This window comes from uncultured Sphingomonas sp. (assembly GCF_964235535.1).
Taxonomy (GTDB): domain Bacteria; phylum Pseudomonadota; class Alphaproteobacteria; order Sphingomonadales; family Sphingomonadaceae; genus Sphingomonas.
In genome coordinates, this window is the sequence record NZ_CAXSBH010000007.1 from 1 (window position 1) to 86364 (window position 86364).

The 86364-nt window shown below is 68.6% G+C and carries 84 protein-coding genes, 2 tRNA genes and 2 pseudogenes; 55 read left to right on the plus strand and 33 right to left on the minus strand.

The window, feature by feature from the left end:
* The 4 genes and pseudogenes from ACFE7F_RS03725 to ACFE7F_RS03740 form a co-directional block, all read right to left on the minus strand.
* Positions 1 to 535: pseudogene (locus ACFE7F_RS03725) on the minus strand (nitrite/sulfite reductase); the annotation flags it as partial.
* Between the two features lie 3 nt (positions 536 to 538).
* Entirely contained in the window at positions 539 to 835 is a 297-nt protein-coding gene (locus tag ACFE7F_RS03730) for a DUF2849 domain-containing protein (protein ID WP_375402500.1), read from the minus strand.
* Entirely contained in the window at positions 832 to 1716 is an 885-nt protein-coding gene (gene cobA, locus ACFE7F_RS03735) for a uroporphyrinogen-III C-methyltransferase (protein WP_375402501.1), read from the minus strand. The genes ACFE7F_RS03730 and cobA overlap by 4 nt, the downstream gene beginning before the upstream one ends.
* Positions 1717 to 1774: 58 nt before the next feature.
* Positions 1775 to 2725, minus strand: coding sequence for a DUF808 domain-containing protein (locus ACFE7F_RS03740; RefSeq protein WP_375402502.1), 951 nt, complete (start codon positions 2723 to 2725; stop codon positions 1775 to 1777).
* An 89-nt stretch (positions 2726 to 2814) separates the two neighbouring features.
* Here ACFE7F_RS03740 and ACFE7F_RS03745 point away from each other — a divergent pair, with 89 nt between their 5' ends.
* Positions 2815 to 4644, plus strand: coding sequence for a DUF885 family protein (locus tag ACFE7F_RS03745; protein WP_375402503.1), 1830 nt, complete (start codon positions 2815 to 2817; stop codon positions 4642 to 4644).
* Positions 4645 to 4786: 142 nt separating this feature from the next.
* Here the strand turns inward: ACFE7F_RS03745 and ACFE7F_RS03750 are convergent, their stop codons facing one another.
* The 3 genes from ACFE7F_RS03750 to ACFE7F_RS03760 all read right to left on the minus strand — a co-directional run bounded on the left by ACFE7F_RS03750 (position 4787) and on the right by ACFE7F_RS03760 (position 8003).
* Positions 4787 to 5113, minus strand: a complete 327-nt coding sequence (locus ACFE7F_RS03750) for a hypothetical protein (protein WP_375402504.1) — start codon at positions 5111 to 5113, stop codon at positions 4787 to 4789.
* A gap of 80 nt (positions 5114 to 5193) precedes the next feature.
* Complete coding sequence (gene astD / locus ACFE7F_RS03755; RefSeq protein WP_375402576.1) at positions 5194 to 6606, minus strand: succinylglutamate-semialdehyde dehydrogenase; 1413 nt, start codon at positions 6604 to 6606, stop codon at positions 5194 to 5196.
* A 35-nt stretch (positions 6607 to 6641) separates the two neighbouring features.
* On the minus strand, positions 6642 to 8003 hold the full coding sequence (locus ACFE7F_RS03760; RefSeq protein WP_375402505.1) for a protein adenylyltransferase SelO family protein: 1362 nt from the start codon (positions 8001 to 8003) through the stop codon (positions 6642 to 6644).
* A 38-nt stretch (positions 8004 to 8041) separates the two neighbouring features.
* On the opposite strand from ACFE7F_RS03760, the gene ACFE7F_RS03765 reads away from it, so the two are divergent.
* Genes ACFE7F_RS03765 through ACFE7F_RS03780 form a run of 4 tightly spaced genes read left to right on the plus strand, consistent with a single transcriptional unit; the run spans position 8042 to position 11180 of the window.
* Positions 8042 to 8917, plus strand: coding sequence for an alpha/beta fold hydrolase (locus tag ACFE7F_RS03765; RefSeq protein ID WP_375402506.1), 876 nt, complete (start codon positions 8042 to 8044; stop codon positions 8915 to 8917).
* On the plus strand, positions 8914 to 10032 hold the full coding sequence (locus tag ACFE7F_RS03770) for a glycosidase (protein WP_375402507.1): 1119 nt from the start codon (positions 8914 to 8916) through the stop codon (positions 10030 to 10032). The genes ACFE7F_RS03765 and ACFE7F_RS03770 overlap by 4 nt, the downstream gene beginning before the upstream one ends.
* Positions 10029 to 10214: a ComEA family DNA-binding protein gene (locus tag ACFE7F_RS03775; protein ID WP_375402508.1), complete on the plus strand. Its 186-nt coding sequence runs from the start codon at positions 10029 to 10031 to the stop codon at positions 10212 to 10214. The genes ACFE7F_RS03770 and ACFE7F_RS03775 overlap by 4 nt, the downstream gene beginning before the upstream one ends.
* Before the next feature lie 15 nt (positions 10215 to 10229).
* A complete protein-coding gene (locus ACFE7F_RS03780) occupies positions 10230 to 11180 on the plus strand; it encodes a hypothetical protein (RefSeq protein WP_375402509.1) in 951 nt (316 codons plus the stop codon).
* On the opposite strand, the gene ACFE7F_RS03785 is transcribed toward ACFE7F_RS03780, so the two are convergent.
* Complete coding sequence (locus tag ACFE7F_RS03785; protein WP_375402510.1) at positions 11164 to 11784, minus strand: class I SAM-dependent methyltransferase; 621 nt, start codon at positions 11782 to 11784, stop codon at positions 11164 to 11166. The two genes, ACFE7F_RS03780 and ACFE7F_RS03785, sit on opposite strands and share 17 nt — an antisense overlap.
* A gap of 120 nt (positions 11785 to 11904) precedes the next feature.
* Between ACFE7F_RS03785 and ACFE7F_RS03790 the strand changes: the two genes are divergently transcribed.
* Positions 11905 to 12081, plus strand: coding sequence for a hypothetical protein (locus ACFE7F_RS03790; RefSeq protein ID WP_375402511.1), 177 nt, complete (start codon positions 11905 to 11907; stop codon positions 12079 to 12081).
* Positions 12082 to 12240: 159 nt separating this feature from the next.
* On the opposite strand, the gene rpsI is transcribed toward ACFE7F_RS03790, so the two are convergent.
* The 3 genes from rpsI to ACFE7F_RS03805 form a co-directional block, all read right to left on the minus strand.
* A complete protein-coding gene (gene rpsI, locus ACFE7F_RS03795; RefSeq protein WP_375402512.1) occupies positions 12241 to 12816 on the minus strand; it encodes a 30S ribosomal protein S9 in 576 nt (191 codons plus the stop codon).
* A complete protein-coding gene (gene rplM / locus ACFE7F_RS03800; RefSeq protein ID WP_375402513.1) occupies positions 12813 to 13295 on the minus strand; it encodes a 50S ribosomal protein L13 in 483 nt (160 codons plus the stop codon). Before rplM ends, rpsI begins: the two co-directional genes overlap by 4 nt.
* Before the next feature lie 136 nt (positions 13296 to 13431).
* Positions 13432 to 14490: a COX15/CtaA family protein gene (locus ACFE7F_RS03805; protein ID WP_375402514.1), complete on the minus strand. Its 1059-nt coding sequence runs from the start codon at positions 14488 to 14490 to the stop codon at positions 13432 to 13434.
* A 135-nt stretch (positions 14491 to 14625) separates the two neighbouring features.
* Between ACFE7F_RS03805 and ACFE7F_RS03810 the strand changes: the two genes are divergently transcribed.
* Complete coding sequence (locus ACFE7F_RS03810) at positions 14626 to 15009, plus strand: MerC domain-containing protein (RefSeq protein WP_375402515.1); 384 nt, start codon at positions 14626 to 14628, stop codon at positions 15007 to 15009.
* A gap of 4 nt (positions 15010 to 15013) precedes the next feature.
* Here ACFE7F_RS03810 and ACFE7F_RS03815 read toward each other — a convergent pair whose 3' ends face one another.
* Both ACFE7F_RS03815 and ACFE7F_RS03820 read right to left on the minus strand, forming a co-directional pair.
* A complete protein-coding gene (locus tag ACFE7F_RS03815; protein WP_375402516.1) occupies positions 15014 to 15304 on the minus strand; it encodes a hypothetical protein in 291 nt (96 codons plus the stop codon).
* Between the two features lie 24 nt (positions 15305 to 15328).
* On the minus strand, positions 15329 to 15472 hold the full coding sequence (locus tag ACFE7F_RS03820; RefSeq protein WP_375402517.1) for a hypothetical protein: 144 nt from the start codon (positions 15470 to 15472) through the stop codon (positions 15329 to 15331).
* A 94-nt stretch (positions 15473 to 15566) separates the two neighbouring features.
* Between ACFE7F_RS03820 and ACFE7F_RS03825 the strand changes: the two genes are divergently transcribed.
* Genes ACFE7F_RS03825 through ACFE7F_RS03865 form a run of 9 tightly spaced genes read left to right on the plus strand, consistent with a single transcriptional unit; the run spans position 15567 to position 21717 of the window.
* Positions 15567 to 16025 carry a Fur family transcriptional regulator gene (locus tag ACFE7F_RS03825; protein WP_375402518.1) on the plus strand — a complete coding sequence of 153 codons (459 nt, stop codon included), beginning with the start codon at positions 15567 to 15569 and terminating at the stop codon, positions 16023 to 16025.
* Between the two features lie 45 nt (positions 16026 to 16070).
* Complete coding sequence (gene dxs / locus ACFE7F_RS03830) at positions 16071 to 17993, plus strand: 1-deoxy-D-xylulose-5-phosphate synthase (RefSeq protein ID WP_375402519.1); 1923 nt, start codon at positions 16071 to 16073, stop codon at positions 17991 to 17993.
* Between the two features lie 46 nt (positions 17994 to 18039).
* Positions 18040 to 18417 carry a hypothetical protein gene (locus ACFE7F_RS03835; protein ID WP_375402520.1) on the plus strand — a complete coding sequence of 126 codons (378 nt, stop codon included), beginning with the start codon at positions 18040 to 18042 and terminating at the stop codon, positions 18415 to 18417.
* Positions 18418 to 18434: 17 nt separating this feature from the next.
* Positions 18435 to 18614, plus strand: coding sequence for a hypothetical protein (locus tag ACFE7F_RS03840; protein WP_375402521.1), 180 nt, complete (start codon positions 18435 to 18437; stop codon positions 18612 to 18614).
* A 24-nt stretch (positions 18615 to 18638) separates the two neighbouring features.
* Positions 18639 to 19457: a TlyA family RNA methyltransferase gene (locus ACFE7F_RS03845; RefSeq protein WP_375402522.1), complete on the plus strand. Its 819-nt coding sequence runs from the start codon at positions 18639 to 18641 to the stop codon at positions 19455 to 19457.
* A 5-nt stretch (positions 19458 to 19462) separates the two neighbouring features.
* The gene (locus tag ACFE7F_RS03850; protein WP_375402523.1) at positions 19463 to 20017 is read left to right on the plus strand and encodes a TspO/MBR family protein; all 555 of its coding nucleotides are present in this window, start codon (positions 19463 to 19465) and stop codon (positions 20015 to 20017) included.
* Between the two features lie 19 nt (positions 20018 to 20036).
* A complete protein-coding gene (locus ACFE7F_RS03855) occupies positions 20037 to 20330 on the plus strand; it encodes an accessory factor UbiK family protein (RefSeq protein ID WP_375402524.1) in 294 nt (97 codons plus the stop codon).
* 54 nt (positions 20331 to 20384) lie between these two features.
* The gene (locus tag ACFE7F_RS03860) at positions 20385 to 20888 is read left to right on the plus strand and encodes a YbjN domain-containing protein (RefSeq protein WP_375402525.1); all 504 of its coding nucleotides are present in this window, start codon (positions 20385 to 20387) and stop codon (positions 20886 to 20888) included.
* A gap of 52 nt (positions 20889 to 20940) precedes the next feature.
* A complete protein-coding gene (locus ACFE7F_RS03865; RefSeq protein WP_375402577.1) occupies positions 20941 to 21717 on the plus strand; it encodes a pyrroline-5-carboxylate reductase family protein in 777 nt (258 codons plus the stop codon).
* Here the strand turns inward: ACFE7F_RS03865 and ACFE7F_RS03870 are convergent.
* Positions 21714 to 22205, minus strand: a complete 492-nt coding sequence (locus tag ACFE7F_RS03870; RefSeq protein WP_375402526.1) for a MarR family transcriptional regulator — start codon at positions 22203 to 22205, stop codon at positions 21714 to 21716. The two genes, ACFE7F_RS03865 and ACFE7F_RS03870, sit on opposite strands and share 4 nt — an antisense overlap.
* Positions 22206 to 22267: 62 nt before the next feature.
* Between ACFE7F_RS03870 and ACFE7F_RS03875 the strand changes: the two genes are divergently transcribed.
* The 3 genes from ACFE7F_RS03875 (at position 22268) to ACFE7F_RS03885 (ending at position 24693) form a co-directional block, all read left to right on the plus strand.
* Complete coding sequence (locus tag ACFE7F_RS03875) at positions 22268 to 23353, plus strand: branched-chain amino acid aminotransferase (protein WP_375402527.1); 1086 nt, start codon at positions 22268 to 22270, stop codon at positions 23351 to 23353.
* 51 nt (positions 23354 to 23404) lie between these two features.
* Positions 23405 to 23476: transfer RNA gene (locus tag ACFE7F_RS03880), tRNA-Gln, on the plus strand.
* Between the two features lie 122 nt (positions 23477 to 23598).
* A complete protein-coding gene (locus tag ACFE7F_RS03885; protein ID WP_375402528.1) occupies positions 23599 to 24693 on the plus strand; it encodes an alpha/beta hydrolase family esterase in 1095 nt (364 codons plus the stop codon).
* 6 nt (positions 24694 to 24699) lie between these two features.
* Here the strand turns inward: ACFE7F_RS03885 and ACFE7F_RS03890 are convergent, their stop codons facing one another.
* Positions 24700 to 25800, minus strand: a complete 1101-nt coding sequence (locus ACFE7F_RS03890; protein WP_375402529.1) for an aldo/keto reductase — start codon at positions 25798 to 25800, stop codon at positions 24700 to 24702.
* Positions 25801 to 25893: 93 nt separating this feature from the next.
* Between ACFE7F_RS03890 and ACFE7F_RS03895 the strand changes: the two genes are divergently transcribed.
* Both ACFE7F_RS03895 and ACFE7F_RS03900 read left to right on the plus strand, forming a co-directional pair.
* Positions 25894 to 26148 (plus strand): hypothetical protein, encoded by a 255-nt coding sequence (locus ACFE7F_RS03895; protein ID WP_375402530.1) that lies wholly within the window; start codon positions 25894 to 25896, stop codon positions 26146 to 26148.
* Between the two features lie 2 nt (positions 26149 to 26150).
* Positions 26151 to 26318 (plus strand): LysR substrate-binding domain-containing protein, encoded by a 168-nt coding sequence (locus ACFE7F_RS03900; RefSeq protein ID WP_375402578.1) that lies wholly within the window; start codon positions 26151 to 26153, stop codon positions 26316 to 26318.
* On the opposite strand, the gene ACFE7F_RS03905 is transcribed toward ACFE7F_RS03900, so the two are convergent.
* A complete protein-coding gene (locus tag ACFE7F_RS03905; protein WP_375402531.1) occupies positions 26315 to 27634 on the minus strand; it encodes an ABC1 kinase family protein in 1320 nt (439 codons plus the stop codon). The genes ACFE7F_RS03900 and ACFE7F_RS03905 overlap by 4 nt on opposite strands.
* Before the next feature lie 6 nt (positions 27635 to 27640).
* Positions 27641 to 28372, minus strand: coding sequence for a glycosyltransferase family 2 protein (locus ACFE7F_RS03910; protein WP_375402532.1), 732 nt, complete (start codon positions 28370 to 28372; stop codon positions 27641 to 27643).
* Positions 28373 to 28545: 173 nt separating this feature from the next.
* Between ACFE7F_RS03910 and ACFE7F_RS03915 the strand changes: the two are divergent.
* Positions 28546 to 28908 (plus strand): annotated as a pseudogene (locus ACFE7F_RS03915) (glycosyltransferase); the annotation flags it as partial.
* Between the two features lie 516 nt (positions 28909 to 29424).
* Here ACFE7F_RS03915 and ACFE7F_RS03920 read toward each other — a convergent pair.
* Both ACFE7F_RS03920 and ACFE7F_RS03925 read right to left on the minus strand, forming a co-directional pair.
* Complete coding sequence (locus ACFE7F_RS03920) at positions 29425 to 30012, minus strand: class I SAM-dependent DNA methyltransferase (RefSeq protein ID WP_375402533.1); 588 nt, start codon at positions 30010 to 30012, stop codon at positions 29425 to 29427.
* Positions 30009 to 31160 (minus strand): acyl-CoA dehydrogenase family protein, encoded by a 1152-nt coding sequence (locus ACFE7F_RS03925; protein ID WP_375402534.1) that lies wholly within the window; start codon positions 31158 to 31160, stop codon positions 30009 to 30011. Before ACFE7F_RS03925 ends, ACFE7F_RS03920 begins: the two co-directional genes overlap by 4 nt.
* A gap of 88 nt (positions 31161 to 31248) precedes the next feature.
* Between ACFE7F_RS03925 and ACFE7F_RS03930 the strand changes: the two genes are divergently transcribed.
* The 3 genes from ACFE7F_RS03930 (at position 31249) to ACFE7F_RS03940 (ending at position 34224) form a co-directional block, all read left to right on the plus strand.
* Positions 31249 to 31803 carry a DUF2231 domain-containing protein gene (locus ACFE7F_RS03930; RefSeq protein ID WP_375402535.1) on the plus strand — a complete coding sequence of 185 codons (555 nt, stop codon included), beginning with the start codon at positions 31249 to 31251 and terminating at the stop codon, positions 31801 to 31803.
* Between the two features lie 63 nt (positions 31804 to 31866).
* Positions 31867 to 33654, plus strand: a complete 1788-nt coding sequence (locus ACFE7F_RS03935; protein WP_375402536.1) for a diguanylate cyclase — start codon at positions 31867 to 31869, stop codon at positions 33652 to 33654.
* 147 nt (positions 33655 to 33801) lie between these two features.
* The gene (locus ACFE7F_RS03940) at positions 33802 to 34224 is read left to right on the plus strand and encodes a phasin family protein (protein WP_375402537.1); all 423 of its coding nucleotides are present in this window, start codon (positions 33802 to 33804) and stop codon (positions 34222 to 34224) included.
* 75 nt (positions 34225 to 34299) lie between these two features.
* Here ACFE7F_RS03940 and ACFE7F_RS03945 read toward each other — a convergent pair whose 3' ends face one another.
* The 9 genes from ACFE7F_RS03945 to ACFE7F_RS03985 all read right to left on the minus strand — a co-directional run bounded on the left by ACFE7F_RS03945 (position 34300) and on the right by ACFE7F_RS03985 (position 45879).
* Positions 34300 to 35016, minus strand: a complete 717-nt coding sequence (locus ACFE7F_RS03945; protein ID WP_375402538.1) for a TylF/MycF/NovP-related O-methyltransferase — start codon at positions 35014 to 35016, stop codon at positions 34300 to 34302.
* Positions 35017 to 35158: 142 nt separating this feature from the next.
* The gene (locus ACFE7F_RS03950) at positions 35159 to 35983 is read right to left on the minus strand and encodes an esterase/lipase family protein (RefSeq protein ID WP_375402539.1); all 825 of its coding nucleotides are present in this window, start codon (positions 35981 to 35983) and stop codon (positions 35159 to 35161) included.
* Between the two features lie 31 nt (positions 35984 to 36014).
* Positions 36015 to 36554 carry a GNAT family N-acetyltransferase gene (locus ACFE7F_RS03955; RefSeq protein ID WP_375402540.1) on the minus strand — a complete coding sequence of 180 codons (540 nt, stop codon included), beginning with the start codon at positions 36552 to 36554 and terminating at the stop codon, positions 36015 to 36017.
* Positions 36551 to 37624, minus strand: coding sequence for an alpha/beta fold hydrolase (locus ACFE7F_RS03960; protein WP_375402541.1), 1074 nt, complete (start codon positions 37622 to 37624; stop codon positions 36551 to 36553). The genes ACFE7F_RS03955 and ACFE7F_RS03960 overlap by 4 nt, the downstream gene beginning before the upstream one ends.
* 128 nt (positions 37625 to 37752) lie before the next feature.
* Positions 37753 to 38121, minus strand: a complete 369-nt coding sequence (locus ACFE7F_RS03965) for a poly(R)-hydroxyalkanoic acid synthase subunit PhaE (protein WP_375402542.1) — start codon at positions 38119 to 38121, stop codon at positions 37753 to 37755.
* A gap of 31 nt (positions 38122 to 38152) precedes the next feature.
* A complete protein-coding gene (locus tag ACFE7F_RS03970; protein WP_375402579.1) occupies positions 38153 to 39724 on the minus strand; it encodes an efflux transporter outer membrane subunit in 1572 nt (523 codons plus the stop codon).
* A 179-nt stretch (positions 39725 to 39903) separates the two neighbouring features.
* Positions 39904 to 43131, minus strand: coding sequence for a multidrug efflux RND transporter permease subunit (locus tag ACFE7F_RS03975; protein ID WP_375402543.1), 3228 nt, complete (start codon positions 43129 to 43131; stop codon positions 39904 to 39906).
* Between the two features lie 8 nt (positions 43132 to 43139).
* On the minus strand, positions 43140 to 44384 hold the full coding sequence (locus ACFE7F_RS03980; protein ID WP_375402580.1) for an efflux RND transporter periplasmic adaptor subunit: 1245 nt from the start codon (positions 44382 to 44384) through the stop codon (positions 43140 to 43142).
* A gap of 139 nt (positions 44385 to 44523) precedes the next feature.
* Complete coding sequence (locus ACFE7F_RS03985) at positions 44524 to 45879, minus strand: dihydrolipoyl dehydrogenase (protein ID WP_375402544.1); 1356 nt, start codon at positions 45877 to 45879, stop codon at positions 44524 to 44526.
* A 119-nt stretch (positions 45880 to 45998) separates the two neighbouring features.
* Between ACFE7F_RS03985 and ACFE7F_RS03990 the strand changes: the two genes are divergently transcribed.
* The 9 genes from ACFE7F_RS03990 (at position 45999) to ACFE7F_RS04030 (ending at position 57127) form a co-directional block, all read left to right on the plus strand.
* Entirely contained in the window at positions 45999 to 47117 is a 1119-nt protein-coding gene (locus ACFE7F_RS03990) for a radical SAM protein (protein WP_375402545.1), read from the plus strand.
* 4 nt (positions 47118 to 47121) lie between these two features.
* Positions 47122 to 47778 carry an HAD family hydrolase gene (locus ACFE7F_RS03995; RefSeq protein ID WP_375402546.1) on the plus strand — a complete coding sequence of 219 codons (657 nt, stop codon included), beginning with the start codon at positions 47122 to 47124 and terminating at the stop codon, positions 47776 to 47778.
* Positions 47779 to 47815: 37 nt separating this feature from the next.
* The gene (gene otsB, locus ACFE7F_RS04000) at positions 47816 to 48574 is read left to right on the plus strand and encodes a trehalose-phosphatase (protein ID WP_375402547.1); all 759 of its coding nucleotides are present in this window, start codon (positions 47816 to 47818) and stop codon (positions 48572 to 48574) included.
* Complete coding sequence (locus ACFE7F_RS04005; RefSeq protein WP_375402548.1) at positions 48571 to 49962, plus strand: trehalose-6-phosphate synthase; 1392 nt, start codon at positions 48571 to 48573, stop codon at positions 49960 to 49962. Before otsB ends, ACFE7F_RS04005 begins: the two co-directional genes overlap by 4 nt.
* 261 nt (positions 49963 to 50223) lie before the next feature.
* Positions 50224 to 50727 (plus strand): hypothetical protein, encoded by a 504-nt coding sequence (locus ACFE7F_RS04010; RefSeq protein ID WP_375402549.1) that lies wholly within the window; start codon positions 50224 to 50226, stop codon positions 50725 to 50727.
* Positions 50728 to 50745: 18 nt separating this feature from the next.
* Positions 50746 to 51240, plus strand: coding sequence for a glycosyltransferase (locus tag ACFE7F_RS04015; protein ID WP_375402581.1), 495 nt, complete (start codon positions 50746 to 50748; stop codon positions 51238 to 51240).
* A 68-nt stretch (positions 51241 to 51308) separates the two neighbouring features.
* Positions 51309 to 54440, plus strand: coding sequence for a TRCF domain-containing protein (locus ACFE7F_RS04020; protein ID WP_375402550.1), 3132 nt, complete (start codon positions 51309 to 51311; stop codon positions 54438 to 54440).
* A gap of 79 nt (positions 54441 to 54519) precedes the next feature.
* Complete coding sequence (locus ACFE7F_RS04025) at positions 54520 to 55713, plus strand: transferrin-binding protein-like solute binding protein (RefSeq protein ID WP_375402551.1); 1194 nt, start codon at positions 54520 to 54522, stop codon at positions 55711 to 55713.
* 46 nt (positions 55714 to 55759) lie between these two features.
* Positions 55760 to 57127, plus strand: a complete 1368-nt coding sequence (locus ACFE7F_RS04030) for a surface lipoprotein assembly modifier (RefSeq protein ID WP_375402552.1) — start codon at positions 55760 to 55762, stop codon at positions 57125 to 57127.
* A gap of 150 nt (positions 57128 to 57277) precedes the next feature.
* On the opposite strand, the gene uvsE is transcribed toward ACFE7F_RS04030, so the two are convergent.
* Both uvsE and ACFE7F_RS04040 read right to left on the minus strand, forming a co-directional pair.
* Entirely contained in the window at positions 57278 to 58441 is a 1164-nt protein-coding gene (gene uvsE / locus ACFE7F_RS04035) for a UV DNA damage repair endonuclease UvsE (RefSeq protein ID WP_375402553.1), read from the minus strand.
* Positions 58438 to 59499 carry a phosphoesterase gene (locus ACFE7F_RS04040; RefSeq protein ID WP_375402554.1) on the minus strand — a complete coding sequence of 354 codons (1062 nt, stop codon included), beginning with the start codon at positions 59497 to 59499 and terminating at the stop codon, positions 58438 to 58440. The genes uvsE and ACFE7F_RS04040 overlap by 4 nt, the downstream gene beginning before the upstream one ends.
* Positions 59500 to 59710: 211 nt before the next feature.
* On the opposite strand from ACFE7F_RS04040, the gene modA reads away from it, so the two are divergent.
* The 5 genes from modA (at position 59711) to ACFE7F_RS04065 (ending at position 64398) form a co-directional block, all read left to right on the plus strand.
* On the plus strand, positions 59711 to 60454 hold the full coding sequence (gene modA / locus ACFE7F_RS04045) for a molybdate ABC transporter substrate-binding protein (RefSeq protein ID WP_375402555.1): 744 nt from the start codon (positions 59711 to 59713) through the stop codon (positions 60452 to 60454).
* The gene (gene modB, locus ACFE7F_RS04050) at positions 60451 to 61140 is read left to right on the plus strand and encodes a molybdate ABC transporter permease subunit (protein ID WP_375402556.1); all 690 of its coding nucleotides are present in this window, start codon (positions 60451 to 60453) and stop codon (positions 61138 to 61140) included. Before modA ends, modB begins: the two co-directional genes overlap by 4 nt.
* 22 nt (positions 61141 to 61162) lie before the next feature.
* Entirely contained in the window at positions 61163 to 61768 is a 606-nt protein-coding gene (locus ACFE7F_RS04055) for an ATP-binding cassette domain-containing protein (RefSeq protein ID WP_375402582.1), read from the plus strand.
* 10 nt (positions 61769 to 61778) lie between these two features.
* Positions 61779 to 62912, plus strand: a complete 1134-nt coding sequence (locus ACFE7F_RS04060; protein ID WP_375402557.1) for a glycosyltransferase — start codon at positions 61779 to 61781, stop codon at positions 62910 to 62912.
* Between the two features lie 82 nt (positions 62913 to 62994).
* A complete protein-coding gene (locus ACFE7F_RS04065; RefSeq protein WP_375402558.1) occupies positions 62995 to 64398 on the plus strand; it encodes an NAD(P)H-dependent flavin oxidoreductase in 1404 nt (467 codons plus the stop codon).
* A 4-nt stretch (positions 64399 to 64402) separates the two neighbouring features.
* On the opposite strand, the gene ACFE7F_RS04070 is transcribed toward ACFE7F_RS04065, so the two are convergent.
* Positions 64403 to 65401 carry a 2-hydroxyacid dehydrogenase gene (locus ACFE7F_RS04070; RefSeq protein ID WP_375402559.1) on the minus strand — a complete coding sequence of 333 codons (999 nt, stop codon included), beginning with the start codon at positions 65399 to 65401 and terminating at the stop codon, positions 64403 to 64405.
* Between the two features lie 96 nt (positions 65402 to 65497).
* Here ACFE7F_RS04070 and ACFE7F_RS04075 point away from each other — a divergent pair, with 96 nt between their 5' ends.
* The gene (locus ACFE7F_RS04075; RefSeq protein ID WP_375402560.1) at positions 65498 to 65971 is read left to right on the plus strand and encodes an SH3 domain-containing protein; all 474 of its coding nucleotides are present in this window, start codon (positions 65498 to 65500) and stop codon (positions 65969 to 65971) included.
* Between the two features lie 31 nt (positions 65972 to 66002).
* Here the strand turns inward: ACFE7F_RS04075 and ACFE7F_RS04080 are convergent, their stop codons facing one another.
* Complete coding sequence (locus tag ACFE7F_RS04080; RefSeq protein ID WP_375402561.1) at positions 66003 to 67187, minus strand: acetyl-CoA C-acyltransferase; 1185 nt, start codon at positions 67185 to 67187, stop codon at positions 66003 to 66005.
* Between the two features lie 78 nt (positions 67188 to 67265).
* Between ACFE7F_RS04080 and ACFE7F_RS04085 the strand changes: the two genes are divergently transcribed.
* The 10 genes from ACFE7F_RS04085 (at position 67266) to ACFE7F_RS04130 (ending at position 82505) form a co-directional block, all read left to right on the plus strand.
* Entirely contained in the window at positions 67266 to 68027 is a 762-nt protein-coding gene (locus tag ACFE7F_RS04085) for a prepilin peptidase (protein WP_375402562.1), read from the plus strand.
* Positions 68024 to 68428, plus strand: a complete 405-nt coding sequence (locus ACFE7F_RS04090; RefSeq protein ID WP_375402563.1) for a hypothetical protein — start codon at positions 68024 to 68026, stop codon at positions 68426 to 68428. The genes ACFE7F_RS04085 and ACFE7F_RS04090 overlap by 4 nt, the downstream gene beginning before the upstream one ends.
* Before the next feature lie 10 nt (positions 68429 to 68438).
* A complete protein-coding gene (locus tag ACFE7F_RS04095) occupies positions 68439 to 68819 on the plus strand; it encodes a hypothetical protein (protein WP_375402564.1) in 381 nt (126 codons plus the stop codon).
* 116 nt (positions 68820 to 68935) lie between these two features.
* On the plus strand, positions 68936 to 71098 hold the full coding sequence (locus tag ACFE7F_RS04100) for a BamA/TamA family outer membrane protein (protein ID WP_375402565.1): 2163 nt from the start codon (positions 68936 to 68938) through the stop codon (positions 71096 to 71098).
* Entirely contained in the window at positions 71098 to 75321 is a 4224-nt protein-coding gene (locus tag ACFE7F_RS04105; protein WP_375402566.1) for a translocation/assembly module TamB domain-containing protein, read from the plus strand. Before ACFE7F_RS04100 ends, ACFE7F_RS04105 begins: the two co-directional genes overlap by 1 nt.
* Before the next feature lie 56 nt (positions 75322 to 75377).
* Positions 75378 to 76856, plus strand: coding sequence for a flavin-containing monooxygenase (locus tag ACFE7F_RS04110; RefSeq protein ID WP_375402567.1), 1479 nt, complete (start codon positions 75378 to 75380; stop codon positions 76854 to 76856).
* Complete coding sequence (gene argE / locus ACFE7F_RS04115; RefSeq protein WP_375402568.1) at positions 76856 to 78016, plus strand: acetylornithine deacetylase; 1161 nt, start codon at positions 76856 to 76858, stop codon at positions 78014 to 78016. Before ACFE7F_RS04110 ends, argE begins: the two co-directional genes overlap by 1 nt.
* 392 nt (positions 78017 to 78408) lie before the next feature.
* On the plus strand, positions 78409 to 79623 hold the full coding sequence (locus tag ACFE7F_RS04120; RefSeq protein ID WP_375402569.1) for an EAL domain-containing protein: 1215 nt from the start codon (positions 78409 to 78411) through the stop codon (positions 79621 to 79623).
* Positions 79624 to 79649: 26 nt separating this feature from the next.
* Entirely contained in the window at positions 79650 to 82049 is a 2400-nt protein-coding gene (locus ACFE7F_RS04125; protein WP_375402570.1) for an ATP-binding protein, read from the plus strand.
* A gap of 63 nt (positions 82050 to 82112) precedes the next feature.
* A complete protein-coding gene (locus tag ACFE7F_RS04130; RefSeq protein WP_375402571.1) occupies positions 82113 to 82505 on the plus strand; it encodes a response regulator in 393 nt (130 codons plus the stop codon).
* Here ACFE7F_RS04130 and ACFE7F_RS04135 read toward each other — a convergent pair.
* The gene (locus ACFE7F_RS04135; protein WP_375402572.1) at positions 82502 to 83347 is read right to left on the minus strand and encodes a class I SAM-dependent methyltransferase; all 846 of its coding nucleotides are present in this window, start codon (positions 83345 to 83347) and stop codon (positions 82502 to 82504) included. The two genes, ACFE7F_RS04130 and ACFE7F_RS04135, sit on opposite strands and share 4 nt — an antisense overlap.
* 44 nt (positions 83348 to 83391) lie before the next feature.
* Between ACFE7F_RS04135 and ACFE7F_RS04140 the strand changes: the two genes are divergently transcribed.
* The 5 genes from ACFE7F_RS04140 to ACFE7F_RS04160 all read left to right on the plus strand — a co-directional run bounded on the left by ACFE7F_RS04140 (position 83392) and on the right by ACFE7F_RS04160 (position 85773).
* Positions 83392 to 84114: a ComF family protein gene (locus ACFE7F_RS04140; protein WP_375402583.1), complete on the plus strand. Its 723-nt coding sequence runs from the start codon at positions 83392 to 83394 to the stop codon at positions 84112 to 84114.
* A 46-nt stretch (positions 84115 to 84160) separates the two neighbouring features.
* Positions 84161 to 84415 (plus strand): glutaredoxin 3, encoded by a 255-nt coding sequence (gene grxC, locus ACFE7F_RS04145; protein WP_375402573.1) that lies wholly within the window; start codon positions 84161 to 84163, stop codon positions 84413 to 84415.
* Positions 84415 to 85233 carry a carbon-nitrogen hydrolase family protein gene (locus tag ACFE7F_RS04150; RefSeq protein WP_375402574.1) on the plus strand — a complete coding sequence of 273 codons (819 nt, stop codon included), beginning with the start codon at positions 84415 to 84417 and terminating at the stop codon, positions 85231 to 85233. Before grxC ends, ACFE7F_RS04150 begins: the two co-directional genes overlap by 1 nt.
* Positions 85230 to 85658, plus strand: coding sequence for a DUF1178 family protein (locus ACFE7F_RS04155; protein ID WP_375402575.1), 429 nt, complete (start codon positions 85230 to 85232; stop codon positions 85656 to 85658). Before ACFE7F_RS04150 ends, ACFE7F_RS04155 begins: the two co-directional genes overlap by 4 nt.
* Positions 85659 to 85696: 38 nt before the next feature.
* A tRNA-Arg gene (locus ACFE7F_RS04160) sits at positions 85697 to 85773 on the plus strand.
* The last annotated feature ends 591 nt before the right edge of the window (positions 85774 to 86364 follow it).

Consider the following 86364-nt stretch of genomic DNA (forward strand, 5'->3'; position numbering starts at 1 on the left):
CGGCGCGGTCCTCGTCCGCGCCGATCACCGCGATCTTGAACTTGCGGGGCAGGTAGCTGAATTCGGGGTGGAAGGTGCTCCATTGCCGGATGAGCTCGGCCCAAGGGCGGGGATCGGCGACCTCGTCGGCGGCGGCACCGGCATATTGGTCGGCGGAGATGTTGCGGATGCAATTCCCGCTCGTCTGGATCGCGTGCATCTCGGTGGTGGCGAGGTCGGCGAGGATGTCGGGCGCTTCGGCGAGCTTGATCCAGTTGTACTGGACGTTCTGACGCGTGGTGAAATGCGCGTAGCCGCGGTCGTAAGTCCGCGCGATGTGGGCGAGCATGCGCATCTGGCGCGAGTCGAGCGTGCCGTAGGGGATGGCGACGCGGAGCATGTAGGCGTGAAGCTGGAGATAGAGGCCGTTCATGAGCCGGAGCGGCTTGAACTGATCCTCGGTCATGCGGCCTTCGAGACGGCGGGTGACCTGGTCGCGGAACTCGTCGACGCGGGAATCGACGATCGACTGGTCGTACTGGTCGTACTTGTACATGGTTCAGATCACCCAGGAGCCGGCGGTCGGGTCGGCGGGTTTGAGGGTCAGGTCGGGGCGTACGGTCGGGCCGAGCGCGCGAACGCGGTCTTTGATGTGGGCGGGGCGGGGCCCCTGGGGCGTCATCGAGGCGTCGATGACGTAGGGGCCGTTGACGCGGCGCGCGCCCTCCTCGGCGGAGGCGACGATCTCGCCGTCCGCGCCGATGTCGACCGCGTCCTCGACATGGCGGGACCAGAGCGAGCCGGTCCACCATACGACGTCGCCGGTGGGGAGGTCGTTGCCGGTCAGGAGCTTCAACGCACCCTCCCGTTCAGGCTGAGCTTGTCGAAGCCTTGTTCTTCTTGCGCTGGTGAAAAGAAGGATGACCCTTCGACAAGCTCAGGGCGAACGGAATGGGCCGAGTCCGCAATGTGCGCCCAGCGGGCAAGTTTATCCTGGGCGTCTGACAGCGTGACGACCTCGCCGACGACGATGACGGCGGGGCTCAGCACGTCCTCGCGCGCGACCATCGCGCCAAGATCGGCGAGGAGCGTGCGGATGGCGCGGCTGCCGGCGAGCGTTCCGCGCTCCAGGACGGCGACGGGCATGTCGGGGGCGACGCCGTCGGCCATCAGCTTGTCGGCGATGTCGGCCGCGGTCGCCACGCCCATATAGATGACGAGCGTGCGGCCTTGCCCGGCGAGGCCCGACCAGTCCTGCTCGGCCAGCCCCTTGCACTGGCCCGCGACGAACGACACCGCCGAGCTGTGATCGCGGTGGGTGAGCGGCAGCATCGCCTCCGCCGCGCAGCCCAGCGCGGCCGAAACGCCGGGGATGACTTCGACGGGGAGGCCGGCGGCGCGGACGGCCTCGACCTCCTCGCCGCCACGGCCGAAGATGAACGGGTCGCCACCCTTGAGGCGAACGACGATCGCGCCGGTGCGGACGTGCGCGACGATGAGTGCGTTGATCGCCTCCTGGGGCAGGGTGTGACGCGCGCGCTGCTTCGCGACGGAGATGCGCTGCGTGGCGGCGGGCGCGAGATTCAGGACGCGGGGGTCGATCAGGCCGTCATGGACGACGATGTCGGCCTTCGCGAGAGCCTCGACGGCGCGAACGGTGAGCAGGCCGGGATCGCCCGGGCCCGCGCCCACCAGGATCACGCGCCCACGCGCTTCGGGGTCGAGGAGTGTCGCCATGAACGCGTAAGTGGGCGGCGGGGCGGCGATGGACAATGCAGCGATGCTATCGGCGCGGTTAGGAGAGGTTTGGGCGCGGTGGATGCTTGGCCGAGTGGAAGCGGCTGACGACGAAGGCGATCGCCGCACCGATGGCGAGGCCCAGCACGCCGTTGAGCGCGGCCGACACCGCCCACTCCGCCGCCGCCGCGCCGACCGGGAGCGCATGGCCGACGCGTGCCGCCGTGTCGTGGATGAAGTGGGCGGGCGGGGTCCAGCCGAGGACCTCCGCGCCGTGGGTGAGGATCTGGCCGCCGACCCAGAGCATCGCGGCGGTGCCGATTACCGACAGCGCGACCATCAGCTTGGGCACGCCCAGCACCAGGCCGCGCCCGAGCGCGCGGACCGGGCCGGGGCCGTGCTCGGCGAGGTGGAGGCCGAAATCGTCGGTCTTCACGATCAGCGCGACGACGCCGTACACGCCGATCGTGATGCCGATCGCGACGACGATCAGCGCCACCGCCTGATTGACGAGCGTGGAGGTCGCGACCTCGTTCAGCGCGATCGCCATGATTTCGGCGGACAGGATGAAGTCGGTGCGGACCGCGCCCGCGACTTTCTGGTTCTCCAGCTCGGTCGGATCGGACGCGGTGTCGGCTGCCTCGTCGTGGTGAGCGCCGAACGCCTCAAGCACCTTCTCCGCGCCCTCGAAGCACAGATACGCGCCGCCGAGCATGAGTAGCGGCTGGACCGCCCAGGGCGCGAAGGCGGACAGGAGCAGCGCGACGGGGAGCAGGATCAGGAGCTTGTTGCGGAGCGACCCCTTGGCGATGCGCCAGATGATCGGCAGCTCGCGCTGCGGCGAGAGGCCAACCACGTAACGCGGGGTGACGGCGGTGTCGTCGACGACCACCCCGATCGCCTTGGTGCCCGCCTTGCCCGCGGCCGCGCCGATATCGTCCAGCGAAGCGGCGGCGAGCTTGGTCAGGCCGGCGATGTCGTCGAGCAGGGCTACGAGGCCGGAGGGCATGCGTTTCCTTCAGATCGTTCGGGCGTGGCCTAGCCGGGATCGGGTCCGATCCTCAAGGGCGGGGCTTATGCGAGCCCGGCTCGCGGGCTATGCCTGGGGACTATCCTCTCGTCGGAAAGCCTTCGATCTTGCGCCACCTGGCCGCCCTGTTCCTCGCCGCCGCTTTGCCCGCCATCGCGGTCGCGCAGACCCTGTCCGTTCCGCAGGCGCAGGACGAGGGCGGCAAGCTTCGGCGATTGTTCGCGGAAAGCGACGAGGCGCAGCTCAAGCGCAATCCGATCCAGGCGCTGCTGCGCGGCGATCTGCGCTATGTGGACCGGATCGGCGAGTATCTGACCGATGCGTTCGACGAGGAGGAGCGACGCGCGGTCGAACGGAACCTGGATGGGTTGCGCGGGATCGACCGGAGCAAGCTGTCGGTGGTGGACCGGATCGCGTACGACGTGTTCCGGACCGACAACGAGATCGAGCTGCGCGGTTACGCGCCCGCCGTGCGGCGGATCGCCGAAATGCTGCCGGTCAACCATTTCCGGGGGTTTCAGACCTTCTATCCCGAGATCGCGTCGGGCGAGGGCGCCGCGCCGTTCAAGACGGTGGCGGATTACGAGAACAACCTGCTGCGTAACGCGCAATATGCTCGTGTGCTGGATCGCATGATCGTCCGGGCGCGGACCGGCGCGGCGCGGGGGATCACGCCGCCCAAGCTGGTCGTGCGGAACGTGATCGGCCAGATCGACAATCTGATCGCGGGCGGCGTCGAGGGGTCGCTGTTCTATGCGCCCGTGAAGACATTTCCGGACGCGGTGCCGACAGCGGATCGGGCGCGGTTGATGACGGCCTATGCGCGTCAGGTGCAGGATGTGCTGAATCCAGCGCATCAGCGGCTGCGTGCGTTCCTTCAGACGGAATACCTACCACGCGCGCGGGACACGGTGGGGCTGTCCGCGCTGCCGGGCGGGGCGGCGCTGTACGACCATCTGATCGAGAGCAACACGACGCTGCCGATGAAGGCGGACGCGGTGCACCGGCTGGGCCTGTCGGAAGTAGCGCGCATTCTACGCGAGATGGAGGCGCAAAAGGGTAAGGTCGGGTTCACGGGTACGCTCCCCGAGTTCTTCCGGCACCTGCGGACCGACCCGAAGTTCCAGCCCAAGAGCGTGGACGAGCTGAAGTTGGCCTATGAGGCGGCGGGTAGGCGCGTGGACGCCCGGATCGCTACGCAATTCTCGCTGCTGCCCAAGACGACGCTGGAGATCAGGCCGGTGCCGGCGTTCCGCGAGAAGACGGCGGCGGCGGGGTCGTACCAGCGCGGCACCCCCGACGGATCGCGGCCGGGCGTGTTCTTCTACAATAGCTACGACCTCCCCAACCGGTATCTGTGGGGCGTGGAGACGCTGTATCTGCATGAGGCGGTGCCCGGGCATCATTTCCAGGTCAGCCTGGCGCAGGAGAATACGGCGCTACCCGCCTTCATGCGGTTCGGCGGGAACACGGCGTTCGTGGAAGGCTGGGCGCTGTACGCCGAGACGCTGTATCCGGAACTGGGCGTCGAGGCGGATCCGTATCAGCGGATAGGCGGGCTGAACGACGAGATGCTGCGCGCGATGCGGCTGGTGGTCGATACGGGGCTTCACGCAAAGGGGTGGAGCCGTCAACGGGCGATCAAATACATGCTCGACAACTCGCCTATGCCCGAGAGCGACGCGACGGCGGAGGTGGAGCGGTATATCGCGATCCCCGGCCAGGCGCTGGCCTACAAAGTGGGGCAGCTAACGATCCTGCGGCTGAAAGCGAAGGCGCAGGCGACAATGGGCGAGCGGTTCGATGCGCGGGCATTTCATGCGCAGGTGCTGGGTACGGGCGCGCTGCCGATGCCGGTGTTGGAGGGGAAGATCGAGGGGTGGATCGCGGGGGGCTGACTTAACCCTCTCCCGCTTTCGCGGGAGAGGGACAGGCGCGAAGCGCCAGGGTGAGGGCCGGACCTCTCCCAAGAAGTACCCTCACCCGACCTCGCTACGCTCAGCCACCCTCTCCCGCGAAAGCGGGAGAGGGCTTAGGAGTTCAGCGGCGGCGGTCCTGGCGATCGTTCTTTTCCATGCGGACGCGGCGGCTGAGCGCGTCGAAGCGGCGATTCAGGTCGCCCCGCTCGGTGCGCGAGAGGCCGTTCGAGTTGCGATAGCGCCGCTCAAGCACGGTCAGGTCGCGAAACTCGGCGCGCAGACGCCTCGCTTCCGGACGGGTGAGCGCGCCGGTGCGGACGCCCTGCTCGATACGCCGGAACTGGTTGTCCTGGCGCTGGTTGATCGACTGATAGGCCTGCGCGTTCGCGGCACCGGGAACGGCCAGGGCGGCGGCGGCGCTCAGGGCCAGGACGAGATACTTCTTCATGGGATATTCCTCGCTGTGTTGCGAGGACATTTAAAGCCTTTCGACCGTGAACGATCCATGTAACTCACGTTGCCGTCAGTTCAGGCGTCTCTCAAACCGATGCCGATGTTCGCTCTCGCCGCTTCGGCTTCGTTGCTGACCACGGGGTAGGCGCAATAATCCGCCGCGTAATAGGCGCTCGGGCGGTGGTTGCCCGATAGGCCCACGCCGCCGAACGGCGCGCCCGACGAGGCGCCGTTGGTCGGTCGGTTCCAGTTGACGATTCCGGCGCGCGCGTTCGCCCAGAAACGGTCGTAGAGCTTGGGCGTCTGGCAGACGAGCGAGGCGGACAGGCCGTAGCGGGTATCGTTGGCTTCCGCGATCGCCGCATCGAAATCGTCGGCGCGGATCACCTGGAGGACGGGGCCGAACAGCTCGGTGTCGGGGCGATCGCGCACGGCGGTCACGTCGATCAGACCGGGTAGGAGGAAGGGGCGACCCTCGACCGGGCGCTCCAGATGGCGGATCGCGCGGCCGCCCTTCAGCAGCAGGCCCAGGAACGCCTCGGTAAGCGTATCGGCGGCCTCCTCGTCGATGACGGGGCCCATGAAGGGTTGCGGGACGGCGTGCGGATCGCCGACGATGAGGCGGCCGATCAGCTTGCTCAGCGTATCGATCAACGGGTCGTAGAGCCGGTCCTCGACGATCAGGCGGCGCGCGGCGGTGCAGCGCTGCCCCGCGCTGGTGAAGGCGGACTGCGCGACGATCGTCGCGGCGGTGTGGAGGTCGGGCGTGTCCCAGACGACGATCGGGTTGTTGCCGCCCATTTCGAGCGCGAGGATCTTTTCCGGATGATCGGCGAAGGCGCGGTTGAGCGCGAGGCCGGTACGCGCGGAGCCGGTGAACAGCAGGCCGTCGATGCCGGGATGCGCCGACAGTGCGCGACCCTCGGCGGGGCCGCCGATCAGGAGCCGGACGCATTCGGGCGGGATGCCCGCGGCGTGGAGGCAGTCGACCAGGTACGCCCCGACGGCCGGGGTCTTCTCCGACGGCTTGAACACCACCGCGTTGCCCGCGAGGAGGGCGGGGACGATGTGGCCGTTGGGCAGGTGCGCGGGGAAGTTGTAGGGGCCGAGCACCGCGAGCACGCCGTGCGGCTTGTGCCGGAGCGCGACCCGGCTGCCCATCGGCGCGTCGAGGCGGCGCTGCGCGGTGCGCTCGCCGTAGGCCGCGATCGAGATGTCGACCTTGGCGATGACGCTGTCGACTTCGGTGCGCGCCTCCCAGAGCGGCTTGCCCGTCTCGCGCGCGATCAGGTCGGCGAAGGGTTCGTGGCGGGAGCGCACGACGTTGGTGAAGCGGCGGAGCGCCTCGGCGCGGACGGTGAAGGGCCGCGCGGCCCAGGCGGCCCAGCCGGAACGGGCGGCGGCGACCTCCTCGCCCGCGTCGCCGACCGTGCCCGTCCAAAGGTGCGCGCCGGTGGCGGGTTCATGGGAGTGAAGCTCGGTCGCCATGCGGGTGTGTTGGTTGGCGAGGATCGGGAAGGAGGTCAAGCGAGCGCGTCGCCGAGCCTTCGCACCTCCGCGATCTTGGCGTGGAGGCGGGACCAGTCGTCGCTCTCGGCGATCGGTGACCAGATCGCCTCGACCTCGTCGATGAGCATGCCGCAGGGCTTATCGTCCCAATATCGGCCACGTTCCTTTCGGGGAGCGTAGGAGGCGGCGAGGGTGCGGAAGTCGGACCAGTCCTCGCCGTAGCTCTTGGGAAGCGCTCGCGCGAAGGCGTCGTGGAAGAAGCGGTGGAGCTCGACCCCGGTAGCGCGGAGCGTGCGTTCGAGGGATTGGATCAGTGCGCGGTCGGTGTCCCCGCCCTGCGGCGTCAGGCCGAGCCGCCAGAGCATGGCGGCGGCGATGTAGTGCTGAAGGCGCGGGCCGAAGGTGTCGAGCAGGGCGACGAGCGGCTCGCTCTCGGCGATCAGGCGGAGCGAGCCGGCGAGCTGCATGACGTCCCAGTGGATCGCCTCGGGCTGGCGGCCGAAGGCGTACAAGCCCGCATGATCGAAATAGGCGGCGGTGAAGCCCGCGTCCCAGGTCGGGGCGAAGCGCCACGGGCCGTAATCGAAGCTCTCGCCGGTGACGTTGATGTTGTCCGAATTGAGCACGCCGTGAACGAACCCCGCCGCCATGTAGGAGGCGGCGAGCCGCGCGGCGCGCTCGAGGACAAGGTCGAACAGGCGCAGCGCGGGCTCCTGTCCGGGCTCCTCGCTGTAGAGTTCGTGGAGGACGTAGTCGACAAGTCGGCGCATGTTCGCCTCGTCGCGAAGGTAGGCTAGGCGCTGGAAGGAGCCTATGCGGATGTGGCTATGGCTGAGGCGGACCATCACCGCGCCGCGCGTGGGGGAGGGCTCGTCGCCCCGCTCGAGCGCCTCGCCGGTCTCGATGAGCGACAGGGTGCGCGAGGTAGGGACGCCGAGCGCCTCAAGCATCTCGGTCGCGAGAATCTCGCGCATGCCGCCCTTGAGCGTCAGGCGGCCGTCGCCGGATCGGCTCCATGGGGTCCGGCCGGAGCCCTTGGTACCGAGGTCGAGGAGGCGATCGCGGTCGTCGCGTAGTTGGGCAAAGGTGAAGCCGCGGCCATCGCCGATCTCGGGATTGTAGCTGCGGAACTGGTGGCCGTGATAGCGGAGCGCGAGCGGCCCGGGCAGCGTGCCGGGGAGCGGATCGAAGCGGCCGAAATGGCGGAGCCACTCGTCGTCCGTCAGGGCGTCCAGCCCGACCTGCGCGGCGGCGCGGTCATTGCGGTAGCGTAGGCGCGTTTCGGGGAAGTCGGCGGCCGCGACCGGGTCCCAGAAATCGGAGCCTAGCCTTTGGAGCGCGGCGGCGGGGCGGTATGCTTGCGGGCGGATCGGCATGCGGCGATATGGGGCCCGCGCGGAACGGGGTGCAAGCATTGGGCGGATACGAGGATCGTTACTGGTGGTCGCCCGACGGGCTGCGGCTCCATTACCGCGACTATCCGGGCGGTGACGCGGGGCGGCCACCGATCCTGTGCCTGCCCGGTCTGACCCGCAATGCGCGCGACTTCGCGGAGATCGCGGCGCGGCTGTCGCCGACATGGCGCGTGTTGGCGCTCGATTTTCGGGGGCGGGGCGAGAGCGGATATGCGAAGGACCCGATGAGCTACGCACCGCTTACCTACGTGCAGGATGTCGATGCGCTGCTTGAGGAGCAGCGGATCGGCCGATTCGCGGCGATCGGTACGTCGCTGGGCGGGATCGTGACGATGCTGCTGGCGGGGGCGGAGCGGGGGCGGCTGGTCGGCGCGCTGCTGAACGATGTCGGGCCGGATATCGACCCGCGCGGGCTGGAGCGGATCAGGGGTTATGTGGGCCGCGCGTCGAGCTGGCCGACCTGGATGCATGCGGCGCGCGGGGTGCAGGAGGCGAACGGAACGATCCATCCGGACTGGGGAATCGAGGACTGGCTGGCGATGGCCAAGCGCACACACCGGTTGAACAGCGCGGGGCGGATCGTGCTGGATTACGACCTGCGCATCGCCGATCCGTTCCGGATGCCGGGCAACGAGGCCGGGCCGGATATGTGGCGTGCGCTCGATGCGCTGGCCGGCACGCCGACTTTGGTGGTGCGGGGCGAGCGGTCGGACGTGCTGGCGGCTGCGACGGCCGAGCGGATGACGGCGACGCTCCCGCACGGCGAGCTGGCGACGGTCGCGGGCGTGGGCCACGCGCCGACGCTGACCGAGCCCGAGCTGGAGCAGCCGATCGCGCGGTGGCTCGGCCGGGTGCTGGAACCGGCGACGGCATGAGCGTCTTTCCCTTCGATCGGATCGTTTTCGCACCGGGGGACGTCGACCTGTCGCGCTCGCCGCTGGCGGGGGAGTTGGATGCCGAAACCTACGTGCTGGGCGCGTTCAATCCGGGGATGACGCGGCTGGCAAACGGGAACCTGCTGCTGATGGTACGGGTAGCGGAGGCGCTGCGCGAGCCGGAGCGGGACGGGCAAGTTCATGCTGTGCGGTGGGAGGCGGGTGCGTACGTGCTCGACGCCTGGCCGACCGGGGCGGTGGACATGTCCGACCCGCGCAAGTTCACCGTGGCCGGCGGCGAGTGGCGGGTGATGGCGCTCACCTCGCTATCGTGGCTGCTGCCGGTCGAGCTCGACGCGGAGGGGCGGCGGGTCGAGGCGGTGCATTACGACCGCGCGATCGCGCCGACCGAGAGCTACCAATGTTATGGCATCGAGGACGCGCGGATCAGCCGGGTGGGCGGGCGGTATCTGATGACGACCTGTTCGGTCAGTCCGGAGCGGCATTGCACGACGCTGTACTCCAGCGGCGATGCGCTCGACTGGACGCTCGAGGGGATCGTGCTCGACCACCAGAACAAGGACATGCTGGTGTTCGAGGGGCTGATCGGCGGCGAATATTGGGCGCAGACACGGCCGCTGGGCGATCTGTATTTCGCTTATCCGCCGGGGTCGGAGTGGTTGGCGGGGCCGTCGATCAACCTGGCGCGCTCGCCCGACGGGCTGCATTGGCGGCCGCACGACCAGCCGGGCATCCGCCCGCGGATCGACACCGACGCGACCGCGCGGATGGGGGGAGGCGCGCCGCCGATCCCGACCGATGCGGGCTGGCTGAGCCTGTGGCACGGGGTCGAGCCGTCGGGGATCGTCGGCAAGTACCGCACCTACTGGTCGCTGCTCGACCGCGACGACCCGTCGGTGACGTTGCGGAGCGGCGAACGGCCGTTGCTGGAAGCAAACCCGGCGCTGACCGAGCCGCTGCGTGACCTGATGTACGTCGACGATGTGGTGTTCACGACGGGGATCGCCGATGGGGGCGATCATTGGATCGTGGCGAGCGGGGAGGCGGACCTGGCCTGTCGCGTGACGCATATCGGTAAAGAGATGTTCGTATGATCGATCTGAACGCGGCGACCGCCGCCGAGCTGGACGCAATCCCCGAGCTGAAGGGGCACGGGTTCGAGATCGTGCGCTACCGCGAGGAGCGCGGGCGGTTCACCGACCTGCGCCAGCTCGATGAGGTACCCGGGCTGACGGGCAAGAGCGACAGGGCGAAGGACCGGCTGACGGTCGGTTGAGCGAAGGGGGATACGGTGCCGTTTACGCTGATCAAGGGTCGCTTTCACGTCCGGGGTTACTCGCCCGACGGCGACTCGATCCGGTTCGAACCGCTCGATCCCGCGCTGTTGCGGAGGCTCGGGGGTCCGCGACCGCGGATCAATGCGCGCGGGCACCTGCAGCTGCGGATCGAGGCGATCGACACGCTCGAGACGCATTATTCTCCGCCGAGCGGGGGTGGGGTGTATGAACAGCCGCGTCGCTGGGCGGACGCCGCATCGGACCGGCTCCTCGCATTCGCGGGCGTCACCGACGTGCGCTGGGACGGCGGCCGCCGGACGGTGCTCGCCGCGGCGGACGCGACGCCCGGTTACATCCTGTCGCGCTCCGTCGAGAAAAATGGCCGGCCGGTCGCGTTCGTCTTTGCGGGCGACCCGCCGGAGGAGGACGGGGCGAGCGTGACGCTGCAGCCCGACCGGCTTCACGACAGCTTTAATCACTTGGCGCTCCGCGAAGGGCTCGCCTACCCGACCTTCTATACCGGGCTGTTCGGGGCGCTGCGCGACGCGTTGACCGAGGCCGTGATCGAGGCGCGGCAGGCTGGCCGGGGACTGTGGCCCGACGACCGGGGCACCGCGGGCTTCGACCCAACCGACCTTGCGGTCATTACGGAGGAGGCGGTGATCCTGCCCAAGCTGTTCCGCCGTCTGTGCGATTACATGGTCGCCACGGGAAGCGCACGGGACTTCAAGCGCAAGCTGGACCAGGGACGCGAGCCGGTGCTCGACCTGCGGCTTCGCAACTTCACGCATTTCGACAGCTTCGTCGAGCAGGCTGAGGGTAGGACCGCTATCCGGCTCACGCGGGAGGCGGAGGAACTCGTTTTCGATGAGATGCCGCAGCGATCGCCGGCTTATTTTTCCGTTATGTTGGCGAGCGACGACCCGACCTTCCGGGCGTCGCCGCCGATCAGGCCCGCCCCGTGACGGCGACAAGCGGGTCGCTGCGGCGGCCGTCGGCGAGGATGGTCGCCTCCACGCCGATGAATCCCGCGCGGTCCAGGTAAAGCTGAACTAGCCGCGCCTGGCCGGCGGTGTCGAGCGACCGCCAGATCGCGACCGCTTTGGTCGGGAAGCAGCGGTTGGAGAAGCTGACGATCAAGGGCGAGCCCGGCCGGAGCGCGCGGCGGACTTCGGCGAAGACGGCGACGGGTTGCTGGAGATACTGGACGCCGACGCAGCATAGCGCGGCGTCGAGGGTATCGTCCGGCAGCGGCAGCACGGGATCGGCGTTGAGGTTCTGTATGAACCATCGATCCAGGCGCGGGTTGGCGGCGAGCTCGTCGGCGTTCATGCCGTGGCCGACCACCTCGCCGTAGCGGACGTCGCCCGGCAGGTGGCTGACCCAGCTGGACATCAGGTCGAGCACGTGGCCGTCCGGCGGGAGCAGGCGGCGGTAACAGTCGGTCAGCGCCGCCACCGCACCCTCGTCGATATGCGTGACGAGGCGCGGCGGCTCGTAAAAGGCGAGGTCATCGCCCGCATCCTGTTTGGCAAAGGCGGCGGCGGGGAGTTCGGGGAGATTGGTCATGCGCGCGATTTGGGGTCGGTATGCGCGCGCCGCCACTTTTCATGGCACCTACGGCGCGGTCGCTCGTTCCGCATCCCACGTCCGCTCCCTCGAGCGCGCCGTCATCATGGAGTAAAGCTTATGACCACGACCACCGCCGACCACACGACCAAGACCACCGGCAGCACCGGCGCGAAGACGCAGTTCACTCAGGCAACCGACAAGGCGCGCGCGTTCGCCAAGGCGCGGCCGGGCGCGACGGCGGCGCTCGCGGGCGTCGTCGGGCTCGCGCTGCTGAATACGCTTCGCGGCCGCTGATACCGGAAGGTTAAACGGAAAAGGGGCGGTCCGCTATTCGCGGGCCGCCCCTCTTCTATGTCCGGGGAACGCCACGCCGTCAGACGTGGACGGCTTCGCCGCCCCCGCTGCCCGCCGTGGCGAGTCTTGGGATTGCTTGCGCAATCCCAAGCCGCCCGATTAGCGCTTCGAGAACTGGAAGCTGCGACGTGCCTTGGCGCGGCCGTACTTCTTGCGCTCAACGATGCGGCTGTCGCGGGTGAGGAAGCCCGCCGCCTTGACCGGGGCGCGGAGGACCGGCTCGTAGCGGGTGAGCGCCTGGCTGATGCCGTGCTTGACCGCGCCGGCCTGGCCCGACAGGCCGCCACCCTTGACGGTGCAGATCACGTCGTACGCGCCGTCGCGCTCGGCCACGCCGAAGGGCTGGTTGATGACGAGGCGGAGCGACGGACGCGCGAAATACGTTACCTGATCGCGGCCGTTGATCGTGATCTTGCCCGAACCCGGCTTGATCCAGACACGGGCGACGGCGTCCTTGCGACGGCCGGTGGCATAGGCACGGCCCAGCGCGTCGATCTCCTGCTCGCGGAGCGGCATGGTGGAGACGGCGGGAAGCTCGAACGCGTCGTTCGGCATCGCGGCGTTGGCGTCCGAGTCGATCGGGCGGCCGCCGACGGGGCCGGCACCGGGTGCCCCCGTGAGCGAGCCGAGATCGGCCAGGGACTGTCTGCCGTCGGATTGGCGGTTATCGGTCATCGTGCGCCGACCTTGTTCTTGGGGTTCATGCCCGCGATGTCGAGGACCTGCGGGTCCTGGGCGGTGTGGGGGTGCTCGGCCCCCTTGAAGATGCGCAGGTTGCGCATCTGTTCGCGGCCGAGCGGCCCGCGCGGGATCATGCGCTCGACGGCCTTTTCAAGGACGCGCTCAGGGAAGCGGCCCTCGAGCACCTTGGCGGCGGTGATCGCCTTGATGCCGCCGGCATAGCCGGTATGCTTGTAATACACCTTCTTCTGCGCCTTGTTGGACGTGAAGCGGATCTTGTCGGCGTTGATGACCACGACGTTGTCGCCGCAATCGACGTGCGGAGTGAACGACGTCTTGTGCTTGCCGCGCAGGACGTTGGCGATGACCACCGCGGCGCGACCGACGACGAGGTTCTCCGCGTCGACGATGTGCCACTTCTTCTCCACCTCGTACGGCTTGGCCGACTTGGTGGTCTTCATGAGCGCCTTCATGGAGCCTGGACCTTCTTCGTGAAACAACGAACGCCGCCCGGGAGGGGCGGCGTGTCGGGTGGTGCAATGATGGAACCGCGCCGAAAGGTCAAGCTTTTGCGGGCGTTTGGTGGCGGGTACGGGAATACCCGCAAATTCAGCGTACGGGTTTGAGCACCGCTCCGCGCTCGCCGACGACGTGCGCGGCCCAGACCGTCGCGATCAGCAACAGCGCGGCGTTCGCCTGGTGTGCGATCGCGATCGGTAGCGCTACGCCGGTCATCAGCGTAGCGACGCCAAGCGAGATCTGGAGTCCGACGAGCAGGATTACCGCGACGCCGGCGCGCGGCGAGCCAGCCTTGACCGCGCGGGCAGCGAGCCAGACGAGGCCGGCGGCGGTGACGAAGGCGAGCCAGCGATGGACGAATTGAACCATGATCGGGTTGTCGACCGCGTTCTGCACGACGGTCGGGAGCATGGGTGCCGCGGCGGGATACCATTCGTCGCCCATCATCGGCCAGCTCGAGAAAGCGTAGCCCGCATCGAGCCCGGCAGTGAATGCGCCGTAAAGCAGCTGGAGGTAGAGCCCGACTAACGCGACGATCGCGACCGGTCCGAGCCGCGCGGGCACGGCGAGCGGGTTGCGGTGGAGCGCGCGCAAGTCGAGCGCGGTCCAGACTAGGCCGGCCAGGATGGTGAGCGCGGTCAGGAGGTGGACCGCCAGGCGCACATGGCTGACGTCCGTGCGCTCCGATAGTCCCGAGGACACCATCCACCAGCCGATCACGCCCTGGGTCGCGCCAAGCGCGAACAGCGCGGTCAGGCGCCAGCCATAGCCGCGCGGGATCCAACGACGCGCGGCATAGTAGAGGAGCGGCAGCGCAAAGGCCAAGCCGATGATCCGGCCGAGCAGGCGATGGGCGTACTCCCAAAAGAAAATCGCCTTGAACCCGGCCATCGTCATGCCAGCGTTCAGCTGCGTGTATTCGGGTATCTGCTTGTAGGCGTCAAACTCGGCCCGCCACTGGGCGTCGTTGAGCGGCGGGATCGTGCCGCTGATCGGCTTCCAGGAGGTGATCGACAGCCCCGACTCGGTCAGCCGCGTGATCCCGCCGACGATGACCATCAGCACGATCAGCCCGGCTACGGCGAACAGCCACCGTGACACCGTCAGCGGCCGGGCGAGGGTCATGAACGCGGTGGTCGGCTTTAGCATGATCAGAGAGGTAGGAAGTGCGGGTTCGAGCGCCAAGCGATTGTAGGGGGTCCTAATAACTAGATCAGCGCGGAAGCGCGAACGTTCGCCAATGTGATGTTGTAACGAGCGATCGGACGGGCTAAACGATTCGCGATGACGGCCGCTGTTACCCGACCAATATGGCTCGACGCCACCGATCGACTCGCGATCGGGCTGTCGGGGTTGTGCCTGGTCCATTGCCTCACGACCGCCGTGCTCGTCGCGTTGGCGTCGACCGTAGGGGGCCTGCTCCTGCATCCGGCGTTCCACGAGATCGGGCTGGTCGTGGCGATCCTGTTCGGCGCGCTCGCGCTCGGGCGCGGTGCATGGGAACACGGGATGCTGATGCCCCCGGCGATGGGTTCGCTCGGCCTGGGCGTCATGATGGGCGCGATGACGCTTGGGCACGGGCCCAACCACGATGAGGCGTTGTGGACGATCGTCGGCGTCGCCTTGCTGGCGTTCGGGCACCGGCTGAACCGGGTCGCGTTCGACTGATCGGTCAATAAGCGAATCCGCTCGACACCAGAGCGCGCCAGCGACGCTGGCGGTGGGTGTAGAACAATCGCGCGAACGACCAGACGAATGGGGTGAGGAGGCCGGCCTCGATCTCGACGATGTCAGTGTAGCGGCAGCGGGCGGGCTCGAGCGTCTCGATCGTGATCAGGTGATCCCACCGCGAGGCCAAACCGCCTCTGCCGTTATCGCGGAATAGGTATCGGCCGGGTCCGGCCGGCGGTTCCGAGGTCACGATCCACTGCTCGCCGATCGGCACCAGGCCGAAAAGTCGCATACGGATACGGTAGCTGCCCTCGCGCTATTCGGCGGGCAGCGTCGGCGGGTCAAGCGGCTCGACCGTCAAGACGGGTTTCGCGACATGCTCGAACAGGCGCGAGGTCCGCGCCTCGTCCCGGGCGCGTTCCGCCGATGTGTCGAGCGTCGTCGAGATCGCCATCCGCATGCCGCCTTCCCCCTTGGCCCGAACGTGGCAGAGTGAAAGGCGACCGGGAAGTGGTCCGCTTGCTCCGCTCATCCGCAACTCCTACCTGCATGTTATGGCCGCGCATCACCATCATGCCTCGAACGGCGACGATCTGACCCGGGCGGCGCAGGCGGCGCTCGTGGCGGCGGGGGAGCAGTGGACGGCCATGCGCGCGAGCGTGTTCGATGCGCTTGCCGGGTTCGCCAAGCCCGCGTCGGCGTACGACATCGCCGAGGCCGTCTCAATCACGCAAGGCCGGCGCGTTGCAGCAAACAGCGTGTACCGGATCCTCGATCTGTTCGTCGGCGCGAATCTGGCGATGCGGGTGGAGAGCGCGAACGCTTACCTGGCCAACAGCCATCCGGGGTGCCTGCACGACTGCATCTTCCTGGTGTGCGACGGGTGCGGCGGGACTACGCATATCGACGACGACAAGTTGACGGGCGCGATCCGGGGGGCAGCGTCCGACACCGGCTTCTCGCCCGTGCGGCCGGTGGTCGAGGTGCGGGGCAAGTGCGCGGCCTGCGCCTGACCGGTCGCAATCGACACTAAGGTCGCGAAGCGTTAAGCGGTCGCGATGGCTGATCTACCCGCAACGCCGCTGCTCGACACCGTCCATGTGCCAGCCGACCTCCGACAGCTGAAACCCGATCAGCTCCGCCAGCTCGCCGACGAACTGCGCCAAGAGGTCATTTCGGCCGTCGGGACTACGGGCGGGCATCTGGGATCGGGACTGGGCGTCGTCGAGCTGACGACCGCGATCCATTATGTGTTCGACACGCCGGGCGACCGCCTGATCTGGGATGTCGGGCATCAATGCTACCCGCACAAGATCCTGACGGGGCGGCGCGACCGCATCCGCACCCTGCGCCAGGGCGGTGGGCTGTCGGGCTTCACCAAGCGGTCCGAGTCGGAATACGACCCGTTCGGCGCGGCGCATTCGTCCACCTCGATCTCGGCGGCGCTCGGCTTCGCGATCGCCAACAAGCTGAACGGGCGACCCGGCAAGGCGATCGCGGTGATCGGCGACGGGGCGATGTCGGCGGGCATGGCGTACGAGGCGATGAACAACGCCGAAGCAGCGGGCAACCGGCTGGTCGTGATCCTGAACGACAACGATATGTCGATCGCGCCGCCGGTAGGCGGGCTGTCGGCGTACCTGTCGCGCATAGTGACGAGCCGCGAGTTCCTGGGGTTGCGCGAGCTCCTGAAGAAGTTCGCGCGCAAGCTGCCCCGGCCGTTCCACGAAGCGGCGCGCAAGACCGACGAGTTCGCGCGCGGCATGACGATGGGGGGCACGCTCTTCGAGGAGCTGGGCTTCTATTATGTCGGCCCGATCGACGGGCATAATCTCGACCATCTGATCCCGGTGCTCGAGAACGTACGCGACGCGGAGGAGGGACCGATTCTCGTCCACGTCGTGACCAAGAAGGGCTTCGGCTACGCCCCCGCCGAGGCGTCGGCGGACAAGTATCACGGTGTCCAGAAGTTCGACGTGATCACCGGCGCGCAGTCCAAGGCGCCGCCGGGACCGCCGCAATACCAGAACGTGTTCGGCGAGGCGCTGGCGCGCGAGGCCGAGAGCGACGAGCGCATCTGCGCGATCACCGCCGCGATGCCTTCGGGAACGGGCCTCGACAAGTTCGCGGCCGCGCATCCCGAGCGCTTTTTCGATGTCGGCATCGCCGAGCAGCACGGTGTGACGTTCGCGGCCGGGCTCGCGGCGCAGGGTATGCGGCCCTTCTGCGCTATCTATTCGACCTTCCTCCAGCGCGCCTACGACCAGGTCGTCCATGACGTGGCGATCCAGAACCTGCCCGTGCGCTTCGCGATTGACCGGGCGGGGCTGGTCGGCGCGGACGGGGCGACCCACGCCGGGTCGTTCGACGTGACCTATCTGGCGACGCTCCCCAACTTCGTCGTGATGGCGGCGGCGGACGAGGCGGAGCTGGTGCATATGGTCCATACCTGCGTGCTTCACGACACCGGCCCAATCGCGGTACGATACCCGCGCGGGAACGGCGTCGGCGTGGCGCTCCCGGCGGTGGCCGAGCGGCTGGAGATCGGGCGCGGGCGAATGGTACGCGACGGTAAGACGGTCGCGATCCTGTCGCTCGGCACCCGCCTGGCCGAGGCACTGCGCGCGGCGGACGCGCTCGAGGCCAGGGGCTTGTCGACGAGCGTCGCGGACCTGCGCTTCGCCAAGCCGCTCGACGAGGCGCTGATCCGGCGGTTGCTTACGACGCACGAGGTCGCGGTGACGATCGAGGAAGGATCGGTCGGCGGCCTCGGCGCGCACGTCCTGACGCTGGCCAGCGACGAGGGGTTGATCGACGGCGGGCTCAAGCTGCGTACGCTCCGGTTGCCGGACGTGTTCCAGGACCAGGACAAGCCCGAGACGCAGTATGCCGACGCCGGGCTGGATGCGGACGCGATTGTCGAGACGGTGCTGAAGGCGCTCCGGCATAACTCGAGCGGGGTGGCCGAGGCGCGGGCTTGAAGCAAGTCAAAGCACAGGTTATGTACATGTGCGTCAGGAGATGATGATGGCCACTCAGGCAGTCGAGACGCGCAGCAGCAGGATGGTGGTGCTCGTATCCCCCACGGAGCGGCGGCGGATTACCGACAACGCCCGCGAGGCGGATATGTCGATCAGCGACTTCATGCGCACTGCGGCTCAACATTACGCCGAGCCGACCGACGCCGAAGCCCTTCTGTTGAAAGACCTTGTCGAAGAACTGGAACGCGCGAACGAGCGTACGCGAGAGGCGTTCGAAGGCGTGCAGGAAGCGCTTGAGAGATCGCGGACCTATGACGAAGCGGCGTACAAGGCTCAGATGCGCGCCGAGCTGGAAGCTCGCACGGATATCGATTGGGATAAAATGAGAGAATTCCTTGGATTCAGTACGGAGAAGGCTGCTTGAGCGTTTGGGGAAACGCGATGCGTGCGTTCCAGCAGGCGGCCTTGCTCCAGTATAAAGTGGAACAGGCGCTGACCTTAGCCAAGGATGCCTCGCGCCACTCGCAAGAGACCCGCGATAGGCTGATCCAGTTGGAAACCGCGTTTGAGATCATCGTCGGCCGGTCGGGTGCGCGCCAGCCACGCTTGCCCGGGAACTAAGTGGCCGTCAGTTCATGAATATCCTTGCCTAAGCAGCGCGTCGATCAGTTGCTAGTCGAGCGCGGGCTGGTCGAGAGCCGGACACGTGCGCACGCTTTAATCATGGCGGGGCTGGTGTTCGTCGGTGACCGCAAAGTCGATAAGCCCGGGCAGGCGGTGGCGGACGATGCGGCGCTGACGGTCAAGGGACGCGACCACCCCTATGTGTCGCGGGGCGGGATCAAGCTGGCGCATGGGCTGGACCGGTTCGGGTGGGATGTGGCCGGCGTGGTCGCGATCGATGTCGGGTCGTCGACGGGCGGGTTCACCGACGTATTGCTCCAGCGCGGCGCGGCGCGGGTGTATGCCGTCGACAGCGGGACCAACCAGCTGGCCTGGTCACTGCGTCAGGACCCGCGCGTGGTCGTCCACGAACGGACGAGCGCGCGGGTGCTGACGGCGGAGCATGTGCCCGAGCCGGTCGACCTGATCGTGTGCGACGCGAGCTTCATCGGTTTGGCCAAGGTACTGGAGGTCCCGCTCGGCTTCGCCGCGCCGCGTGCGCGGCTCCTAGCGTTGATCAAGCCGCAATTCGAGGCGGGGCGAGGCGAGGTGGGCAAGGGCGGGGTCGTGCGCGATCCGGCGGTCCATATGCGCGTCTGCAACGAGGCGGCGGCGTGGGTGACGGGGCGCGGCTGGGCGGTGGCGGGCGTGGTGGAGAGCCCGATCACCGGGCCGGAAGGCAACCGGGAGTTCCTGCTGGCCGCCGTCCGGGATGCTGCACCTGCATTGTCCATGATCGCGGCCGCTCTGGACGACGCGGCATCCGCTCGTCAGACGAGACGCGGGATGGTCGAGGAGTGAATGGATTGGGCGGGCTTGCCTCCAAGGGACAGCTGCGCATGTCGTTCCTGCGCTGGGCGGTGGTGACCGTGCCGGCGGTGCTGTTGCTGGGCTTCGCGTCGGGATCGATCGCGCCCGCCGGTTCGGCGAACGCGTGGTACGCCGCGCTGGTCAAGCCCGCCGCGACCCCGCCCGGTTGGGCGTTCCCCGTCGCCTGGACGACGCTCTATGCGCTCATGGGATTGGCGCTCGCGATCGTTCTGCATGCGCGCGGCGCGCGGGGACGGGGGACGGCGATCGCGCTGTTCGCGGTGGCGCTGGGCCTCAACCTGGTCTGGCCGCCGCTGTTCTTCGGGGCGCACCGGGTCACGCTGGCATGGATGCTGATCGCGGCGATGCTCGTCAGCGGGATCCTGGCGACGGTCGCGTTCGGGCGCATTCGCACGACCGCGGCGTGGGCGCTGGTGCCGTACCTGGTATGGATCGGTTATGCCGGCGTGCTCAACTGGCGGATCGACCGGCTGAACCCCGGCGCCGAGAACCTTGCGCCGGGTGGGCATACGACCCAGATCATCGGCTAGGTGACCTCAAGGAACACACATGCAATCCGAAAACCGGATGTTCGACGATTTGATGAAGGTGGTGAGCGGGGCTGCGGGTACGCTGGCGGGCGTCGGCCGCGAGGCGCAAGGGTCCGCCCGGGAGCGCGCGCGCGAGTGGATCGGCGGATTGGACTTCGTGTCGCGCGACGAGTTCGAGGCGGTCAAGGCGATGGCCGCGGCGGCGCGCGACGAGGCGGACACCTTGCGCGCGCGCATCGACGCCATCGAGGCGGCGACGCGCTCGGGCTTGTCCACAACTTCGCCGCTCGGGGTGGACGACACGCTTGCATAAGGCGGAAAGCCCCGCCACCGATGCGCGCATGATCCGGGCGCGAGAGGGGCGTTGATGCTCGAACAGGCCGATTTCGAGGTGGAGGACTCCGCTCCCATCGACATGCTCGAGGCGTACTACACCGCGCATGGCTGGAGCCATCAGCGCCATGACGACGAGATCGTCGTGTCGGTCAAGGGCAGCTGGACCGAGTACGAGCTGCGCGCGATGTGGCGCGATGACGATCAAGTGCTTCAGTTCCTGGCCTTTCCCGACATAAAGGTGACCGACGACCGGCGCGCGGCGATTTACGAGACGATCGGACTGGTAAACGAGCAGCTGTGGATCGGCCATTTCGAGCTGTGGTCGGCGACGGGCGTGCTGCTCTACCGTCACGCGGCAATCGTCGACGGGACGGAGGAAGGGACCATGTCGCTCGCCGCCGCCGAGCTGCTCGTCGAGAGCGCGATCGACGAGTGCGAGCGGTTTTATCCGGTGTTCCAGTTCGTGCTGTGGGGCGGCAAGAGCTCCAAGGACGCGCTCGCGGCCGCGCTGATCGACACGCAGGGCGAAGCTTGAGGCTTCCATCCGGAAGCGGGGCGTGACCGCCACGCTCGCGGATGCTGGCCGGATGCTGATGGTCGGTTGCGGGAACATGGGCGGAGCGATGCTGCGGCGGTGGCTCGCGGCGGGGCTCGATCCCGCGCGGATAACGGTGGTCTCGCCGAGCGGACGGGCGATGCCGGACGGCGTCGCGGTCGTTCGCGTCGTTCCGGAGCCCGGCTTCGACACCATCATTCTCGCGATCAAGCCGCAAAAGCTCGGCGAATTGAGGGAGACGTCGCTCAGGACGCATGCGCCGCGGCTGCTCGTGTCGATCCTGGCGGGGGTCGATGAGGCGGCGATCGCCGCGACCTGTCGGGCCGGGACGGTCGTGCGCGCGATGCCCAACCTGCCGGTCGCGATCGGCCGCGGCGTCACGGCGCTGTTCGGATCGACGACTGACGGGCGTGCGCGGCGGGTAGCCGAGGCGTTGTGCGCTCCCCTGGGACACCACGAGTGGATCGCGGAGGAGCGGCTGTTCGACGCCGTGACCGCCCTGGCCGGGTCGGGACCCGCCTTCCTGTTCCGCTTCGTCGACGCGCTCGCCAAGGCGGGGACTGCGCTCGGGTTGCCCTTGGATCAGGCGCGGCGGTTGGCGATGGCGACGGTGGAGGGATCGGCGATGATGGCCGCCGCTGCCGACGAGGGTCCGGCCATGCTCGCGGACCGCGTCGCGAGCCCGGGCGGATCGACGCGCGAGGGGTTGAACGTCCTGGACGCCGGCGACGCGCTCGTCCGGTTGCTGACGGATACGCTCGCCGCGTCCGAGCGGCGCAACGGCGAACTGGCCGGGTTCGCCCGCTAGTCGCGCGCGCGCAAAGCGTCGAGGCGGCCGCGCTCGCCTTCGGGGATCAACCCCTCCAGCACCGCCCAGAAACCGCCGACCGCCTGCTGGCCCGCGCGCGCGTAAGCGACGGAGAGCTTCTCGCGCAGAATGTCGAACAGTTCGAACTCGAGCGCCGCGCCTTGGGCCGTCAAGCGCAGCAGGCGTTGGCGACGGTCGCGCTCGCCCGAACGCGTCTCGACCAACGCGCGCTCGGACAGGTCGCCCAGCACGCGGCCGAGCGATTGTTTGGTGATGGCGAGCAGCGCCAGGAGCTCGCTGACCGTCATGTCGGGCTTGCGCGCGATGAAATAGAGCGCCCGGTGATGCGCGCGGCCGAGCCCGTGGCGCGCAAGGCCGTGGTCGATTGCCCGATTGATGTGGCTGTTGCCGAAATACAGGAGCTCGAGGCCGCGGCGAAGCTCCGGCTCGCGCAGGAACAGGGCGGAAGCGGAGGGGGCGGACGCCATGTTGACCCGCTTAGACGCGCACCTTACGCCTCGGCAACCTCCTCCTCCGTGAGTGCTCCGCCTTGCCGCCCTTCTTCGATGTCCGTCCGTCCGCCCAGCCGATCGCCGTCGCCGAGCGGTTGGCGCGCATGGCCGATCCGGGGTTCGGACGGGTGTTCACCGACCATATGGCGGTGATTCGCTGGTCGGAGGCGGACGGCTGGCATGACGCGCACATCGCCGCGCGCGCGCCGCTGGTGATGGATCCCGCCTCGTCGGTGTTTCATTACGCGCAGGAGATCTTCGAAGGGATGAAGGCGTACCGGCTGGCGGACGGCGGCACGGCGCTATTTCGGCCGACTGCGAACGCGCGCCGTTTCCGCGACTCCGCCAGTCGCATGGCGATGCCCGAGCTGCCCGAGGCGCTTTTCGTTGAGGCGATCGAGCGGTTGGTGGCGATCGACCGCGACTGGGTGCCCGCTTCGGGCGTGGAGGGGTCGCTATATCTGCGGCCGTTCCAGATCGCGAGCGAAGTGTTTTTGGGGGTGAAGCCCTCGACCGAATATCTGTTCATGGTCATCGCCTCGACGGTGGGCGCGTACTGGAAGGGCGGGGAGCGCGCGATATCGTGCTGGGTCAGCCCCGACCACACCCGCGCCGCGCCGGGCGGCACGGGCGCGGCCAAATGCGGCGGCAACTACGCGGCCAGCCTGCTCGCGCAGAAGGAGGCAATCGCGCAGGGCTGCGATCAGGTGGTGTTCCTCGACGCGGTTGAGCGCCGCTGGGTTGAGGAATTAGGCGGCATGAATCTGTTCTTCGTGTTCGACGACGGATCGGTCGCGACGCCGCCGCTGACGGGCACCATCCTGCCGGGCATCACGCGCGACTCGCTGCTGACGATTGCGCGCGATCTGGGAGTCGCAGTGCGCGAGGAGCGGTACGCCGTCGATCAATGGCGCGCCGACGCGACGAGCGGCCGGCTGGCCGAGGCGTTCGCCTGCGGAACCGCGGCCGTAGTGACGACGATCGGCGAGGTGCAGGACGCCCAGGGCCGCTTTACGATCGGCGGCGGCCGGGCGGGGCCGGTCACGACCGCGCTCCGCGATGCGTTGCTTGCGATCCAGCGCGGCGTCGCGGCCGACCCGCATGGGTGGCTTCACCGGCTTTAGGTGAGGGGCTTCCCCCCGGCCGACGGGCGGCTATAAGCGCGGCCCGGCCGATGGGGCGTCGCCAAGCGGTAAGGCACCGGTTTTTGGTACCGGCATCCGCAGGTTCGAATCCTGCCGCCCCAGCCGGTCGAAATAGCTCGACTTACATCGTCCCGGCTTTTATTGTGCAGCGCAGCAACGATGCGCTCGTTACTTCGTTGATCCTACTACCGTGCAATCATCCACGTCGCGGTTGGAGACACGGCATGGTCGATCTACCCGGGTTCAAAACGTTTGGTGCGGCGAGCATGAGTGACTCGCATTTGGCCGAGGTAACGGGCGTGTCTTCCAACCCCGGACAGCTGCGCGGTCGGCTATACCTCCCGCCCTCGCTTCAGCGGGGCGCGCCGCTGGTGGTGGCGCTGCATGGTTGCACGCAGACGGCGGCGGGCTATGATCGTGGGACCGGCTGGTCGACGCTGGCGGAGCGCGAGGGTTTCGCGCTCCTGTTGCCCGAGCAGGCGCGCGGGAATAATCCGAACGGTTGCTTTAACTGGTTCACGCCCGGCGACATTGCGCGATGCGGGGGAGAGGCGGAGTCGATCGCCGCCATGGTGGAGGCGGTGGTCGCCGAGCATTCGCTCGATCGGGCGCGCGTGTTCGTGACCGGCTTGTCCGCCGGCGGCGCGATGACGGCGGTGATGCTGGCGACCTATCCCGAGCTGTTCGCGGGCGGGGCGATCATCGGCGGGCTGCCCTATGGTCGCGCATCCGGGGTTCCGGAGGCGCTCGCGGCGATGCGCGCGCCGAGCGGGAATGCGACGGAATTGGCGCAGGCCGTGCGATCCGCGTCGGCCGGCTACCGCGGTTCGTGGCCGAGCGTGTCGGTGTGGCACGGTGCGGCGGACCACACGGTGGCCGTCGCCAATATGGACGCGACGACCGCGCAATGGCTCGGCGTTCACGGGCTCGATCCGGCTGCCTGCTCGACCGAGCACGGCGCAGGATGGACGCACCGGACCTGGCGCGGGGCGGACGGCCGCATCGCGGTCGAGGAGCGGCGCATCGCCGGCATGGGACACGGCGTACCAATCGATCCGAGCGGTTCAGACCGATTGGGCGTCGCCGGGCCGTTCATGCTGGATGTCGCGCTGTCGAGCACAGCCGAGATCGCGCGGTCCTGGGGACTGGTCGCGGCCGCCGAAGTGCGGCGCGAGCCTGCGGAAGCTCCGGTCCGTAGGCGGCTTGTGCCCGAGGTCATGCCGGCGAACGACACGGCCGCACCGCCGGCGTCCGCCGCCACGAGCGGTGTCGGCCAAGTGATCGAGGACGCGTTGCGGGCCGCCGGGCTGATGCGGTAATTCTGCTCAACGCGTTGCGACGTCCGTTCCGCCGAACACGAGCTTGCGGATGAACGGGCTCGCCAAGCTGAACGGCGCGATCATCGGCGGGGCGCTCGCCGTGTCGAGCCGGTCGCGTTGGTCCGGGGACAGAGCGACGTCGAGCGCGGCGATGTTGCCCGCCACCTGATCGGGACGGCTAGCGCCGATCAGCGTCGAGTCGACGCCCGGCCGCCCCGCGACCCAGGCGAGCGCGACCTGCGCGGGCGGCGCGCCGATCTCGTCCGCGACCGCGTGCAGGACGTCCAGGATATCCCAGTTGCGGTCGGTGAACTTGGTGTCGCCGAACGGGTTCGCCCCGTTCAATCGACCGCCTTCCGTCGGCGGCGTGTCCCCGGTCGCTGCCGAGGGCAGGCCGGGCGCGTTCGCCTCGCCGTCGCGCGCATCCTCGCGCCGGTACTTGCCCGACAGGAAGCCGCCCGCCAGCGGGCTCCAGGGAACCAGGCCCATGCCGAACTCGCGCGCGACGGCGGCGTGCTCATACTCGATCCCACGCTCGGCAAGCGAATATTCGAACTGGAGCGCGATCGGCCCCGGCCGGCCGTGGGCGGCGGCGAGCGTCGCCATCTTGGTCGCGTACCAGGCGGGAACGTTCGACAGCCCGAAATAACGGATGTGGCCAGCACGGACGAGATTTACCATCGTATCCAGCAGTTCCTCCGCCGGAGTGACCTGATCCCAGACATGGACCCAGTAGAGATCGATATGGTCGGTGCCGAGCCGCCGAAGCGAGCCCTCGACCGCGGCGCGGACGTGCTTGGCCCCGTTGCCGCCGACATGCGGATGGCCGCGCTCGAAGGGGAAGCCCGACTTGGTCGCGAGCACGATACGGTCGCGCGCCTTGGCGTCGGCGATGAAGCCGCCGACCATCTCCTCGCCGCCGCCGCTGGCATATACGTCGGCGGTGTCTATGAAGTTGCCGCCCGCACCGACGTATGCGTCGTAGATGGCGCGCGAGGCGGCCTCGTCCGAGCCCCAGCCGCCCGTACCGAACGTCATGGTGCCGAGCGCCAGCGGGCTGACGATGAGGCCCGAGCGGCCAAGCGGGCGGTAACGGTCAAGCGTCATGGGCATCTTCCTGTTCATGTCGGACGGAAGATGGCGTGTTTGCGCCATTGGCACTAGCACGCGGCGGCATGAGCCTATGAGCCTCAGTCAGCAATGGACCGTGATACTTGGACCGACCCGGTCGTTCTCGCGGTGATCGCGTCAGTGCGCTTGGGCGGGCCGGTCCGCACGGTCGTGGTCGTCTGGCCGGCGTATATCGCGGGGACGGACGGCCCGGAATTGCCGGAGGATCTGCTCGACCACCGGTCCCTCGTCTACCGCTACATGTCGTCCGGGCAGATCCACTGCTGGCCGTTTGAGCGGGACGGGCGAGAGGTCGCGCTCGCGACGCCGCGCTCGGCAGCATAGGGCTGGCGTGCCTATCGGAGCCGCAGGCGGCGGCGTGGTTGGCGGACGGAACGTTGGTCGAAGTGCTCGTCGACTGGTCGGTCCGAGTCGCGCCCAATTACCTGTATTATCCGAGCCGGCGGCAGATGAGCGCGGCGCTCCGCGCGTTCATCGACGCGATGCGGGACTAGAGATGCCGCTCCAGCATGGCGCGTACCGGCACGCGCGCCTTGAGGCGGCTGGCGAGCAGGAACATGCCGCCCGCCTTGCGCTGCAGGAACAGCGTGTCGATCGGGGGCAGGCCGTACAGCTTGCGCTCGGCCGCGAGCGCCAGGCCGCGGTCGCGGAGCGCCAACGTGAGCCCGTTGTCGCCGAAGTCGAATACGGCGTCCTTCCGAAGCGCGGCGGCGATCAGCTCGAACATGTCGAGCACCGCTTCCCGGTAGGGGGGCGGGGCGGCCGGATCGAACAGCCGGGCCGTCAGCAGCGCCCGGCGGGCCTCGTCGCGGTCGCCGGACAGCGCCGCGCGCGCCACCGCCCGGTGCGCGTCGGCGACGTCCGCCGCCATCGCCCGGGTCGCGCCAAAATCGAGGAGCACAATTTTTCGGGCCCGCAGATCGTAGCGGAAGTTCGCGAAGTTCGGGTCGGTCTGGATCAGGTTCCATTCGAACAGTTCGCGCAAGGTGAGCTCGACGAGCGAGGTCACGACGCGGTCGCGCTCGGTTTGGGACGCGGCGGTCAGGGTCTCGATCGGCGAGCCGTCGATGAACGACATGGCCAGCACGGCGGGGGTGGTCAGGTCGGGCTGGACCACCGGCACGACGAAGGCGGGGTCGCCCGCCAGCAGCGCGCCGAAGCGGGTAAGGTGCTCCGCCTCGAGCAGATAGTCGGCCTCGTCGCGCAGCTGGCGCTTGGCCTCGGCCAGCAGCGGCGCGACGTCGAACGTGTCGGGAACGACGCGCGACAGGCGAAGCAGGGAGGCGAGGTTGTCGATGTCGCCGTCGATGCTGTCGCGGACGCCGGGATACTGGACCTTGACCGCCAGATCGCGGCCGTCGCGGGTGCGCGCGCGGTGGACCTGGCCGATCGAGGCGGCGGCGATCGGACGATCGGACCAGGTCGCGAACCGGTCGCGCCAGCCCACGCCCCACTCCGCGTCCAGCACGCCGTGGAGCTGGCGCGCGGGCATGGGATCGGCGTCGGCGCGCAGGCGGGCCATGATGTCGGCGAGCTCGGGCGGAAACAGCTCGCCCGCGTCCATCGACAGGAGCTGCCCCATCTTCATCGCCGCGCCGCGCATGCTCGCAAGTCGGTCCGCCACCCGCCTGGCGTTGGCGGGGGTGAGCAGCAGGTCGCCGATCGCGGGCCGCTCGCCGCGCACGACCCGCTTCGCCCCGTCGACCAGCATCGACCCGGCGACGCCGCCCGCCATGCCGCCCAGGCGGGCAAGGCGCGACAGGCGGCCGGTGGGCACGGGCGCGCCGGCGCGCGGAGGTGTGGTCGTCATGTGCGCCTATATGGTGAGCGCGGGCTCGTCGGCCATGAGGTAGGGATGCGCGAGCATGCGCAGCCGCCCGGCGGCGAGGTCCGCGTCGTCGGCGATCAGTCGCTCGCCCGCCGCCGTGCGGTAGTGGGCGACGAGCGCGTCCATCCGGCCGAAGCGTGCGCCCGTCGCGGCGACGTCGACGAAGAAGCGCCAGTCCTCGCAGGTGCGAAAGCTCGGATCCCAACCGCCGGCCGCGTGGACCGTCCGGCGGCGCACGATCGACCAGCTCGTGCCCAGCACGTTCCGCTCCCGAAGCGCGGCGCGGATGTCGCCGCCGTCCCAGCCGCGCTCGCGCGGGCCGACCGCGCCGTTCCGTTCGACACGCGCGAAGTCGCCGACCACGACGTCGAGATCATCGCGCTCGCCCGCGCCGAGCAGGGCGGCAGCTGCGTCCGGCAGCCAGAGATCGTCGCTATCGAGGAACGCGGTCCACTCCGCCCCGCACGCCGCGATCCCGGCATTGCGCGCGGCGGACGCGCCGCCGTTGCGGGGCAGGGCGAGCGGGACGACCGACGGATGCGCGCGCGCGAGAGATCGGATCACGTCCACGCCGTCGTCGTCCGAGGCGTCGTCGACCACCACGATCCGGGACGCCGGACGGCTCTGGGCAAGGACGCTCGCGACCGCGTCACCGACCACGTGGGCACGATTGTGCGATGGGATCACGACGTCGTAGGTCGGGAAAGACGCCCGTAGCATGAACATCGGCCCTCAACGATCGAAGGACCGCGCCGGGCCCTGCACCCGCATACTATGCCTCGGCGGTCGAGCGACCTACGTCGGAGCGAGAAAGGCCGACCGCACATGACGACCGTCACCGACCAAGCCTTTCGAGCGCTTCCTTGAGCGCCGAGCCCGCCGTCGCCGTCGCCGTGCCGGTCAAGAACGAGGAAGACGAGATCGGCGGGTGCCTGGCGGCCCTTGACCGCGCGGCGGCGTTCCATCCCGGTCGGGTAACGATCGTGGCGCTCGCCAATGATTGCACGGACGGCACGGCCGCCTTGCTCGCGCGCACCCGGCTGCGTCATGCGCGCCTGCGCTGGTCGGCGGTGGCGCTGCCCGCCGGCAGGCGACATGCGGGATGGGCGCGGCGGCTGGCGTTCGACGCGGCCGCGGCCGAGTTGCGGGACGAGGGCGACCTGCTGTTGTCGACCGACGCCGACACCGCCGTCGCGCCCGACTGGATCGCGCGCAACGCCCGGCACCTGGCGGCGGGCATCGACGCGGTGGCGGGGCGCGCTTTCACGGCGCGTGCGGGACGCGCGGCGCTGGGCGCGGCGGCGATCGCGCGGCTGAACGCGCTCGGGCGTTACTACACCGCGCTCGACTGGCTGCGCGCGCGGGCCGAACCCGAACGCCACGATCCATGGCCGCGCCACTATTACGAGGGCGGGGCAAGTATCGCGTTGACGATGGGCGTCTATCGCCGGATCGGCGGTGCACCGTTCCCGCCCGTGGCCGAAGACCGCGCGCTGTTCGACCGCGTGCGCGCGCATGGCGGGTTTGTCAGGCACCCGATCGACGTGCGCGTATTCACCTCCTGCCGTCCCGCCGGCCGCGCGCCGGGCGGCATGGCGGATACCGTCGCCGGGTGGATCCTTCAGAGCGAGGACGCGCCGCTGCACGAGACGTACCGGGTGGACGCCGCACTCGCCCCCTCGCGTGCGGACGCGGGGGACCGGCTCACTTTCCGCACGCTGCCCGCCGCCATCGCCGAGGCGCGCGACCGCATTCGCGCGCTCCGGTCGGCGTCAGCGGCGGCTCCACAGATCGAGCCGGTATTCCGGTCGTCGGTCGCTTTGGACCACAAGGACCGCGTCGCCGAGGTGCCCCAGCAGCTCGCGCACCGCATCGTCGCCGGAGCGGGGATAGTCGGTCTCGCCGGTCCAGTGGACGAGGAGGAGGTGGCCGCCCGGCCGCGCCGAGCCGGTTAGCCACGCCGCCAGCCGCGCGATGTCGTCGCCGTCGAGGTAATAAACGACCTCCGACAGCAGGATCAGGTCGAACGTACCCGCGGGCGCCTCGCCGGGCATCGGTCGCAGCTCGAAGGCGACATGCGGCAGATCGGCGCAGCGCGTTCGCGCGGCGGCGAGCGCGGTGGGGGATACGTCGACCGCCAGCAGCCGGTCGCAGCGCGGGGCCAGCCGCGCGGTCAGCACGCCGTTGGCGCATCCCACCTCCAGCGCGTCGGCGTAGCTGGAGCGGGGCAGGGCGGCGAGCGTGCGGTCGTATTTGGCGGCCTCGTAGGGGCTGGTCTCGAAACCCCAGGGATCGCCCTTCTCGCGGTAGAGCCGTTCGAAATAGTCGGGCGCGATCGACCGCTCGCGCCGTCCGCTCACCACCAGGGCTCCTCGCCCGGCTCGTCGCCCCAGCGGTCCGCGTCGAGCCAGGCGGCGGCGGCCCGGTCGCGCGCCTGGTCGGGAGCGGGTTGGCGCAGATAGAGGCCGAGATCGCGGGTGATGCGGTCGATCCGGCTGTCTTCGAAGAAGGATGCGGTACCCACGCCGCGCGCGGCCGCGTCCATGACGAGCAGCCCCGCCTCCTCGACGACGCCGCGCGTCATGAGCACGAAGGGAACGGCGCGCGGATCCGCCGCCTCCGCCATACGCGCGGCGCGGCGGACCCACATACCCGCGCTCCGCGCCGCGACCACGCAGTCGGCGAAGCGGCGGCGCTGGACCGGATCGTCGCCTTTGCCGGTCCGGACGAGATGGTCGCGCAAGTGACGAACCAGCGCCTCGACCGCGCCGAGTTGGACCGCGGTGAAGCGCCACGCGCCCGCGCTGAAACGGGGTTCGCGTTCGTAATCCCCGGGCGCGCCGATCAGCGCGTCCGGGCCGACGATCAACCCGTCGAAATCGTACAGGCCGCTGCCGGTCGCGCGCATCCCGCGCACGCGCCACGCGCCGTTGTCGGACCGGTCGGCGTGGTCGGCGATGTCGACCAACACCAACTGCTTGCCGCCATCCGGGAGCCCGGCGGTGATCAACGCCGCGTCGATGTGGCCGCCGCCGGTGGCGAAGCTCTTGGCTCCGCCCAGCCGCCACCGGCCGTCGCCGGCCGGCGCGATCGTCATGCCCGGCGCGGGTTCGGTGTTCCAGACTCCCGCCACGCGGCCCCCGGCCAGGAAGGCGCGCTGCCCGTCATCGCCGTAGGCGTCCACGAGCTGCGCGGCGTTGACGTGCCCTTCATAAATGCGGCCGAGGCTTAGATCGGCCCCGCCGACCAGCCGCAGCACCCGGTCCAGCGTATCGACGGCCTCGACCGACGGCACCGTCGTAAAGCCGGTCAACGCGCCCGCCGCGTTCAGCGCGTCCAGCCGGTCGGCGGGGAAAGTCTCCGGGCCGTTGGCCTGGTTCCATCCGCGCGCGAGGGCGCGAACCGCTTCGACGATCCCGGGGTAAGGCGGCCGAGCCGGAGCTGAGATGATCGGATAGGGGTCGGTCCGCCGCGCCGCCGTCGTCTGAATCATGATCAACCAACGCATCCGATCGTGGGGTGTTGCACGGAAAAGGGGAACGCGAGCCGCGCACCGTCGTTGGACGGGCTACGACATTCTTTTCAAAGGCATCTCCATGGCGTCGGCGGCGGTCACGAAATTCAATGACGTAGTGAATCCAGTCGACGGCGACCGCGATCATCCGATCCGCGGCGTGCCGAGCACGGCGGCGATCGGCGGACATCCGATCCACCCGATAATCGTGCCCTACCCGATCGCGTTTCTGACAGGCGCGGTGGCGAGCGACGTGGTCGCGCGGCGGACGGCCGATCCGTTCTGGTCGCGCGCATCCCGGTGGCTGCTCGGCGCGGGCGTCGTCACCGGTTTGACGGCTGGAGCGGTCGGCGCGGTCGATTATTTCACGATCAAGCGCGCGCGCGAGAAGAAGACAGGCAGGCTCCACGCCTATGGCAACCCGTTGGCGATCGGCCTTGCGAGCGCGAGCCTGCTGGCGCGACGGAACGACGGCGACCAATCGCCGGGCAATGCCGCGTTCGCGCTCAGCCTGCTGACGGCGGGGCTGGTCGGCGTCACGGCCTGGGCGGGAACGGAGCTGTCCTATCGCCACATGGTCGGCGTAATCGGCGCCAACGATCAACACGACCATGCGGAAAAGCAAACGGTGGCCTGAACGGCCCGGCGCCGTTCGACAAGGCTAACCCGATCTTCACCGACTTCGGTCTAGATCGGGGTAATGGTCGCCGTGCAGCTGAGGATCGGGCGAACCGCGATCGTGACGGGCGCGGCGTATTTGGCCGTCGCGACCGCCACGATCGGATTGACGCGTTTCGGCGGCGGCGTCGCGGTGTTGTGGTTGGCGAGTTCGGTACTGATCGCCGGGCTGATCGTCTCCCCGCGTCGCCACTGGTTCGGCATACTCCTGCTGTGCGCCTGCGCCAGCATGACCGCCACTGCCACCGTCGGCGCCGGCCCGGCGGCGGCACCGATGCTGGCGGCGCTGAACATGCTCGAAGGCCTGATCGCGGCCCTGCTGATCGAGCGGTTCCGGCTTCCGCGCGACCCGCTGAACTCGCTCGGCAGCCTGGCCCGGCTCGTACTGGCGGTCGGGGTCGTGGCTCCGGGCGCGAGCGCGCCGTTGGCGGCGGCGGTCGTCGCGAGCGCGACCGGAACGCCGTTCGGATCGAACATGCTGCTCTGGTTCACGGGGCATGGCCTGGGCAACGTGACCGCGGCACCGATCTTCGCTCTGTTCGCATCGGGCGCCGTCGGGCGTTGGACGCGGGCGGCGTCGCGTGAGCGGCGACTGGAGGCGGCGGGACTGCTCGGGCTCGTGGCGGGCGTCGCAGTGGCCGTATTCGCGCAGGATACGCTGCCGCTGCTATTCCTGCCGGTGCTGCCGGCGATCGTGGCCACTTTCCGCATCGGCCGGATCGGCGCTGCATCGGCCGTGCTCATTATTGCCGCGGTCGGCGGAACGCTGACCGCTTACGGCTCGGGTCCGGTGATGCTGATCCACGAGGACTCGGCGTTCCGCGCCCAGTTCCTCCTGTTCTACCTCGCCGTGACGTTGCTGACCGTCCTGCCGGTCGCGGCCGAGTTGCGGCATCGCCGCGCGGTGTTCGACCGATTGCGCGAGAGCGAGGCGCGGTACCGTCTACTGGCCGACCACAGTTCGGACATCGTCCTCAACGTCGATCTCGACGGCGTCGTCGGTTACGCCTCGCCGTCCATCGCGCAACTGAGCGGGTATACGCCGGCGGCGGTGGTCGGGCGGCGGGCGGTGGAGCTGGTGACGCCCGAACACCAGAACATCGTCACGCGCGCGCACCGGGCCGCGCTGGCGGACCCGGACGGCACGGAAATCGCCGAATGCCGCGCGATCACCGCATCGGGCGAGGTGCGCTGGTTCGAGATCCACACCCGCGGCATTCGCGACGAGACGGGCAGGGTGGTGGGCGCGGTCAGCGCCATCCGCGACATCGAAGGGCGAAAGAACGTGGAAGGCGAGTTGGCGCGCGCCGCGGCGACCGATCCGTTGACGGGGCTCGCCAACCGACGCGCGTTCGACACCGCGCTCGACCGCATGCTGGGCGAAAGCGCGGGCGGAAGCGGCGATGGCGGTGAGGCCGGCTGCGTGGCGATCATCGATCTCGATCATTTCAAGCTGGTCAACGACCGGCACGGGCACGACGCCGGCGACCGCGTACTGGTCGCGGTCGGCCAGTGCGCGCGCGGGTCCCTGCGCGACGGCGACCTCATCGCGCGGCTCGGGGGCGAGGAGTTCGGCGTGCTGCTGCCCGGTGCCGACCTCCAAAACGCCGCAGCGGTCTGCGAGCGGTTGCGCCGGACGGTCGAAACCCTGTCGGTGCCGGTGCCGGGTGGGATGCTGGGCGTGACCACCAGCGTCGGGCTCGCCCCCGTCGCCGCGGGCGTCACGCGCGCGACGGTCCTGCGCATGGCCGACGAGGCGCTGTACCGCGCCAAGGCCGAGGGACGGAACCGGCTCCGCGTGACCACCTGAAGCGGAGAAGGCCGGTGCGCTCGGCGAGACGTTCGCGGCGACGCGTCCGGCCGTCGTGAAACCAACCGCCGCGCCGCCGGTTGAAGCGAACGAAACCAAGCCGGCACATAGATCAAGAAGGCCGGCTAACCGCTGAGGAGAACGACGATGGCCGAGACGAACGAGAAGCAGGGCGGGGAGATTGGCGCGAACGCCGGAGCCGCCGCGGGCGCCGCCGCCGATCGCATGCGCGACGGCGCGCAAAAGGCGCAAGGAGCCTTCAGCGAACAGGTGGTCGAGCCGGCCAAGCGCGCGGGCGAGGCGATGCGCGCCGGCGGTCAGAAGGTCGCGGAGAACACCTCGCAGATCGGCGTCAAGATGATCGACCAGGCCCAGAACAACACGCAGGAGGCGTTCGACGCCATGCGCCGCGCCGCGCAGGCCAAGGACCTGTCGGACGTCATGCGCATCCAGGGCGACTACCTGCGCGAGCAGAGCACCAGGTCGATGACGCAGGCGCGCGAGATCGGCGAGCTGATCATGCAGTTCGGCCGCGACGCCGTCAGCGGCATGCGCGGCGGCCAGTCCTAACGATCCCGGCGCCCCCTCTCGCTTACGCTTGGGAGGGGGCGTTGCGTCCTTCCCAGCGGCTCGCAGGCCGCCGCCTTACGCCTTGATGGCAACCCGCCCGGTATAGTCGATGCGGTTCAGCAAGATCGGGCTGTCCGCGAAATACTCGTCGACGGCTTTGCGCGCGCCGTCCCAGTGGCCGTAATCGTCGATGATCAGAACGCCGCCGGGCTGCAGGCGGGGATAAAGCTGAGCGAGTTCGTGCTTGGTGGATTCGTACCAGTCGGTGTCGAGGCGGAGCACGGCGATCAGGGGTGGTGCCACGCCCGGGATCGTGTCCTCGACCTTCCCCGCGACGTAATGGATCAGATCGGCGGGATACCCGGTCGACGCAACGTTGCGCCGTACCTCGTCCAACCCCGCCCTGGCCCAGACGAGATCGTCGCCATCCGCCGTGGAAAGCATATCGGCGGCCGAGGCGCCGGAACCTCTTTCGCGGTCCGCGCCGGTCGGCTCGGACATGCCGTCGAACGTGTCGTACAGGTAGAACTCGCGGCCGGGCGCGCCGCTGGCGAGCATCGCCGCCATGCTGCTCCCGCCGCGCCACACACCGCATTCCACGACGGCGCCCGGGATGCCCCGCGCGTCGACGTACCGCACCGCTTCGATCAGCGCCTCCAGCCGTTCGACCGACGTCATGGTGAACGGTCGGCACGCGTCGATGATCTTCCGGGTATCGTCGCTCAGCTGGCTGACGAAGTCGGGAGCGGCACCTTCGATCCGCCGCGCGACCGCACGCATGACCTGTGCCACTCGAGCGCGAACCATTCCGTTTCCCCTTGACCATCACGGTCTTGGGCCGGGCTGATCCTGCACGAGAGCAACCGTGTCAATCTTTGCTTCGGCCGATCGACCCGGGTGTGTCGTCCGGACGTCGAACGCACCGCCTCGCCGATCAGGCGTGCCCGACCTGCGGATATACGATCCGGCCGAACCCGCGCCGCTCGAAGGGTGTCCAGGCGTCCTCGGGCTGGGCGAGCCGGTCGGCGACCGCGAACAGCACCGACGGGTTGACGCCGAGCCCGCAATGGCTGCCATGCACCTCGATATTCTCGGTCGTGGGCGTAACGGGCTCGCGGCAGTTCTGCCATGCGACCACGCCGTCCTCGCGGCTGTAGATCGCGGTCGACGGCACGGGCGGCGGCGCCGCGCTTTCGGCGAGTTGGCCGCGCGTATGCGGATCATCGATCTTCTGGCCGGTCATCGCCTCGTACAATCGCCAGACGTTGGTGGCGCGAGGCGACCCTGCGAAGGGTGATCCGAGCGTGATCACCTGGCGCACCGTGTCGGGCGCGCGTCGCGCAACGAGCCGCGCCATGACGCCGCCGAGGCTCCAACCGACGAGGCTGACCGTCCGGCCGGTCTCTTGGTGAACTTCGCGCAACTTGGCGACAAGGTGCTCGCCCTCGCGCCCGATCGCGCGGGGGCCGAGGTTGCGGCCCAGGTCCCACGCCCGTGCGTCGTAGCCCAGCCGGGTCAGGAAGCGGCGGAGCACCCCCGTCGATGCGTCGCCGGTCATGAAGCCGGGAAGTACGAGCACCGGGTGTCCGTCACCAAGCGGCGCGGCGGCCATGAGCGGACCGACGGCGGCGGCCAGCGATCCCAGCTCCGCGAGCGCGCGCGGCAGCTCGGTCAGCGCGAGGAAGGCGGACGGGGGACGAACTTGATCGGCCGCGCGGGGCTCGTGAATGGCGGTCGCCATGGTAGGGCTTGCTGTCATATGATTGTAATGCATTGCAGCATGAAATAGTTCAATCCACACCGAAGGCTTCGTTGCGTGCCGCGACCCGCCCCGCATCGTAGGACAGGATGGCAAGGTCGAACAACTCGCCGGCCGGGCTGCATACGTGATCGCGGAGCAGGGCTTCGCCCCGAAACCCTAAACTTTCGAACAACGTGACGGCGCCCGTCTGGTCCGGGGTCATCCGCGCGGTCAGCTTGGTCAGCCCGCGCTCGCCGGCGATGGCGAACACGCCCTCCAGAAGATCGCGGCCTAGCCCCGCGCCGCGCCGGTCGGCGGCGACGAGCAGCCGTACCTCGCCCACATGCGGGCTCCAGCCCAGCGGATCGCGGACGAGCGCGGCCGTGCCGATCAGCGCGCCCGTTTCATCATCCTGGGCGACGAGGCTGTCGATCCAGCCCTCTGCGATCGCGGCGAGCCATGCTTCGACGACGCGCGGGTGGCGCAGGTCGCGGCCGAGAAAAAGCAGGTCGTGTTCGGGCAGCGCGGCGGCGAAGGCGGCCATACCCATGCGGTCGGCGGGCTCGAAGCGGCGGACGCGGTGGCTCATGTCGATCGAACCCCCAGCCACTGGTCGAGCTTCGGCCATAGCCGCTTCACCGCGTTGCCGCCCGCGACCAGGCTGACATGCCCGCCCTTGAGCACGACTTCTTCCTTGTCGGTCGCGCCGACCATGCCGAGGAGGGGCGCGGACGCCTCGGTGGGGACGATATGATCGTGCTGCGCGGCGACATGGAGAAAAGGCGCGGTGATGGCGCGGAGGTCGATCCGACGCCCGCCCAACTCGAGCGTACCGTGAATCAGCCGGTTCTCCCGCAACAGCAGCTTGACCGTTTGACGGAAATACTCGCCCGCGAGCGGGAGGATGTCGGTGGCCCAGCGGTCGAACATGCGGAAGGAGCGGACATATTCGTCGTCATGCAGCCCTTCGTACACGCGCGCGATCGTGGTCGCGCGGGTGCCGGGGCGGAGCATGTCGAAGGCGGTATAGAGGTAATCGCCCGGACAATTGCCGAACGTGTCGACCAGACGGTCGACATCGAAAAACCGCCGGTCGGCCCAGGCCTGGAACATGGCCAAGCGCGAGAAATCGACGGGGGTGGTGAAGGTGACGAGATTGGCGAGCTTGCCTCCTCCCTCCAGGGCCGCCCATAAAAGCGAGAGTACGCCGCCAAAACAATATCCTATGACGCTTACGTCGGGCTGGCCGGTCTCGGCGGCGATGCGGGCGACCGCCTGCGGCAGGAAGTCGAGGACGTAGCTTTCGAGCGTCAGCGCTTTCTCGTCGGCGCGGGGCGGGGCCCAGTCGAGCATGAACACGTCGAAGCCGGCGTCGAGCAGGTACTCGATCAGGCTTTGGCCGGGCACCATGTCGAAGATGTAGCCGCGATTGGTGGTCGCCGTGACGAGGAGGATCGGCACGCGATAGACGTCGTCGACGCGCGGGCGGTAGCGGTAGAGCCGCATGGTGCCGCGCTCGATCAGCACCTCCTTGGCGCTGACGCCGAGCACCGGGGCGGGCGAGGTGAAATAGCCGAGCCCCTTGATGTTGCGCGCCATGGCCCGTTCGAACTCGCGCCTGGCGATATCGAGGAGGTCGGGTCCGGGAGCGGTGGCCATCCCTTACTCCGTCATGCCGGACTTGTTCCGGCATCCATCGTTGTACCGACCCGCAGCCGTCCGAGTACGCCCAGCGATGGACCCCGGAACAAGTCCGGGGTGACGGTGGTGGGCAAACGACATTACCTTCACCCCTCGGCCGGCACCGGCGGCTTGCGGCCGCGGGTCGGACCGGTCGAGACCGGCTTGTCCGGTGCACTCCGGCCAAGCGCGTCGATCTTGGCTTCCATGCGGAACAGCGCGCCTTCGATGCGGGCGAGGCGGGCGGACAGGTCCTCCACTTCGCCGCGGCTGGGCATGTTGGCGGCGGCGAGCGCTCGCTCCATCAGGCCATGGAACGCGGCCTGCGCCTGCGCCGACGCGTTGCTCGCACCGCCGATCAGGTGCGCCATCTCGTCGGTCCGGAAACTCTGCCCGCCGACCGAGTTGGTCAGCTTCTCCCATTCGCCGATCATGGTGCGGAACAGCGCGGCGGGATCGGGCGGGGTGGTCGACATGGCCGCATCCTCGACCCGCGACCCACGTCCGTCAAGGGCGGCGGCGTGGTGCTTCAGGCGTGGGCGAAGGCACGGGAAGCGGCTCGTCGGTGCGGCGCGCGCCCGATGCGCTGACGGGCACCGGTCCGGTCGCGGTCGTCTCCAGGGTCGCGTCGCCGCCGAGCGCACGGTAGAGCGCGACGCGGTTGGTGGCCGCCGCGAGCTGCGTCGCCACGAAGGTGCGTTGCGCGGTGTAGGCGGAACGCTGCGCGTCGAGCAGCGTCAGGAACGTGTCGATCCCGCCCCGGTAGCGCGCATCGTTGAGGCGGAGCGTTTCGTCCGTCGCGTTCACCAGCAGCTGGCTGGCGCGAAGCTGTTCGGCGATCGTGCCCTGCCGCGCGAGCGCGTCGGCGACCTCGCGAAAGGCGATCTGGATCGCGCGCTCGTAGCCCGCCAGCGCGGCGTCGCGCTGAGCGCGGGAGAACTCGACATTGGCGCGCGCCGCGCCCGCGCGGAAGATCGAATAGCTCGCGGTCGGCGATACCGAATAACTGAACGCGTCGCCGGTAAACAGGCGGCCGAGCGCATTGCTCGCGAAGCCCAGGATGCCCGTCAGCGAGATGCGCGGGAACAGCGCCGCACGCGCCGCGCCGATCTCGGCGTTGGTGGCGCGGAGATCATACTCGGCCTGGACCACGTCGGGACGGCGCAGCAGCACGCGGCTGTCGAGCCCGGCGGGGAGGACCGCCAGCGTCGGCGCGGCTTCCTCGATCGAGGCGGGAAGGAGGGTGGGATCGACGCTCGCTCCGACGAGGAGGGTCACCGCATTGACGTCCTGCGCGACGAAGGTGCGCTGTTCGGCCAGGTCGGCTTGCGCCGTAGCGAGGACCTGCTGCGCCTGCGTCAGGTCGGACCGGGGCACGATCCCGCCTTCCAGCCGCGCGCGCGTCAGGCGAACGCTCGACTCCGCGCTCTGAGCCGTACGCTCGGCCACGCGGAGCAGCGACAGGTCGGCGGCGTAGGTCAGCCAGCCTTGGGCGATGTCGCCGACCAGGATCAGCCGCGTGGCGCGCGCGGCGGCCTCCTGCGCGAAATAGCGCTGCTGGGCGGCGCGGGTCAGCGAAGCGACGCGGCCGAACAGGTCGATTTCGAACGCGGTCACGCCGATGTTGGCCTGGAACAGGCTGCCCCCGCCGCCGCCGGTGACCGTGCCGGTGTTCCCGCCAGCGCCGCCGGGGTTGGTGCTGCCCCCCGTGCCGGTTCCGGTACCGCCTGTCCCTGTCCCAGTCCCGCCGGTGCTGGTCCCGCCGTTGTTGCCGGTGACGGTGCCACCACCACCGCCGCCGTCCGAATATTGGTAGCGGCCCGTAACATCGACGCGTGGGAAGCGGTCGGCGCGCTGGATACGGTAAAGCGCGCGCGCCGAGCGGATGTTGGCGACCGCGATGCGCAGGTCGCGGTTGTTGACGATCGCCTGTTCGATGATCGCCTGCAGCCGCCGGTCGCGGAACATTTCGCGGTAGGTGATCGCGGGCAGCGTCGCCTCCGATTGCCGGAGATAGGCGTCGCCCACGGGCCAGGAGGGCGGCACCGGCGGCTCGGGCCTGGCGAGCCGGGGATCCATCGAGCAGCCGGCCAGGGCGAGACCGAGGAGCAGCGTAAGGTACCTCGATCCCTTCTTCGTCACCCCGGACTTGTTCCGGGGTCCATCGGTGTGCGTACGCCGCTCTTGCCAGGATCGTGCAACGATGGATGCCGGAACAAGTCCGGCATGACGGATCGAGGGGTCGAGCGAAACGACACTCATACCGGCTTCGCCTCCGGCTCGGCGCGCTTGCCCTGGAAGCCGGTCGGCTTGCCCCTCATCTTGGCGAGGCCGTCGCGCACGCCGCGGCGGACGAGGATGAAGAAGAACGGGATGTAGAAGATCGCCAGGATCGTCGCGGTCAGCATCCCCCCGATCACCGCCGTGCCGATCGCGATGCGGCTGTTCGCGCCCGCGCCCGTCGAGATGGCGAGCGGCAGCACGCCGAAGATGAAGGCGAGCGAGGTCATCAGGATCGGCCGCAGCCGCAGGCGCGCCGCTTCCAGCGCGGCGTCGATGACGCTGGCACCCTTCTTCTCGGCCTGTTCGGCGAACTCGATCACCAGGATCGCGTTCTTGGCCGCCAAGCCCATCGTCGTCAGCAACCCGATCTGGAGATACACGTCGTTGATCAGCCCACGCAACGTTACCGCGACGACCGCGCCGACGAGCCCGAGCGGGATGATGAGCAGCACGGCGACCGGGATCGACCAGCTTTCATAAAGCGCGGCGAGGCACAGGAACACGACGAGCAGCGACAACCCGTACAGGATCGGGGCCTGGCCCGAAGACAGCGCCTCCTGAAAACTCAGGCCCGACAGCGCGATCGAGGTGCCGGGGATAGCGGCCTGCAGCTCGCGTATCCGCGCAAGCGCCTCGCCCGAACTCCGTCCCGGGGCCGACGAGCCCTGCAATTCGTAGGAGGGAATGCCGTTGAACCGCGCCAAGGTGGTCGGTGCCTGGCTCCAGCTCGACCGCGCGAAGGCGGAGAAGGGCGCCATCTGGTTCGATCCGCCCCGGACGAACCATTGGTCGATGTCGTCCGGGCTGTCCCGGTAGGGCGCGTCGCCCTGGACGTAGACGCGCTTGACGCGTCCGCGATCGACGAAATCGTTGACGTACTGACCGCCCCAGGCGATCGCCAGCGTGCTGTTGACGTCGGCCTGGTTCAGCCCGAGCGCGGCGATCTTCTGCGCGTCGCTGTTCACGTTCAGCGTGCCCACGTCGGGAAGCTCGGTCTGGCGCACCGCGGCCAGTGCCGGGTCGGCGCGGGCCGCGGCGAGCAGCTTGGCGGCGGCCGCCTTGAATTCGGCGGCGGACAGGCCGCCGGTATTCTGGAGCTGGACGGTGAAGCCGTTGGATTGGCCGAGCCCCCGGATCGCGGGCGGCGCGAGCGCGAACACCTGCGCGTCCCTGATCCCCCGCAGCGCCGCCGAGGCGCGCGCGACGATCGCCTCCGCGCCGTTCTCCTCGCCCTCGCGCAGCGACCAGTCGCGAAAATTGATGAACCCCTGGCCGGTATTCTGTCCCGCCGCCCCGCCGCCGCCGCCGCCCGACACGGTGAACATGACGGAGGTGTTGGCCTTTTCGTGCGTGAAGAAATAATCCTCGACCTGGCGTTGGACCGGATAGGTGCGGCCCTGGGTCGCGCCCGGGGGCAGCTGGAACTGGACGATCGCGTTGCCCTGGTCCTCCGTGGGCAGGAACCCCGTCGGCAGCCGCAGGAACAACACCGCGAGCAACGCCACGGTGCCGGCATAGATCAGCAGGAACAGCCACTTGCGGGCGACCAGCACCCTGACGCCGGCGACATACTTGTCGACGCCCCGGTCGAACGTCCGGTTGAACCAGTCGCGCGCGCGCGCGGTCGCCCCGGCGACCCGAGGCAACTTGCGCGCCGTCCAGCCTTCGCGAACCGGATCGCCCGCCTCGTCGCGTTCTTTTCGCTTGAGCAGGCTGGCGGTCAGCGCGGGGGTCAGGATCACGGCGACCGCGACCGACAACAGCATCGCCGACACGATCGTGACGGAGAACTGGCGGTAGATGACGCCCGTCGATCCGCCGAAGAACGCCATCGGCAGGAACACCGCCGACAGCACCAGCCCGATCGCGACCAGCGCGACGGTGATCTCCTCCATCGACTTGATCGTCGCGTCGCGTGGGCTCAGCTCGGGGTCCTCGTCCATCAAGCGCTCGACATTCTCGACCACCACGATCGCGTCGTCGACGAGCAGCCCGATCGCGAGCACCAGCCCGAATAGCGTCAACGTGTTGATCGAAAAGCCGAACAGATAGAAGACCGCGAGCGTACCCAGCAGCACGACGGGCACCGCGATCGTCGGGATCAACGTCGCCCGCCAGCTCTGGAGGAAGACGAACATGACGACCACGACGAGGATTACCGCCTCGACCAGCGTCTTGGCGACCTCCTCGATCGACAGTTTGATGAAGGCGGTCGAGTCGTTGGCGTAGCCGAAGGTCAGCCCGGCCGGAAAAGACTTGGCCGCGGCTTCGACCTGAGCCTTGACCAGGTCGGCGGTCTCGAGCGCGTCCGCGCCCGGTGCGAGGTTGATCGCGATCCCCGCGCCGGGATGGCGGTTGATGCGGGTCAGCGGCAGGAAGTTCTCCGCGCCCAGCTCGACCCACCCCACGTCCGACACCCTGACGGTCGCCCCGGACGGCGATGTCTTCAGGATGATGTCGCGGAATTGCTGCGGGGTCTGGAACCGCGACTGGGCGGTGACCTGGACGTTCAGGAGATTGGTCAGCGGCTGCGGCTGACCGCCGAGCTCGCCCGCCGCGACCTCGGTGTTCTGCGACCGGATCGCGGCGACCACGTCGCTCGGCATCAGCTGGACGCCCGCGAGCTTGGCCGGATCCAGCCAGACGCGCATCGCGTATTGCGACCCGAACACGGTGGTGTCGCCCACGCCCGGCGTCCGCCCGAGCGGCTCCTGGAGCGTCGAGACGAGGAAGTCGGACACATCGCGGCCCGTCAGCCGGTCGGTCTCGTCATAGACGCCGACGATCATCAGGAAGTCCGGGTTCGACTTGCGGACGACCAAACCTTGCTGCTGCACCTGTTGCGGCAACCGCGCGATCGACGCCTGGACCTGGTTCTGCACCTGCACCTGCGCGATGTCGGGGTCGACGCCCTTGTCGAAGGTGGCGGTGATCGCGACCTGCCCGCGTGAGCTCGATTGCGACTGGAAATAGATCAGGCCGTCGATGCCGGTCAGCGACTGCTCGACGATCTGCGTGACCGAGTTCTGGATCGTATCGGCCGACGCGCCGGGATAGCTGGCGCGGATCGTGACCTGCGGCGGCGCGACGTCGGGATATTGCGCGATAGGCAGCGCGAGCATCGCGCCGATGCCCGCCAGCATGACGATGATCGCCAAGACCCAGGCGAAGATCGGCCGGTCGATGAAGATGCGCGAAAACATCGGTCAGGTCAGCCGTTCTTGCCGCCCTTGGCCTTCATCTGTTCGGGCGAAGGCGGGCGGACGCGTTGCGGCGTGTCGGCGGGGACGGGGCGCACGGACGAACCCGGCCGCATGGAGGGCAGCAGGCCTTGCGTGATCACCCGGTCGCCGGGGTTCAATCCCTTGGTGACGACCCACGACTGCCCCTGGGTGCGCTCGGCGACGACTTGTCGCTGAAGTGCGCGGTCGCCCGGTCCGACGATGAACAGGGTGGCCCCGCCCTTGGCGTCGCGCGTCACGGCGGGCTGGGGCACCAGGAAGGCGCGGGTGTTGATCGCCTGCGCGAACTGCGCCTGGACGAACATGCCCGGCAGCAGCAACCCTTGCGCGTTCGGGAAGCGCGCACGGAGCGTCACAGTGCCCGTCGTCTGCTCGACCAAGACTTCCGAGAACTCGACGGTGCCCGCATAACCGTAATCGCTTCCATCCTCGAGCTTGAGGCGGACCTGCGCGCGGGCGGGGATGATCCCGGTGCCGCCGCTCAGCGAGCGCCGAAGCGAGAGCAGCGCGGAGGCGGATTGCTGGATGTCGACGAAGATCGGATCGAGTTGTTGGATCGTCGCCAGCGGATCGATCTGGCTCGTCGTGACGAGTGCGCCGACGGTGAACAGCGACCGCCCGATCCGCCCGGTGATGGGCGCGGGAACGGTGGCGAAGCGTAAATTTACCCGCGCGGTCTCCAACGCCGCGCTGTTCTGCGCCACCGCCGCCCGGCTCTGGCGCGCGGTGGCGGCGGCGTCCGTATAATCCTGCTTCGATACCGCCTCGATCTCCGCGAGTGGGCGGAATCGCGAGGCGCGTACGCCTGCCGCCTCGGCGGTCGCCTGCGCGGCGGCGACGTTGGCCTGGGCCTGGTTCACTGCGGCGCGGTATAGCGAGGGGTCGATCTGGTAGAGTGGCTGCCCGCGCCGGACGATCTGGCCTTCGTCGAAGAAGCGGCGCTGGACGACGCCCGACACCTGCGGCCGCACCTCCGAGCTTTGAAATGCGACGGTGCGCCCGGGCAGCGTCGCCTCGAGCGCGACGTCGGTGGGCTGGACGACGACGAACCCGACCTCGGCCGGAGGGCCACCGGGGCCGCCCGGGCCCTTGCCTTTGCCCTTACCCTTCTCCTGGGCGCCCGCACCGCATGCGGCCAGGGAAAGGGCGAGCACCGATACGGTGAGCGCGCGCAGGCGACCGCCCGCTTCAACGACTGACCGCTCCACCCGCATCTCCCGCAATCCGGCGTCGGCCGGGGCATTCCGCAATGCAACACGGACCACACCCGTGCAATCGCATTCGGGATCGGCTCCGATCGACCCGTCGGCGGCTGCCTCGCCATCGCCCCATGTACGCTTGCTGAACATCGGTTCAGGCCAGCAATTCGCGCACCGCTCCGCGCAGAACCTCGGCGACCGTCGGATGGTAGAGCGGCAGATCGAGGAACTCTCGCGCGGTCAGCCCGCGCCCGACCGCGAACGCCAACAAATGCGCGACGTGCTCCGCCTCCGGCCCGACGATCGCGCCGCCGATCAGACGGCCGTCCGCGTCGGCATAGACGCGCGCCACACCGCTCGCATCCGGCCCCTCGTCGATCCGGACCCGGCCATTGTCCGCAAAATCCGCCCGGCCGATCCGGTGCCCGTCCGGCAGGTCGTCGAAATCGCACCCGACGAGCGCGATGCCCGGATCAGTGAAGGTCATCGACAGGAAAGGCGGGCGCGAATCCGCGCAGCCGCCCGACACCGTCCGGCCCGCGGCCTCGCCCTCCAGCCGCGCTTCGTGGAGCACCGGCCGGTCGGGGCTGGCGTCGCCCGCGATGAACACCGCCGACGTCCCGCACCGACGTGTCAGCGCGTCGAACGAGGGCGTGCCGTGATCGTCGAGCTCCAGCCCCGCCGCCTGGAGTTCTAACGGCTCGAGCTCGGGTCGCACGCCGCTCGCGGCGAGGACCAGATCGAACTCGCCGCCGCCGCCCGTCCAGCGGAGCACGATCGCTCCGTCCGCCAAGTCCGCCGATTCCAGCTCCGCCCCGAGATGCAGGTCGAACGATTCGGCCAACGCGGTGCGCGCGACTTCGGCCGCTTCCGGATCGGCGAGCTTGGATACGACATCGCCCGCGTCCACGACCGTCACCGCGACGCCGAGCCAGCTGAACGCCTGCGCCAGCTCCAGTCCGAGCGCGCCCGCGCCGAGCACCAGCAGCCGCCCGGGCAGGTCCGCGATCTCGAAGATCGTCTCGTAGGTGTGGACCCGGTCGCCCAGCCCGTCCAGCACCGGCGGCACCACCGGTCGGCTGCCCACCGCGATAACCACCGCGCCTGCCTCCACGACGGGTCCGTCCTCGATCCGGAGCGTCGTCGGCCCCGCGAAGCGCGCCGAACCCTCGATCCGCAGATCGTCCGGCGTCTCCGACCAGCCGCCCCGCGCGCCTGCCGCGAACCGGTCGCGCTCGGCGCGCAGACGGCGCATGACCGCAGCTCCGTCCACCGCAACCGCATCCGTGTGAACCCCGAACAGCCCGGCGCGCCGGGCCCGGTCCGCCGCGCGTCCCGCCGCGAGCAGCAGCTTGGACGGCATGCACCCGACGCTGGCGCAAGTGGTCCCGCCCGGCCCGCGTTCGATCATCACGGCGCGCTTGCCCGCCGCCTCGGCGACGCGCCGCGCCTCCAGCCCGGCCGTCCCGGCCCCGATGATCGCCACGTCGCACGTCACTGTCTCGTTCATGCGCGTCCAAGCATCGGCGCGGCCCGCAAGTTCCCGGGAACAAAGCGCCGTCGTCGGCCGGTTGGTCGGGTATGGCCACCGCCGCACCCTCGTCCCCGCATCTCTTTCAGGACCCCGTGGTGGGCAAGCCGGTGCTGGACCCGATACCCGTAATCGCGGGCGATCTCGATCCGCGTCCCGGTCCGGCACGCCAGTGGCGGCCCAAGCACGTGCTGGTGACCAAATCCGCGCTGGAATGGGATCACGGCCGCGCGATCGCCGAGCGCGTCGCGGGGCTGGGCCTCGACCTGGTCGAATTGCCGAGCGACCGCGTCAAGCTCGACTTCTCCGACGATCCCCGGCGGCAATATGCCGAGTCGAAGGCGACGATGGCGGTGGTCGTCGCGCCGCCGAGCAAGCGCAAGCTCCAGCCGATCGCCCCGTCCGCCGATTGGCGCGTCGACCTGGCGGAGGGTTGCCCCGCGCATTGCTCCTATTGCTACCTCGCCGGGTCGCTCAAGGGCGCGCCGATCACCCGCGTCTATGCCAACCTGCCCGAGATCCTGGACGAGATGCCGCGCCATCTGGGGCAGGGCACGATCACCTCGCGCTCAAAGACGCGTCGGCACGAGGGCACCACATACGAGGCGTCGTGCTACACCGATCCGCTCGCGATCGAGCATCTGACCGGGTCGCTGTCGGCGCTGGTCGAGTATTTCGGTGGCTGGGAAGAGGACGCGCAGCTCCGCTTCACCAGCAAATTCTCGAGCGTCGATCCGCTGCTGCGCTTGGTGCATAACGGGCGCACCCGGATGCGCGTGTCGCTCAATCCCAAACCCTATGCGAAGTTCGAAGGCGGTACGAGCCCGGTCGCGCAGCGCATCGCGGGCATGCGGCGGATGGCGGAGGCGGGGTACCTGGTCGGCCTAACCATCGCGCCGATTATCGCCGCGCCGGGGTGGGAGGCGGCGTATGGCGGGCTGATCGACGACATCGCCCGTGCTCTGGACGGGTTGGACCCCGACCTGACCGTCGAATTGATCACCCACCGCTTCACCGAAGGGTCGAAGGCGGTGCTCGACAGCTGGTACCCCGGCTCCGCGCTCGACATGGGACCGGACGGGCGATCGCAGAAGCGTACCAAGTTCGGGGCGATCAAGCATGTGTACGAAAAGGAGGTGATGCTCACGCTACGCCGCTTCTTCGAGGCGGAGATCGCCGCCAAGCTCCCCTCCGCGCGCATCCTGTATTGGACCTGAGACCATGCGCATCACCGCTGTCCTGTTCGACATCGACGGCACGCTGGTCGACTCGAACGACTTCCATGCCGAGGCGTGGGTTCAGGCGTTCGCCGCGCACGGGCACGACATCGATCGCGCCGCGATCCGCGCCCAGATCGGCAAGGGCGCCGACATGCTCGTGCCCGCGCTGACTCCCGGCGCGTCGGAGGAGGAGACGGAGACGCTGGGCGAGGCGCATGGCGAGGCGTTCAAGGGCAAGTATCTGGAGCAAGTCCGCCCTTTCCCGAGCGCACATGATCTGATCGTCCGCGTCCACGAGGCCGGGCTAAAGGTCGCGCTCGCGTCCTCGGCGTCGAAGGGCGAGCTCGACCATTATGTCGAGCTGCTCGGCATCGCGGACTTCGTGGACGCGACCACGACGATCGATGACGTGAAAAACTCCAAGCCCGCCGGCGACATCGTCGCGAGCGCGCTGGGCAAGCTCGGCGTGGAGGCGGGCGCGGCGCTGTTCGTCGGGGATACGCCCTACGATATCGAGGCGGGTGCAAAAGCAGGCGTCGCCACGATCGCGGTGCTGTCCGGCGGTTTCGCGCGCGAAACCCTGACGGATGCCACGGTGGTGTACGACGATGCGGCCGCTCTGCTGGCGGCATTTCCGAAGTGGGTGGAGGCGCGCTGACACGGAACACGTCCCGACCGAGCAGGTTCTCACCGCGATGCCCGCAACCGACCTGCGTCCCGCCGCGCCCCCGCTCGACCTTTTCGCCTCCGCCTACCTCGTCCTCGATTTCGACGGTACGCTGGTCAACCTCGTCGATCGGCCCGACGCGGTTAACGTCGACCCCGAACTCCGCGCGCTCCTCGCCCGGCTCGCGGGCGCGTTGCCCGGCCGCGTGGCGATCGTCAGCGGGCGGTCGGTCGCGCAGCTCCGCGCGATGCTGGGCGATGCCGCGGACGGGATCGCGCTCGCCGGCAGCCACGGCGCCGAGATCGCGGACGCGGGCCGGGGGGAGGACGGGTGCGGTACGGTTACGCCACCGCCCACTCTGAATATCGTGGCCGCCCGGATGCACGCCTTCGCCGCGAGCCGTCCCGGCGTCGTGGTCGAGCCCAAGACGCTCGGCGTGGCGCTCCATTACCGCCTCGCGCCGTGGCACGAGGCCGACGCGGTCGCTGCGGCGCGCGCGCTCGCCGCCGAGCACGGGCTCATCCTCCAGCACGGCAAGATGATGGCGGAGGTGCGCGCGGACGGCGACAAGGGCAGGGCGGTCACGCGGCTCGCGGCGACTGCGGGCTTCGCGCCGCTCATGTTCGGCGACGACGTGACCGACGAGGACGGATTCGCCGCCGCCGCCGCGCTCGACGGGGCGGGGGTGCTGGTGGGCGAGCCCCGGGAGACGCAGGCGGCCCACTCGCTTGCCGACGTCGCGGCCGTACGACGCTGGCTGACGCATGCGCTGGACCGCGCCCGGTGAGCCGCCTCGTCGTCATCTCCAACCGCGTCCAAAGCTTGCGGGGGCCGACCGCGCGCAATCAGGGCGGGCTCGCGGTCGCGTTACACGGGGCGCTGCGCAAGGAGGGCGGCGTCTGGTTCGGCTGGTCGGGCGAGACGGTGGAGACCTTTACCGGTGCGATCGACCTGGAGCAGGCGGACGACGTCGCGATCGCGACCGTCGATCTCGAACCGCAGGACGTGGACGAATATTATAACGGCTACGCCAACCGCAGCCTGTGGCCGCTGTTCCACGACCGTATCGACCTGACCCGGTTCGAGCGCGATTTCGAAGGTGGGTATCTCCGCGTCAACCAGCGTTTCGCGACGACCGTGCGCCCGCTGATCGGCGCCGGCGATCCGCTCTGGGTGCACGACTACCACCTGATCCCGCTCGGCCGCGAGCTGCGCCGGTTGGGGGTGACGAATCGCCTCGGCTTCTTTCTCCATATCCCATGGCCGCCGTCGCAGATCCTGATGTCGCTTCCCAGCCACGAGCCGTTGGTGCGCAGCCTGTTCGAGTACGACGTGGTCGGCTTCCAGACGCGGGACTGGCTCGACGCGTTCCTCCATTACGCCGATCGTCATCTCGGCGCGGCGGTGGGGAAGGACGGCGCGGTGACGTTGGGCGAGCGCACCATCCGCGCAATCGTCGCGCCGATCGGCATCGACGCGAACGAGTTCGAGACCGCCGCGCGCAGCGAGTGCGCCTGCTTCGCGCGGGATCGCCTGCATATGAGCGCGACGGGGCGCTCCATCATCGTCGGGGTCGACCGGCTCGACTATTCGAAGGGCCTGCCCGAGCGATTCGCGAGCTACGAACGCTTTCTCCTCCGCTACCCCGACCTGCAGGGGTTGGTGCTCATGCTCCAGATCGCGCCGCCCAGCCGCGAGAAGGTCGATACCTACCGCGCGATCCGCGCCGAGCTCGACGGACTGTCGGGCCGCATCAACGGCGAGCACGCCGACATCGATTGGGTGCCGATCCGCTACGTCAACAAGGGATATCCGCGCGAGGAGCTGGCGGGCATCTACCGCGCCGCGCGCGTCGCGCTCGTCACGCCGCTGCGCGACGGCATGAACCTAGTCGCCAAGGAGTATGTCGCGGCGCAGGATCCGGACGACCCCGGCGTGCTGATCCTGTCGATCTTCGCGGGCGCGGCGGCGCAGCTGACCGACGCGCTGCTCGTCAACCCGTACAGCGCCGACGAGGTCGCCGACGCGATCGCGCACGCGCTGTCGATGCCGCGCGAAGAACGCACCCGCCGCTGGCGCGGGCTCATCGAGAATATCCGCCGCGAAGACGTGTTCTGGTGGCGGGACCGCTTTCTCGGTGCACTCGCGCGCGCTCCCGCACCGCGCCATGCCTGAATACGCGCGCTCGGCATGCGAAACCGTGCGGCCGAGAAACGATGAGGGTGCCCGCCCCCATGTCTCATTGTGGGATCAACAGCCTCCACGTAAGCTTCGACGCGCTATCCGTGGCGGTTCAACGGTCCCCGCGCGAGCCGACACGACATCTCGAACCGCAGCTTCGCACCGCTCAACCGCATTAATTGGCGGATTGAAGGCGTCACATTCTTCAATCCTTGCCCTCCGAAGCGTTTCGATCTGATCCACGCATTCAATCGGATGCCGATCGGCACGACACCATACGTGATCGGCTTCGAGTCGCATCTGCCACGCGCCTTCTGTCTTGAATCGACCAGCTATTATGCGGCGCTACGACGCTCTCTCGCCAGCAGACGCTGTCGCGGGATCGTCGCCATCTCGCACTACGCCGAAAAGGTGTTCCGCGCAGCGCATGCCGGATCGGCCGAGTACGACGCGATAGCGTCCAAGCTTCAGACACGTTATCCGAACGTCGATCTCGGAGAGTTTACCGACCATTGCGATGATCTCGCGGACGCACCAACCATACGTGTGACCTTCGTCGGAGCGCACTTTGCGCGCAAAGGCGGTTGCGTGGCGGTCAGGCTTGCGGAACTGGCCGCCGCGGCCGGGGTACCGCTCGAGATAACGATCGTCTCGAAGCTCGAAATGGGCGGCGGGATCTGGACCGATCCACTCCGCGACGGCTTCTTCGATACTTGGCGCGATCGGTTGAAGCATCCGTCGATCCGCTGGATCGAATAACTCTCCAACAAGGAGACGCTGTCGCTGTTCGAACGCTCGCATTTCGCGCTGCTCACCACTTTCGGCGATACGTTCGGCTACAGCGCCATCGAGGCGATGCAGGCCTACTGCCCGGTGATCGCCACCGACCAGGGCGCGCTCGGCGAGTTTATCGACGACGGCCGCAACGGTCATCTGCTCTCCCTAGATACGAACGCGCTAGGCGAATGGGTCGGGTCGGACGGGTCCGATCGCGGTGCGCCCGCATTCGAACGGTTGTTCACCGACGAAGTGGAGCGACTCGCCCGGGACACCCTGGCGCGTATCGTCGCTGCGATGGACGATCCCGCCGCTTACCGCCAGATGAGGGTGGCGGCGCGTACGACGGTGGCGGAACGGTTCGGAAGCGTCTCGGCCAACGCATATTGGGACGGGCTGTACGATGCGGCCGTCAACTCGCAAGCGTCGATCGGATCGTCCTGTAGGCCGTCCGTCTTTGACGGTGAGGGAACCATCGGCGTCTCCCAATCATAGTCGGGATGGCTGCAGGCGAGCGTAGGCATCGCTGATCGCCGCCTTCGTGTTCTGCCATTGGAAACACCTTGCCCGCACCGATTGCCCCTGCGCCTCTGTCCGCCTTTCTCGCCACCGAACTCGCCAGCCGCGACCTGCTCTTCATCGCCGCCGACGAGGGCCGCGCCGCTGCCGTCGCCGCGATCCTCGCCGCCTTTGCGCCGCATGCCCGCGTCCTGCATCTGCCTTCGTCGGACGCTTTACCCGGCGAGGATGCGCCTGCCTCGCCCGCCAACATCGGCGCCCGCGTCGCGGCGCTGCGCGGCGCGCGGTTGGCGGAGGACGATGGCGCGCGCGTCGCGCTGATCACCACCGCCGAAGCCAGCGTCCTGCGCTACGCCGCGCCGGAGGCGTTCAAGGCCACTCCGCCCTCCTTTGCGGTCGGCGATAACCTGCAGCTGGACGGATTTGCCGAGCTTGCCGTCGGCATCGGCTACCACGAAGACGACCGCGTCGATGAACCCGGCGAGGTCGCGGTGCGCGGCCAAGTGGTCGACATCTTTCCCGTCGACAGCGCGCTTCCCGTGCGCATCGAGGTCGAGGACGGCCAGGTCTCCGCGATCAAGCGCTACGATCCCGTCACTCAGCTCGGCGGCGAAATCCTTGACCACGTGGAAATCGGCCGCGCCAGTGAGCCACAGGCGGCAGGCGGAGTATCGCTCCTTGCCCATCTGCCGGGCGCCGCCGTCGTGCTCGATCCCGAGGCCGATCGCCGCCGCGACCGCTTTCTCGCGCTTGCGACCGACGCGCTCCGCCATGGCGGTCGCGCGGAGACCCTGCTGGTCAAGGCCGATGACTGGCGGGCGGAGATCGACACACGCGAACGCATCAACCTGGACACCCCGGAAGGCGACGCGCCCCCGCGCTTCATCGAGGGGAATAACCCCGCCCGCGCCTTCGCCCGCTTCGCGCGCGAGGCGGTGGCGGAGGGCCGCCTGCTCCTCGCCGGCAGCTCGCGCGACCTCCGCTTCCTCATCCAGCGCACCAAGCTCGACCTGCGACCGGTCGAAAGCTGGGCGGAGGCCGTCGCCGCCCCGGTCGGCGCGGCGCTTTCCCTCCACGCCCCCATCGACCGCGGCTTCAACCTTGCCGGCGTTTCCGTCATCGCCGGCGGCGACCTGCTCGGCGGCCGGGCGCGGGCCGACGATCACGCGACGGCCGGCATCGACCCGCTCGCCGCCGACACTGGCGAGCTCCGCGTGGGCGACGTGATCGTCCATGAGGAATTCGGCATCGGCGCGGTCGAAGGCGTCGCCACCCTCCCCGGCGAGAACGGCGTGGAGGGCGGCGATGCGATCGTGCTGCGCTACGCCAAGGACGCCCGCCGCCTCGTCGCGGTGGGCGAGGCCGACCGCATCTGGCGTTACGGCGCGGATGCCGACCAGGTGACGCTCGACACGCTCGACGGCGGCAGCTGGCAGAAGCGGCGCGGCGCGATCGACCGGGCCATCGCCGAGTCCGCGCGCGGGCTGGCCGCGCTCGCCGCCGAGCGCGACGCGCGCACCACCGATCCGATCGCTCCCGACGCCGCCGCATATGAGCGGTTCGCGGCGGGCTTTCCCTTTACCGAAACGGCGGACCAGGCCCGCGCCATCTCGGCGGTCCGCACGGACCTGGCGAGCGGCAAGCCGATGGATCGCTTGGTGGTCGGCGATGTCGGCTACGGTAAGACGGAAGTCGCGCTCCGCGCCGCAGCGCTTGTCGCGCTCACGGGCCGGCAGGTTGCGGTCACCGCGCCCACGACCGTCCTCGTCCGCCAGCATATCGAGACCTTCACGCGCCGTTTCGAGGGTACGGGGATCGAGGTCGCCGGGCTTTCTCGCCTGAGCACTCCCGCCGACAAAAAGCGCGTCGTCGCCGGGCTGGCGGACGGCAGCATAAAGGTCGTGGTCGGCACCGGCGCGGTCGCGGGCAAAGGCGTGGAATACCAGGATCTCGCGCTTGTCGTGATCGACGAGGAGCAGCGCTTCGGCGCGGCCGACAAGGCCAAGCTCGCCGCGTTGGGGGCGGGGCACGTCCTGTCGCTCAGCGCCACGCCGATCCCCCGCACGCTCCAGGCGGCCATGGTCGGACTGCAATCGGTGTCGGTCATCGCTACCCCGCCCGCGCGCCGCCAGCCGATCCGCACCGCCGTCGAGACCTGGAACGACGCCCTCGTTCGCGCCACGCTGCTCCGCGAGAAGGGAAGGAGCGGGCAGAGCTTCGTGGTGGTCCCCCGCATCGAGGACATGGCCGGCGTCGCCGCGAGCCTGACGAAGCTTGTCCCCGAACTGAAGGTCGTGACCGCGCACGGCAAGCTCCCCGCCGCCGAGATCGACGAGGCGATGGTCGGCTTCGCGGCGGGCATCGGCGGTCATGGCGGCGACGTGCTGCTCGCGACCAACATCATCGAGGCGGGGCTGGACGTGCCGCGCGCCAACACCATGATCGTGACGCACGCCGATCGTTTCGGCCTGTCGCAGCTTCATCAGCTGCGCGGGCGCGTCGGACGCGGCGGACGGCGCGGGCAGATCCTGCTTCTGACGGAGGAAGGCCAGACGATCGCCGACGCCACCCTGAAGCGCCTGCGCACGCTGGAGGCGTTCGACCGCCTGGGCGCGGGCTTCGCGATCGCCGCGCGCGACCTCGACCTGCGCGGCGCGGGCGATCTGCTGGGCGAGGAGCAGGCGGGTCACATGAAGCTGATCGGCATCGACCTGTACCAGCATCTGCTCGGGCACGCGTTGCGCGCAGCGCGTGGTCAGGCTGTGGACCAGTGGACCCCGCAGCTCAATCTCGGGCTGGCCGGGCGCCTGCCCGACGATTGGATCCCGGAGATCGACGTTCGGCTGTCGCTCTATGGCCGCCTTGCGCGTATCGCCGACACGCCCACGCTCGACGCGTTCGAGGCCGAGCTGGAGGACCGGTTCGGCGCGGCGCCCGACCCCGCCCGCGCCCTCCTTCAGTTAACCCGCCTCCGCCTCTTGGCCCGGGCCGCGGAGGTGGAAAGAATCGACGCAGGCCCTGCGGCCATCGCTTTGACCCCCAAAGGCAAGCAGGCGTTGCCGGAGGTAGGCGGCCTCGCCGAGAAGAACGGCCGCTGGTTGCTGGCCGAGCGCATCGACGACGAGCGCGCCCGCGTCGCCCGGGTCGAAGAGGTGTTGGGGGAATTGGTGGACTGAGCGCGACCCGCTTCAGAGGCCCTTAACCCTTTTCTCCTACCCCCGCCGCATGACCAAACGGGGAAATAGGGGCCTCCATATGCGCGCGATCCATGCTTTTCTGACGTTGCCGTTCCTGTCGCTCGCGGCCTGCGGCGGCGGTTCGGGCGGTTCGGGCTCCGGCTCCGTCCTGTCGGCGGGCACGGCCGCGCCGCCCGCCGGCGCGACACCGACACCGACGCCGGGCAACACGCCGACCCCGACACCGACTCCGGGCACCTCGACGCCGACACCCACCCCGACCCCCACGCTTGGCCCGACCGGCCAATCGAATTTGTTCGATGTGTCCGCCACCGCCGTGTTCGACGCGGTCGGCGCGGCACAGTCGCTCAATGTCGACGAGGAAGGCAGGACGCTTTACCAGGGCAACGCCAGCACCGTCGCGGTGCCTACCGGCACGATCACCTACAACCCCCGCGACGGGATCTTCACCGTCGCGCTCGCGGACACCGCCGCGAACGTCACCCGAAATGTGAGCTTTCAGGATCCCGCGCACCGGTCGGAGGTCGATCAGGCGCGTCGCGGCGAGTATCAGGTCCCGCTGCTCGCCGGCTTCAACTATCTCCAGGCGCTCGACGGCGACGCCCAGTTCACCTTCTTCTATGAGCGGCCTACCGCCACCGGCGACTTCGTGTCGCTTGCCGGCTTCGAGCGCAGCTTTCTGAATCCGGATAGCGGCGAGTTCACCTCGGAGCAGGGCGTGATGGTGTTCGGCGCCAAGACGCCGACGCTGCAGGTTCCGACCAGGGGTGTGGGCCGCTTCGAGGGCGAGTTCCTGGCCACCATGGTCGGTCGTCAGGACGGCAGCGCCTCCATACTGCAATGGATCAACGGGACGAGCGGGGTGGATGTCGACTTCGCCAAGCGCACGGTCGGACTGTCGCTCACGGGTCTCGTCAGTCCGGTTTTCTCCAAGAACATGGCCGTCAACAGCAACGCGCTCGCCATCCCCGCGGGCTCGGTCTTCACCGCGGTGGGATCGGCCGGCTGGGCCAGGGCGGGCTCGGTCTTCACCGGCACCTTCGCATCGGCCGAGTTCAAGACGGGCTCGCAGGTCGTGCCGATCGACTTCACCCGCGTGAACGGCGCTAACAGCGTCGCGGGCGCGAGCTCGATCGACGGCACCTTCTACGGCCCGGATGCCAAGAACATCGGCGGCAATTTCCGCATCGTGGGCGGGGTCTCCGACCGCCGTTTCGACATTCTGGGCGCGTTCGCCGGAGCCAAGAAGTAAGGCCTGGAATTACGGATCGGGGCGGCGGGGTAGGATGATGATTCGGTTGGCGGCGTTCGCTGCGGCGACGACGCTCGCCGCCCCTGCCGTGGCGGTCCAGACCACGGCGGAACAGCCGCCCCCGGCACCTGCCACCCGTTGCGTCGGCACCGATTGCCGGATTACGCTTACGCCGACGCAATTGCTCGCCGCCGCCGACCGGCTCGTCGCGCGGGGACAGTACGCTCAGGCAAAGCCGTTGCTCCAGGCGCTCGAACTCGCGCCCGGTTTCAAGCTGCAGACCCGTTTCCTGCTCGGCTATATCGCGTCCAAGACGGGCGACCTCGAAGGCGCGGCGGAACGGTACCGCGCGATCCTGGCGGAGGATCCCCGCCAGACGCGCGTGCGGCTCGAGCTTGGCCGCGTCCTCCTTCAGCAGGGCAGGACGGCGAGCGCCGACCGCCAGTTCAGCCTCGCCGCGCAGGACACCGAACTGCCGCAGGAGATCGCGCGCACGATCCGTACGGTGCGCGATACGATCCGCAGTTCGCGTACATGGCGGCTCGACGTCAATCTCGGGATCGCGCCCGACACCAACATAAACAATGCGACGTCGGCCCAGTCGGTGACGATCCTGCTCGGCGATGCCGAAATCCCGGTCGATCTGAATGAGGAAGCGAAGGCACGGTCGGGCGTCGGCGTGGTCGGCCAGCTGTCGGCGGGGCTCCGCCTCCCCGTGAGCAAGCGCGTTTCCGCGCTAGCCGAGTTCGACGCGATCGGCACCGAGTACCGGCGCTCGCAGTTCGACGATCACATCGTCCAGGGCGCGGCCGGCGCGGAATACCGCTTCTCGCCCGCGACCAGCATATCGCTCCAGGGCGTGGCGGCGCACCGGTGGTTCGGCGGCGACGCGGTCAGCCGCCAGTTCGGCGCGCGCTTCGGCGGCCAGACTGTCGCGAACGCCAAGGACCGTTTCGGTTTCCAGCTCGATGTCCGCCACAGCCGCGCGCTGTTCGACCGGAGCTATGACGGTTGGCAGGGCGGCTTGTACGGCACCTACGAGCGCGCGGTCACGCCCACGATCGTCGCGTCGGTCGGGCCGTTCGTCCGACGCGACGCGCTGCGCGAGGAGCCGTTCTCGAACACGGAGGCCGGCGGGAATGTCGGGGTCGGCGGCGAGCTGCGCTACGGCGTCAATTTCGGCGCAAGCCTGGGCGTGTCGCGCGCGGTGTACGACGCGCCGCTAGAGATCTTCGATCTGGATGCCCGCCGGGACTGGCGCGTCGTCGCGCGCGCCACGCTCGGCTACCGCAAGATCCGGGTGCTCGGCTTCTCGCCGCAGCTGGTGTTCAACTATACGCGCATCAACTCGTCGCTCCGCTTCTACGACACCACCCGCAGCCGCTTCGAGTTCACGCTGGCGCGGTTTTTCTAAATAGCCTTCTCCCGCTTTCGCGGGAGAGGGACAGGCGCGCGTAGCGCGGCGAGGGTGAGGGACGGGCTTCTCCTGGCGAGGTCCGGCCCTCACCCTGGCGCTTCGCGCCTGTCCCTCTCCCGCGAAAGCGGGAGAGGGTTTGACGTTTTATTACTCCGCCGCCAGTGCCATTCCCTCGTCGACGTCCGGCTCGTCCTCGGCGGCGACGCCCTGTTCCAGCCGGGCCTCGTCCGCCGCCAACCGCCCCGCATCCTCGTCGGTGATCCCGAACCGCGCCGCCACGTCGGGGGCGAAGCGGAGCAGGTCGGGGCGCAAGCGGAGCAGCGACAGGTCCTTGGACTTGCCCTCCATCATCACGTCGAACGTGAGGCCGTCGGCCATCCGCATGAAGGTCGCGAACTCGAACGGGTTGGTGAAGTCGGAATGGCCCGTCCAGATCGGCGGTCGCAGCACCGTCTTGATCCGCGCGGTCGCCTTGACGGGCGCCTTCAACAGCTCGCCCTTCTTCGGTTTGGGCTTGCCCGCCTTTGCGGCTTCGCGCTGCTTGGGCGTGATCTTCTGCTTCAGCTCGCGCATCTCGGTGCGTGGGCTGGAGAAGTGGATCTTGGGCCGGCATCCGTCGGGCCAGCTCGCCACGAACCGCTCCAGCGCCTGGCGCATGTCGAGCCGTTCGGGGTTCAGGCACCAATGGTGCTGATAGTCGAAGATCAGCCGAACGCCCGTGCGCTCCTGGATCCAGAGCACGTCGCTGGCCGAAAAGCGGATATCGTCATTCTCAAGCACCAGCCGGCGGCGCACGTGATCGGGGCACGCTTCGTAGCCCGCGATCCACCGCGCGCGCGACGCCTCGCGGTCGTCATACACTCCGCCGACATGCGTCACCATCACCGCCTCGTCGTTGAGACCCATCCGGTCGAGCATCTCCGCCTGGCTCGACAGGTCCCAGATCGACTTGCGCGTCAGCTCGGGATCGGGCGAGTTGAGCAGCACGTATTGCGACGGGTGGAAGGACAGCCGGATGTCATATTCGCGCGCCTTGGCCCCGAACGCGCGCAGCTCCGCGTCGCTCTCGGCCACCATGCCGTGGAACTGCGGCATGTCCGGATGCGTCGCGTAGGGCGCGATGTCCGACGACATCCGGTACATGTCGAGGTCGTTCTTGCGCAGATAGTCGAGCACCGGATGCAGCAATTCCAGCGAGCATTTCAGGTGCGGGTCCTTCTGCCACCGCCGCGTGTCCTGCGTCTTCAGGTCGGGTCGCCCCATCACCTTGACGGGGAAACCGAGGCGTAGGGGACGCGTCTTGTCGGTCATGCGGGTACCTGTTGTTCGGGGAAGCCGAGACCGGACACGAACGCGTTCCAGTCGTCATGGCGCAGCGCGCCGCCGGTCGCCTGTTTGTGGCCGGAGCCGTAGCGCGAGTCCGCGCCCGCGGGCCGGTGTTCGGCGAGGAACGCGACCAGGTCGCGCCCCGTCGCCGAGCGGGCGGCGAAATGAACCCAACCCTCACGGTAGCCGGTATTGGCGGCGAGCACGATCTTGTCCGCCAACCGTCCGCGCCATTGTTGCGCGATCAGCGGATGGATCTGCTGGCCCGCGTGGAAGCGGATCAGCGCCACGTCGCCCACCACGCGCGGGGGCACGCGCTTGGCGGCGTCCATCGCCGCCGCGACCTCCGCCTTGGCCGCGAGCAGCAACTCGCGCTCGGCGCTCGGCTCCTTGCTCACCACCTTGGGGCCGTTGCCCCGCATCAGCAGCGCCAGCGCAGGCGAGGCGTCAGCCGCCGCCGTCCGCCGGGGCGCGTTGACGAGCGAGGTCGCCATCTTCAGCGCGGTCTTGCCGTAGCGCGCCTGCGCTGCGGCGAGCTCCGGAAACGCGTCCTCCGGGGCCATGTCGCCGATCAGCCCGAGCGCGGCGAGCCAGCCGAGGCCGTCCGGGGAGCCCAGCGCCCAGTAGGCGAGCAGCGCCGACGTCGGCTCGGGCGTGAGCCCATTGCCGCTGATCACCGTCGCCCCCTCGGGGACGCCGGTCGGCACGTGATGGTCGATCACCACCGTCGGGCAGCCCGGCAGCACCGGCTCCGCGCGCGTGCCCAGATCGGCGACGATCAGCCCGCCGGGGTCGCGCGCGGCCAACTCGGCCCGGAAGTCGTCATCCCAGGGGCTCTCCCCCTTGCCCGTGATCCGGATGTCGACCGTGTGTCCACGGTCGCGCAGCCCCCGCGCGAGGATAGTCGCCGCAGACAGCCCATCGGCGTCGAAATGGCTGACCACCAGCACGGGCCGGTCGGGCGCGAAGCCTTCGACCGCTTGGTTGAATGCATCGCGTGTGGCGATTTTCGGGTCGGAGATGTTCGAAAGGACGCCAATCATTAGAGGAGAACAGCGAGCGGACGCCGGTGTTCCGCTATCCTTAACCCTCTCCCGCTTTGGCGGGAGAGGGACAGGCGCGTAAGCGCCAGGGTGAGGGGCGGACCTCGCCCGGGAAGGTCCGGCCCTCACCCTCGCCGTGCTACGCACGTCTTTCCCTCTCCCGCGAAAGCGGGAGAGGGCTAAGAAGAGTCACGCCCGTCGGAGTGGAAACATGCTTAAGTACCTGCTCTACCTCCTGTTACTCCTCACAACACCGGCCCAGGCTCAGCCCCGCGGTGCAACCGTACTCGCCGCCGCCAGCCTCCAGGAAGTCCTGACCGATGCCGCCGCCGCTTGGGCCGGACGTGGCCATCCGCGGCCCGTGCTCTCTTTCGCCGCCTCCTCCGCGCTCGCCCGCCAGGTCCGCGCGGGGGCGCCCGCCGACCTCTTCATTTCAGCCGACGAGGAGTGGATGGACGACCTCGCCAGCGTTGGGCTCCTCGCGCCGGGCACCCGCGCCGTGCTGGCGGGGAACCGGCTGATCGTCGTCGCGCCGCGCGCGAACCCCGTCCGGCTGACGATCCCCACGCTCGCCCGCGCGCTGGCGGCCGGGCCGCTCGCCATGGCCGACCCCACCGCCGTGCCTGCCGGCCGCTACGGCCGCGCGGCGCTCGAACGGCTCGGCGCGTGGGACGCGGTGCGGGGCAGGGTGGTGCGCGCTGAGAATGTCCGCGCCGCGTTGGCGCTCGTCGAGCGCGGCGTCGCGCCATACGGCATCGTCTACGCGACCGACGCGCGCGCCTCGCAAGCCGTCCGCGTCGCGGGCGTATTTCCTGCGGCGAGTCACCCGCCCATCCGCTACCCCGTCGCGCGCCTCCGCGCATCGCGAAACGCCGACGCCGAGGGCTTCCGCCGATTCCTGCTGTCGCCCGGCGGTCAGGCGATCTTCGCGCGCCACGGCTTCACGCGCCCGTGATCTCGCTCGAAGAGTGGGAGATCGTGCGGCTGACCCTGCTGGTCGGCGGCGTCGCGGTGGCTGTCACGCTCCCGCTCGCCTTTGCGCTCGCGCTCGTCCTCGCCCGGTTGCGCCTGCCGGGCAAGTTGCTGCTCGACGCCGTCATCCACCTGCCGCTCGTCGTGCCGCCCGTCGTCACCGGCTGGGTGCTCCTACTGACATTTGCCCCCACCGGCCCGCTCGGCCGACTGTTGCAGGACTGGCTGGGGACAAGCGTCCTGTTCCGCTGGACCGGCGCGGCGATCGCGGCCGGTGTCATGGCGCTGCCCCTGATGGTGCGCGCGATCCGCCTGTCGATCGAGGCGGTCGATCGTCGGCTTGAGCAGGCCGCCCGCACGCTCGGCGCGGGCCGGGCGCGTACGTTCGCCACGATCACGCTGCCGCTCAGCCTGCCGGGCGTCCTCGCGGCGGCCGTGCTCGGCTTCGCACGCGCGATCGGCGAGTTCGGCGCGACGATCACCTTCGTCTCGTCGGTACCCGGCGAGACCGAGACGCTGCCGCTCGCCATCTACGCCGCGCTCCAGCGGCCCGGCGGCGACGCCGTCGTCTGGCGGCTGGCGGCGATCTCGGTCGCGCTCGCCCTCATTGCGCTGATCGCTTCGGAGGTGTTGGCACGGCGGGCGGGCAGGGGCGTGCATGTCCTTTGACGTCGGGCGGCTGGGCCCGTCCGTGGGCTTCGACGTCGCGGTCCAGCTGACGCGCGGCGATCGCCGCATCGGCGTGGCGTTCGCGACCGGACCCGGCGTCACCGTATTGTTCGGCCGATCGGGCGTCGGAAAGACCAGCGTCCTCCAAATGATCGCCGGGTTGCTGCGCCCCGACAAGGGTCATGCGCGCGTGTCCGGCGAGCTGCTTTACGACCGCAACGCCGGCGTGGACCTGTCCCCCGAGCGCCGCCGCGCGGGTTATGTGTTCCAGGAGGCGCGACTATTTCCGCACAAACGCGTCCGCGCCAACCTCCTGTACGGTGCGGCGGATGCGGCCAAGCTCGCCGACACCGCCCGCATGCTCGACATCGCTCACCTGCTCGACCGCTGGCCGCGTACGCTGTCGGGCGGCGAGGCGCGCCGGGTAGCGATCGGCCGGGCGCTGCTCAGCGATCCCGCCTTCCTGCTCCTTGACGAGCCCCTCGGCTCGCTCGACGCCGCGCGCGCCGAGGAGGTGACGCGCGCGCTGGAGCGTCTACGCGACGAGACCGCGCTGCCGATGCTCCTCGTCACGCATGACGAGGTGGAGGCGGAGCGGCTGGGAAACCACCGCGTCGCGATGTACTGACCGCCGCGCCATGCCTGTGCCGCATATCCTCCACCTCCATTCCGCCTTTAATCTCGGCGGCAAGGAGGCGCGCGCCGTCCGGCTTATGAACGTGTGGGGCGACCGCGCGCGGCACACGATCGTGTCGGGCGTCCCCGCCGCGCTCGGCGCGCGCGCGGCCATCGCCAAGGGCGTGCAGTACGAGATCGCGCAGGATCCGCCGCCGCTGACGGGCAAGCCGTCGGTCGCGCGCTACGAGGCCATCGCCGATTACATGCGGCGCTTCGACCTGGTGCTGACTTATAATTGGGGCGCGATCGACGGGGTCATGGCGCGGCGGGTGTTCCGCAAGGGCATGCCCCCCGTCATCCATCACGAGGACGGCTTCAACGAGGACGAAACGACCGGCCTGAAGGTCGAACGGAACATGTATCGTCGCCTCGCGCTCCCCGCCTCCCACGCGCTCGTCGTGCCCAGCCGCGCGCTCGACCGGATCGCCACCGAAACCTGGAAGCAGCCCCGCGCGCGCGTCCATCATATCGTCAACGGCGTCCCCACCGCCCTCTATGCCGGGCGGCCCGACCCCAGGGCGATCCCCGGCTTCGTCCGGAACGAGCGCGAAGTGGTGATCGGCGCGCTCGCCGGCCTGCGTGCGGTCAAGGACCTGCCGCTCCTCGTGCGCGCCTGCGGAGGCCTGTCGGGCCGGTTCCGCCTCGTCATCGTCGGCGATGGTCCCGAGCGCGACGCCATCGCCCAAGCCGCCGAGGCGATGGGCATCGCCGACCGGCTCGTGATGCCCGGCTTCCTCGACCGCCCGTACCGCTTCATCGGCCTGTTCGACCTGCTCGCTTTGTCGTCGCGTTCCGAGCAATTCCCCATCTCGGTCGTCGAGGCGATGGCGGCCGGACTTCCCGTCGCCAGCGTGCCCGTCGGCGACGTGCCGGCGATGCTGTCGCCCGAGAACACGGCGCTCGTCGCGTCGCACGTCCACGAAGTGCCGCTCCGCGATGCGCTCCAGAGACTGCTGGACGATCCGGATCTGCGCGCCCGCGTCGGCGCGGCGAACCAGGCCCGCGCGCACGCGGAATATGACGAGTCGCTGATGATCCGCCGCTACACCGATCTCTATGAGGGCGCGATGTGCAGGCCCGGCGTGCTAGGTTAACGTGTGTCATGGACGGGACTACCGCGTCCGCAACCTTCCGGTATATGGCGCGTAGCTCCGTCCGAAAGGTTCAGATCCGTCCGTGTTCAAAGGCCTGACCCCAATCACCTACAACGGCCGCGAGGTCTGGCCGTTGATCGAGGGCGGCAAAGGCGTGGCGGCGACCAATCACGCCTCCGCGGGCGCCTGGGCGGCGGCGGGCGGCGTGGGTACGGTATCGGCGGTCAATGCCGACAGCTACGATCCCGACGGCAAGATCGTTCCCCAGATCTACCGTGCGCTGACCCGGCGTGAGCGGCATGAGGAGCTGGTCGAATATGCGATCGACGGCGCGGTCGAGCAGGTGCGGCGCGCCTGGGACATCGCCGGCGGTCGCGGCGCCATCAACATCAACGTGCTGTGGGAGATGGGCGGGGCGCAACGCGTGCTCCACGGCGTGCTGGAGCGCACGCGCGGCCTGGTGGCGGGCGTCACCTGCGGCGCGGGGATGCCGTACAAGCTGTCGGAGATCGCCGCCTCTTACCAAGTCCATTATCTCCCCATCGTGAGCTCGGGCCGGGCGTTCCGCGCGCTGTGGAAGCGGGCTTATTCGAAGGCGGCGGAGTGGCTCGCCGGGGTGGTCTATGAGGATCCCTGGCTGGCCGGCGGTCATAACGGACTGTCCAACGCCGAGGATCCGCTCAAGCCCGAGGACCCGTACCCCCGCGTCAAAGCATTGCGCGACACCATGCGTGAGGGCGGCATCCCCGACACCACCCCCATCATCATGGCGGGCGGCGTCTGGTACCTGCGCGACTGGGATCATTGGATCGACAATCCCGAACTGGGCGCCATCGCGTTCCAATACGGCACCCGCCCGCTACTGACGCGGGAGAGCCCGATCCCGGACGGTTGGAAGGACAAGCTGCTCGGCATCGACCACGGCGACATCTCGCTCCACCGTTTTTCGCCGACCGGCTTCTATTCGTCGGCGGTCCGCAATCCTTTCCTCCGTTTCCTGGAAGCGCGGTCGGAACGCCAGATCGCCTTTTCGACGCAGGAAGCGGGCGACCACGTCTTCCAGCTCGATGTCGGGGTGAAGGGCAAGAATTTCTGGGTCACGCGCGGCGACCTGCTTCGCGCGCGCGAATGGTTCGGCCAAGGCTTTACCGACGCGCTCAAGACGCCCGACAACACGCTCGTCTATGTCACGCCGACCGAAAAGACGGACATCCGCAAGGATCAGGCCGACTGCATGGGCTGCCTGTCGCAATGCTCCTTTTCCAGCTGGGCCGATACGGAGACCAACTCGACCGGCCGCCTTGCCGACCCGCGTTCCTTCTGCATCCAGAAGACGTTGCAAGACATCGCGCATGGCGGCGATACCGACCGCAACCTGATGTTCGCCGGGCACTCCGCCTCGAACTTCAGGCGCGACCCGTTCTACTCGAACGGTTTCGTGCCGACGGTCAAGCAGCTGGTGGACCGCATCCTGACGGGGGACTAAACCTTCAGGCCCACCCGTCCAGAACCTGGTCGGGCGGGCGGTGGCCGTCGGCCCACATGCGGATGTTGGCGATGACCTTTTCACCCGTCGCGAGCCGCCCCTCATAGGTCGCCGAGCCCATGTGCGGCGTCATGACGACATTGGGAAGCGCGAGCAGGCGGGGGTCGATCTCCGGCTCGTGCCGCCATACGTCGAGGCCCGCGCCCGCGAGCCGCCCGGCCTCCAGCGCGTCGACCAGCGCCTCCTCATCGACGATGCCGCCGCGCGAGGTGTTGATCAGGTGAACGTGCGGACGCAACAAGCCGATCCGTCGGTGGTCGATCAGGTTCTCGCTATCGGCGTTGCGCGGGGTGTGGATCGTCAGCACGTCGACCGCCGCCAGCATCGCGTCGAGATCCGTATGCCAGGTCGCGTCCAGCTCCGCCTCAACCACGCCGGGCAGGCGGTGACGATTGTGATAGTGGATGCTCAGGCCGAAAGCGCGCGCGCGCCGCGCCACCGCCTGGCCTATCCGGCCCATGCCGACGATGCCCAGCGCCTTGCCGCCGATACGGTGGCCGAGCATCCCGCCCGGGCTCCATCCCGTCCAGGCACCGGAACGCACAAGCTTCTCGCCCTCCGCGATCCGCCTGGGCACCGACAGGATCAACGCCATCGTCAGGTCGGCGGTGTCGTCCGTCAGCACGCCGGGCGTGTTGGTGATGATGATGCCGCGCGCCCGCGCCGCGCGCAGGTCGATGTGGTTCACGCCCGCGCCGAAATTGGCGATGAGTTTCAGCCGCGGGCTCGCCGCTTCGATCAGCTCGGCGTCGATCGCGTCGGTGACGGTCGGAACCAGCACGTCGCACTCCGCGACCGCCGCAACCAGTTCCGCGCGCGTCATGGCGCGGTCGTCCCGGTTGTTGGTCGTCTCGAACAGCGCCTCAAGCCGGTCCATTACGGTATCCGGCAGCTCGCGGGTCGCGATCACGCGAGGTTCGGGAGGGCGGCGCTCGGCGGACATGGGCGTCGGCTTGGGACGCGCGCCCGTCCGCCGTCAAGCCGGTTGATACGGCGGCGCCGCGGTTGATAAGGGACGGCAACAGGAAGGCTTCGTTCGATGCGTCTGCTTCTCGCGCTCGCCGCGCTCTCGCTCGCTGCTTCGGGCTCGGCGCAGGAACGTCCCAAGCCGCCCTATTGGGCGTCTATCTCAGCGGGAAAAGCGCGGATGCGGACCGGACCCGCGCGCACCTACCCTGCGTCGTGGCTTTATCAGCGCGCCGATCTACCCGTGCGCGTGGTCGCCGTGTTCAAGGAATGGCGGCGCGTCCGGGATCCCGGCGGCACGGAAGGGTGGATGCTCGGCGGCCTGATCTCGTCCGACCGGACCGCGATCGTCAGTGCGGCCGATCCCGTGCCGATGCGCGACCGTCCGAGCGACGCGGCCAAGCTTTTATGGCGCGCGTCGCCCGGCGTCGTCGGTCGTTTGAGCGAATGCGACGGCGGCTGGTGCCGACTGGACGTCGACGGCCGGGCGGGCTTCGTCCGGACCACCGGACTGTGGGGGGTCGAGCCGGGCGAACGGCTACCCTAACCACCGTTTCTCATAAGCGGAGAGCGGGAGGTTACAGCATCTCCACCGCGATCGCGGTCGCCTCGCCGCCGCCAATGCATAAGGACGCGATCCCGCGCTTGCCGCCCGTGCGCTCGAGTGCGGCGAGCAGCGTGGTGATGATGCGCGCCCCTGACGCGCCGATCGGATGGCCGAGCGCGGTCGCGCCGCCGTGGATGTTCACCTTGTCGTGCGGTACGCCCAGGTCGCGCATCCAGGCCATCGGCACGCAGGCGAACGCTTCGTTGATCTCGTACAGGTCGACCTCCGACGCGCTCCAGCCGGTTTTGGCCAACAGCTTGCGCACCGCCTCGACCGGCGCGGTGGTGAAGTGGGCGGGCTCCTGCGCATGCGCCGCGTGCGCGACAATTCGCGCGACGGCTTTCAGGCCCTTGGCGTCGGCGACGGATTTGCGTGTCACCACCAGCGCCGCCGCGCCGTCGGAAATCGACGACGACGATGCCGCGGTGATCGTGCCGTCCTTGGCGAACGCCGGCTTGAGCGTGCGAAGCTTGACGGGGTCGCCACGCGCAGGGGCCTCGTCCTCGGTCACGATCGTGTCGCCCTTGCGGCCTTTCACGGTCATGCCGACGATCTCGCGCTCGAACGCGCCGTCTTTTTGCGCCGCCAGCGCGCGGGAGAGCGACTCGACCGCGTAATCGTCCTGCGCCTCGCGAGTGAACTGATAGTCGCGCGACGTGTCCTCGGCGAAGGTGCCCATCGCGCGTCCGGGCTCATACGCATCTTCCAGCCCGTCGAGCATCATGTGGTCGTAGGCGGTATCGTGCCCGATCCGCGCGCCTGCGCGCAGCTTCTTGAGCAGGTACGGCGCGTTCGACATGCTCTCCATGCCGCCCGCCACGACCAGGTCCGCCGATCCCGCCGAGATCATGTCGTGCGCGAAGATCGCGGCCTGCATGCCCGATCCGCACACCTTGTTGACCGTGGTCGCCTCCACCGATGTCGGCAGCCCCGCGCCGATCGCGGCCTGGCGCGCGGGCGCCTGGCCGAGGCCGGCGGGCAACACGCAGCCCATGAAGATCTTCTCGATCTCGCTCGGCGACACGCCCGCGCGCTCCACCGCGCCGCGTACCGCGGTCGCGCCAAGCTCCGTCGCGGTCGCGCCGGACAACGCGCCCTGGAATGCACCCATCGGCGTGCGCGCGTAGGAGAGGATGACGACGGGATCGTTGGCCATGATCGTGAACTCCGCAGAGAGATATGCGGCGTTCCTAATGCTGCGGTCGCGAAAAGGGAAATAAGCTAGGGCGGGTGGGTGTTCACATCGTCCATCACGGTATCGCTGCTCCTCGCGTCGCTCGGCGCGATCCTGGGCAGCTTCCTTGCCACCCTCGTAGTCCGCTGGCCCGAGGATCGCTCGGTTCTGACCGGTCGCTCCGCTTGCGACAGCTGCGGTCGCACGCTCGTATCGCGCGAGCTGATCCCGCTGGTCAGCGCGCTCGCCTCGCGCGGGCGTTGCCGCAGTTGCGGCGCGCGCATCGACTCGGTCCATTGGCGGATCGAACTCGCCTGCGCGCTGGTCGGCCTGAGCGCCGGACTGATCGCCCCCGACTGGCGGCAGGCGCTTGCGGGCGGGGTTTTCGGCTGGCTGCTGGTCACGCTGGCCGCGCTCGATTGGCGGGCCTTTTGGTTACCTGACCGAATCACCGCCGCGCTCGCGCTGGCCGGGGTCGCCTCGGGCGCGGCTGGGCTCGCGCCGGAACCGCTCGACCGCCTGATCGGCGGCGCGGGCGGCTTCGCGGGTCTCTGGCTGATCGCGCGCGGCTACCGGCTGCTGCGCGGGCGCGACGGCATGGGCGGTGGCGATCCCAAGCTGTTCGGCGCGATCGGGCTGTGGCTCGGCTGGCGGATGCTGCCGAGCGTGCTCCTGATCGCCGGGCTCGCCGGGCTCGGCGGCGTCCTGTTCCGTCGCCTGACCGGCCGGCCGGTCGCGCGCGACGACGCATTACCGCTCGGCGCGCTTCTCGCCGCGGCGGCTTACCCGGCTTGGCTCGTCATGGTAGGCCTCGCACTATGATCCTTCTTTCGCTCGCCCTGCTCGCGGCGGACCCGTCCAGCCTCGGCCCGATCGGCCGTCAGATGCTCCCGGCCAAGGGCTGCGCCGCGTATCTTTGGGATGTCGCGCCCAAGCGCACGCTCGTCGCGATGGCGACAGCCGATCCGGCGCAGCTGCGTCTACAACTCGACGGTCGACCGATCGTCGTCGTACGCGGCGGGCAACAGGGGAGCGCAGGGTTTGGTTTCGCGGGCGTGACCGAGTACCGTGGCGGCGATATCACCGCCGTGCTCGACATGGCGGTTCAAACCCGGCCCGACCTGACCGGCGGCGCGGTGGTCCCCGCCGCCACGCTGCGCATCGATCAGCCGGGCCGCGACACGCTGGTGACGCCGGTCGCCGGGATCATCGGCTGCGGGTGAGGCGGGAAGCATGGACATGAAGGCGATGCTGGCGACGCAGCGCGCGGCCTTCACGGCGGCGCTGCCCGAGCCGCTGTCGGTCCGGCGCGACCGGCTGAAGCGCACCGCCGCGATGGTCCGCGACAACGCCCGCCGCTTCTGCGACGCGGTGTCCGAGGACTTCGGGCACGGCAGCCGCGAGCAGTCGATGCTGACCGACATCGCCGCGTCGATCTCGCTGCGGAACTTCCCGGTCGACCTCGTCGTGAGCCCGCTCGCCGGCGGGGTCGGGCCGTCGGGTATGGGATCGTACCATGGGCATGACGGCTTCAAGACGTTCAGTCATGCACGCGCGGTGTTCAGGCACTCGCGGCTCGACGTTGCCAAGCTCGCCGGGTTGAAGCCGTCCTAACTGCGGCAGATCGGCCACTAGAGCGGTATTTTCGGTTTTCCACGCCGCGGCAACATGTTGCGGCACCGTGTCGCCGCCGATAACGACGACGGTATTGGGTTAGGGGCGTTGCGCGCGTGCGGTTGTCGGATCGGCGTCATCACTGGGTCGCCGTCGCGCTCGTCGCCGCCGCACCGGCGGCGGCGCAGCTGAACCGCCCCGGTACCGCGCCCGCGCAGGGGCCGGATGCGCCGCGCGCCGAGGTGAACCGCGCTGCCCCCCAAGCCGCCGAGGAACCGATCGTTCCCGAGGCCGAGTTCGACGCAGCGCTTCCGCCGCTGTCGGACGACCTGAACGCCCCGCTCGAGCCGATGCGCGACACCGCGCCCGCGCCGCTACCTCAAGCGGATACGACCCGAACCGGCCCGGCGGTCGGCGAGGCGATCGCACCGGTGGGGCCGGAAGATGCGCAGCTCGCCCAGCCGCTCGAGCCGCTCGGCACGTTCAACAGTACGCCGCTCCAGAGCGCGGTCGACGTCGCCGACGCGGACACGCCCGAGCTTCGCTACGACACTGTCGTCACCGGTCTCGATACGCTTCAGCTGACCGATGAATGGCGCGCGCTGTCGGCGCTTCGTGAAGGCGACGGGAAGGCGGGCAACGCCATCCAGGTCGCGGAGCGTGCGCGCGAGGACGAGCGGCTGGCAGTCAGGCTCATGAAGTCGCTCGGCTATTACGACGCGACCGCTTCCTCGACGGTCGAGCAGGACGCCGCGCGCAAGCGATTGCGCGCGACCGTCGCGGCCACTCCCGGTCGCCTATATACCCTGTCCTCCGTCGCGGTCCGCGCGGACGCCACCACGCCGCCCGATCTCGTCCGCCGCGAGTTGCCGCTCAGGGTCGGCGACGCGATCGAGGCCGCGCTCATCCAGGGAGCGGAGGCGAACGTGCTCCTGACGCTGCCGCAGCAGGGCTACCCCTTCGTCGAGGTCGGCGAGCGCGACATCCTGCTGGAGGACGCCGCCCCGACCGGCGCCTACACGCTCCCCATTGCGACTGGCCCGCGCTCCTCCTTCGGGCGGATCACGACGGCGGGCGATCCGGTGTTCGACCTGGCGCATCTGAACGTCTTTCCCCGGTTCAAGGCGGGCGAGCTGTACGACGCGCGGCGCGTCGACGATCTGCGCGACGCGCTGGTCGCGACCAGCCTGTTCGGCACGGTCGCGGTCGAGCCGCAGCGCACCGGTCGCGCGGGCCCCGACGGCACCGAGCAGGTCGACCTGCTCGTGCGTCAATCCAAGGGCCCGGCGCGCACGCTGGCGGGGGAGGGCGGCTTTTCGACGGGCCAGGGAGTCCGCGTCGAGGCGAGCTACACGCACCGCAACCTGTTCCCGCCCGAGGGCGCGCTGATCGCCAGCGCGGTCGCGGGCACGCAGGAGCAGGGGTTGGCCGCGACCTTCCGCCGGTCGAACGCCGGGCGGCGCGATCGCACCGTCTCGTTCACCGCGTCGGTCGCTCATTCGACCTACGACGCATTCGAGGCATATACGGGCACCTTGTCGGGCCGGATCAGCTACGACTCGACGCCGATCTGGCAGAAGCCGCTGACCTACGCCTACGGCTTCGAGCTGGTGGGCACGAACGAGCAGACATACGATTTCGACTTCGAGTATTTCCTCGGTCGCGGCGCGCGGCGGCGGCAGACCTACTTCATCGCCGCGCTGCCCGGCATGGCGCAGTTCGACCGGTCGGACGATCTGCTCAACCCGACACGCGGCTACCGTCTGAAGCTGAATGTCAGCCCGGAGACGTCGGTGCAGGGCGGCGTCAGCCCGTATGTCCGCACGATGGCGGAGGGGACCTATTACCAGCCGGTGAGCGACCGCCTTGTCATCGCCGGTCGTGTACGTACCGGGTCGATCCTTGGGGTCGACCGCAACGACCTTGCCCCGTCGCGCCGCTATTACGGCGGCGGCGGCGGATCGGTGCGTGGGTACGGATTCCAGCGGCTCGGACCGTTCGATCCGAATGGCGAGCCCGTGGGCGGCCGCTCGCTTACCGAGTTCGCGCTGGAGGCGCGGTATCGCTTCGGCGATTACGGGATCGTGCCGTTCATCGATGCGGGCAACAGCTACGAATCGATCCTGCCGCGCGTGTCGAATATGCGCTTCGGCGCGGGGATCGGCGGGCGGTTCTACACCAATTTCGGGCCGCTCCGGGTCGATGTCGCCACTCCGCTCAACCCGCGCCCGGGCGACGGCAAGATTGCGCTGTATATTTCGATCGGGCAGGCGTTCTGATGGAGGGCGAGGCGACGATCGACGCGCCCGACCGCGATGAGGTCGTGCCCGCCGAAACCCCGTTATGGCGGCGCATCCTCAAATGGCTCGTCGTCACCCTCCTCGTCCTGCTCGGGCTGATCGGGCTGGTGCTGCTCGGCATCAACACCGATCCGGGCCGCCGCTTCGTCGCCGACCAGATCGGCGAGTACGAGACGGAAACTGGGGTGAGGATCGCCGTCGGCCGCATCGACGGATCGATCTACGGCCGCATGATCCTGTCGGACGTCCGCGTAGCTGATCCCCGAGGGGTCTTCCTGACCTCGCCGCGGCTGGAGGTCGACTGGCGGCCCTTTGCGTTCGCCCGCAACCATATCGACGTGCGCGAGCTGAGCACCCCGCTCGTCACGCTCATGCGTCGTCCGCTGCTGCGTCCGGCCCTCGACCCGAACGCGCCGCTGCTGCCCGACCTCGATATCGACATCGACACCTTGCGTATCGGGCGCTTCGCGATCGACCGGTCGCTCACCGGTCGCCCGCATGCGCTGGCGCTGAACGGCGCGGTCCATATAGCCGACCGCCGCGCTCAGGTGACCGCGGACGCGCTTGCGATCCGCGGGCCGGGGATCGCGGGCGGCGACCGGCTGCGGCTACGGCTCGATGCGGTGCCAGACCGCGACCGGTTCGATCTCGATATCAAACTCCAGGCGCCCGTCGGCGGCGTGGTCGCGTCCATGGCGTCGCTCCGCGCGCCGCTCGCGGTCAGCGTCGACGGGCGCGGAACTTGGGCGACATGGCGGGGGCGGGCGGTCGCGACGCTTGGGCGAGGCGAGCTTGCGAACCTGAACGTTCGCGCGGACGCCGGACGTTTCCGCGTGGTCGGCCGGACGCGTCCCGGCCTCTATCTCGCCGGTCCGGTCGAACGACTGACCTCGCCATTTCTGAACATCGAAGCGGACGCAACCGTCGCCGAGCGTCGCGCCGACACGCGGATCAAGCTGCGCTCGGACGCGCTGGTCGTCGATGCGGGCGGGGTGATCGATCTGGCCGCGAGCCGGTTCGGGAACTTCGCGGTCGATGCGCGGCTGCTCACCCCCGGCGCGATCCTGCCCAATCTGGCGGGCCGCGACGTGAACGCGCGCGTCGTGCTCGACGGCGCGTTCAGGACGCCGACCGTCGATTACAAGCTGCGCGCGGCCGCGATCTCGTTTGGCGGCACCGGTGTCGAGCGGCTCTATGCCGAGGGGCTGGCGCGGGTGAACGCCGACCGCATTCTTGTTCCTGTTCGCGCGCGCGCCGCTCGGGTGACCGGGTTGAACGCGGCGGCGGGCGAGCTGCTGACGGGCGTTTCGGTGAACGGCGACCTCGCCATATCGGGCGCGAATATCCTGTCCGACAATTTGCGGATCCGCTCCGACCGGGTCGACGCGACCGCGATTGTCGTCGCGAATCTGACGACCGGCCGCTACACCGGCGCGCTGAAGGGCCGCGTCAACGACTACCGGATCGAGAGCATCGGTATCCTCGACGTGACCACCGACGCCCGGCTGGTGACCGCGCCAGGCGGGGGGTTCGGGATCACCGGCCGCGTCGTCGCGCGTACCTCGCGTGTCTTCAACGAGGGAGCGCGGACTTTTCTGGGTGGGCAGGCGGTCGTCCGCGCCGATGTGGATTATGGGCCGACGGGACTGATCCGTTTTTCGGGCGTGCGGCTGAATGCGCCGCAGTTCCGCATCACGCGCGGATCGGGATCGTACGCCCTATCGGGCGCGATCGTGTTCGAGGCGGACGGCGTGTCCAATCAATACGGTCCCGTCGCCGCGCGCGTCACCGGTAGCGCGCTCAACCCCGCAATCGTTATTCGCGCCGCGCGGCCCGGGCTCGGCGTCGGGCTCGCGGGCGTGCAGGCGCGGATCGTCGGCCGGGGCGGAGCCTACGCCGTCACCGCGAGCGGCGGCACGACCTATGGCCCTTTCACCGCCGATCTGCTGGTGCGGCCGGGTGCGCAGCTCGCGATCGATGTCCACCGCGTCGTGTTCGCCGGGATCGGCTTCACCGGTCGTGTCGTCCAGACCGCCGCCGGGCCGTTGGCGGGCGCGCTGCGCTTTGCCGGGTCGGGGCTGACCGGCGAACTCCAGCTTGCGAACCAGGGCGGCTATCAGCGTGCGGCGTTCAACGCGCGCGGGTCCAATGCGCAGATACCGGGCCAGGTGGATTTCACGATCGGTCGCCTGATCGCGAACGGGACCGTCATTCTGTATCCGGCCGCGCCAGAGGTGATCGCCGACGTCCAGCTCGCAGATGTGCGTTACAATAGCTTCGTGCTCCAGGCCGGCCGGGCGCGCGTGAACTATCGCGGCGGGCGCGGGACCGCGCAGGCGCTGTTTACCGGATCGACCGGCGTGCCGTTCCGCGTTGCCGCCAACGCTCGGTTGTCGCCGAACGACTACCTCGTCGCGCTGCAGGGGCAGGCAAACAACATCCCGTTCCGCACCGTGAACCCGGCGCGGATCACCGCCGCGGATGGGCGGTACCGGCTCGCCCAGACGCGGTTGACCTTCGGCCAGGGCTCGGCGCGGGTCGCGGGCAGCTACGGCGCGGGGCTGTCGGTACAGACGCGACTCGACCGGCTCGACCTTGCCACGTTCAACGCGTTCGGAAATCTGGGACTGGGCGGACAGGCCACGGGCAGCCTCGACTTCGCGCAAGCCGGCGGTGCGACGTTCCCGACCGCCGACGCGCGGATCACGGTGCGGAACTTCACGCGATCGAGCATCGCGGTCGTGTCGAGCCCGGTCGATATCGTCTTCGCCGGCCGGCTGGTGCCGACGGGCGGGCAGGCGCGCGCGCTGGTGCGGCGCGGGAACACCGTCATCGGCCGCATGCTCGCCGACCTGACCCCGTTGCCGCCGGGTGCCGGATCGTGGACGACGCGCCTGCTCGCGGCACCTTTGTCCGGCGGCATTCGCTATAATGGTCCGTCGGCGGTGCTGTTCAGCCTTGCGGGACTGCGGGGCCAGCAGCTGTCCGGACCCGTCGCGGTCGCGGCCGACTTTTCGGGTCAGGTGCGCACGCCGCGGCTGAACGGCCTCGTCCGCGCGGACAATTTGACCTATCTGAACGAGACCTACGGCACTCAGCTGACGCAGATGCGGATCGCCGGGCGCTTCAACAACGACCGGCTCGATCTGACGCAGGTGAACGCGCGTGCCGGTCGCGGCACCGTGCAGGCGCAGGGATCGATCGGGCTCGCGGCGGCGGAGGGCTTTCCGCTCGACATCCGCGCGGTGCTCGACCGGGCGCAACTGGCGCGCAGCGATGCGCTGAGCGCGACGACGACGGGCACTTTGCGGATCACCAGCGGCCTGCAGGGCGGACTGATACAGGGCGAGCTGCGCGTGCCCGAGGCGCGGTATCAGATCATCCGCCAGGGCCAAGCCGAAGTGCCCGAACTGACGGGCGTACGCCGCCGCAGCGACATTCGCGTCGCGCGGTCGACCGACCGGCCCACGCCGCCGCCGATGGGGCTGTTCCGGCTGGACCTTCGCTTGCGGGCCAACAACGAGCTGTTCGTGTCGGGCATGGGCCTCGAATCCGAATGGGCGATGGACCTGCGCGTCGCCGGAACGAACCTGGCACCGGTCGTCACGGGCGGGCTGAACCTGATCAAGGGCGAGTACAGCTTCGCCGGCAAGCGGTTCGAGGTCACGCGCGGCGCGATTGATTTTCGCGGAGGGGCGCTGATCGATCCGGTGATCGATATCACCGCGAGCACGACGACGAACGGCATCACCGCGAACATCGTCATCACCGGGACGGGGCAGCGGCCGCAGATCGCCTTCACCTCGACTCCCGTCCTGCCGCAGGACGAGGTGCTCAGCCGGCTGCTGTTCGGGTCGAGCCCCGCCAACCTGTCGGCGACCGAGGCGATCCAGCTCGCCGCCGCGCTCAACTTGTTGCGCGGGTCGGGCGCGGGCGGGCTGAATCCGCTGGGCAAGCTACGGTCGGCGACTGGGTTCGACCGGCTGCGCATCCTCGGGTCGGATCAGGCGACGGGCCGGGGCACCGCGCTGGCGGCGGGCAAGTACATCACCGACGACATCTATATCGAGGTGGTGACCGACGCGCGCGGCTTCACTGCCACCCAACTGGAGGTCGCGCTGACGCGGGCGCTCAGCGTCCTGTCCTCGACCGGGTCGTTCGGCGGGTCGAACGTATCGCTTCGTTATTCCAAAGACTATTGAGGCGTTCGGGGGTAGGTTCCGGATCGAAACCGACCGTCGTGTCGGGGGAGAGCGGCATGACCGAGCATTTCGACATGGTGATCGTGGGCGCGGGGATCTCCGGCGTCGGCATGGCGTACCATTTGCGCAAACGCTGCCCGGAGCGGAGCTATGTCGTGCTGGAGGGGCGGGAGCGGGCCGGCGGTACGTGGGACCTATTCCGCTATCCGGGCATCCGGTCCGATTCGGACATGCACACGCTCGGCTTCTCGTTCCAACCCTGGGGGGAGGCCAAGGCGATCGCGGACGGGCCCAGCATCCGTGCCTACGTCGAGGAGACCGCGCGCGAGCATGGCATCGTCGACCATATCCGCTTCCGCACCCGCGTGACGCGCGCTTCCTGGTCCACCGTCGACGCGCGCTGGGCGGTGAAGGCGACGGGGCCGGACGGCAAGGCGGTCGTTTACACCTGCAACTTCCTGTCGATGTGCTCGGGCTATTACAATTACGCCCGGGGCTACACGCCTGACTTCCCCGGCGTCGGCGAGTTCGAGGGGCAGGTCGTCCATCCGCAGGCCTGGCCGGAGGACCTCGATTTTGCGGGCAAGCGCGTGGTCGTGATCGGCAGCGGCGCGACGGCGGTGACGCTCGTCCCCGAACTCGCCAAGCAGGCGGCGCACGTCGTCATGCTCCAGCGGTCGCCGACCTACGTGGTGTCGCGGCCCGCCGAGGATAAGGTCGCCAACTGGCTCCGCCGGAATTTGCCGCACAAGGTCGCTTATGACGCGACGCGGTGGAAGAACGTGTTGTTCGGGATGTATTTCTTCCGGATGGCGCGGCACAAGCCGGCGAAGATCAAGGACTATCTGCTCGGCATGGTGCGCGAGCATCTGGGGCCGGACTACGACGTCGCGACGCATTTTACACCACGTTACAATCCCTGGGACCAACGCCTCTGCCTTGTGCCCGACGCCGACCTGTTCGGCGCGATTAAGGACGGGCGCGCATCGGTCGCGACCGATACGATCGAGCGTTTCACGACGGGCGGCATCCGACTCGATTCGGGGAAGGAGCTTGAGGCCGACATCGTCGTCACGGCGACGGGGCTGGAACTGCAGCTGCTGAGCGGGGTCGAGTTCCGCATCAACGGCGAGGTCAAGAACCTGGCGGATACGCTCAATTACAAGGGCATGATGTTTTCCGACGTGCCCAATCTGGCGTATTTCTTCGGCTACACCAATGCGTCCTGGACGCTGAAGGCGGATTTGACCGCGATTTATGTGTGCCGGTTGCTGAACACCATGCGAAAGCGCGGGCTGCGGCAGGCGACGCCGCGCAACGACGATCCGAGCGTGACGGAGCACCCCTTCCTCGACTTCACCTCGGGCTACGTCCAGCGCGCGCTGGAACATCTGCCCAAACAGGGAAGCCGGAAGCCCTGGCGCGTGAACCAGAATTACGCGCTCGACATCATGGCGTTGAAGTTCGGGTCGGTGGACGAGGCGATGGAGTTCTCCCGTCCCACGACTCGGGTCCGGGAGCGTGAGGCGGCCTGATGGTCGATGCGGCTGACGCCACCGCGATCCTGGCGGAGCTGGTCGCGTTCGACACGACCTCACGCGAGTCGAATCTCGAATTCATCGAATATGTCGAGGAGCGGCTGGCGCGGGTCGGGGCGTCGTCGACGCGAGTCGCTAGCGCGGACGGGCGCAAGGCGAACCTGTTTGCGACATTGGGGCCGATGGTCGCGGGCGGTGTGGTATTGTCCGGGCATACGGACGTGGTGCCGGTCGACGGGCAGCCCTGGACAACCGATCCCTGGACGCTGACTCGGCGCGGCGACCGGCTGTACGCACGCGGCGCGTGCGACATGAAGGGTTTCCTGGCGCTGGCGCTTGCGGCCGTGCCGGAGGCGATGTCGGGGCGACTCGCGCGGCCGGTCCACCTCGCCTTCTCCTATGACGAGGAGGTGGGATGCCTCGGCGCGCCCGCGATGATCGCCGAGCTCGCGCGGCATCTCCCGCCGCCGTCCGCCGTCATCGTGGGAGAGCCGACAGGCATGGAGGTGGTTGGCGGGCATAAGGGGATCACCAGCTACGAAATCGTCGTGCGCGGGCACGAGGCGCATTCGTCGCTGCCCCATTTGGGCGTATCGGCGAATATGGAAGCCGTCGGGCTGATGCGCGAGCTGACCGATCTCGCGATGCGGCTCGAGGAAGAGGGCGATCCCGAGTCGCCGTTCCATCCACCGCATGCGACCCTGACGATCGGGCAGATCGCGGGCGGGACGGCGGTCAACATCCTGGCGCGCGAATGCCGATTCGTTTTCGATCTGCGTTGCCCGCCGGGTCAGGATCCGAACGCGATCATCGCGCCATTCCTGGCGCGATGCGCGGCGGTGGACCGATCCTTGCGCGCGCGGTTTTCGGAGGCGGGTGTGATTGCGACGCGACGGTCTTCGACGCCGTCCTTCGCGGCGGAGGCGGACGGGCCGGCCGAGCGGCTCGCGCGGCGATTGGCAGGGGATAACGGGCCGCGGCGAGCGGTCGCCTATGCTGCGGAGGCGGGACAATTCCAGCAAGCGGGGTTCGCGGCGGTGATCTGCGGCCCGGGCTCGATCGAGCAAGCGCATCAGCCTGACGAGTATATCGACACCGCGCAGATGGAGCGAGGCGCGGCGTTCATGCGCCGCATGCTGGACGCGCTGACCGGCTAAGAGGGAAGTCTGCTATTTTCGGCCCGAAGCCTGCTTCGGTGATGGTCTACAACATAACACCGAGCAACGTTCGGGCCGAAGGTAACCGATTACCAGGGACGAATCTGCTCGCCCCAAATCAGCGCCAAAATCAACGCCAGCATGTTTCTTCTCCCTCGTCTGCACCTACGTTGAGTGCGTAATCTGCTTAACAAAGTCCTAACGATGTTACAACTACAGTCGTATGACGTTAACTACAACATGATGCCGGTCAGTTAAGGGTATTTTCGCATTCCCAACTTAGATCAGCGGGAATGAGCAGTCCCGCGTTTCCCCAGGTCCGGCGAGATGTCGATCGAGCCGTTCAACCGACCGGATACATCGGCCTTCCACGGTGGCGAACGCTTGTGCAGGTGCGTATCGCTAACTTCTCGCTGCTTCGCCGCCATATCGGACGGGCGCGGGCGGATCAGCTTACGGAGGATTTGGCACCGACCATCCGCGCGCTGGTACCGGATGCCCGCGTCGCCACGACCGCGCGCGACCTCCTGGAGATCGCGTTCGAGACAGATGCGCACGGCCTGATCGACGAGACGTTGGCGCTGCTGGTTGCACGTTTCGCCTCGCCGATCGAAATCGACGGCGAACCATACGACCTGGATATGCTGTTCGGCGCAGCGGTTGCGGATGGCTCGCCCGTGGACGACGTTCGCATGGCCGAGCAGGCGGAGCAGGCGCTGGGCCAAGCGGACGGTACACGGCGCGTGGTCGTTCGCCAGGTCGACGACGCTGCCAACGCGGTCGACCGGATCGCGCTGGCGCGCGATCTCGACCGTGCAATCCTGCATGACGAGCTATTCCTGCAATATCAGCCGAAGATGCATGTGCGACGACAGGAAATCGTCAGCATCGAGGCATTGGTGCGCTGGCGGCACCCGATGCGGGGCCTTGTCATGCCCGGCGAGTTCATCCCGATCGCCGAAGAAACGCAGGCGATAACCGCGCTGACGCTTTGGACGATCCGGCAGGCGTTGGCCGATCAGGCAGTGCTGGCGCGCGAGGGACATGATCTACGCGTCTTTATTAACATCTCGGGCTTCGTGCTGAGCGACGCGCGCTTCGTCGCGGACGCCTGCGCCTTGCTGACGGATAAAGCTGGCCGGATCGGCTTCGAAGTGACCGAAACGTCGGTAATTCGCGATCCAGAAATCGCGATTGCCAATCTTGGAAGCTTTGCGGCGATCGGCGTGAAGATTTCGATCGACGATTACGGCGCGGGCCTGTCTTCGCTAGCCTACCTCAAACGGCTACCCGCTCGCGAGTTGAAGATCGACAAGTTATTCGTAACACATCTCAGCAATTCCAATCGCGATCCGTTGATCGTCCGTTCAACTATCGATCTTGCTCACGCACTGGAAATGGAGGTTGTTGCCGAGGGCGTCGAGACGCAGGCCGCCCTTGCGCTCTTGTCCGTTATGGGATGCGATATGATCCAGGGTTATCTTATCTGTCATCCGGCTAGTTTGAACGCGTTGATTGCGTTCCTAAACGACGGACGACATAAGCAGGCTATTGAGGACAGCCGTGCTAGCTTCAACCGATTGGTAGCGAAGTGGAAGCACGGTTGATATCTGAAATGCTACGTGGAGTCTCCTTGTATGGTGGACTGTTGTTTGTGAGCGTCTCACCCGCGTTTGCTCAATTATCGGAAAAGTCGCCAACTAAGCAGTATCAAGTAGCGGTGGCTGAGGCTGGGGAAGCGCTTATGGGCGCACCTAGAGTTGCATTGACAAAGGCGACAAACGCTGAAAGATCAGCGCGGCTTATAGTTTCTGTTGAGCAAAGGCGGGAAGCTGTTGCAAACTCGCTATTACTCCAGAGTGAGTCACTTTTACGGTTAGGTCAGGCGCAAAAAGCGCGGATTGTTGTTAATCGTGCCTATGAACAGGTAGCTCTATTCCAAAATAAGTCAAAAGTCGTAGCTGATATTCTTCTTTCTCGAGGAGGTATCAATTCGGAGCTTTTTAGGATCAACAATGCCCTTGATGATTATCAAAAATCGATCACAATATACCAGAAATTGAACGAAAGAAGAAGTGAGGCTATCGGCTTAGTGTGTATCGCGATATTATATGCAAACGCGAGAGATCATGAAACAGCTTTACGGTATCTTGATCAAGCGGCAGAAGCGGCTGATATAGACTTAAAGTTATCAATGTCAGTGTACAACAACCGTGGAACGAATTTAGCTGCTCTCGGCAGAAACAGAGAAGCGACGAGGCAATTTATTAAAGCGCTTGATTTAGCGAAATTAATTAAAACTCCGAGCCTCGAGTCTCAAATTCTTCGTAACATCGTCAGGGCGCGTCTGGCTGACAACGATCTTAACGGCTCCGCGCGAACTGCGCGCGAAGCCATGGCCGCCGCCGTGCGCGCCGGTGGGCAGGAGGAGCCTGCTATGCTCAGCGCCGCCGCTCAGCTCGCCTTTCAGCGTGGTCGATTGAACGAAGCGCGCGTGCTGATCGAGCGCAGCTTCGCGGGTGTCGACCTCACCAAATCTTCCATGACGATGCGCGAGGGGCATTTGACCGCTTACCGCGTTCATCGCGCGGTCGGGAACATCGACGCCGCGCTCGGCCATCTCGAGGCGTTGAAGCGGCTCGATGACGAGTCGACGAAGCTCGCGACGCAGACCAGCACCGCGCTGATGGGCGCACGGTTCGATTTCGCCAATCAGGAACTGCGCATCGCGCGCCTGAAGGCGGAGGAGCTTCGGCGCAGCGTCCTGTTCGAGCAGGATAAGGCGCGGACAGAACGGATGATTTTCGCCGGCGCGGGCGTCGCGGCGTTGATCGTGCTCGGGCTGCTGTTGGTCGGGCTGATCACCATACGCCGCAGCCGCGATGCGGTGTGGGCCGCTAACGACGATCTGGGCGTGACCAACGAGGCCCTCGGCAAGGCGCTGGCGGCCAAAACCGAGTTCCTGGCGACAACGAGTCATGAGATCAGGACGCCATTGAACGGGATCCTGGGCATGACGGAGGTTATGTTGACCGACCGCGCCTTGCCCGAGGCCGCGCGTGACCGGCTGCAACTGGTCCACCGGGCGGGCGAGACGATGCGCGCATTGGTCGACGACATACTCGACGTCGCCAAGATCGGCACCGGCCGGATGGTGATCGAGTCGGACCCGTTCGACTTCGCCGCGGTCCTTCGCGACGCGGCCTCGCTGTGGGAGGATCAGGTGCGCGCTAAGGGCGTGGCGTTCGAGGTCCTGATCGACCTGCCGCCGCAGCGGGTGATGGGCGACGCCGCCAGGGTGCGGCAAGTGGTCTTCAACCTCCTATCCAACGCCGTGAAGTTCACCGACACCGGCGCGATCTCGCTTCGTGCCGTGCGCGACGGCGATGTGGTCGTGGTTGCGGTCAGCGACACGGGCGTCGGTGTGGCGTCGGAAAAGTTGGAGGTCATCTTCGGGTCGTTCGCGCAGGCGGACGCCAGCACCACCCGGCGGTTCGGCGGAACGGGATTGGGGTTGTCGATCAGCCGGGACCTGGCGCGCGCGATGGGCGGCGACCTGATGGTGACGAGCGACGTGGGCCGGGGATCGACCTTCACCCTTCACTTGCCTGTCGTGGACCATGTCGAGCAACGCATCGCGTCCGAAGCGCAAGACGGGAGCGACGTGCTGGTCATCGTCGACCGCAACCCGATCAAGCAGGCGATGCTGCGCAGCCTCCTCGAGCCGCATGTCGCGCGGATCGTGCTCGCCGGCTCGCTGGAAGAGGCCGTCGCAGCGATCGATGCTCACGCGCCGCGCGCCGTGCTGATCGACGACGGCGCGCTGATGGGCGAGATCGACCGGCTCGAGGCGGCCGCTCGCAAGTGCGGAGCGGCGGTGATGGTGCTGCGGACGTCAGATGCCGCATGCCGAATACCCTCGTCCTTCCAGGCGATCGAGAAGCCAGTGGCTGCAACCAAGCTGATCGCCGCGCTCTTGCCCGCGTTCGATGCCGAAGATCATGGACGCTCGCTTGTATCTCAAGCGGCTTGAGCCGATAATGCGTTTGATGATCAGGTTGGCACAATTTGATAACCTAAGTCGCGGAGGCGATCGGTGAAGGTCCTCTTTATAGAGGATGATCGCATGAATCGGCGCGTCGTCAAGGACATGCTCGGCGTTGCCGGCGCCGAGATGATCGAAGCGGAAAGCGCGGAAGAAGGGCTCCTGCTACTCGACGATCAGCAGTTCGATATCTTGCTCGTCGACCTGCGGATGCCGGGAATGGACGGCATGACCGCCATCGGCCACATCCGGGGACGCAGCGATGCGAACGCGCACGCGCCCATCCTCGTGGTGACCGCCGATACGGCGTCGGACCTCCGCGCACGCTGCCTGGAGGCGGGCGCGGACGAGGTCTTGTTCAAGCCGGTGGCCATGGAGCCGTTGTTCAATGCGATGGGGCGCGTCCTGGCCGCCCGTGCGGGCGAGGCCGGGTTGATCGGCTAGGCGGCACCGGGAAAGCGCCCGAGCGCGTCGGCGAGCGAGATGCGTCCGCTGCCCCGTGCGGCGGGTTTGGGCTGATCGGGCGAAGGCGACCAGGCGGTCACGAAGATAAGGTCGAACCGTTCGGTCGTGCGGCCATCGGGGTCGGCGGCCGCGCTGAACGCGTCCGCCGCGCGCGCCAGTTCGCCGCGCGTCAGCGGGGTTCGGCCGGTCAGCAGGTTGGATGCACCCATGCCGCGCATGTCGGCGAGTAGACCGTCGATCGAGGCGTAACGGACGCTCAGCGTTTCGACATCCGCGACCGGGAGCGTAAGTCCGGCGCGCCCCAGTAGATCGCCCGCGGAAACTAGATCGATCGCCGGATGAAGCCGGGCCGTCGGACGGTCAATCTGCGCCGAGCGGAGGGCGGCGCGTAGCTTGGGCAGGCTGGTCCCGCCAACGAATGCTCCAAGAAACAGGCCGTCGGGACGCAGCACGCGCTGGATCAGCGTGAGCGCGCCCGGCAGATCGTTGACTTGGTCGAGAACACCCGCGCTGACGACGAGGTCGAACGCGCCGTCGGCGAAGGGCAGGCGGTCCTCGTCCGCCTGGACCCCGCCGGCCGCGCGAGCGAAGAGCGACCCGGCGTCGCAGCGGGCGATCCTGGCACCGGTCGGCGAGGCGAAGGTCGCGTCGAAACAGCCGAGATCGAGGATGTCGGTGAAGCGCCGCGACACGCTGTCCAGCCGTTCGGCCAGTCCCTCGACCATCGCCTCGCGCAGGAACGCATGTTCCGCGTAGCGCGGGACGATGCGATCACGGCGGCGTCGGCGTGCGGCGCGGTCGAAGATCTCGGGAGAGGTCACCGCGCCCGCTTGTGCCCTTGGCGTACTCGGTCGACAAGGGGCGTATGGCGGTGCTGATCCGATCGCTGAACGCCTTGGGCCGGCTCGCGCTGCCGCCGCGCTGCGCGGGATGCGGGACTATCGTGGGCGAGGATCACCGTTTCTGCGGGGCGTGCTGGAGCGGGATGCGGTTCCTGGGCCCGCCCTGGTGCGCGGGCTGCCGCGTCCCGTTCGAATACGATCGGGGCGAGGACGCGCGGTGCGCCGCGTGCCTTGCCGATCCGCCGCGGCATGCGGGCGTGTTCGCGGCGGTCGCCTATGATGAGCTCTCGCGTCGGCTGGCGCTGAACCTGAAATACGGGCGACGGGTCGGGCTCGGCGAGACGATGGCGCGGTACATGGCCCGGATCATACCGGGGGGAGTAGATCTGCTCGTACCGGTGCCGCTCCACCGGTGGCGGTTGTGGTCGCGCGGTTTCAACCAAGCGGTCGTGATCGGGGCGGCGGTGTCGCGGGCGACGGAGGTGCCGCTCGACCGGGAGGCGCTGGTGCGCACGCGCGCGACGCCGTCGCTAAAGGGGCAGGGGCGAACGGCCCGGGCCAGGGCGGTGCGCGGGGCGTTCGCGGTTCCCGACCGCGAGCGGATCGCCGGACGGCGGATCGCGCTGATCGACGACATCTACACGACCGGCGCGACGGCGCAGGCCGCGACCGCGGCGTTGCTGCGGGCGGGAGCCGCATCGGCCGCGGTCCTTTGCTGGGCGCGCGTGCTTGGCGACGACGACTGAGGAGGCGCGATTGACAAGCGTAGAAGAAGCTCCACAAATCAACCGCATGGCTCAAGTCGAAATCTATACCAAGGCGTTCTGCCCCTATTGCACGCGCGCGATGCGGCTGCTCGCGTCCAAGGGAGTCGAGCCCGAGGAACACGACATCACCATGGGCGGTCCGCGCCGCGCCGAGATGATCGAACGGGCGGGCGGGGGTACGACGGTGCCGCAGATCTTCATCGACGGGCGCCATGTCGGCGGATCGGACGATCTTGCGGCGCTCGAGCGCAAGGGCGGGCTCGACCCCCTGCTCGCCTGATGCGGCTGGCGCTGCTGCAGATGACGAGCGGGATCGATCCCGCCGCCAACGCGCGCGTGCTGGCCGAGGCGGTCGCGGAGGCGAGGTCGTCGGGCGCGGTCATGATCTTCACGCCCGAGATGTCGGGGCTGATCGACCGCGAGCGTGCGGCGCGCGCGATCGCTTCGGAGGCGGACGACACCGTGTTGGCGGCTGTGCGCAAGGCCGCCGCCGCGCACGGCGTTTGGGTGCATTTGGGCTCGCAGCCGATCAGGCGGGAGGACGGGCGGCTCGCTAATCGCGGGTTCGTGATCGACGATGGAGGTCGGGTTTGCGCACGGTACGACAAGCTCCATCTGTTCGACATCGACCTGGCGACCGGCGAGCGTTGGCGCGAGTCGGCGGCCTATGCGGCGGGTGAGGAGGCGGTCGCGGTCTGGACGCCGGCGGGCATGCTGGGATTGTCGATCTGTTACGATCTGCGGTTCCCTGCATTGTACCAGGCGTTGAGCGGCGCGGGAGCGACGCTGCTCGCGGTGCCGTCCGCCTTCACCCGGCCGACGGGCGCGGCGCATTGGCACCTCTTACTCCGAGCGCGGGCGGTCGAGTGCGCCGCCTTCGTGATCGCCGCCGCGCAGACGGGCCTGCATGAGGATGGGCGCGAGACGTTTGGACACTCGCTGGTGGTGGATCCCTGGGGCGAGGTGCTGCTCGACATGGGGGAGGCGCCGGGAGTGGCGATGTTCGACACCGACCTGGACCGGATCGCGCAGGTCCGCGGTCGGTTGCCGGTGATCGAGCATCGGCGCGCCATTCCTACGGTTCGGACCGCGTCGTGATCGTGTTCGACCTGCGGTGCGCGGGTGGCCATGTGTTCGAGGCGTGGTTCGCGTCCGGCGACTCCTTTGCTGTTCAGGCGCGGGAGGGACAGGTTCGTTGCCCGCTGTGCGACAGTGCCGAGGTGACCAAGGCGGCGATGGCACCGAACGTCGGCGCGAAGGGTAATCGCGCCAACGGTTCGACCGGGACCGGCCCCAAGGAGATGCTGCGGGCGCTTGCTGTCGCGCAGGCCAAGATGCTCGAAAAGTCGGAGTGGGTCGGGCGGTCCTTCGCGAACCGAGCCCGTGCCATGCATGCGGGGGAGGAGAGCCACGCGACGATCCATGGGCAAGCGACGGTCGCCGAAGCGAAGGCCCTGGCCGATGACGGAGTGCCCGTCGCACCCTTGCCGCTGCCGCTGCCACCACCCGAGACGCTCAACTGATTGACCAGTGGGCTCGAGATATTTACAGCTCGCCGAGAGCCCCCGTAGCTCAGCCGGATAGAGCGACGGTTTCCTAAACCGCAGGTCGGAGGTTCGAGTCCTCTCGGGGGCACCACCTCCGGTCAAAACTGGGCACCGCCGGCGTGCCTGGCCTGTTTCTGTGGATGAGAGCCGCTTCCAGTGCGGCGCAGTGACCAGAGATCGCGATTTCAGCATGAGAGACCGTGACGTCGGACACGAACAGCCGCACATAGCTCTTGCGCAGCGCGGCGTCGCCACTGGTGATCTCCCGCTTCAGCATGTGCCCGAACCGTTCCACGCTGGCTTCATCAATGCGGCGCTTGCCGGCCGCGAGCTGGCCCGACAGGCTCCGCTCGCTCTCTTCCAGTCGGGCGATGACGCTGCGGCGCTCGGCCACCTGCTTGGCGAAAATCGGGTCGCGGGCGCTGGCCAGCCCTTCCTCGACCAACTCGAACAGCCGCCGTAGCCGCGTCTCGGCAGCATCTCGCTCGTGTCGCACGCGATCAAGGTCGACCTGACGGCGCGTGTTAGCCTCGTCCGAGCGCTCGAGGACCTCGGCCAGCAGTAGCTTCAGCCGCTCGGGCTCGATCACGCGGTCAAGGAGCGCGCCGAGCACGACATGGTCGAGCTCCTCCTGGCGGATCGGCTTGCCGTCGCACCGAGCGGCACCGGCAGTCGCCTGTGA

Excerpts from the sequence above, each read along its gene's own strand:
- cobA (WP_375402501.1), bottom strand. The coding sequence starts at position 1,716 with ATGGCGACACTCCTCGACCCCGAAGCGCGTGGGCGCGTGATCCTGGTG.
- ACFE7F_RS03740 (WP_375402502.1), bottom strand. The coding sequence starts at position 2,725 with ATGCCCTCCGGCCTCGTAGCCCTGCTCGACGACATCGCCGGCCTGACC.
- ACFE7F_RS03745 (WP_375402503.1), top strand. The coding sequence starts at position 2,815 with ATGCCTGGGGACTATCCTCTCGTCGGAAAGCCTTCGATCTTGCGCCAC.
- ACFE7F_RS03750 (WP_375402504.1), bottom strand. The coding sequence starts at position 5,113 with ATGAAGAAGTATCTCGTCCTGGCCCTGAGCGCCGCCGCCGCCCTGGCC.
- astD (WP_375402576.1), bottom strand. The coding sequence starts at position 6,606 with ATGGCGACCGAGCTTCACTCCCATGAACCCGCCACCGGCGCGCACCTT.
- ACFE7F_RS03760 (WP_375402505.1), bottom strand. The coding sequence starts at position 8,003 with ATGCCGATCCGCCCGCAAGCATACCGCCCCGCCGCCGCGCTCCAAAGG.
- ACFE7F_RS03770 (WP_375402507.1), top strand. The coding sequence starts at position 8,914 with ATGAGCGTCTTTCCCTTCGATCGGATCGTTTTCGCACCGGGGGACGTC.
- ACFE7F_RS03775 (WP_375402508.1), top strand. The coding sequence starts at position 10,029 with ATGATCGATCTGAACGCGGCGACCGCCGCCGAGCTGGACGCAATCCCC.
- ACFE7F_RS03785 (WP_375402510.1), bottom strand. The coding sequence starts at position 11,784 with ATGACCAATCTCCCCGAACTCCCCGCCGCCGCCTTTGCCAAACAGGAT.
- ACFE7F_RS03790 (WP_375402511.1), top strand. The coding sequence starts at position 11,905 with ATGACCACGACCACCGCCGACCACACGACCAAGACCACCGGCAGCACC.
- rpsI (WP_375402512.1), bottom strand. The coding sequence starts at position 12,816 with ATGACCGATAACCGCCAATCCGACGGCAGACAGTCCCTGGCCGATCTC.
- rplM (WP_375402513.1), bottom strand. The coding sequence starts at position 13,295 with ATGAAGGCGCTCATGAAGACCACCAAGTCGGCCAAGCCGTACGAGGTG.
- ACFE7F_RS03805 (WP_375402514.1), bottom strand. The coding sequence starts at position 14,490 with ATGCTAAAGCCGACCACCGCGTTCATGACCCTCGCCCGGCCGCTGACG.
- ACFE7F_RS03810 (WP_375402515.1), top strand. The coding sequence starts at position 14,626 with ATGACGGCCGCTGTTACCCGACCAATATGGCTCGACGCCACCGATCGA.
- ACFE7F_RS03815 (WP_375402516.1), bottom strand. The coding sequence starts at position 15,304 with ATGCGACTTTTCGGCCTGGTGCCGATCGGCGAGCAGTGGATCGTGACC.
- ACFE7F_RS03820 (WP_375402517.1), bottom strand. The coding sequence starts at position 15,472 with ATGCGGATGGCGATCTCGACGACGCTCGACACATCGGCGGAACGCGCC.
- ACFE7F_RS03825 (WP_375402518.1), top strand. The coding sequence starts at position 15,567 with ATGGCCGCGCATCACCATCATGCCTCGAACGGCGACGATCTGACCCGG.
- dxs (WP_375402519.1), top strand. The coding sequence starts at position 16,071 with ATGGCTGATCTACCCGCAACGCCGCTGCTCGACACCGTCCATGTGCCA.
- ACFE7F_RS03835 (WP_375402520.1), top strand. The coding sequence starts at position 18,040 with ATGGCCACTCAGGCAGTCGAGACGCGCAGCAGCAGGATGGTGGTGCTC.
- ACFE7F_RS03840 (WP_375402521.1), top strand. The coding sequence starts at position 18,435 with ATGCGTGCGTTCCAGCAGGCGGCCTTGCTCCAGTATAAAGTGGAACAG.
- ACFE7F_RS03855 (WP_375402524.1), top strand. The coding sequence starts at position 20,037 with ATGCAATCCGAAAACCGGATGTTCGACGATTTGATGAAGGTGGTGAGC.
- ACFE7F_RS03860 (WP_375402525.1), top strand. The coding sequence starts at position 20,385 with ATGCTCGAACAGGCCGATTTCGAGGTGGAGGACTCCGCTCCCATCGAC.
- ACFE7F_RS03865 (WP_375402577.1), top strand. The coding sequence starts at position 20,941 with ATGCTGATGGTCGGTTGCGGGAACATGGGCGGAGCGATGCTGCGGCGG.
- ACFE7F_RS03870 (WP_375402526.1), bottom strand. The coding sequence starts at position 22,205 with ATGGCGTCCGCCCCCTCCGCTTCCGCCCTGTTCCTGCGCGAGCCGGAG.
- ACFE7F_RS03885 (WP_375402528.1), top strand. The coding sequence starts at position 23,599 with ATGGTCGATCTACCCGGGTTCAAAACGTTTGGTGCGGCGAGCATGAGT.
- ACFE7F_RS03890 (WP_375402529.1), bottom strand. The coding sequence starts at position 25,800 with ATGACGCTTGACCGTTACCGCCCGCTTGGCCGCTCGGGCCTCATCGTC.
- ACFE7F_RS03895 (WP_375402530.1), top strand. The coding sequence starts at position 25,894 with ATGGACCGTGATACTTGGACCGACCCGGTCGTTCTCGCGGTGATCGCG.
- ACFE7F_RS03905 (WP_375402531.1), bottom strand. The coding sequence starts at position 27,634 with ATGACGACCACACCTCCGCGCGCCGGCGCGCCCGTGCCCACCGGCCGC.
- ACFE7F_RS03910 (WP_375402532.1), bottom strand. The coding sequence starts at position 28,372 with ATGCTACGGGCGTCTTTCCCGACCTACGACGTCGTGATCCCATCGCAC.
- ACFE7F_RS03925 (WP_375402534.1), bottom strand. The coding sequence starts at position 31,160 with ATGCGTTGGTTGATCATGATTCAGACGACGGCGGCGCGGCGGACCGAC.
- ACFE7F_RS03930 (WP_375402535.1), top strand. The coding sequence starts at position 31,249 with ATGGCGTCGGCGGCGGTCACGAAATTCAATGACGTAGTGAATCCAGTC.
- ACFE7F_RS03935 (WP_375402536.1), top strand. The coding sequence starts at position 31,867 with ATGGTCGCCGTGCAGCTGAGGATCGGGCGAACCGCGATCGTGACGGGC.
- ACFE7F_RS03940 (WP_375402537.1), top strand. The coding sequence starts at position 33,802 with ATGGCCGAGACGAACGAGAAGCAGGGCGGGGAGATTGGCGCGAACGCC.
- ACFE7F_RS03950 (WP_375402539.1), bottom strand. The coding sequence starts at position 35,983 with ATGACAGCAAGCCCTACCATGGCGACCGCCATTCACGAGCCCCGCGCG.
- ACFE7F_RS03955 (WP_375402540.1), bottom strand. The coding sequence starts at position 36,554 with ATGAGCCACCGCGTCCGCCGCTTCGAGCCCGCCGACCGCATGGGTATG.
- ACFE7F_RS03960 (WP_375402541.1), bottom strand. The coding sequence starts at position 37,624 with ATGGCCACCGCTCCCGGACCCGACCTCCTCGATATCGCCAGGCGCGAG.
- ACFE7F_RS03965 (WP_375402542.1), bottom strand. The coding sequence starts at position 38,121 with ATGTCGACCACCCCGCCCGATCCCGCCGCGCTGTTCCGCACCATGATC.
- ACFE7F_RS03970 (WP_375402579.1), bottom strand. The coding sequence starts at position 39,724 with ATGGATCCCCGGCTCGCCAGGCCCGAGCCGCCGGTGCCGCCCTCCTGG.
- ACFE7F_RS03975 (WP_375402543.1), bottom strand. The coding sequence starts at position 43,131 with ATGTTTTCGCGCATCTTCATCGACCGGCCGATCTTCGCCTGGGTCTTG.
- ACFE7F_RS03980 (WP_375402580.1), bottom strand. The coding sequence starts at position 44,384 with ATGCGGGTGGAGCGGTCAGTCGTTGAAGCGGGCGGTCGCCTGCGCGCG.
- ACFE7F_RS03985 (WP_375402544.1), bottom strand. The coding sequence starts at position 45,879 with ATGAACGAGACAGTGACGTGCGACGTGGCGATCATCGGGGCCGGGACG.
- ACFE7F_RS03995 (WP_375402546.1), top strand. The coding sequence starts at position 47,122 with ATGCGCATCACCGCTGTCCTGTTCGACATCGACGGCACGCTGGTCGAC.
- otsB (WP_375402547.1), top strand. The coding sequence starts at position 47,816 with ATGCCCGCAACCGACCTGCGTCCCGCCGCGCCCCCGCTCGACCTTTTC.
- ACFE7F_RS04010 (WP_375402549.1), top strand. The coding sequence starts at position 50,224 with ATGCCGATCGGCACGACACCATACGTGATCGGCTTCGAGTCGCATCTG.
- ACFE7F_RS04025 (WP_375402551.1), top strand. The coding sequence starts at position 54,520 with ATGCGCGCGATCCATGCTTTTCTGACGTTGCCGTTCCTGTCGCTCGCG.
- uvsE (WP_375402553.1), bottom strand. The coding sequence starts at position 58,441 with ATGACCGACAAGACGCGTCCCCTACGCCTCGGTTTCCCCGTCAAGGTG.
- ACFE7F_RS04040 (WP_375402554.1), bottom strand. The coding sequence starts at position 59,499 with ATGATTGGCGTCCTTTCGAACATCTCCGACCCGAAAATCGCCACACGC.
- modA (WP_375402555.1), top strand. The coding sequence starts at position 59,711 with ATGCTTAAGTACCTGCTCTACCTCCTGTTACTCCTCACAACACCGGCC.
- ACFE7F_RS04060 (WP_375402557.1), top strand. The coding sequence starts at position 61,779 with ATGCCTGTGCCGCATATCCTCCACCTCCATTCCGCCTTTAATCTCGGC.
- ACFE7F_RS04070 (WP_375402559.1), bottom strand. The coding sequence starts at position 65,401 with ATGTCCGCCGAGCGCCGCCCTCCCGAACCTCGCGTGATCGCGACCCGC.
- ACFE7F_RS04075 (WP_375402560.1), top strand. The coding sequence starts at position 65,498 with ATGCGTCTGCTTCTCGCGCTCGCCGCGCTCTCGCTCGCTGCTTCGGGC.
- ACFE7F_RS04080 (WP_375402561.1), bottom strand. The coding sequence starts at position 67,187 with ATGGCCAACGATCCCGTCGTCATCCTCTCCTACGCGCGCACGCCGATG.
- ACFE7F_RS04090 (WP_375402563.1), top strand. The coding sequence starts at position 68,024 with ATGATCCTTCTTTCGCTCGCCCTGCTCGCGGCGGACCCGTCCAGCCTC.
- ACFE7F_RS04095 (WP_375402564.1), top strand. The coding sequence starts at position 68,439 with ATGGACATGAAGGCGATGCTGGCGACGCAGCGCGCGGCCTTCACGGCG.
- ACFE7F_RS04105 (WP_375402566.1), top strand. The coding sequence starts at position 71,098 with ATGGAGGGCGAGGCGACGATCGACGCGCCCGACCGCGATGAGGTCGTG.
- ACFE7F_RS04110 (WP_375402567.1), top strand. The coding sequence starts at position 75,378 with ATGACCGAGCATTTCGACATGGTGATCGTGGGCGCGGGGATCTCCGGC.
- argE (WP_375402568.1), top strand. The coding sequence starts at position 76,856 with ATGGTCGATGCGGCTGACGCCACCGCGATCCTGGCGGAGCTGGTCGCG.
- ACFE7F_RS04140 (WP_375402583.1), top strand. The coding sequence starts at position 83,392 with ATGGCGGTGCTGATCCGATCGCTGAACGCCTTGGGCCGGCTCGCGCTG.
- grxC (WP_375402573.1), top strand. The coding sequence starts at position 84,161 with ATGGCTCAAGTCGAAATCTATACCAAGGCGTTCTGCCCCTATTGCACG.
- ACFE7F_RS04150 (WP_375402574.1), top strand. The coding sequence starts at position 84,415 with ATGCGGCTGGCGCTGCTGCAGATGACGAGCGGGATCGATCCCGCCGCC.